At 45.0% G+C, this 111191-nt stretch carries 85 protein-coding genes (1 of these 85 cut by a window edge); 74 read left to right on the top strand and 11 right to left on the bottom strand.

The window, feature by feature from the left end:
- The 23 genes from H9630_RS00555 to fabZ all read left to right on the top strand — a co-directional run.
- A protein-coding gene (locus tag H9630_RS00555) for an L-threonylcarbamoyladenylate synthase (RefSeq protein WP_191713550.1) crosses the window boundary here: on the top strand, positions 1–979 show its 3' portion. 14 nt of this gene lie to the left of the window's left edge; only the last 979 of its 993 coding nucleotides appear in the window; the start codon falls outside the window, past its left edge; its stop codon occupies positions 977–979.
- 21 nt (positions 980–1000) lie between these two features.
- Positions 1001–1429 (top strand): low molecular weight protein arginine phosphatase, encoded by a 429-nt coding sequence (locus tag H9630_RS00560; protein WP_191713551.1) that lies wholly within the window; start codon positions 1001–1003, stop codon positions 1427–1429.
- Positions 1430–1579: 150 nt separating this feature from the next.
- The gene (rpiB, locus tag H9630_RS00565) at positions 1580–2017 is read left to right on the top strand and encodes a ribose 5-phosphate isomerase B (RefSeq protein ID WP_191713552.1); all 438 of its coding nucleotides are present in this window, start codon (positions 1580–1582) and stop codon (positions 2015–2017) included.
- Between the two features lie 12 nt (positions 2018–2029).
- Positions 2030–2614 (top strand): TIGR01440 family protein, encoded by a 585-nt coding sequence (locus tag H9630_RS00570; protein WP_191713553.1) that lies wholly within the window; start codon positions 2030–2032, stop codon positions 2612–2614.
- Positions 2601–3836 carry a serine hydroxymethyltransferase gene (gene glyA / locus H9630_RS00575; RefSeq protein ID WP_191713554.1) on the top strand — a complete coding sequence of 412 codons (1236 nt, stop codon included), beginning with the start codon at positions 2601–2603 and terminating at the stop codon, positions 3834–3836. Before H9630_RS00570 ends, glyA begins: the two co-directional genes overlap by 14 nt.
- 111 nt (positions 3837–3947) lie before the next feature.
- Entirely contained in the window at positions 3948–6122 is a 2175-nt protein-coding gene (locus tag H9630_RS00580; RefSeq protein WP_191713555.1) for an EAL domain-containing protein, read from the top strand.
- 240 nt (positions 6123–6362) lie between these two features.
- Positions 6363–6992, top strand: coding sequence for a uracil phosphoribosyltransferase (upp, locus tag H9630_RS00585; protein WP_191713556.1), 630 nt, complete (start codon positions 6363–6365; stop codon positions 6990–6992).
- Between the two features lie 19 nt (positions 6993–7011).
- On the top strand, positions 7012–8130 hold the full coding sequence (gene wecB, locus H9630_RS00590) for a non-hydrolyzing UDP-N-acetylglucosamine 2-epimerase (protein WP_284700297.1): 1119 nt from the start codon (positions 7012–7014) through the stop codon (positions 8128–8130).
- A 237-nt stretch (positions 8131–8367) separates the two neighbouring features.
- Entirely contained in the window at positions 8368–8589 is a 222-nt protein-coding gene (locus tag H9630_RS00595) for an AtpZ/AtpI family protein (RefSeq protein ID WP_142827136.1), read from the top strand.
- Between the two features lie 3 nt (positions 8590–8592).
- The gene (locus H9630_RS00600) at positions 8593–8964 is read left to right on the top strand and encodes an ATP synthase subunit I (protein WP_191713557.1); all 372 of its coding nucleotides are present in this window, start codon (positions 8593–8595) and stop codon (positions 8962–8964) included.
- Positions 8965–8991: 27 nt separating this feature from the next.
- Complete coding sequence (gene atpB / locus H9630_RS00605) at positions 8992–9702, top strand: F0F1 ATP synthase subunit A (protein ID WP_191713558.1); 711 nt, start codon at positions 8992–8994, stop codon at positions 9700–9702.
- Positions 9703–9759: 57 nt separating this feature from the next.
- Positions 9760–9984 (top strand): F0F1 ATP synthase subunit C, encoded by a 225-nt coding sequence (atpE, locus tag H9630_RS00610; RefSeq protein WP_006829234.1) that lies wholly within the window; start codon positions 9760–9762, stop codon positions 9982–9984.
- A gap of 161 nt (positions 9985–10145) precedes the next feature.
- Positions 10146–10667, top strand: coding sequence for a F0F1 ATP synthase subunit B (gene atpF, locus H9630_RS00615; protein ID WP_191713559.1), 522 nt, complete (start codon positions 10146–10148; stop codon positions 10665–10667).
- Positions 10664–11194 (top strand): F0F1 ATP synthase subunit delta, encoded by a 531-nt coding sequence (locus tag H9630_RS00620; RefSeq protein ID WP_191713560.1) that lies wholly within the window; start codon positions 10664–10666, stop codon positions 11192–11194. Before atpF ends, H9630_RS00620 begins: the two co-directional genes overlap by 4 nt.
- A 27-nt stretch (positions 11195–11221) precedes the next feature.
- On the top strand, positions 11222–12730 hold the full coding sequence (atpA, locus tag H9630_RS00625) for a F0F1 ATP synthase subunit alpha (RefSeq protein WP_191713561.1): 1509 nt from the start codon (positions 11222–11224) through the stop codon (positions 12728–12730).
- Positions 12731–12902: 172 nt separating this feature from the next.
- On the top strand, positions 12903–13760 hold the full coding sequence (gene atpG / locus H9630_RS00630; RefSeq protein ID WP_191713562.1) for an ATP synthase F1 subunit gamma: 858 nt from the start codon (positions 12903–12905) through the stop codon (positions 13758–13760).
- Positions 13761–13972: 212 nt separating this feature from the next.
- Positions 13973–15388 (top strand): F0F1 ATP synthase subunit beta, encoded by a 1416-nt coding sequence (atpD, locus tag H9630_RS00635; RefSeq protein WP_191713563.1) that lies wholly within the window; start codon positions 13973–13975, stop codon positions 15386–15388.
- A 24-nt stretch (positions 15389–15412) separates the two neighbouring features.
- Positions 15413–15817 (top strand): F0F1 ATP synthase subunit epsilon, encoded by a 405-nt coding sequence (locus H9630_RS00640; RefSeq protein WP_191713564.1) that lies wholly within the window; start codon positions 15413–15415, stop codon positions 15815–15817.
- Positions 15818–16234: 417 nt separating this feature from the next.
- The gene (locus H9630_RS00645) at positions 16235–16468 is read left to right on the top strand and encodes a DUF1146 family protein (RefSeq protein ID WP_191713565.1); all 234 of its coding nucleotides are present in this window, start codon (positions 16235–16237) and stop codon (positions 16466–16468) included.
- A 350-nt stretch (positions 16469–16818) separates the two neighbouring features.
- The gene (murA, locus tag H9630_RS00650) at positions 16819–18117 is read left to right on the top strand and encodes a UDP-N-acetylglucosamine 1-carboxyvinyltransferase (RefSeq protein WP_191713566.1); all 1299 of its coding nucleotides are present in this window, start codon (positions 16819–16821) and stop codon (positions 18115–18117) included.
- Positions 18118–18312: 195 nt separating this feature from the next.
- The gene (mreB, locus tag H9630_RS00655) at positions 18313–19347 is read left to right on the top strand and encodes a rod shape-determining protein (RefSeq protein ID WP_191713567.1); all 1035 of its coding nucleotides are present in this window, start codon (positions 18313–18315) and stop codon (positions 19345–19347) included.
- 68 nt (positions 19348–19415) lie between these two features.
- Positions 19416–19676: a DNA-directed RNA polymerase subunit beta gene (locus H9630_RS00660; RefSeq protein ID WP_191713568.1), complete on the top strand. Its 261-nt coding sequence runs from the start codon at positions 19416–19418 to the stop codon at positions 19674–19676.
- A 16-nt stretch (positions 19677–19692) separates the two neighbouring features.
- On the top strand, positions 19693–20130 hold the full coding sequence (gene fabZ / locus H9630_RS00665; RefSeq protein ID WP_191713569.1) for a 3-hydroxyacyl-ACP dehydratase FabZ: 438 nt from the start codon (positions 19693–19695) through the stop codon (positions 20128–20130).
- A 115-nt stretch (positions 20131–20245) separates the two neighbouring features.
- Here the strand turns inward: fabZ and H9630_RS00670 are convergent, their stop codons facing one another.
- Positions 20246–20683: a YwpF family protein gene (locus H9630_RS00670; protein ID WP_191713570.1), complete on the bottom strand. Its 438-nt coding sequence runs from the start codon at positions 20681–20683 to the stop codon at positions 20246–20248.
- A gap of 292 nt (positions 20684–20975) precedes the next feature.
- Here H9630_RS00670 and H9630_RS00675 point away from each other — a divergent pair, with 292 nt between their 5' ends.
- Both H9630_RS00675 and H9630_RS00680 read left to right on the top strand, forming a co-directional pair.
- Positions 20976–21386: a single-stranded DNA-binding protein gene (locus tag H9630_RS00675; RefSeq protein ID WP_191713571.1), complete on the top strand. Its 411-nt coding sequence runs from the start codon at positions 20976–20978 to the stop codon at positions 21384–21386.
- Between the two features lie 25 nt (positions 21387–21411).
- Entirely contained in the window at positions 21412–21555 is a 144-nt protein-coding gene (locus tag H9630_RS00680; RefSeq protein WP_191713572.1) for a hypothetical protein, read from the top strand.
- Between the two features lie 72 nt (positions 21556–21627).
- Here H9630_RS00680 and H9630_RS00685 read toward each other — a convergent pair whose 3' ends face one another.
- Positions 21628–24351 (bottom strand): DEAD/DEAH box helicase, encoded by a 2724-nt coding sequence (locus tag H9630_RS00685; protein WP_191713573.1) that lies wholly within the window; start codon positions 24349–24351, stop codon positions 21628–21630.
- Positions 24348–25880 carry a hypothetical protein gene (locus tag H9630_RS00690; protein ID WP_191713574.1) on the bottom strand — a complete coding sequence of 511 codons (1533 nt, stop codon included), beginning with the start codon at positions 25878–25880 and terminating at the stop codon, positions 24348–24350. The genes H9630_RS00685 and H9630_RS00690 overlap by 4 nt, the downstream gene beginning before the upstream one ends.
- A gap of 197 nt (positions 25881–26077) precedes the next feature.
- Here H9630_RS00690 and H9630_RS00695 point away from each other — a divergent pair, with 197 nt between their 5' ends.
- The 16 genes from H9630_RS00695 to H9630_RS00770 all read left to right on the top strand — a co-directional run bounded on the left by H9630_RS00695 (position 26078) and on the right by H9630_RS00770 (position 44575).
- Entirely contained in the window at positions 26078–26449 is a 372-nt protein-coding gene (locus H9630_RS00695; protein WP_191713575.1) for a hypothetical protein, read from the top strand.
- Between the two features lie 353 nt (positions 26450–26802).
- The gene (locus H9630_RS00700; protein ID WP_191713576.1) at positions 26803–27273 is read left to right on the top strand and encodes a transcriptional regulator; all 471 of its coding nucleotides are present in this window, start codon (positions 26803–26805) and stop codon (positions 27271–27273) included.
- A gap of 698 nt (positions 27274–27971) precedes the next feature.
- On the top strand, positions 27972–28796 hold the full coding sequence (locus H9630_RS00705) for a M55 family metallopeptidase (protein WP_191713577.1): 825 nt from the start codon (positions 27972–27974) through the stop codon (positions 28794–28796).
- Between the two features lie 80 nt (positions 28797–28876).
- Positions 28877–29800, top strand: coding sequence for a S66 peptidase family protein (locus H9630_RS00710; RefSeq protein WP_191713578.1), 924 nt, complete (start codon positions 28877–28879; stop codon positions 29798–29800).
- A gap of 27 nt (positions 29801–29827) precedes the next feature.
- The gene (locus tag H9630_RS00715; RefSeq protein ID WP_191713579.1) at positions 29828–30766 is read left to right on the top strand and encodes a C40 family peptidase; all 939 of its coding nucleotides are present in this window, start codon (positions 29828–29830) and stop codon (positions 30764–30766) included.
- A gap of 150 nt (positions 30767–30916) precedes the next feature.
- Entirely contained in the window at positions 30917–31147 is a 231-nt protein-coding gene (locus tag H9630_RS00720) for a DUF2187 family protein (protein ID WP_225218304.1), read from the top strand.
- A 778-nt stretch (positions 31148–31925) separates the two neighbouring features.
- Positions 31926–32618: a hypothetical protein gene (locus tag H9630_RS00725; RefSeq protein WP_225218305.1), complete on the top strand. Its 693-nt coding sequence runs from the start codon at positions 31926–31928 to the stop codon at positions 32616–32618.
- Positions 32611–33909: an efflux RND transporter periplasmic adaptor subunit gene (locus tag H9630_RS00730; RefSeq protein ID WP_191713580.1), complete on the top strand. Its 1299-nt coding sequence runs from the start codon at positions 32611–32613 to the stop codon at positions 33907–33909. The genes H9630_RS00725 and H9630_RS00730 overlap by 8 nt, the downstream gene beginning before the upstream one ends.
- Positions 33910–34046: 137 nt before the next feature.
- Positions 34047–34316 carry a YhdT family protein gene (locus H9630_RS00735; protein WP_191714464.1) on the top strand — a complete coding sequence of 90 codons (270 nt, stop codon included), beginning with the start codon at positions 34047–34049 and terminating at the stop codon, positions 34314–34316.
- Complete coding sequence (gene panF, locus H9630_RS00740) at positions 34313–35773, top strand: sodium/pantothenate symporter (protein ID WP_191713581.1); 1461 nt, start codon at positions 34313–34315, stop codon at positions 35771–35773. The genes H9630_RS00735 and panF overlap by 4 nt, the downstream gene beginning before the upstream one ends.
- 80 nt (positions 35774–35853) lie before the next feature.
- Positions 35854–36768, top strand: a complete 915-nt coding sequence (locus H9630_RS00745; RefSeq protein ID WP_191713582.1) for a DMT family transporter — start codon at positions 35854–35856, stop codon at positions 36766–36768.
- A gap of 120 nt (positions 36769–36888) precedes the next feature.
- Entirely contained in the window at positions 36889–38502 is a 1614-nt protein-coding gene (locus tag H9630_RS00750; protein WP_191713583.1) for a M20/M25/M40 family metallo-hydrolase, read from the top strand.
- A 709-nt stretch (positions 38503–39211) separates the two neighbouring features.
- Positions 39212–40168, top strand: coding sequence for a nuclease-related domain-containing protein (locus tag H9630_RS00755; protein WP_191713584.1), 957 nt, complete (start codon positions 39212–39214; stop codon positions 40166–40168).
- A 407-nt stretch (positions 40169–40575) separates the two neighbouring features.
- Positions 40576–41667, top strand: a complete 1092-nt coding sequence (locus H9630_RS00760) for an amidohydrolase (RefSeq protein ID WP_191713585.1) — start codon at positions 40576–40578, stop codon at positions 41665–41667.
- A 197-nt stretch (positions 41668–41864) separates the two neighbouring features.
- Positions 41865–43283 carry an alanine/glycine:cation symporter family protein gene (locus tag H9630_RS00765; protein ID WP_191713586.1) on the top strand — a complete coding sequence of 473 codons (1419 nt, stop codon included), beginning with the start codon at positions 41865–41867 and terminating at the stop codon, positions 43281–43283.
- Between the two features lie 266 nt (positions 43284–43549).
- Positions 43550–44575, top strand: coding sequence for a C40 family peptidase (locus tag H9630_RS00770; RefSeq protein WP_318247970.1), 1026 nt, complete (start codon positions 43550–43552; stop codon positions 44573–44575).
- 1223 nt (positions 44576–45798) lie between these two features.
- Here H9630_RS00770 and H9630_RS00775 read toward each other — a convergent pair.
- On the bottom strand, positions 45799–47451 hold the full coding sequence (locus H9630_RS00775; RefSeq protein WP_191713587.1) for a S8 family peptidase: 1653 nt from the start codon (positions 47449–47451) through the stop codon (positions 45799–45801).
- A gap of 78 nt (positions 47452–47529) precedes the next feature.
- Positions 47530–48924: an N-acetylmuramoyl-L-alanine amidase gene (locus H9630_RS00780; protein ID WP_191713588.1), complete on the bottom strand. Its 1395-nt coding sequence runs from the start codon at positions 48922–48924 to the stop codon at positions 47530–47532.
- Between the two features lie 426 nt (positions 48925–49350).
- On the opposite strand from H9630_RS00780, the gene H9630_RS00785 reads away from it, so the two are divergent.
- The 6 genes from H9630_RS00785 to H9630_RS00810 all read left to right on the top strand — a co-directional run bounded on the left by H9630_RS00785 (position 49351) and on the right by H9630_RS00810 (position 57031).
- A complete protein-coding gene (locus H9630_RS00785) occupies positions 49351–51324 on the top strand; it encodes an S-layer homology domain-containing protein (protein ID WP_191713589.1) in 1974 nt (657 codons plus the stop codon).
- A gap of 115 nt (positions 51325–51439) precedes the next feature.
- Positions 51440–52174 (top strand): WecB/TagA/CpsF family glycosyltransferase, encoded by a 735-nt coding sequence (locus tag H9630_RS00790; protein WP_191713590.1) that lies wholly within the window; start codon positions 51440–51442, stop codon positions 52172–52174.
- Positions 52174–53733, top strand: coding sequence for a putative polysaccharide biosynthesis protein (locus tag H9630_RS00795; RefSeq protein ID WP_191713591.1), 1560 nt, complete (start codon positions 52174–52176; stop codon positions 53731–53733). Before H9630_RS00790 ends, H9630_RS00795 begins: the two co-directional genes overlap by 1 nt.
- A gap of 47 nt (positions 53734–53780) precedes the next feature.
- Positions 53781–55649 carry a DUF5693 family protein gene (locus H9630_RS00800; protein ID WP_191713592.1) on the top strand — a complete coding sequence of 623 codons (1869 nt, stop codon included), beginning with the start codon at positions 53781–53783 and terminating at the stop codon, positions 55647–55649.
- Positions 55646–56779 (top strand): polysaccharide pyruvyl transferase CsaB, encoded by a 1134-nt coding sequence (csaB, locus tag H9630_RS00805; protein WP_191713593.1) that lies wholly within the window; start codon positions 55646–55648, stop codon positions 56777–56779. Before H9630_RS00800 ends, csaB begins: the two co-directional genes overlap by 4 nt.
- A gap of 108 nt (positions 56780–56887) precedes the next feature.
- Positions 56888–57031, top strand: coding sequence for a hypothetical protein (locus H9630_RS00810; RefSeq protein ID WP_191713594.1), 144 nt, complete (start codon positions 56888–56890; stop codon positions 57029–57031).
- Positions 57032–58243: 1212 nt separating this feature from the next.
- Here the strand turns inward: H9630_RS00810 and H9630_RS00815 are convergent.
- On the bottom strand, positions 58244–59374 hold the full coding sequence (locus tag H9630_RS00815) for an acyltransferase (protein ID WP_191713595.1): 1131 nt from the start codon (positions 59372–59374) through the stop codon (positions 58244–58246).
- Positions 59375–59688: 314 nt separating this feature from the next.
- On the opposite strand from H9630_RS00815, the gene H9630_RS00820 reads away from it, so the two are divergent.
- Positions 59689–61860: a 5'-nucleotidase C-terminal domain-containing protein gene (locus tag H9630_RS00820; RefSeq protein WP_191713596.1), complete on the top strand. Its 2172-nt coding sequence runs from the start codon at positions 59689–59691 to the stop codon at positions 61858–61860.
- A gap of 107 nt (positions 61861–61967) precedes the next feature.
- On the opposite strand, the gene H9630_RS00825 is transcribed toward H9630_RS00820, so the two are convergent.
- Positions 61968–63848, bottom strand: coding sequence for an LTA synthase family protein (locus tag H9630_RS00825; RefSeq protein ID WP_191713597.1), 1881 nt, complete (start codon positions 63846–63848; stop codon positions 61968–61970).
- A 552-nt stretch (positions 63849–64400) separates the two neighbouring features.
- Between H9630_RS00825 and H9630_RS00830 the strand changes: the two genes are divergently transcribed.
- The 7 genes from H9630_RS00830 to H9630_RS00860 all read left to right on the top strand — a co-directional run bounded on the left by H9630_RS00830 (position 64401) and on the right by H9630_RS00860 (position 83317).
- Positions 64401–66221 carry an FAD-dependent oxidoreductase gene (locus H9630_RS00830; protein ID WP_191713598.1) on the top strand — a complete coding sequence of 607 codons (1821 nt, stop codon included), beginning with the start codon at positions 64401–64403 and terminating at the stop codon, positions 66219–66221.
- A 185-nt stretch (positions 66222–66406) separates the two neighbouring features.
- Complete coding sequence (locus H9630_RS00835; RefSeq protein ID WP_318247971.1) at positions 66407–69976, top strand: DUF6359 domain-containing protein; 3570 nt, start codon at positions 66407–66409, stop codon at positions 69974–69976.
- Between the two features lie 1332 nt (positions 69977–71308).
- Positions 71309–75586, top strand: a complete 4278-nt coding sequence (locus tag H9630_RS00840) for a S8 family serine peptidase (RefSeq protein ID WP_191713600.1) — start codon at positions 71309–71311, stop codon at positions 75584–75586.
- Between the two features lie 714 nt (positions 75587–76300).
- On the top strand, positions 76301–79960 hold the full coding sequence (locus H9630_RS00845; RefSeq protein ID WP_191713601.1) for a S8 family serine peptidase: 3660 nt from the start codon (positions 76301–76303) through the stop codon (positions 79958–79960).
- A 252-nt stretch (positions 79961–80212) separates the two neighbouring features.
- A complete protein-coding gene (locus H9630_RS00850; protein WP_191713602.1) occupies positions 80213–80818 on the top strand; it encodes a transposase in 606 nt (201 codons plus the stop codon).
- 25 nt (positions 80819–80843) lie between these two features.
- On the top strand, positions 80844–81911 hold the full coding sequence (locus H9630_RS00855; RefSeq protein WP_191713603.1) for a hypothetical protein: 1068 nt from the start codon (positions 80844–80846) through the stop codon (positions 81909–81911).
- 236 nt (positions 81912–82147) lie between these two features.
- On the top strand, positions 82148–83317 hold the full coding sequence (locus tag H9630_RS00860; protein WP_191713604.1) for a S1C family serine protease: 1170 nt from the start codon (positions 82148–82150) through the stop codon (positions 83315–83317).
- A 564-nt stretch (positions 83318–83881) separates the two neighbouring features.
- On the opposite strand, the gene H9630_RS00865 is transcribed toward H9630_RS00860, so the two are convergent.
- Positions 83882–84628 (bottom strand): C40 family peptidase, encoded by a 747-nt coding sequence (locus H9630_RS00865; protein WP_191713605.1) that lies wholly within the window; start codon positions 84626–84628, stop codon positions 83882–83884.
- A gap of 521 nt (positions 84629–85149) precedes the next feature.
- Between H9630_RS00865 and H9630_RS00870 the strand changes: the two genes are divergently transcribed.
- Positions 85150–86109 (top strand): patatin-like phospholipase family protein, encoded by a 960-nt coding sequence (locus H9630_RS00870; protein WP_191713606.1) that lies wholly within the window; start codon positions 85150–85152, stop codon positions 86107–86109.
- A 148-nt stretch (positions 86110–86257) separates the two neighbouring features.
- Positions 86258–87283: an acyltransferase gene (locus H9630_RS00875; RefSeq protein ID WP_191713607.1), complete on the top strand. Its 1026-nt coding sequence runs from the start codon at positions 86258–86260 to the stop codon at positions 87281–87283.
- A 79-nt stretch (positions 87284–87362) separates the two neighbouring features.
- On the opposite strand, the gene H9630_RS00880 is transcribed toward H9630_RS00875, so the two are convergent.
- Positions 87363–87524 (bottom strand): hypothetical protein, encoded by a 162-nt coding sequence (locus H9630_RS00880; RefSeq protein WP_191713608.1) that lies wholly within the window; start codon positions 87522–87524, stop codon positions 87363–87365.
- A gap of 990 nt (positions 87525–88514) precedes the next feature.
- On the opposite strand from H9630_RS00880, the gene H9630_RS00885 reads away from it, so the two are divergent.
- The 4 genes from H9630_RS00885 to H9630_RS00900 all read left to right on the top strand — a co-directional run bounded on the left by H9630_RS00885 (position 88515) and on the right by H9630_RS00900 (position 94200).
- Positions 88515–90500 (top strand): bifunctional 2',3'-cyclic-nucleotide 2'-phosphodiesterase/3'-nucleotidase, encoded by a 1986-nt coding sequence (locus H9630_RS00885; protein ID WP_191713609.1) that lies wholly within the window; start codon positions 88515–88517, stop codon positions 90498–90500.
- A gap of 1096 nt (positions 90501–91596) precedes the next feature.
- Complete coding sequence (locus tag H9630_RS00890; protein WP_191713610.1) at positions 91597–92559, top strand: GDP-mannose 4,6-dehydratase; 963 nt, start codon at positions 91597–91599, stop codon at positions 92557–92559.
- Between the two features lie 28 nt (positions 92560–92587).
- Entirely contained in the window at positions 92588–93748 is a 1161-nt protein-coding gene (locus tag H9630_RS00895; protein ID WP_191713611.1) for a glycosyltransferase, read from the top strand.
- 278 nt (positions 93749–94026) lie between these two features.
- On the top strand, positions 94027–94200 hold the full coding sequence (locus tag H9630_RS00900) for a hypothetical protein (RefSeq protein ID WP_225218306.1): 174 nt from the start codon (positions 94027–94029) through the stop codon (positions 94198–94200).
- Positions 94201–94712: 512 nt separating this feature from the next.
- On the opposite strand, the gene H9630_RS00905 is transcribed toward H9630_RS00900, so the two are convergent.
- Both H9630_RS00905 and H9630_RS00910 read right to left on the bottom strand, forming a co-directional pair.
- The gene (locus H9630_RS00905; RefSeq protein ID WP_191713613.1) at positions 94713–95636 is read right to left on the bottom strand and encodes an LCP family glycopolymer transferase; all 924 of its coding nucleotides are present in this window, start codon (positions 95634–95636) and stop codon (positions 94713–94715) included.
- A 15-nt stretch (positions 95637–95651) separates the two neighbouring features.
- On the bottom strand, positions 95652–96455 hold the full coding sequence (locus H9630_RS00910; RefSeq protein ID WP_191713614.1) for an SGNH/GDSL hydrolase family protein: 804 nt from the start codon (positions 96453–96455) through the stop codon (positions 95652–95654).
- A 175-nt stretch (positions 96456–96630) separates the two neighbouring features.
- Between H9630_RS00910 and H9630_RS00915 the strand changes: the two genes are divergently transcribed.
- The 13 genes from H9630_RS00915 to H9630_RS00975 all read left to right on the top strand — a co-directional run bounded on the left by H9630_RS00915 (position 96631) and on the right by H9630_RS00975 (position 110850).
- Positions 96631–97395, top strand: coding sequence for a YveK family protein (locus tag H9630_RS00915; protein WP_191713615.1), 765 nt, complete (start codon positions 96631–96633; stop codon positions 97393–97395).
- Positions 97355–98056 carry a CpsD/CapB family tyrosine-protein kinase gene (locus H9630_RS00920; protein ID WP_191713616.1) on the top strand — a complete coding sequence of 234 codons (702 nt, stop codon included), beginning with the start codon at positions 97355–97357 and terminating at the stop codon, positions 98054–98056. The genes H9630_RS00915 and H9630_RS00920 overlap by 41 nt, the downstream gene beginning before the upstream one ends.
- Before the next feature lie 50 nt (positions 98057–98106).
- The gene (locus H9630_RS00925; RefSeq protein ID WP_191713617.1) at positions 98107–98874 is read left to right on the top strand and encodes a tyrosine-protein phosphatase; all 768 of its coding nucleotides are present in this window, start codon (positions 98107–98109) and stop codon (positions 98872–98874) included.
- A gap of 126 nt (positions 98875–99000) precedes the next feature.
- Positions 99001–100836 (top strand): polysaccharide biosynthesis protein, encoded by a 1836-nt coding sequence (locus tag H9630_RS00930; RefSeq protein WP_191713618.1) that lies wholly within the window; start codon positions 99001–99003, stop codon positions 100834–100836.
- 162 nt (positions 100837–100998) lie between these two features.
- Complete coding sequence (locus tag H9630_RS00935) at positions 100999–101919, top strand: glycosyltransferase family 2 protein (protein ID WP_191713619.1); 921 nt, start codon at positions 100999–101001, stop codon at positions 101917–101919.
- A gap of 48 nt (positions 101920–101967) precedes the next feature.
- Positions 101968–103404, top strand: a complete 1437-nt coding sequence (locus tag H9630_RS00940) for an oligosaccharide repeat unit polymerase (protein ID WP_191713620.1) — start codon at positions 101968–101970, stop codon at positions 103402–103404.
- 4 nt (positions 103405–103408) lie between these two features.
- The gene (locus H9630_RS18895) at positions 103409–104635 is read left to right on the top strand and encodes a glycosyltransferase (RefSeq protein ID WP_191713621.1); all 1227 of its coding nucleotides are present in this window, start codon (positions 103409–103411) and stop codon (positions 104633–104635) included.
- Positions 104622–105890, top strand: a complete 1269-nt coding sequence (locus H9630_RS00950) for a lipopolysaccharide biosynthesis protein (RefSeq protein ID WP_191713622.1) — start codon at positions 104622–104624, stop codon at positions 105888–105890. Before H9630_RS18895 ends, H9630_RS00950 begins: the two co-directional genes overlap by 14 nt.
- A gap of 32 nt (positions 105891–105922) precedes the next feature.
- Positions 105923–106933, top strand: a complete 1011-nt coding sequence (locus tag H9630_RS00955) for an NAD-dependent epimerase (protein ID WP_191713623.1) — start codon at positions 105923–105925, stop codon at positions 106931–106933.
- Positions 106933–108213 carry a nucleotide sugar dehydrogenase gene (locus H9630_RS00960; RefSeq protein ID WP_191713624.1) on the top strand — a complete coding sequence of 427 codons (1281 nt, stop codon included), beginning with the start codon at positions 106933–106935 and terminating at the stop codon, positions 108211–108213. Before H9630_RS00955 ends, H9630_RS00960 begins: the two co-directional genes overlap by 1 nt.
- Positions 108214–108249: 36 nt before the next feature.
- The gene (locus H9630_RS00965; protein ID WP_191713625.1) at positions 108250–109131 is read left to right on the top strand and encodes an NAD-dependent epimerase/dehydratase family protein; all 882 of its coding nucleotides are present in this window, start codon (positions 108250–108252) and stop codon (positions 109129–109131) included.
- Positions 109128–110282, top strand: coding sequence for a glycosyltransferase family 4 protein (locus tag H9630_RS00970; RefSeq protein ID WP_191713626.1), 1155 nt, complete (start codon positions 109128–109130; stop codon positions 110280–110282). The genes H9630_RS00965 and H9630_RS00970 overlap by 4 nt, the downstream gene beginning before the upstream one ends.
- Positions 110275–110850: a sugar transferase gene (locus tag H9630_RS00975; protein WP_191713627.1), complete on the top strand. Its 576-nt coding sequence runs from the start codon at positions 110275–110277 to the stop codon at positions 110848–110850. The genes H9630_RS00970 and H9630_RS00975 overlap by 8 nt, the downstream gene beginning before the upstream one ends.
- The last annotated feature ends 341 nt before the right edge of the window (positions 110851–111191 follow it).

The following is a 111191-nucleotide window of genomic DNA, read 5'->3' on the forward strand; positions in this document are numbered from 1 at the left end:
TATTTCTGTGGATAAGAATGTGGATGAAAAAGAAAGTTATAAACAGGCTGTGGAAATCATTCGGAATGGTGAGGTTGTTGCGTTTCCGACTGAAACAGTTTACGGATTGGGAGCGGATGCGACCAATTGGGAAGCCGTCAATAAAATTTTTGAAGCAAAAGGACGACCTGCTGATAATCCATTGATTGTCCATGTTGATTCGAAGGAAACAGCATTGACATATGTGCAGGAAGTATCAGCAAAAGCGTTGCAATGCATGGATGCTTTTTGGCCAGGAGCCTTGACGCTGATCATGCAAGCAAAACCTGAAACCTTTGCCGGAAATGTTACCGCAAATCTTGAAACAGTCGGAGTCCGTGTGCCGAATCATCCGGTAGCGCTGAAGCTTTTGCAGGAACTGAAGCTGCCTTTGGCGGCACCGAGCGCCAATACAAGCGGAAAGCCAAGTCCAACCTTGGCTGAACATGTATACCATGACATGGATGGCAAAATTCCGCTGATTTTGGACGGCGGTCCCACGGAAATCGGCATCGAGTCCACAGTGCTGGATACAACTTGTGAGCCGCCGGTTATTCTGCGTCCAGGGAAAGTGTCGAAACAGCAGTTGGAGAATGTCATCGGAACGGTCCGTTTGTCTTCTGACAACAAAAACAACACGCCTAAATCCCCGGGGATGAAGTACATGCATTACGCACCTGCAGCTCCATTGTATTTGATTGAAAATGAAGAAGGTTTAATTGAAAAAGCAATTGAATATGTCCGGGGAAAAGGGAAACGCGTAGCTGTCATCAGCAAAGAAGAATACCCTGAAGCTGATTTTAATTTTCCATTGTCCATGGCAACTCTTTATGCCAGCTTGCGCAAATGTGATTCAACAGATGCAGACCTGATTTTGGCATCGGTTGAAACCGGTGGGAAAATGGACGAAGCGTTAATGAACAGACTTGAAAAAGCAGCGGACCATAAATGGTTCAGCTGATTGTTTGAAAGGAGGTGCAGGATGAAGATTCTATTTGTCTGTACGGGCAATACATGCCGGAGCCCGATGGCTGAAGCCATCCTGTCAGCGAAAAAATTGCCTGGCATCGAAGTCCGTTCGGCGGGGATATTTGCTGGCGCCGCACCGCTGTCCAGGAATGCCCAATCTGTTTTATCCCAACAGCAAATTTCGTTTACGCATACGTCCAAGCCTCTGGAGGCGGGGGATATGCAATGGGCGGAATTGATTTTGACGATGACCAATTCGCATAAAATGACGCTTCTGCAGGCGCAGCCTGAAGCAGCGACAAAGCTTTATACATTGAAGGAATTCACCGAAGGTTCGGCAGAAGATATCAGTGACCCATACGGAGGGCCGCTGGAACTTTATGAAGAGACCTTTCATGAACTCAGAGAGCTGATTGATAAATTAATTGAAAAAATCACTTAACTGAAAAAGACAGGCGAGCCAGTGAGGGTTTGCCTGTCTTTTTTGCGTAAAAATGTTAGAATTAATTAAAAGCGTAATGCAATTCGGCACAATTCGACAAGAGCGCTTTTGCTGAACCATAAATTTGATTTTAAGAAAAGAGGGTTTACCATGAGAGTGGCAATTTCATCAGATCACGGCGGGAATAACCTGCGCAAAGAAATCGTTAACCTAATGAACGAAATTGGCATAGAATATCAGGATTTCGGTCCGCATACAGACGATTCAGTCGATTACCCGGATTATGCAAAACCGGTTGCTGACCGCGTGGCAAGCGGAGAATTTGACCGTGGTATTTTGATTTGCGGCACAGGCATCGGCATGTCCATCTCGGCAAATAAAGTCAAAGGCATTCGTTGCGCGCTTGTCCATGATGTATTCAGTGCAAAAGCGACAAGAGGGCATAACGATTCAAATATCCTGGCAATGGGGGAACGCGTAATTGGTCCGGGCCTTGCACGTGAAATCGCTCAAACTTGGCTGACAGAAGAATTTGAAGGCGGCAGACACGGAAAACGCATCCAAAAAATCACAGACCTCGAAAAATAAGGAGGAGTCGGCATGCAAACTTTATGGCAATTGCAACTGGAAGAGATTTTAAGCGAATTGGAGCAGCAGATCGAGTTCAGGAAAGGCCAAGTGTTTGTAGTCGGCTGTTCGACATCAGAGGTAGCAGGAAAACGCATCGGAACAGGCGGCGGGTTGGATATTGCAGAAAGTCTGTTTGAACCTTTGGAGAAATTCGCGGCACGCCATCAGCTCTTTTTGGCGTTTCAAGGCTGTGAGCACATCAACCGCGCATTGACGGTCGAGCGGCAGGCTGCTGAAAAATATGGATGGGAACCGGTCTCGGTTATTCCAGTCGCCAAAGCTGGCGGTTCGATGAGTGCATATGCATTCAGCAATATGGCCGATCCGGTCGTAGTGGAAGAGGTCCAGGCCCATGCGGGAATCGATATCGGACAAACAATGATTGGCATGCATTTGAAAAGAGTTGCCGTTCCTCTGCGAACTTCTGTTAAACTAGTAGGTGAAGCGATTGTGGCAGCCGCTACTACCCGGCCGAAATTGATCGGTGGGGCACGTGCGAGCTATGATCGTGAGCTTGTTCAATTACAGGAGGGATACACAGATGGAATTGATTAAGGCGCTAGACCCAGCAGTATATGAAGCGATGAATGCAGAAAAAGGAAGACAGGAAGCGAATATCGAATTGATCGCTTCTGAAAACTTTGTCTCACAAGCAGTTATGGATGCACAGGGATCAGTATTGACCAACAAATACGCGGAAGGCTATCCGGGCAAACGTTATTACGGTGGCTGCGAATTTGTGGATGTCGTTGAGAACATTGCACGCGACCGCCTGAAAGAAATTTTTGGTGCGGAACATGCGAACGTTCAACCCCATTCTGGATCACAAGCCAATATGGCTGTCTATACAGCAGTTTTGGAAAAAGGTGATACGATTCTTGGAATGAACTTGAACCACGGCGGGCATTTGACGCACGGCAGTAAAGTGAATTTCAGCGGTATGCAGTATAATTTTGTCGAGTACGGCGTTACAGAAGAAGAGCAATTGATTGATTATGAAGCAGTCCGCCAGGCAGCATTGGAACACAAACCGAAAATGGTCGTTGCTGGAGCAAGTGCGTATTCGCGTAAATTGGATTTTGCTAAATTCCGTGAAATCGCTGATGAAGTAGGAGCTTACTTGATGGTCGACATGGCGCATATCGCCGGCCTTGTTGCTACTGGAGCTCATCCTAATCCTGTCCCTCATGCCCATTTTGTTACATCGACTACGCATAAAACACTTCGCGGTCCACGCGGCGGGTTGATTCTTTGCAATGAAGAATTTGCGAAAAAAATCGATAAAACCATTTTCCCTGGAATTCAAGGCGGTCCGCTTATGCACGTCATCGCAGCGAAAGCCGTTGCATTCGGCGAAGCACAGCAGCCTGAATTCAAAACGTATATTGAACAAGTCGTGAAAAACGCCAATGCACTTGCTGAAGGCTTGATCGCTGAAGGCGTTGACATCGTTTCCGGCGGCACAGACAATCACTTGCTGCTGCTCGACCTCCGCTCGTTGAACCTGACGGGTAAAGTCGCAGAGCATGTACTTGATGAAGTCGGTATTACAACAAACAAAAATACCATTCCTTTCGATCCGGAAAGCCCATTTGTCACTTCCGGTATCCGTCTTGGAACTGCAGCCGTAACATCCCGTGGATTTAAAGAAGCGGAAATGAAAGAAATTGCTGCAATCATGGCAATGCTCCTGAAAAATCCGGAAGATGAATCCGTGAAAAAAGATGCTGCAGAACGTACAGCCAAATTGACTGCTGCGCATCCATTATATAAATAACTGAATACTGCTGCCGGGTAAACTGCTTGGCAGCTTTATTTTTTCTGCATAATTTGGAGCAGATTTCTTTGCTTTATTAAAATACATAGCAACACAGGAGGGACGCGTCGTATGCACACGCATGAACTGAAGAGAGATAAAAAGGTAATCATGGAGTGGCTGCGCCGTCTCGGTGTTGAATTCCATACATCATTTCTGATCGTTAATTCGGAGATGGAAGACCAGCCCGTCGTTTATGCGAACGATGCCTTTTACAAAATGATCGGCTATAGCGAAGAGGAAACCCTGGGGCGGAATGGTCGTTTTCTGCATGGTGAAAAAACTGCAATGGAAGCGAAAGAGCAAATTCGGAAATGTGTGGATGCCAGTAAGAGCGGCATTGTGGAGATTGTGAATTACCGAAAAAACAGCACTCCTTTTTGGAATGAAATCACTGTGCAGCCTTTATCTTTTCCAGAAAAGGATTTCAAATTCACATTGATGCTCCAGCACGATATCACCGACCGCAAACGTGCAGAAGCCTTGATCAAGCTTCAAAAAGAGACATACACGGGAATCGAAAAAGGCTATATGCTCAGCGCGTTGCTGCAGAATATCTGCACTACCGCCGAATCGTTCTTTATTGATGGAGCGAAATGTACGGTATTGTTGATCGACGATACCGAACTTTATAAAATCGGTGCGGCCAGTTCCATGCCGAAAGGGTTCCAGGATGCCATCGACGGAACGGTGGTTGAGGAAGACATCGGTACTTGTGGTGCAGCATTCCACCGGCAAGAAGCAGTAATCGTGGATGATATGAGCACGGACTACTTGTGGCGAAATCATCAGCAATTAGTGAAAACCTATAACTTGGTGTCCAGCTGGTCAATTCCAATATTTAATGTTGAAGGAAGCGCCATCGGTACTTTCGGAATTTATTTCCCTTCGCCGTTGACGCCGCATGAAAAAGATTTGGCATTCATGGAAGAAGTTGCATCGATCGCTTCGCTGGCCATCAAATATTCCCGTCAGCACGAAGAGGTTTTGCGCTTGGCTTATACCGATGAAAATACGGATTTGCCCAACCGAAATTATTTCAGAACTGAAATCACGGATTTGCTGAAAGAAGGCAAAGAAGGTTTTGTCGCATTTTTGTCGACAGATGAATACGTCAAAGTGGTCGATCAATATGGCCACCGGGCGGGGGACACGATCCTGCGCGAAATCGGCAAACGGTTGATGCTTTCACAGAATTTGTCGGATAACCTGATTGCACGTTTTTCGGATTCAACCCTAGCCATGTACAGTGCGACGCCTTTCACAAAAATTCCGGATTACTTGGATCATCTGCTGAGCGGACTGGTGGAACCTGTCAAAGTAGGGGATATGGAATTGTTCCTGACCTTGAAAATGGGGGTAGCGATCGTAACGCCAAACCAGCAGGATTCCGAGGAGTTAATTCGTTGTACAGATAGTGCGTTGTCACAGGCGAAACTTCAGACTGGTGAGGCGATCTGTTATTTTGAAAGTGAACATGATGAATTCATGATGAAGGACCTGCGTGTGGCGAATGAATTGACAGCAGCACTGAGACGCAATGAAGTCGGCGTCCATTTGCAGCCCAAAGTCGATTTGGCAACCGGTGAAATCTTGAGTTTTGAAGCTCTGGCCCGTTGGACATCTCCTGAGCTTGGGACCATACCGCCGGACGTCTTTATTCCGGCAGCTGAAAAAAATGGCAAAATCCGCATGCTGGAGCAAAACGTCTTGAAGCAAGTGCTGCAATGGATGAAGAAAAGAACAGAGCAGGAGTTGAAGATTCGGCAAGTTGCCATCAACATCTCTGCAGATCATTTCTTCCATCATTCTTTCGTTCCGTATTTGATGGACATGACGGCCGAATACGGCATTGACCCGAAATGGATTCAATTGGAGATAACCGAGCGAATCGGTTTTGTGGATATCGAAACGGCCAATAAAGTCTTTAGGCATCTGAGGCATTGCGGGTTTACGACATCGATTGATGATTTTGGCACCGGCTATTCGTCGCTCAGCTATCTGCAGAAGCTGCCTGTCGAAGAATTGAAGATCGACCGTTCGTTCATTTCAACTATGCACGAACCGGGAACTTTGGCGATTATCCGGACCATCATTCAGCTTGCGGAGAACCTGAATATGCGCGCAGTGGCTGAAGGTGTGGAAACTGAGCAGGATCGCCAAACATTATTGGCGCTTGGCTGCAAGGTCGGTCAGGGTTATTTCTTCTACAAGGCGATGCCGCTCAATGAAGCGTATTTATTATAACAGAAGAAAAAACGTTTCAGCATAGCGGGAATGGGACACTTTTGAACCCGATGTTGAAATGCATTTAAATGAACAAATGAAACATCTGCTAAGCCGGGGAAATATTTCCCGGTTTTTTTCTTTGGAAAAATAAAGCATAGGCGAAATTAACTGAATAATACCAAAGCAGGATCTGGCCACTAGGGCAAAGAATTTTCTGTTATACTATTTAAGATAATGTTTGAAAAGGAGAGATAGGCCATGGGAAAAGTATACGTTTTTGATCATCCGCTGATTCAGCACAAAGTAACGTACATTCGTGACAAGTCTACAGGCACGAAAGAATTCCGCGAATTGGTTGACGAAATTGCCACATTGATGGCGTTTGAAATCACACGCGACTTGCCGCTAGAGGAAATCGACGTGGAAACGCCGGTCCAAATGGCGAAATCGAAAGTCCTTGCAGGGAAAAAATTGGGCGTTGTTCCTATTTTGCGCGCAGGAATCGGCATGGTCGATGGAATCCTGAAATTGATTCCGGCAGCTAAAGTCGGACATATCGGTTTGTACCGTGACCCGGTCACATTGCAGCCTGTCGAGTACTATTTGAAATTGCCATCCGATGTGCAGGAACGGGACTTCATCGTTGTAGATCCAATGCTTGCTACCGGAGGTTCTGCAATTGAAGCAGTCAACTCCATGAAAAAGCGTGGCGCTACGAAAATCCGTTTCATGTGCATCATCGCAGCTCCTGAAGGTGTGGAAGCACTGCAAGAAGCTCACCCGGATGTGGATATCTACATCGCAGCACTTGATGAGAAATTGAACGAAAAAGGATACATCGTTCCAGGTCTTGGAGACGCTGGAGACCGGTTATTCGGTACTAAATAAGAGGGCGGGGTAAACCAGCTTGACGAAAAAATGGAAAGTAATGACGATATTTGGTACGCGGCCTGAAGCCATTAAAATGGCGCCGCTTGTCTTGGAACTTCAAAAACATCCCGACACCATTGAACCGCTTGTGACAGTGACAGCGCAGCATCGGGAAATGTTGGATCAGGTGCTGGAGACTTTCCAGATCACGCCTGACTTCGATTTGAATATCATGAAAGACCGCCAGACATTGACCGATGTTACGATGCGTGCCATGCAGGGGCTTGATTCGGTTATGAAAGAAGCGAAGCCGGATATCGTGCTGGTGCATGGCGATACGACAACGACTTTTGCTGCCAGCCTTGCTGCTTTTTATAACCAGGTCGCCATAGGGCATGTGGAAGCCGGTTTGCGTACACACAATAAATATTCGCCATATCCTGAAGAAATGAACCGTCAGTTGACGGGTGTCATGGCGGATATTCATTTTTCGCCAACTGAAAAATCCGCTCAGAACCTGCTGGATGAAAACAAGAAGGCAGAAACCATCTACATTACAGGCAATACGGCAATCGATGCGCTTCAAACGACTGTTCGCGAAACTTACACACATCCGATCCTGGAGAAAATCGGCACAGACCGTATGATCTTGCTGACGGCGCACCGCCGTGAAAACTTAGGGCAGCCGATGCGAAATATGTTCCGCGCAATTAAACGGTTGATTGAAGAGCACGATGATATCCAAGTGGTTTACCCGGTTCACATGAATCCGGCTGTACGTGAAGTGGCGGATGAAGTACTGGGCCGTGACCCGCGCATCCATTTGATCGAACCGCTGGAAGTATTGGATTTTCATAACTTTGCGGCCCGTTCATTCTTTATTCTGACCGATTCAGGCGGAATTCAGGAAGAGGCGCCTTCACTTGGCAAGCCGGTCTTGGTTTTGCGTGATACCACTGAACGCCCTGAAGGCATCACCGCGGGAACATTGAAGCTCGCAGGCACTGACGAAGAGACGATTTACGGATTGGCTAAAGAATTGCTGACGGACGAATCTGCCTACAAGGCGATGTCCCAAGCATCCAATCCATACGGAGACGGCCAAGCATCTGCCCGAATCGTCGAAGCGCTGCATACGTATTTTTCAAAGCTGTAAATGGGATAGACCGTCAATTTCAATTTTTTCGGTAAAATTTGTCGACAATATGTCGGAAGGAAATCGCTTGTGAAGTTTTTCACTTCTACTAATTGACATGATTTTACCCCTATTGTATGCTTACAAAGGGTATGCATGAGAAGGTTTTCTTACATAGATTATGTGGTCTTGAAAGCCTGATGCGACGGCTCTTTTTAAGGGTTTAATGTCAAATCAACGAAGTTCGAGGGGGTTATCATGCGCCCAACAAAAAGTCCCTTACAAGCGATGGCAATTTATAGTGCCATCCTCTCACAACTTGTCGGGTCCGTGCTTATCGGCGTGTTCACAGGTATGTGGCTCGATGACAGGCTCGGAACCGCCCCGTTTTTCATGATCATCTGCCTATTCATAGGCATCACTGCCGGTGTTTGGGCAATGCTTCAGACTGTCCGCAAATTCGAATCAGGAGACAAGTAAAAAATGGAAGGACTTAGGGAGATATATACACGACTAAAAAAGATGATTTTTTTCATCTTGGCGTTCTGCGTTATTGGTTGGGGGTTTACCCCTTATCAAGAAGTGTTCGCGGGTCTCATAATCGGAACTTTGTTCGGCATTTACAACATGTGGATCCTGGTTCGGCGGATGGAGAAATTCGACCGTGCGGTGGCTGAAGGCTCGAAAGTTCGTTCGCTTGGAACGGCATTACGGTTTGCATCAGGTGTTGCAGCTGTGGCGATCGCCATTTTGTTCGCAGAGCACATTCACTTGGTCAGTACGGTAATTGGGTTGATGGTCCCTTACGCTCTGTTATTGGCAGAGCGGATTGTTTATCATGTGAAACACCATTAACAATGTGGAAAGAGAGGTGAAACAATCGTGGAACATGGCGCTCCTATGCTCGAGGTGTTCGGGATCTGGTTTAACCTATCGAACGTTATGATGCTAACTATAGCCGCTCTTATCGTTTTCCTTATTGCTTATATTTCTACACGGAAACTGCAGCTCAAACCAACGGGCATGCAGAACTTCATGGAATGGATCATGGATTTCGTTAAAGGAATAATCAACAGCAATATGGATTGGAAAGATGGTGGCCGATTCCATGTTCTTGGAATCACCCTGATTATGTTCATTTTTGTTTCGAACATGTTAGGCCTTCCATTTGCAATAGTTGTCAACGGAGATCTTTGGTGGAAATCGCCAACAGCTGACCCGACGGTAACGATGACATTGGCCGCAATGGTGCTAATCTTGAGCCATTATTATGGCATCAAGCTGAAAGGGCTCAAAGGATACGCCGGAGGCTATATCAAGCCAATGAAATTCTTATTCCCATTGAACATCATTGAGGAATTCGCAAATACGCTGACACTCGGTCTGCGTCTTTACGGTAACATCTATGCGGGGGAAATCCTGTTGACTTTGTTGGCAGGCCTCGCATCAGCAGGTGCATTTGGATTCGCATCAGCAATCGTGCCTATGATGGCATGGCAAGGATTCTCGATCTTTATCGGGGCAATCCAGGCGTTTATTTTCGTTATGTTAACGATGGTCTACATGTCGCACAAAGTTGCCGACGACCATTGAGTATAAACTGCTCGTAGAGCAAAAAAAAAACAACTATCCTGAGGAGGACACATCAAAATGACAGGTTCATTAGGTTTATTAGCAGCAGCAATCGCAGTAGGTTTAGCAGCACTAGGCGCAGGTATTGGTAACGGTCTTATCGTTTCAAAAACAGTTGAAGGTATCGCTCGCCAGCCAGAAGCTCGCGGAGTTCTACAAACAACTATGTTCATCGGGGTTGCATTGGTTGAGGCATTGCCGATCATCGCTGTAGTTATCGCGTTCATCGTTATGAACCAATAGTATTTAATAGTCACAAAGTTTAATGGTGGGGATGCTACTACATGATTTTCGCCATTTAAACTTGTATGCACCACCTTGCTTTTGAAAATTCATCTTACAGAGTAAAAGATCTTACTATAGAAGAAATTGTATTTTAGGCTCTTGAAGGGAGTGAAACAATCGTGTTTTTTGACCATCTTGTACTCGGTGCAACCGGGGAGTTTTTGAATATCGGAGACATTCTCGCTACACTTGTTATCTTCACCTTGCTGATGGTGCTTTTGAAGAAATTCGCATGGGGTCCTTTGATGGGCGTAATGCAGCAGCGTGAAGATTTGATCAAGAGTGAAATCGAAACTGCTGAAAACAGCCGTCTAGAATCACAAAAGTTGCTTGAAGAGCAGCGCAGCCTTCTTAAAGATGCGCGTACACAAGCACAGGAAATCGTTGAGAACGCTAAAAAGCAAGGCGAAGTTTCGCGTGAGGAAATCATTACGACTGCACGTGCTGAGTCTGGCCGCATGAAAGAAGCAGCGGTTCAGGAAATTGCCAACGAAAGAGATAAAGCTATTTCAGCGGTTCGTGAAGAAGTTGTGGCATTGTCATTGCTTGCTGCTACGAAAGTGCTTGGAAAAGAAATCTCTGAGGAAGACAACCGTCAGTTGATTAACGAAACGATTGCGAAGGCAGGCGAAGTTCAGTGAGTCTAGTTGCAGAACGCTACGCTTTAGCATTGTTTGAAGTCGCTCAGAAGCACGGATCGTCTTTGGATATTGAACATGATTTGCGTGAAGTGAAAAAAGTCTTCGAAATGACTCCGGAACTTTACAATTTGATCGTTTCACCAAAACTTTCTGCTGAGAAAAGAAGAAACTTGATCAATGAAGTATTTAACGAAGCAAATCCGTTTGTGGTGAATACGCTTCAATTGATGGCAGAACGCAAACGTCTGGACGAAGTCGGCTCTTTGGCTGATGAGTTCGTTGCTTTATCTAATGACGCACAAGGAATTGAAGATGCGAAAGTTTATTCTACACGTCCTTTGACGGAAGAAGAACGCGCATCCATCTCTTCCATTTTCGCTAAAAAAATCGGTAAACAATCTTTACGAATTGAAAACATCATCGATCCATCGTTGCTCGGCGGATTGCGTCTTCAAATCGGAAACCGTATTTATGACAGCAGCGTGAGCACGAAATTGGCACGTCTGCAGCGTCAACTAATCGGTTAATTATGAAATTATGAGAGGGTGACATACATGAGCATCAAAGCTGAAGAGATCAGCGGTCTGATCAAACAACAGATTGAAAATTATCAATCAGAGATGAAAGTTGACGACGTTGGTACAGTAATCACCATTGGTGATGGTATCGCGCGCGCTCATGGCCTCGACAACGTCATGGCTGGAGAACTTGTAGAGTTCTCAACTGGTGTCCTTGGTATGGCGCAAAACTTGGAAGCCAACAACGTTGGTATCATTATCCTTGGCCCGTACACAGACATTAAAGAAGGCGATGAAGTACGTCGGACTGGCCGTATTATGGAAGTACCGGTAGGACATGAACTTATCGGACGCGTAGTAAATCCACTTGGACAACCTGTTGACGGTCTTGGGCCGATCAACACGACAAAATCACGTCCAATTGAAAGCCCTGCACAAGGGGTTATGGCCCGTAAATCGGTTCATGAACCACTTCAAACAGGGATCAAAGCGATCGATGCACTTGTGCCGATCGGTCGTGGACAGCGTGAATTGATCATCGGTGACCGCCAGACAGGTAAAACTTCTGTAGCGATCGATACAATCTTGAACCAAGCTGACCAAGATATGATCTGTATCTATGTAGCTATCGGACAAAAAGAATCTACTGTACGTAACGTAGTAGAAACTTTCCGTAAAAACGGAGCACTTGATTACACAATCGTTGTAACAGCTTCTGCTTCACAGCCTGCTCCATTGCTGTTCCTTGCTCCTTATGCAGGTATCACAATGGCAGAGGAATTCATGTTTGAAGGCAAGCACGTGTTGATCGTCTATGATGATTTAACAAAACAAGCATCTGCTTACCGCGAACTTTCACTATTGCTTCGTCGTCCGCCAGGCCGTGAAGCTTATCCAGGGGATGTCTTCTACTTGCATTCACGCCTTCTTGAGCGTGCTGCGAAGTTGAACGAAACTCTAGGAGCAGGATCTATCACAGCATTGCCGTTCGTTGAAACGCAGGCTGGCGATATCTCTGCATACATTCCAACAAACGTTATCTCGATTACGGATGGCCAGATTTTCCTTCAATCGGATCTATTCTTCTCAGGTGTACGCCCAGCGATCAACGCCGGTCTTTCTGTATCACGTGTTGGTGGTTCAGCTCAGATCAAAGCAATGAAAAAAGTTGCGGGTACATTGCGTCTTGACTTGGCTTCTTTCCGTGAACTTGAGTCATTCTCTCAGTTCGGTTCTGACCTTGATGCGGCAACAGCTGCTAAGATCGAACGCGGAAAACGTACAGTTGAAGTCTTGAAGCAAGATTTGAACAATCCGATCAAAGTTGAAAAACAAGTTGTTATTTTCTATGCGTTGACTCGTGGATTCCTAGACGACATCGCTATCAACGACATTTCTCGCTTTGAAGCTGAATTGACAAGCTGGTTGGATTCGAACCACACAGAAATTTTGGATACTATTCGTACAACTCAAGGTTTACCTGCTGATGACGCATTCGGTGCAGCGATCAATGAATTCAAACGCACTTTCGCAAAATCAGAGTAAAGAGAAACTGTATTCAGTTAAGGTTTTTGCCTTACTGAATGCTGGTTGATCCAATCGGATTTTACCGGTCAGTCCATCTCCTGCATATCAATGCGGGAGACATACTGCCCGTTAAACCGGGGGAATCGCTGAGTCGAATATGAAGAAAAAATAATAGGGTGGTGAAATACCAGTGGCATCTTTACGCGATATAAAAACACGAATAACGTCAACCAAGAAAACGAGCCAGATTACACGAGCCATGCAAATGGTTTCGGCATCTAAACTAAGCCGTGCGGAAGTGAATGCGAAAGCATTCGTTCCCTACATGAATAAAATACAGGACGTGGTGGCATCCATCGCAGCCGGGTCTACGGACACCAGCAACCCGATGATGATTGCCCGCCCAGTAAAGAAAACAGCTTATTTAGTAATCACATCGGATCGTGGCCTTGTAGGCGGATATAACAGTAATATTCTTCGTACTGTCATGAGCAGAATCCGTGAACGGCATACATCCAATGACGACTTTGTTATCCTGAGCGTTGGCCGGAAAGGGAAGGAATTCTTTGCGAAGCAAGGAATGACGATTCTTGAAAGTGCAATTGCACTTCCGGACCATCCGACGTTTTCGGATATTAAAGAATTAACGCGCAAAGCTGTTGGTATGTTCGCAGATGGGACATATGACGAAGTTTATATGTACTATAATCACTTTGTTTCAGCTATTCAACAAGAAGTTACAGAGAAAAAAGTCTTGCCGCTGACGGATATTCAACCGACCGGATCAACTGCATCTTACGAGTTCGATCCTTCAGCAGAAGCGATTTTGGAAGTTCTTCTTCCTCAATATGCGGAAAGCTTGATCTTTGGAGCCGTTCTTGATGGCAAAGCAAGTGAACATGCTGCATCCATGACAGCAATGAAGAGCGCGACTGATAATGCGTCTGATTTGATTAATGGACTGACACTTCAATACAACCGTGCACGCCAAGCAGCAATCACTCAGGAAATTACAGAGATTGTCGGCGGAGCAGCTGCACTGGAATAATAACGAAAAGCGACAGCGCCCGTTAAGCTCTGACAGGCATAAGACAGACCAGCAGGGTGGCGTTCTTTGCCGCACAGCTGGGTTGGCTTATGACCCGAAGAGCTGGGCCGCTGGAATCTGGACAATAACGAAAAAATTGAAGCGAAGGCGGCCGATTAAGCCGTCGAAGCTTGCAATAAAGTTTCAATAAAAGTAAGACAGGAGGGAACAGCATGAACACAGGACACGTTCTTCAGGTTATGGGACCGGTTGTAGATGTAAAGTTTGCTGATGGCCAACTTCCAGCTATCTATAACGCCCTAACTGTAAATATTGATCGTCCCGGACAAGCTCAAGTCGTTTTGACGCTTGAAGTGGCTCTTCACCTTGGTGACGATTCAGTCCGTACAATCGCGATGGAATCTACTGATGGACTGCAACGTGGTTCAGTAGTAACTGACTTGGGCAGAGCAATTTCTGTTCCAGTTGGAGATGTAACATTAGGCCGAGTATTTAACGTACTTGGTGAAATTATCGACTTAGGGGAAGAAATTCCTGCAACAGAGCGCCGTGATCCGATTCACCGCTTAGCACCTACGTTCGAGCATCTTTCCACAGAAGTTGAAATTCTTGAAACAGGTATCAAAGTTGTTGACTTGCTTGCCCCTTACATCAAAGGCGGTAAAATCGGTCTCTTCGGTGGTGCCGGTGTAGGTAAAACAGTTCTTATCCAGGAATTGATTAACAACATCGCTCAAGAACACGGTGGTTTATCCGTATTCGCTGGTGTTGGTGAACGTACGCGCGAAGGAAATGACTTGTACTTTGAGATGAGCGATTCTGGCGTTATCAAGAAAACGGCAATGGTTTTCGGCCAAATGAACGAGCCGCCTGGTGCACGTATGCGTGTTGCCTTGACTGGTTTGACTATGGCAGAATACTTCCGTGACGAACAAGGCGCGGACGTTCTTCTTTTCATCGACAACATCTTCCGCTTTACTCAAGCAGGGTCTGAAGTATCAGCACTTCTTGGCCGCATGCCATCAGCTGTTGGTTACCAACCGACACTTGCTACTGAAATGGGCCAATTGCAGGAACGTATCACAACTACAAGCACAGGTTCAGTAACGTCTATCCAAGCGATTTACGTACCAGCCGATGACTATACGGATCCGGCTCCGGCTACAACTTTCGCTCACTTGGATGCGACAACTAACCTTGAGCGTAAACTTTCTGAGATGGGTATTTACCCAGCGGTGGATCCTTTGGCTTCAACTTCTCGTGCATTGTCACCTGAAATTGTTGGCGAAGAACATTACAATATCTCACGTGAAGTTCAAGAAACGCTTCAACGCTACAGAGAATTACAAGATATCATTGCAATCCTTGGTATGGATGAGTTAAGTGATGAAGACAAGCTGACGGTTAACCGTGCACGCCGCGTCCAAAACTTCCTTTCTCAGAACTTCCACGTTGCTGAACAGTTCACAGGCCAAAAAGGTTCTTATGTTCCAGTTCAAGAAACGATCAAAGGATTCCGTGGAATTCTTGATGGAAACTATGACCACTTGCCAGAAGATGCTTTCCGTTTGGTCGGACGCATTGAAGATGTTATTGCAAAAGCAAAAAGCATGGGCGTAGAAGTCTAAAACCAGGGACCAGGAGGGAAAAAAATGAAGACCATTACAGTCAATATTGTCACTCCCGACGGCCCGGTATACGATTCAGAAGTATCTATGGTTATTGCAGTTACAGCAACAGGCGAAATGGGCGTTTTGCCCGGCCACATTCCGACAGTCGCTCCTCTTGGAATCGGTGCAGTCCGATTGAAAAAAGAGAACTCGACAGAATTGGTTGCTGTAAACGGTGGATTTCTTGAAATCCGCCCTGAAAAAGTGACCATTCTTGCACAATCGGCTGAACGCGCAACAGACATCGATCTGGCACGCGCTCAGGAATCCGCTAAACGTGCAGAAGCACTCTTACAGGCTAATAAAGATGAAATCGACTTTAAACGTGCAGAATTGGCGTTAAAACGTGCGATGAATCGTATCAACGTTTATGAGGGTAATGTTTAAATAAAAGCATAAGCGTCCGTGTAGATTCGACGGGCATAAGACGCACTGGCGAAGCGGCGTTCTTTGCCGTGTAGCCAGGGTGGCTTATGACCCTAGAATCTGGGCGCTGAAGCTGGACAATAAAGTAAAGCATAAGCGGCCGTTCGGCTCCTGCAGGATTTAAGCCTAAGGAGTTGGCCAATGAAGCTGGATATTTAAAAAAGTGTAGGCAAAATCGGGCAGAAGGGCAATTGACTTTTGTCCGCTTTTTCTATTTCTTACAGAGTGGATTTAGTTCTGTAGTTCTACAGAACGAGGATACTGAGATTTTCAAAAGCTGACAACTGATCAGCAAGGAAATTTCCTCGCATGGGTCAACAAGCGATTAACGGGATTCACATCACTGAATAACTGACATTTTATGAAAGGGTGCATCAGATGGAAACCATGATTGGGCAAACGGCTTTGATTTCAATCTTCAGCCACATATTCTTTACCGGTGTTGCTTTTTATGCGATGCGTGCTATCATGTTCGAAAAATGGATTCATAAGCATCATGTACTTCAAGCACAAATTCTTTATATTTTTATTAGCATTGCAATCGGGACCATGGTATCTACTTTTTTCCTAAATATTTCATCTTGGTCGCGGCAATTGCCTTATCTTTTTTAAAATTGCCGTTTTGCCATGGCTTTGAACCTCACGGCTATGGCAAAACGGCAAATCTTTATTTCCAGGGAAATAAAATTTCGTATAAGGTTTAATGGTTCTAATGAGGGGAAAAGGTCTACTAGTTGATTTTTAAAACGTGACTTTTTTCCTTTAGCGGACATAAAAACGGAAAACTTTTCGAACAATGTATTGTCCCATGAGATGAATAGCACAAAATGAGAGTAAAGTTGCTTGTTTTTTACTAAAAAACAGGGTAGGATGAGTAAGGTTTTGTTTCTAAATAATGACATTGGACTTTAACGTATATGGGATACATATAGATGACTATTAAACACATGGAGGGCATATCAGTGGATCAAATTATTGTAAAAGGCGGCCAAAAATTAAAAGGGAAAGTACGGGTCGAGGGTGCTAAAAATGCAGTTCTTCCGGTATTAGCTGGAGCGCTATTGGCTTCAAAAGGAAAGAGCATCATTAAAGAGGTACCGAATTTAGCCGACGTCTACACGATTCAGGAGGTTTTGAGAAGCCTGAATGTGCAGGTTGAGTATTTTCCTGAAAAAAATGAAATGCTGATCGATTCTTCAGCAACATTATCAAGCGAAGCTCAATTCGAATATGTACGCAAAATGCGCGCTTCGATTTTGGTGATGGGACCAGTTCTTGCGCGTAATGGATTTGCTCGTGTAGCTTTGCCAGGCGGATGTGCAATAGGATCACGCCCGATTGACCAACACCTAAAAGGGTTTGAAGCAATGGGCGCAAGCATTACTTTCGGAAACGGCTTTGTGGAAGCTAAAACAACTGGCCGTTTGCGCGGAGCAAAAATCTATTTGGATTTCCCAAGTGTCGGCGCAACTGAAAACATCATGATGGCTGCCGCTTTGGCAGAAGGTACTACATTAATCGAAAACGCTGCAAAAGAACCGGAAATTGTTGATGTTGCAAACTACATCAACGAAATGGGCGGCCGCGTAATCGGTGCTGGAACAGATACAATGCGCATTGAAGGTGTAGAAGAATTACATGGTGCAGAGCATTATATCATTCCAGACCGTGTGGAGGCCGGCACATTCATGGTTGCTGCTGCAATCACTGAAGGCGATGTAATCATTGAGAATGCCGTTCCTGAACATATGACGGCGTTGATCTCCAAAATGGGTGAAATGGGTGTAGACATTCAGGAGACAGAAGAAGGATTGCGCATCCGTGCAAACCGTCCACTTCGCTCGATCGACATCAAAACCATGCCGCATCCAGGCTTCCCGACGGACATGCAATCACAGATGATGTCATTGATGCTGACTGCCAAAGGCAACGGCATTTTGACAGAAACCGTTTTTGAAAATCGCTTTATGCACGTGGAAGAATTCCGCCGCATGAACGCAACGGTTAAAATCGAAGGGCGTTCTGTTATTATGGAAGGGCCATCTGATCTGCAAGGTGCAGAAGTTGCAGCAACCGATTTGAGAGCTGCTGCTGCCTTGATTTTAGCTGGACTGGCTGCAGAGGGCATCACTCGTGTTAATGAACTTTATCATTTAGATCGCGGATACGTTAACTTCCACGGAAAACTGGCAGCATTGGGCGCTGATATTGAGCGCGTGTCAGTTGAACAGGCAGAAACGAAAGTCGAGCAATTGGTCTAATCTATTCTTCATAGGCTTGCGGCGCTGGTTTACAGCTCCGTAAGCCTTTTTAATTGCAGGAGCTGAATCCAGGGATTTTTGTCAATGAGATCCTGACTGTGATAAACTATTCAGTTAAGAGAATCATTTAATCAATACATATGCTGTAGAAAAATTAATTCAACAGGATAGATGGTAGAAAAGGAGTGCGGCTTGATGTTTTCTAAAGATATAGGAATTGATTTAGGGACAGCAAATGTCCTGATCTATGTAAAAGGCAAAGGAATCATCTTGAATGAACCTTCTGTAGTGGCGATGGACCGGAAGACGGAGGAAGTGCTGGCTGTCGGCACAGAAGCGCGCAAAATGATGGGCAGAACGCCAAAGCATATTGTGGCGGTCCGGCCATTGAAGGATGGCGTCATCCACAACTTTGACGTTACCGAAGCGATGCTGAAACATTTTATGCATATCCTAAAGCTGAAAGGGTTTATGACCAAACCGCGCATCTTAATTTGTTGTCCGACGAATATCACGAGCATTGAACAAAATGCTATTCGCGAAGTGGCCGAAAAGGCAGGCGGCAAAAAAGTCTATGTCGAAGTCGAGCCGAAAGTGGCAGCCATCGGAGCAGGCCTGGATATCTATCAGCCGAATGCCAGCATGGTCATCGATATTGGCGGCGGCACGACGGATGTCGCAGTATTATCTATGGGAGACATTGTCACAAGCGAAACGATAAAAACGGCTGGAGATTCATTTGATCGACAGATTATGAAATACGTCAAAGACCACCATAAGCTGTTGATCGGTGAAAAAACCGCGGAAAAAATTAAAGTTGAAATTGGGACAGCGTTAAAACATACGGAAGCCAAAGAAATAGAAATCCGGGGGCGCGATATCCTGACTGGTTTTCCCCGGACGCTGAAGATCAACTCCATGGAGATTGGGGAAGCATTGAAAGAATCCGTCAATTCAATTGTTGAAGCGGCGCGGATGGTTTTGGAAAAGACCCCGCCGGAACTGGCTTCAGATATAATTGAAAGCGGAGCCGTTCTTACGGGCGGAGGTGCACTGCTTGATGGGTTAGATCAGCTGCTGGCTGCCCAATTGCAGATTCCTGTGTCCATTGCAGAAAATCCATTGGAATGTGTCGCATTGGGAACTGGACTGATGCTGGAAGCAAAAGAAAACATTTTCCGGAAAAGCAAACAAAGACAAATAGCTGATGCCAAAAACCGGACATTTTAGTATAATGACTAGACATGAGCTTTGCCCGATAGCCGGGAATCCAGCAGAAAGAAAGGTTGACGGAGTGAATGGCTGAACTGAAAAAGAATTTTTCTCTTCGGAAAAAAGCCGATAAAGAAAAAGACACACAGGGCGCTGAAAAGACGTGGTGGGTGCAAATTCGTCTGTTTCCGATATGGCTCCGTATTCTCATTGTAATTGCTTTGGTTGCGTTAGCAGCCGTTCTAGGGGCAATGGTGGGATTTGGCGTCATTGGCGACGGAAAGCCTGCTGATGCGCTGAAATGGGAAACCTGGCAGCACATATTTGATATCATGAGCGGAAAGTGAAGAGGAGATGAATCGATTGTTGACAACAGAACAAATTCAAGCAATTTTACCACATCGTTACCCATTTTTGATGGTGGATCGAATTCTGGAAATTGAAGCCGGCAAGAAAGCGGTCGGCCTGAAAAACGTATCAGCGAATGAAGACTTTTTCAATGGCCATTTCCCGGGTTATCCGGTAATGCCCGGTGTCTTAATTGTGGAAGCATTGGCACAGGTTGGAGCTGCAGCTGTACTTCAGCTGGACGCCAATAAAGGCCGTTTGGCATTTTTCACCGGAATCGACAATTGCCGCTTTAAACGGCAGGTAGTTCCAGGCGATCAATTGCGTCTGGAAGTTGAATTGACAAAACTGCGCGGGTCAATGGGCAAAGGCCATGCAATTGCCACTGTCGACGGAGAACTTGCTTGCGAATGCGACATTTTGTTCGCATTGGGTCCAGTTGCTGAGAAATAATAGATCAATGAAAATAAAGAGCTGTTCTGAAAGTCAAACCTGACTTTCAGAACAGCTCTTTTACTATAGGCTTTGAAATTTATCCTGTTTTTCCGGACAGTGGGTATGAAGAAACTTATGACTTGGCTTCATCTTTTCGCAGGCCGGGGCGCGTACGCATGTCGGTTTCAAAGCGTTCCAACAATTCCTGTCCTTCAAGACCGTCTTCAAGCAGTTCTGAAAGAAGTGTTTCTGCGTATTTTCGGCGGGCCCGTTTCAATGTGCCTTTCATCAATACGGAGGCATGGTCCCCGATGATCTTCACTTTGCGGACAACCACTTCAAAAGGTGCAGGTTCGTTTCCTGGGTAGGAGATGACAACCTGTACATCGATTGTTTCCTCGGAATTCTTCAGTTTTTCAAATATATCCAGGTGCTGAATGTCGACCAGCATTTCAAGGATCCATGAGCGGTCTTTGTTTTCCTGGTTGATGATGAGGCCGTCATGCACCGGATAATCGGTGACTTGATCGTCTTTTTCAATTCCCAATGACAGCATATTAAATGTTTTCATGCGGCAATGCCTCCAATACTAGCTTTGTTTCAGTATAGCATAAGCACGAATTGGCAAGCGAACGGAAAAAGAGGATGTAAAAAAACTGGAATACTATCAAAATCCAGTTTTGATTGGAGCTGTATTGAGATGAAAAGACGCTGAACCTTGCCATTCACAGGAAGAAAAAAAGTTTACTCATGCTTCAAAAATGAAATATGACAGCTCAAAAGCTGCTAAAAATAATTTTTCCGGTTTTGCAAAGAATTCAATCTTCTTAGTATGCTTCAAGTAAGCGAAAGGAGGTGAGAAAATGAACCAAGTCGGAATTGTAGGACGCTTAACCAAAGATCCAACCATGCGCGTATTGAATGAAGGGCGGGTACATACTTCCTTCATTGTCGCAGTTTCCCGGAACTATAAAAACCAGAAAGGAGAAACCGAAACAGATTACGTTCTTTGCTCAACATGGGGCAAGCCAGCCCATAATGTCTCGAAATACTGCATTAAAGGATCACTTGTCGCCGTTACGGGCCGTCTGCAGTCACGTTCGTATGATAAAGAAGACGGGACGCGCATCTATGTGACAGAAGTCCTTGGCGACCAGATCCGCTTCCTCGACAGAAGAAAACCACAAGAAGAAACCGCCCCTCAGCAGGAATCACCGCAGTCTGATGCAGACTTCGATTTCCAATCGCCAGGGACGGAACAAGTAAACGTATAGCCATCAAAAAAGGAGGCACTTAGCGATGCCAAAGGATGTACAGCTGCAACTGGAAGTGCATATGGAGCAATTGATCCGATTGACCGCCTTGCTCCATCAGCGCTTGGCAGAGGCGGAGCGGGAACTAAGTGAACTGAAATCGATCTTCCGTTCCGTCCAAAAAGGGTAAAGTTTCACGTCTAAAAGGGGAATCCGGCCAGGTGGGGACCTGGCCGGATTATTTGAAATCATATTAAGTTAGTTAAAGCGAATACGTGAACAATTCCTTCAAGTCGTTGTCTGACAGATCGGTCATCCACTGGCTGGACTGAATAAACTCTTCAGACATCGATTGCTTTTGCACCAGCAGGGAATCGATTTTCTCTTCGATTGTCCCGATGGTCACAAATTTATGGACATGGACAAATTGAGTCTGGCCGATGCGGTAAGCACGATCAGTCGCCTGGTTTTCGACAGCCGGGTTCCACCATCTGTCCGCGTGGAGAACGTGTGTCGCAGCCGTTAAGTTCAGGCCCGTGCCACCCGCCTTCAGCGATAGGATGAAAATCGGGAATTTGCCGGCTTGGAAAGAAGCCACTAGGGAATCACGCTGCTGTTTCGGCATGCTGCCCGTCAAGAACGGCACTTCATGGCCATACAGCTCATTGATGGCCTGCTGCAAGAGATGCCCCATACCGATGTATTGTGTAAAGATCAAACATTGTTCCCCGCGTTCCGCAATTTCCCCGGCCAAGGTCACAATGCGCTCCAGTTTTTGAGAACGGGGCAGAATTTCAGCAGCGCTCGTATACGGCTCTTTTAAATACAGAGACGGATGGTTACATAGCTGCTTCAATTTGCTGAGCATTTTCAATACCAGCCCTTTTTTCTCGAAACCTGTGAGCGTCTCCATTTTCTGCACCGTATCCTGGACGAGCCCTTCGTAAAGAGCGGCCTGTTCCGGTGTCAGTGGACAATATTCCAGCTGTTCCTGTTTTTCTGGCAAGTTCAGTTGAAGGTCCGGATCTTTCTTGGTCCGGCGCAGCAGGAACGGCTGAATCCGCTGACGCAACTTTTCTTTTGTTTCTTCAGAATTATCGCGTTCGATCGGAATCATGAAGTTTTCCTGGAACTGCTTGATGCGGTACAAATAACCTTTATTGATGAAATCGAAAATCGACCATAATTCAGACAGCCGGTTTTCAATCGGTGTTCCGGTTAAGGCGATATGATGGTCGCCTTTGAATTTCCGGATGGTCCGCGATTGTTTCGTGTACATGTTCTTGATGTTCTGCGCTTCATCGAGTGTAATGCTCGACCAATGCAGGCTCTGCATTTCCTCGTCGTCAGAAGATGCAATCCCGTAAGTCGACAACACGACATCCGGTTTTTCCGCCGCTAAAAAGGCATTGAATTCCTCGCCTTTCGGACGGATGCTGCCATAATGGGTCACCACTTTCAAATCAGGGGCAAAGCGCTCCAATTCCTTTTGCCAGTTGCCAAGCACCGAAGTCGGGCAGACAATCAGCGATGGCTGATCCGGATTTTTTCCGTGGACATGCAGCAAATAAGTGATCAGCTGAACCGTCTTGCCGAGCCCCATGTCATCCGCTAAGCAAAGGCCAAAGCCTTCTTCACGCATGAACACCAAATAATCGAAACCGATTTTCTGGTAAGGCCGCAGCTCCGTCAATAAATTGTTTGGCAGCGGTGTTTCCGGCAAATCACGTTTATCCAATAATTTATCAAGCAAGGTCTTTAAAGATCTATTCAAATGGAATTCTACAAGTGGATCCTCTTCATCCGCTGTTTCATCGAGCATGATTTCCGGTACGTTCTGGAACAACATGTCTTTGATCGTCCAGTCTGCATCTTCGGCTTCTTCGATCATTTTCCGCAATTGCATCAACAAATTCGAGTCGACTCGCACCCATTCGTTCCCGATGCGGATAAACTCCTTGTTCTCGGAAACCAGGCGCTGGAAATCCTGCATGCTCAGTTCATGGCCATTCAATGAAAACTGCCAGTCAAAATTGATGATTTGGTCAAGCCCGACAACCGACGCTTTCTTGATCGGCGAATTGACATTGGCTTTGACGCGGATCTTTGATTCCTGAACGGCTTTCAACCAAGACGGAATCGAGACTTCGACACCGAAAGCCTGAAGAATTTCCGCGTCGTTGCGCAGGAATTCAAGAATTTCGGCATCTGTCCATTCCGCATGATAGAAGCGGTCTTCGTCGAACCTGTCGACAGAAGGGCAGAGGCTTAAGAACAGCGATTGGCGTTTTTTGATATCCTCCGCAAAAGGCCGCCATTTCTCCGGCAACGCCTTATCGATCGGTTCATCTGCACGGCGCTTGGAAGGGGACCAGTAAACACTGCCCCGTTTCGAACGCATGACCACTTTAAAGGACCAGAATTCATCGGCATCCGGCTCGCTCAGCTGCACAGCGACGACATAGTCATCGGCATCCGCCAAGCCTTCCCAGCCTGCTTCCTGGACAAAGCCCTGAATATAAGGCAGTTGGGCAACCGATAAGCCTTTTTGGCGCAATTGATGGTGGATAGTGTCTCCAAGAAAAGTGCGAATTTCTTCATCTCCGTATGTTTTGTTGATGGAAATTTCGCCTCCATCAACTGATACATGATCCCATAGATGTGGATCATTGAGAGAATCCGCTACTTTGCCAGCAAGTTTCAGCCAACCTTCGTCTTCTGCACGCTGTCCTGCAAACGTTACATAATGATGCGGTTCGCGCTGGAAGAGACGTACAAAATCAGCAGGTGTCAATATCAAATCGAGGCCATCTGTCTGGGCGGTCAATCCGAAAAAACTGTCTTTGTCCAGAAAATACAAATATGGCTTCCAGATTTCCGGTGGAATCCGGTTGCCAGCTTCATTAGTCGCCTGTATACGGAAAAGTTCTCCGCGGATGATCGTTAAATAATAGAGGCGGCTTCCTTCAGTTTGGAATTGATTCATATCAGATTTCCTTTCTCGATCTCTTCCTGGAGTGCACGCAGGCGTTTATTCTGTGTGCGGATTTCATTGATGTACGCAGTCCAGAACTCCATTTGACCACTTTTCTTGCAGGCAGCTTTCATCTTCTTCCAGATTCGGACCGCTTGCTTGTAGCTCGGACGATTGCGTTCTTCCAAATAAGCCAGCGCATAGCGGTGAAACAAAGGCAGTACGTAATCAGGTGCTGATGCCTGCACTTCCTTGAGTCCGCATTCCTCTGCAAAGTACAGAGGGGAGTTATGGAGATGGTGCAGTTCTGCCCATTGTTTGTATAAACGTTTTTCGATCAAATAAGCCGAGTAGGCGGGAAGGCCGTAATGGCCAAATTGTTTGAACAGGTCTTCCCAGTCCACTTCGCTCAATTCAATCTGCGAAAACAGACGGCTTAGCGTCCGCACATATTGGTGTCGGTATTGCGTATATAGTCCTTCAAACAGAAACGTTTTTACGTGCGGCTTGATTGCCAGCAATATATTGGTCAATGCCTGTGGATGATTTTCAGTTTCCGCAAGAACAGCCAGCTCCACCCAGTCATGGGCTTCATTCGGTGAGATTTTCTTGATATCGAGATCTTTCTTTAAACTGATCGCAAAAAAGGCTTTTAGCCGTTCATCGGGATTTTTCAAGGCAGCCAGCTCTTCTTCCCGCAGTCGGCTCGTGGTGAACAAATTGGTCCAGAATAGCTGATAAAGAGCGAAACGCTGCGAGAACGAACCGTCTTTCACTTCCATGAATTCACGGATCAGTGTCTTCAGGTATTCAAAAAAAGCATCCGCTTCAAATGTCCGGTGCTGCCCACGCAGTTGGCCAAGCAAGTCGCGCAATTCATGCAGTTCATCATCGAACCAGGTCTTGAAGAACGAATGGTGAACTTCCTGGGTCCCTGAGATGAAAGTAGCCCAGACTTCCGTCAATGAAATGAAGTGGGCATAGGTGCGGTAAAGCACTTTCCACTCACGTTCCAAAGGCACGTAGGACAACGCGTTTTTTAAACGGCCATCGTACATCTGTTCGAAATAAAAATAATTGCGGGTCGTGTAATCCGGAATCGCTTCGCGCCAGACGCTGCGAATCAATTTTGTCCATTGCTCAGGAGAACGCTTCTCGGACAATAAAGTCAGTTGCTTGTTTTCAGGCTCGCGCCATGATGCCACCCACTCGGATAACGAACCGATTTTTTGATAAAGGGCAAAAATAACTGCCAAACGGTGGCGGCACATTGTATCCTGCGGACAGGCGCAGATGGCCGTCAGTTTATCGAAATTAAGAATGACTTTAACCGCATGCGCATCTTTAACGACGGCTTCGAGCAACAGGCGTTCTTCGTTGAACGACTGAATCTGCACGCCGTCATGGCGCACTAAAAAGACTGCTTTTCGAACCATTTCTTCATCCAACGCACGCGTTGGGAGAAGGGATTTGTCGATAGCAGCCATATAATTGTGAATCGTATCTTCGAATCTTTTCGCCAGGGATTGAACCGTAGCCATATGCATCGCCCCAAAATAGACTTTCCCTCTATTATACGACTTTCTAAGAGCTCCGTAAACGATGAAGAAAAGTTAATCGGTTTTCGACTGACAGAATCATTACTTTATTTTCTGAAAATCCTTGTTTTATGTAAAGTAAATGGTATTATAAAAGTATAAAAGACCTAATTATAGCGTTTCGGATAGGAGAATGATAGTTGTTCAATTCGTTTGTTTTGGAAATCCCCGACTTGCGTTCCGTTTTGCAGCCGAAAGACGTGGCGGCATGGGAAGTAGTAGACGCGAGAGCGGACTTGGTGTTTGGCAAAATTAGTTGGCAAATTTCATCAGAAGGTGAATGCTACAGCGTTCACAACCCGCGATTGTTTCCGGATCATCTGGAGCAGGTGCAGGTCGATTTCAAAATGAACAGGATCATTTTTCATAGAAAGCAAATGAGGGATGAAGAATTTCATATGCTGGTTGCCTATATCATGGACAAAGTATCCATCTATATCAATCCGAACGAAATGCATTTCGTGGTCTCATCGCCTCGCCATCGGCATCAGCGAACACGTACTAAAAAATAACGAATTCCATTTCAAAAGCTCTTTAACAGCCTCTTTAGGCGGTTGGAGGGCTTTTGTGTTTTATGCGGCGGATAGTATCGCAGAATGTAGGAAGAGGAATCGCTTTGGCTGTTTTGAATTGGACGGCACCAATCGACTTGCTCAAGACAGGCATTTAAAATCTTGGCTGAGAAGCAATTCTGCTGTCTCGGGATAATAAAAAAATAATTATTTTATGTCAAAATTGTAACAAAATAATATGCTTAAACGTCTATTATATAAGGTTGTTCTTATGCAAATCTATGTTCGAAAAATGGATTTTATGGTATGATAGTTGTAATCAGAATATTACGAAAAATATGGGGGTGAGTCAGATGTTGCATGTGAAACTCATGAAGCCGTTCTATACGAAGAAAGAAGGGCATTTGGTGAAGTTCGTTTTTGCTTATCAGTACTTCTCTATCATGAAAGACGACGAGCTGTTCCATTTTATTCCGGTGGAAGGCAAGGAGATCATCGTTAACCTCAACACGTTCCAGGTTGAAAATCTCTCCGAAGTCTTCGTCTTCCAGAAAGGCAATCGCTTTATCCGCTTACCTCTCTATCAATTGTTGCTCGTGTCGGATATTCACAGACATCTTCAAGCGATCCTGCAGGAAGAAAGAGCGGAGTTGATCGAAGTGAACGAACAAACCCGAAAAGAAGCGGCCGACGCCATTTATTTCTTGGAGCAGGAAAACTACAGCCGAATGATTGATGAGGCATTAAGTGCAGGGGATCGTGAAATGTTCGATGCATTGATTGCCCAACAGCGGGAATCACAACAATTATATGGAGGTTTGTAAAGTGAAATCAGCAGCCTATGGATAGTAACGCCTTGCCAGATACATGGGGAGGCGTTTTTGTATGCAAAAAAGCACATTAAAAGCTCTTTTCCGTTTGAATGGGAAAAGAGCTTTTAGGTTTCTGCGATATTCATAGGTCACCCCTTACATAAGTGTATAAAAATTGATGAATAACATAACTGCTGTCGATCCAGCGACTCCAATTGCAAGATCTCCCCATCCGAGTTCCAGTACTTTGTCAAAATTCATAACGATCCGCTCCTTTTCGATTGGGTTGTGTAAGTGGAAGATCTTACAGGTAAGTAGCAGTGTTTGCTTACTTGTTTTTAGTATAAATACATCATTCCTAATAAACATCATACGAAATAACTAAAAATTCTAAAAAATAAAATAAAAAGGTTTTATTTGTCCCGTTTCGCTCCAGGAACGCATTTGAACTTCCGGATTGATATTGGTACATTGATTGATAAAGAGAAACTTCAATCAGTGGGGGTTTTCTTCATCCCCCACTGATAAAAAGCAGAACATAGGCTAAACGCGCTGCGTCCTGCGGCAACGCCTATGTAACCGACATACTGTCGGTCCGATCCAATCGGACTTTTACGATCAGTGGATCTCCCGCTTATAGAAGCGGGAGTCTTACTGCCCGTTAAAGTGGGATAAAGGCTTGTGGAAGTCAGTCGAAAGGGGAATGCCAGATGAAATTTTATTTATCGATGGATATGGAAGGCGTCACAGCTTTGCCGGATTACACTTACGTCGATTCGGCAGAAGCCAATTACGAACGGGGGCGCCGCTTGATGACAGAAGACGCCAACGCCATTATCCGCGGCGCAGTTGATGCCGGTTCAACGTCATTTTTGGTCAATGACAGCCATTCGAAAATGAATAACCTCATTGCTGAGGAACTGCATGAAGAAGCGGACTTGATTAGTGGGGGCATTAAAACGTATTCCATGGTCGAAGGACTGGACAGCAGCTACACCGGTGCTTTTTTTGCCGGCTATCATGCACGGGCTGGGCAAAAAGGTGTGATGGCCCATTCCATGATTTTTGCGGTCCGGACGATGTGGATCAATGAGGTGGAGATTGGGGAACTGGGATTTAATGCGTATGTGGCGGGTTATCACGGAGTCCCGGTTTTATTGGTGGCGGGAGACGATTGTGCTTGCCGGGAAGCGGAAGCATTGATCCCGAACGTCACGACAGCAGCAGTCAAAAAAACGTTGTCGCGTTCAGCTGTTCAGACGTTGCACCCGAAAAAAGCCCAAATGCTTTTGCATGAACAAACCATCCGTGCCATCGAGAACCGAGCAAATGTTAAGCCGCTGGTGCCGCCGGAATCTCCGCTGTTGAAAATCGAGTTCACCAATTATGGCGAAGCGGAACTGGCTGCGATGATGCCGGGCTGCCATTTGGAAGAAGGCACCACGATTGTCCATTTTCAGGCGAAAGATATTTTAGAAGCCTACCGGGCTATGTTGGTGATGGCCGAACTCGCAATGCAGGCGAAGTTTTGCTGAATCGTGAGTTGATAAGGCTCGAGGCATTTCAGGTTATAATGGAAAAAGCATGGAATACAGAAAAAGAGGAGTAGATCATTTTGCGGAAATTGCCAAAACGACTGAAAAAAGGGGATACGGTCGGCATCATCGCGCCTTCCAGTCCACCCAATCAAGAAAATCTGCAAAAAGCACTGCCGTTTTTGGAAGAACTGGGCTTAAAGATCAAGCTCGGCAAATCGGTGGATGCGGCTCATGGCTATTTAGCCGGAACAGATGATGAACGTTTGGCCGACCTTCATGCCATGTTCGAGGATCCGGAAGTGTCCGGCATCATTTGCGCAGGCGGCGGTTACGGCGCTGCCCGCTACGCAGACCGGATCGACTACGCCATGATTATGGAAAACCCGAAAGTGTTCTGGGGATATTCCGACATTACCTTTTTACATACGGCGATCGGGGAATACGCCGAGATGGTTACGTTCCACGGTCCGATGTTGGCATCAGATGTCGGCAAACCGGAATTCCATGAACGGAGCGGCCGCATGTTTGGCCAATTGTTTGAACCGTTTGAGCTGCATTACACAGAGGAAGTAGCGCCGCTTGAAACTATCGTCGGTGGAATTGCGCAAGGCGAACTGGTCGGAGGAAACTTGTCGCTCATCCGCAGCGCAGTCGGCACCAAGTTCGATTTGGATGTCAAAGGCAAGATTTTATTGATTGAAGACATCGACGAAGAGCCTTATGAAGTGGATGAAATCCTGAACCAATTGCGCTTGGCACGCAAATTTGAGGAAGCGGCAGGCATCGTCATCGGCGATTTCAAAAATGCCAGCCCTAAAAAGCGTAAGCCATCACTGACCTTGGATCAGGTATTCAACGATTACTTTGGCGACTTGAAGATTCCGGTAGTGAAAGGCTTTAAAATCGGCCATTGCGAACCGCATTTCTCTGTGCCGCTCGGCGCACTTGCACGGCTGGATGGCGATGCCAAAACTTTGACCATCCTTCCGGGAGTTGAATGAACGAACAATAGAAACGGAGTGAAGAATTTGCTGAAGACAGAATCTACGACGTGGGTATGCAGTGTGCCGGTTGCGACCGTGTGGACGGCGCCGGAAAAAGCGCGTCCGGTCGACGCGGAAGGCATTACGGAAAATCCCAATATCAATAAATGGCTGCAGGAAATGAGCCGTGAGGACAATAAAGACTTGACTGACAGTGGCCGTATCCAAACACAGCTTCTTTACGGCGAGCCCGTGGTGATTGAGGAAGTGGTGGACGGTTGGGCGAAAATTATCGCATTGTGGCAACCGTGTCGCAAAGACGAGCGAGGCTATCCGGGATGGGTCCCGATGACTCAGCTGAAGGAAGTCGAAGCGCTGACCGAACTCGGCTACGCCCGTGTAACGGCAAATAAAGCTCAGCTATGGACAGAAAGCTTCGCGCCTTTGAAAGCTGTATCTTTTAATACGCTGCTCCCGGTTAAGGAACTCGGCGAATTCGTCCGCCTGCAAACTCCGGATGGCGACGCTTTGATCATGGCAGATGCTGTGGAAATTGTCGCTGCCTATAACCAGAGTCCAAGAGGGAGCGGTCTGGACATCGCCAAACTAGGCGCCGGGTTTTTGGACCTGCCTTATTTATGGGGCGGCATGTCGAGCTATGGTTATGACTGTTCCGGATTCACCTATAATTTAATGAAGGCGAACGGCGTCATCATTTCGCGCGATGCTGTTGATCAGTCGCTGGAAGGACTGGAAATCGATAAGTACGACCAGGATGCCTGGCACATCGGTGATTTGCTGTTCTTTGCTTATGAAGAAGGAAAAGGGAATCTCCATCACGTTGGGATTTACTATGGCAATGGATTAATGCTGCATTCCCCGACGCCGGGAAGATCGGTGGAAATCATTGAACTGGCCGGCACAAAACACGAAACGGAGTTATGCGCAGTCCGCCGATTCATGAAAATGGAAGACCATGACTAAAGAAGAGATATCCTCTCTATATTTTCCAAAAGCCTTCTGACACCGGCTTTGTGAATAAAATCATTTGGATCGGGTGTTGGCTGAGAGGTGAAATGGGTGGCGAAATGTGTTATAATGTATAGATAGTGTTTTAAAAAGAGAGGCGTGGTAATGATGGCATTCCAACCCCATGAAAAAGAAGTATCAGAATTCGTAGCAGCCCGCTACATTGGCGAATGGATTTCTTTCACTCGCAACGGCGTCGATGTTAACGGCACCATCTTTAAAATTATGGACAACTCGGTGATTGTTGAAATTTCACCAGAAGACGCAAAAGAAATTGGTGCGGCATCCAACATGACCGTAATTTCACATAAGAAATACCGTATCATCGAAGAATAATCTCAGATGGGAAGAAGGCTGTTCGCCAAGAGCAGCCTTCTTTTTTTTATGGTTTTTGAGTGATTCTGTAAGTCGCTTCGACCGCTCTGGAAGGGGTTTCCGCGATAATCCAGGAAGAAAAGAGGGAGATAATAGCTTTATAGTGTCTCTATAAATCGCTTCGACTGCTCTGGAGTGGGTTTCCGCGATAAGCCAGGCAGAAAAAAGGAAGATAATAGCTTTGTAGTGTCTCTATAAGTCGCTTCGGCCGCTTTGGAGTGGGTTCCCACAATAAGCCAGGCAGCTGAAGATCGCTGCCAGTCTTATTGCTCCACCCACTCCGGGGGCGCGGCTCAGCTGGGGGATGGGGTGATACAAGCATCTGTTTTTGTATGGAATAAATAGGCAGTGAGTGGTTCTGGAAACGCTCGGCAGCGGTGGTGCACGCGCCTTTGCTTAGGATGTGTGAGGCTACATGAGGTTTTGTAGTTGTACAGAATAAGTTTGGGGTTCTACATGAGCTATTCGGGTTTCTACAAGAGTAAGTCATGCTTCTACCTTAACTAGTTTCTGCTCTACATGAAGTTTCTTAGTCTCTACATGAATATCATGGAATTGTGTGCGTGCCAGGCACGCACACAATTTCTCCCGCTTATTCACTTCAACCAATTCCCTATGCCTTTCGGCTCAAACGTTTTAAATATTGTAAAATGTACCAGGTGATGCGTTCCAAAGAGGTTGGTTTTTTGGTAAAGTATAATGAAGCAGAACGTTAAATGCCTTGAAAGGACCAACGCGCATGATATCAGACTTTAAATTCTGGCACTTTTTCCCAAGACAAGGGCAACTCATACATAATTTACAAAACACCGAAATGCGCAATGTCAGTAAACGCATTGCCTGGATTATTGCGATCGGCTTGCTGGTTTTCGCTCTCGGGGAGATTTGGGGCATGAACACAGAATCGCTGACGCCGTTACTGGCAGCGGGCATGTGGGATGCGTATACATTGGCACGCTGGACTTCACTTGCCGGAACACTGCTGTGGGCGGGCTTCTATTTGGCTTTCCATCTTTACATCGCTGCTTTTTTATTCAGCAAAATGCTGAGGATGCCATGGCGTGCAGCGATTGTCATGCAAACTTATGTGACAGCTTTGCTGATTATTGAAAAAGGATTGATTTTCCTGCTGTTTGCCTTGACGGGCTTCACGATGTCCGTATCGATTTTTTCATTCGGACCGATTGCCTCGACGTTTCTGGACAACGAATTTTTAATTTATTTCTTCAACCAATTGACGTTATTCACGTCTTTGATCATTGCGATTCAGTACCGGTTTATTCGTAATTTCACGAAAATCAATCCAAAGCTGATTTTGCTTGGTTTGATTCTGCTTCATATTGTTGCAGCGTTGATCGTAGCTTCATTTAGCCTGATTCCGGTGGACGATATGCTGAGAGGTTTTATGGAAGGGGGCAATCCGTTTGAATAGATTCTTTTTCGTAGGTTTGTCTATCGCGGTCATTGCCTTTTTGACGGCAAATACTTTACTGATGTTCGGTGAGAAAAGCATTTTGCCAAAAAGCGTCTATGTCGGCGAATATCAACAAACGTATGCGCGTACATACGACACCCATTTGTTCAAAGAAGCATTGACAGCACCTCAAGGGACTGTGGAAATCTATGTGCAGGACCACGAAGCGCTTCAGCAGTGGATGGTTAATGAAGGCGACAGCGTAACGGCCGGGTCGGAACTTGCCAGTTTGAACGAAGCGGAATCCGAGGAACAGCGCAAGGTTTGGGAAACACAAAAGACTGCTTTGGAAAGCCAGCGGACTGAAGTGCAAAGTTCACTCACTGCGCTTCAACAGGCGCGGGCTGCTCAAGGCGGACCTGTATCACAAGACAAAGCCGACAATTCCGAAATTACCAATGAAGACGATGAAACCATCAAGTTCGACGTGAATGTCTCTGTCGGTGTCGCGGTTCCACAAGATGGATCTTATGCGGCGGGCATTGCGCAGGCGGAACAGCAATTGGCTTCGATCGAATCCCAATTGGCGGTACTCGATGCTCAATTATCGCAAAGCCTGTCGAACCCGTCAGTCATCAGCCCGGTAGATGGAACGGTTTCAAAAATCAACCGGGATACAGAACCATTAAGCATTGAGATCTATTCGAATGAAAAAATATTCCTCAGCTATGTGCTGGCAGATGAATGGCCATTGGTTGAAGTTTCGGACCAAGTGGATATTGAAGGGCAAGGGATCGAAGGCATTGCGACTGGAACGGTTATCAGCGTTTCCGAGATGCCTGCTGAAGAGTCCAAATGGCTCGAGGCCTATCACCAATTAGATCCAAAAGAACAGACCAACCCGCTGGCCTATTACGAAATCCGGATTGCAGCGGATGCGCCGGTTGAAAGCAAGATGCCGTTTGGCAGCAACGTCAACACCGCTATCGCCTTGGAAACAGCGGAAGATGCTGTTGCCCTTCCGATAAACTGGCTCTTCGACTACGATGGCAGCGCCGGGAAAACCCATACCTTGAACATCAATGGCCGTCCGGATGTCCTGCCGGTCGCCACCAATTTTGAAGTAAGCGGCAAAGCCGTGCTGACTGAAGGACCGGAAGCGGGAATTCTGGTTCTCAATGAAGAAAAGCTTGAGAACTTCACTGCACCGCCTAAAGTCTTCATGCCGTTTCCAAATCGTCAGCCGAATTTCGACTATGCCAAGAATACGAATTGGCGTGCGTATGTCGAATATGTACTGGCCCGATAAAATCTAGCTACTCGACCCGAAAGCAGCTGCTTTCGGGTTTTAAATTGGAAGAAAAGCGGACAAATGGGGTTAATCTGCAGCGGGCAATGGTGTACGATAGATGCAGATGAAAAAAGCGAATGAACGGAGTGTATGAAATGGAAGAAACGGATTGGCGATTTAAAGTTGCCCACCGGGAAGCAAAAATCGGCGTCGGCTTGGCGTTGTTCAATTTTGTCTGGTGGTTCGGCTTTGCGTACGGCATGGGCTCACGGCCGGTAGAGGAATACAGCTACGTCTTCGGCTTGCCGGATTGGTTTTTCTACAGCTGCGTTGTCGGATTTTTGGTGATTGCGGTTCTGGTGATCGTCATCGTGAAGTTCTTCTTTACAGATGTGCCATTTGAAGAAGAGGAGGACCTTCAATGAATTACGCAGTTTTAGTGCCGATGATCGTCTTTTTATTGATCATCTTCTTTATCGGCTACTGGGCAAGCCGGAAATTATCAACTACCTCCAACTTTGTCAGTGATTATTTCCTTGGCGGCCGTGAACTTGGCGGCTTTGTGCTGGCCATGACCATGGTCGCGACTTACGGCAGTGCTTCCAGTTTCCTGGGGGGGCCGGGCACTGCTTACACGATGGGATTCGGTTGGGTATTGCTTGCCATGTCCCAAGTGGTCACCGGTTATTTTGTGCTGATGATTCTCGGCAAGAAATACGCCATTATGGCACGCCGCTACAAAGCAATTACAATGATCGATTTCCTGAAATCCCGTTATGACAGTTCAGCCGTTGTGCTGCTGTCGGCGCTCAGCATCATTATTTTCCTGTTTTCCGCTATGGCCGCTCAATGGATAGGCGGCGCTCGCCTGGTGGAATCACTGACTGGCTTATCGTATAACTCGGCTTTGTTTTTATTTGCGATCAGTGTGCTTGTCTACGTGACGATCGGCGGTTTCCGTGCCGTCGCCTTGACGGATGCTGTGCAGGGAGCGGTTATGCTGATCGGGACGCTGATCTTGCTGATTGCCGTCATCATTGCGGGCGGAGGCATTCCGAATATCGTCAATGACCTCATCAATGAAAACCCGAGTTTGGTGACGCCGTACGGAGCAGAAGGCGATTTAAGTGCTGCCTATGTGTCATCGTTCTGGATTCTGGTCGGTGTCGGCGTTGTCGGATTGCCGCAGATTGCAGTACGGGCGATGTCTTATAAAAACTCGCGTTCGATGCACAGAGCGCTGATTATTGGAACGATTGTCACCGGTTTTATTATGCTGAACATGCATTTGATCGGCGTTTTTGCCCGTCCGGTTATGCCGGGCATCGAAATCGGCGACAAAGTCATTCCGCTCATTGCGTTGGAAACTTTGCCGCCTTGGGTCGCGGGCATTGTTCTGGCTGCCCCGATGGCTGCCATCATGTCGACAGTCGATTCATTGTTGCTGTTGGTCAGTTCATCCATTGTCAAAGACGTCTACTTGAATTACATAAAACCTGATGCCACTATCAAAACCATCAAGCGGGTGTCCTTCGGCGTCACCGGCATCTTGGGCGTAATCGTCTTTCTGCTTGCTTTGGATCCGCCTGATTTATTGATCTTCCTGAATTTATTCGCATTCGGTGGATTGGAAGCGGCCTTTATTTGGCCGATTGTGCTCGGGCTGTATTGGAAATGGGGCAATAAATACGGTGCAATTGCTTCGATGGCGACGGGCATCATCACTTACATCGGACTGCATTTCTACAACCTGGAAAACGGCAATTTGTTCGGCGTACATACGGTGACTTTGCCGGTATTGCTGTCGCTTGTGGCGTTTATCGCTTTCAGTTTGCTGATCGGCAGGAAAGCTTATAATTACAACGCATCATCGATCAAATAAAGTTTTAGGCGTTTACAGATAGCTGAAACAGGCGTAAAATACAGGCTTATATTCGGATAGTGGAAAGAAGGTCTTCGCGAGTGAATCAGTGGAAAATTTACGGCATCCTGACAGCAGTTATGATTGTCTGGGGCTTTAACTTAGCCTCTGTTAAATACATGGTAGCGTTTGTGGATCCGGTCACATTGACAGCGTTTCGGATTTTGCTGGCAGGCATGTCGGTCATCGGTATCCTGGCGGGTTTCAAAATGCTGCGCTGGCCGGCTAAAAGCGACTGGAAATACATCTTTCTCGGTTCGCTTCTGAATGTCGTGGCCCACCATTATTTCCTGTCGAACGGGCTTAGTCTGACCACTGGCTCGAATGCCGGGTTGATTCTTGGGACAGGCCCGATGCTGACAGCGGTTTTGGTTTCGTTGATCATGAGAAATGTGCCGTCTCGCCTGCAATGGCTGGGGGTAGTGGTAGGTTTTGCGGGAGTAGCCGCGACCGTACTGGTGGGAAATGGCGCAGCCACTGGCTTGAACATCGGGGATATTTTCGTCTTCCTGTCGATTCTGGCACAGGTGTTGAGCTATATCGTCATCGCCAATGCCGCGCGTTCGCTGGATCCGCGCTTGTTGACAGGCTATATGTTTATTGTGGGGGCCACGGTTCTGTTCATCATCTCGCTCATTCAGGAACCAGGTGAAATCCGAGCATTCGCTGCGGTGCCAACGTCGTTTTGGGTGGCATTCCTGTTCTCGGCCATGCTTGGAACAGCGGTCGGCCATATGCTCTATAATTATTCAATCGGTCAGGCGGGTCCGACTAAAGCCGCCATCTTCATGAACTTGAATACAGTATTTTCTCTCGTGGGAGCCAGTGTGATTTTGAATGAACAAATTACTGCCGGCCACTTATACGGACTTGTGCTGATTGTCATCGGAGTGTTGTTCGGCTCCGGTGCAGCAGAAGATTTATTGAAGAAACGCAAAAAACGGCTCTCACAATGAGCCGTTTTTTTTATGGAGGAGCATCTATGCTTTTTTCGCGCCCTCTTTTTATTTGCAGCCAAGTTCACTATAATAGAAGAAAGTTAGACAGCTATGAACAATCAGGGGAGTGAACAAGCCGTGGCCACATTATGGGGAACGCCAGAGAAATTACAGGATTTATTGTGTGAACTTGTCAGTTGGAAAAGCCTGACTTTGACAGATGGAGAAGTGGAGTTTGCCTATAAGTTGAAGGATAAGCTCATGGAGCTTCCGTATTTCCAAGAACATCCAGAATATATCGGATTGGGTGAAGTGAATTGGGAGCGTCAAAACGTAACAGCTCTCTACAAGCATCCGGAAGCCGTTGATACCATCGTCCTGCTCAGCCATTTCGACACCGTCCATACAGGAGAATACGGAGATCTGGAACCTTTGGCGTGCAGTCCTTATAAACTGGCAGAGGCCTTTAAGTTAATCCGCGACGAACTGGATGCGGATACGTTAAACGACCTTGATTCCGGCGAGTATCTTTTCGGCCGGGGCACCATGGATATGAAAGCGGGCTTAGCGCTGCACATGGCATTGATCGAAAAAGCCTCCATCGAAGAATGGCCGATCAATTTGCTGCTGATGACCGTACCGGATGAGGAAGTCAACTCGGCCGGCATGCGCTACGGTGTTTCCAAGCTGCTGGATCTTGAACGTGAACACGGACTTGAATTTATTCTGTTCCTGAACGGCGAACCTGTTTTTGCAATGAAACCCGGCGACAAGGCCCATTACCTCTACACGGGATCAATCGGAAAAATCATGCCATCGGCGCTGTTCTACGGCAAAGAAACGCATGTCGGTGAACCATTGTCAGGCATTACATCAAGCTACATCTCGACTTATCTGACACATCGCATGGAATGGAATCCGAATTTCAAGGAAGTCGTCTATGGCGAAACCACGCCTTTGCCGGTAACTCTGACGCAACGTGATTTAAAACTGTCTTATTCTGCGCAGACGCCTTATCGCACGGCTGCCATGTACAATGTCTTTATGATGGAACGTACGGCGGAAGAAGTTTTCGAGATTTTTGAGACCGTTGCCAATGAGGCGGCAGCACACTGCGAGCGCGACTACCACGCGATGTGCGAACGCGAAAACATCGAACCGGTCGGCAGTATCCGTGTCATGCGCTACGAAAAGCTGATGGAATATGCACTCCAAAAATTCGGCAATGACTACGTCACCGATTTGCTGCGTGATACGCTGATGCATCCTGAATGGGATGTGCGGGAAAAATCGATGCATGTCACCGACATCCTGCTCATCAACTGCCAGGAACTGACGCCAGCCATCGTGCTGATGTACGCGCCGCCTTACTACCCACCCGTCAATTCATCCGAAAACGAGCTGGTGAAGCTATGCGTCACGCAAGTGACAGCCAACGCCAAAGAAAAATTCAACCTGGACATCGAACAAGTCCATTACTTCAACGGCATTTCAGACCTCAGCTACGTCAACTACAACGACCAAAGCGACGGCTGGATCACCTATGAAAACAACACACCTGTCTACGGCGATCCCTACAGCATTCCGTTCCAGGCAATGAAACAATTAACGGCGCCCGTTTTGAACGTCGGCCCTTACGGCAAAGACGCCCATAAACGCACCGAACGCCTCCATATCAAAAACACATTCGAGGAAATGCCTATTCTCTTAGAAGAAATGATTCTCTCGATCCCTGTAAAAAGCCACCGTTGAGGTGGTTTTTTTCTTTGGCTAGAAAAGATTACAGGGCAGCAGTGAAAACTAAAAATGGGAGAATAATGAGAGCAAGCAAACTGCTTTCATCGTTTTAGTTCAAGGGCTGTTTTGTGGCTTTTCGCGCGCGAAAAGCGTGTTTTGGGGTTGGCATATGGGGTGTTGGGCGAGGGAGGGGGTGTGAGCGGGGGGATTCGTGTAGGGTGGCGAGATGTTCAGGTAAGCGAGTGGATCGTTCATGTAAAGGGGAGAGATGTTCAGGTAGAAAGGGGGGAAGATGAGGTAAGGGTGTGTGGTTCGTGTAGGGGAGTGAGATGTTTAGGTAAGCGAGTGGATAGTTCATGTAAAAGGGGGGAGTTGTTTAGGTAGAGAGGGTGAGATGTGAGGTAGGGATGTGTGATTCGTGTAGGGGAGTGAGATGTTTAGGTAGGCGAGTCGATCGTTCATGTAGGGGATGAGATGTTCAGGTAGAGAGGGTGAAATGTGAGATAGGGATGTCTGATTCGTGTAGAAACGTGAAATGTTTAGGTAGGAGGATGAATAGCTCATTTAAAGGGACAAGAAGTTCATATAGAAAACGAAAATCCTTACTTTAATATCCCTTCAAATCTCATATTTGGGCACTATAGAAGGTTCAAATCTTTAATTTGGATATAAATGGTAATTATATGTATTATCTGCTAGACTAATGAAAAAAAGGAGAGATGTTATGATCATTAAACACCGTGAAAAGCCAATGAAAATTGAAGGGTATGAAGCTTTATTGAAAAGGATTTCCCCGACGCACCCCAAACGGGCAACTGTTAAAAATAGCCTCAATAATGCCAAAGCGGGCTATGGTGGGGAAGAGCGGCTGGATGAGGCGCTGGAATTTTTTGATCCGCCTTATCCACACCGGATAATCCAAGATTTTTCATTAGGAGAGGGATTTAAAATCCAAGTGGACACAGTTGTGCTCACACAGAGTTGTGTATTTCTGTTGGAGATCAAAAACATCGCTGGCAAACTCGAGTTCAAGCAGAATCCGAGTGCGCTGCATTCGATTTCAGCAACCGGAGAAATTAAAAGCTACAAGAGCCCCATCACGCAAATGAACGAAACCGCATTGCGCATGAGCAAATTTTTAAAAACTCTTGGATGTCCGTTGCCGGTGGCCAACGTGATCATCATCGCGCACCCCTCTCAAATTGTTGAAGGCGCACCGCCGAATGTCCGAGTTTTGGCTGCTGGGGAAGTCAACGTTCACTTATCGGAAATGAAATTGCCAGCACCGGTTCTTTCTATAGAAGAACTTCATCAGCTCGGAAGCTGCTTAGTGGTTACGCATAAAGAGTACCAGCCTTTCCCGCTCGCCCCGAAATTTCAAATCGATCCTTCGGAAATCGAGACCGGCGTCTTTTGCCCCCGCTGCATACTTGGCAAGATGGAAAGAACGCAGCGTGCCTGGGAATGTGAAACATGCCGGCTCGTCAGCCAAGATGCTCATGCAGCTGCATTGCAGGATTGGTTCATGCTAATTAAATCCACTATCAATACAGCCGAATGCCGCGATTTCATCGGCTTGAAAAGTTTGGATGCAGCGAAGCGGTTCCTTATCCGAAGTGGTTGCCAACCCGTGGGCGGCCGGCGCTATCGCCAATATATCCGTCAACCTCAGGAAAAATGAAGTATGATCATTGAAGTTGTAAAACTTCATGTAGAAAGTAGATTAGTTCATGTAAGGAATCGAATAGTTCATATAACCAAGCTGAAACGTCATGTAGAGGCTCACACTTCATGTAGAACTCAAGAAACTTCATGTAGAAAATGGATTAGTTCATGTAAGGAATCGAATAGTTCATGTAGCCAAGCGCATACGTCTTGTAGAGGCTCGCACTTCATGTAAAACTCAAGAAACTTCATGTAGAAAATGGGTTACTTCATGTAAGGAATCGAATAGTTCATGTAGAAAAGCTAAAACTTCACATAAACCCCTAAAACATCATCGCCACAAACAAAATCTTCACCCAACGTATCTCCTCGTGTACAATCAAATTATCAACATGAACTTCTCAACCCAAAGGAGATAATTACATGGACATCGAACAGCAAATACTGGAATATTTTCAGCATTTTCATACACATCCGGAAGTGAGTTGGAAAGAAGTCGAGACGACGAAGAAACTGGCAGCGATTATGACAGAGCTTGGCATTCAGCACCATACGTTTCCGGATGTCACCGGTTTGATTGCTGAAATCGGCGAAGGACCTGAAGTGGTGGCAGTGCGTGCGGATATCGATGCGCTTTGGCAGGAAGTGGAAGGCAAGCTGCAGGCCAATCATTCTTGCGGACATGATGCCAATATGGCCATGGTGCTTGGTGCGCTGTTGCATTTGAAAAATGAAACACTGACGAAACGTATACGTTTTATTTTTCAGCCGGCAGAAGAGCTGGGCAACGGTTCGTTATCAATGATCGAGAGGGGAGCAGTCGATGGGGTATCTCATTTATATGGTGTGCACTTGCGCCCGATTGAGGAATTGCCGTTTGGCCAAGTGACACCTGCGCTTCATCACGGATCGGGGATTTTTCTGAGAGGAAAAGTTACTGGAGTGGATGCACACGGAGCTCGTCCACATCAAGGAAAAAATGCAATTGACGTCATTGCGGCGATTCACCAGTTCGTGAAATCAATTTATTTTTCGCCATTCGAGTCGTATTCAGCGAAGCTGACGCATATTGAAACGGGTGGAGACAGCTTAAATATTATTCCGGGAAGCGCTAAGTTTTCGATGGATGTCCGCTCCCAATCAAACGAATTAATGGCGGAACTTCAGCGCAAAATAGGTGAAGGTTTAACAGCAATCGCCAATCTGCATGATGTTGATATCTCTTTTGAGTGGACTGACTATACGCCAGCCGCTGAAGTGTCGGAAGTGGCGATGCAAATCGCTGATGCCGCTATCCGGGAAACCTTGGGTGATGAGGCAACAGCGCCGCCGGTCCATACAACAGGAGCAGACGATTTTCATTTTTATACAATCAAAAAACCGCAACTGCATGCGGCGATGATTGGAATCGGAGCAGATCTCGCGCCGGGTCTCCACCATCCGGATATGAATTTTAACCACGGGGCCCTTGCCATCGGTGCACGTGTATTGGCTCATACATTGAAAACAACTTAAGCCACTATTTCCCGGGAAATAACTTAAAATACAAACAACTCCTATGTAAGAAAGTCGCATGGTATGATGAAGCGAGCCGATATCCGAGACCCTCTCAACAGAGGGTCTCATTTTTCTATCCGCCAGGAAAAGGAAGTTTCTTTCCAGTGGAAACAGGGTATTGTTAATAAGTTTACTAATAAAGGAGGAGAACAGAGATGGATGCTTTTTTAGAAGGAATCACGTGGTTCGTCGATAACGTCAATACTTTGCTCTGGACATACATATTAATTGCACTTCTATTGGGTCTTGGCCTTTATTTTACAATTCGTACCAAATTCGTCCAGGTTCGTCTATTCGGCGAAATGTTCCGCGTCATTACTGAGAAAAAAGATGGAGACAGCGGGGTATCTGCGTTCCAGGCTTTTACAATCTCTACAGCCTCACGAGTAGGAACAGGAAACATCACCGGTGTTGCATTAGCGATCGCTATTGGAGGACCAGGTGCTGTTTTCTGGATGTGGATGGTCGCCATCATCGGAATGGCCACTGCATTTATTGAAAGTACACTAGCGCAAGTTTATAAAGTGCGCGATGGTGAACAATTCCGTGGTGGGCCAGCCTACTATATGGAAAAGGCGTTGGGAACCCGCAAACTGGGAATCGTCTTTGCCATACTATTGACTTTGGCATTCGGTTTTATTTTTAACTCGGTCCAATCAAATACGATTGCCCAATCATTTGGAGATGTTTTCAATATCCCAGATTGGTCAGTAGGAGCCGCTCTTGTCCTATTGACGGCCGTCATCATTTTCGGTGGCGTTAAACGGATTGCGCGTGTTACTCAAGTCGTTGTTCCAATCATGGCTGTTGCCTATATTTTGGTAGCACTTTATATTGTGATCATGAACTTTACTGAAATTCCAGCGGTCTTCAGTTTAATTGTGAAGAGTGCATTTGGCTTAGAAGAAGCAGTAGGCGGCGGAATTGGTGCAGCCATCATGCAAGGCGTTCGCCGGGGCTTGTTCTCCAACGAAGCCGGTATGGGTTCTGTGCCGAACGCTGCGGCATCTGCTAACGTCTCGCATCCAGCCAAACAAGGTCTTGTACAAAGTTTAGGTGTTTTCTTTGATACCATCATCATTTGTTCTGCGACAGCGTTCATTATTATCTTGGCAGACCTTTACTCGAACGGCGAACAAGAAGGCATCCTTTTGACACAAGCTTCATTGAACGTCCACTTGGGCGATTGGGCTCCTTATTTCTTAGCGGTAGCAATCCTTTTCTTCGCTTACAGCTCAATTATCGGGAACTATTATTATGGGGAAACGAATATCGAGTTCATCAATGCCCACAGTGCTTGGTTGCTGGCTTATCGTATCGGGGTATTGGGTATGGTAATGTTCGGTGCGTTGGCACAAGTTCAACTGGTTTGGAACATGGCTGATCTGTTCATGGGCTTCATGGCCATACTCAACTTGGTCGTTATCGCTCTCCTCGGAAAAATTGCTTTCAAAGTTTTGGAGGATTACACAAGCCAGCGCAAAGCCGGCAAGAATCCAGAGTTCTTCTCCAAGAATATCCCTGGCTTGAAAAACACTGAATGCTGGGGCGATAAAGAAAACCGCCACGAATAAATAACTTACTAGAAAAAGACCTTCTTGCCCAACGGCAAGAAGGTCTTTTTTCGTCTTTAGCAGTTCTTTTTAGCTAGTCAAAAAATAGACATTAATATACCCGTAATATCCTAAAATTAAACATACAAATAGGCAATGTTACGCAACTGTAATATAACTGTAACATGATATGGGAGTTTTTACTGATACAATCAAAAATATACTAAATAAGTAACTAACGGTAGATGCTTGATCACCATCCCGAAATTCAACTCAAGAGGTGCAATGTGAAGAAACGTCTAATGCTTATGATAATTGCTGTTCTTTTATTATCAGCCAACCCATTCAACGCCACCGAAGCCAGTGCAGCAACACCCAACGAAATTACAACTTACGCTAAGAAATTTAAAGGCGTACCTTATAAATTCGGAGGAACAACGCCATCAGGTTTTGATTGTTCCGGATATTTACGTTACGTTTTCAATCATTTCGATATTTCAATCCCAAGAACTGCCGCTGAACAATACAAAATTGGAACAGGCGTCAGCAAAAGCAATCTTAAAGAAGGCGATATGGTATTCTTTTCGGGTACATACAAAGCCGGAATCTCTCACGCCGGCATCTACGTCGGCAATGGCAACTTCATTTCTGCAACGAGCAGCGGTGTAACGATTGCCAACTTGAACACTAATTCATACTGGGCTCCAAAATACACAGGTGCCCGCCGTTTAAGTGAAGTCAAAAATGTAGCGACACCGGTATCGAAACCTGCAGCCAAAAAACCTCTTCCAGTCGGCCAGTATTATGATGTAGCTAATGGCCACTGGGCAGTAAAAGAAATCAAAAGCTTGAGCACGCAAAGCATCATCACAGGATACGATGTCAGCTTGTTCAAACCGAACAACGATGTATCAAGAGCGGAAGCGGCAACCATCATCGCGCGTGCGTTGAAACTGAAGCCAGTCAAAAGCTCAGCTTTCAAAGATGTTCCTTCATCGCATTGGGCTGCCGGCAACATTAACGCAGTCATGAAAGCAGGGATTGTCCAAGGACGCTCGCCTGGCCATTATGCACCAAACGCCAAAATTACCCGTGCCGAAATCAGCAAATTGTTGACCAATGCGTTTGCACTAAAAGCATCGAACTCTTCAACCTCTTTCAAAGATGTCAAAGGACATTGGGCTGAAGGATCAATCAACAGCGTAACCGCAAGCAATTTGGCGACTGGCTACAAAGACGGCACATTCAAGCCGAATGCCAACGCAACAAGAGCTGAATACGCAACATTTGTTCACAGAGCTATTAATAAATAATAGATGGTTTTAGTCGCAGACCCCCTCGGTTTTATCGAGGGGGTCTGCTTTTTTTGGTATATAAGGTTTTTGTTTAGGGGGAAGGTTTGTGTGGAAGTGGGTGATTTGGAGGTGGGTGGATGAGGGGCTGGTAGGGAAGTGAGATGTTCATGTAAGGGTAGCGCTAGTTCATGTAGCGCTCACGATAGATCATGTAGGATCCATGAACATGCAGGTAAACTGTTGGCATCCCGGTAGAGAAGCGAATAGTTCATGTAAAAGCGTCACTAGTTCATGTAGCGCCCGCAATACATCATGTAGAATCCACAAACATGCAGGTAAGCCGCCGTCATCCCTGTAGAGAATCGAATAGTTCATGTAAGAGCGTCGCTAACTCATGTAGCCCCCGCAAAACATCATGTAGAATCCACAAAATTTGTTCACAGAGCTATCAATAAATAAAATATGGTTTGAATCGCAGATCCCCCTCGGTTTTATCGAGGGGGTCTGCTTTTTTTTGGTATATAAGGTTTTTGGTTAGGGGGAAGGTTTGTGTGGAAGTGGGTGATTTAGAGGTGGGTGGATGAGGGACTGGTAGGGAAGTGAGATGTTCATGTAAGGGTAGCGCTAGTTCATGTAGCGCTCACGATAGATCATGTAGGATCCATGAACATGCAGGTAAACTGTTGGCATCCCGGTAGAGAAGCGAGTAGTTCATGTAAGGGCGTCTCTAGTTCATGTAGCGCCAACAAGGCGTCATGTAGAATCCACAAACATGCAGGTAGGCCCCCGTCATCCCTGTAGAGAAGCGAGTAGTTCATGTAAGAGCACCACTAGTTCATGTACCCCCCGCAATACATCCTGTAGAACGCCCGATTACGCAGGTAGGCCCCCGTCATCCCTGTAAAACAGCTAGTAGTTCATGTAAGAGCCACGCTAACTCATGTAGCCCCCGCAATAGATTATGTAGAACCCCCGGATACGCAGGTAGGCCCCCGTCATCCCTGTAAAACAGCGAGTAGTTCATGTAAGAGCACCACTAGTTCATGTAGCCCTCGCAATAGATCATGTAGAACCCGTGAATATGCAGGTAAGCCCCCGTCATCCCTGTAGAGAATCGAATAGTTCATGTAAGAGCCACGCTAACTCATGTAGCCCCCGCAAAACATCATGTAGAACCCCCGAAACCCCGAACCCCCAAATCAAAAAGCCGAACCGGCAAACCGGTTCGGCTTTACAATCAATCACTTCAAAGCGTTGCTCATAATCTCCGCGTTTTCGGCGCGGGTGATGGGATTTTTCGGGCGGAATGTGTTGTCTTTGTAGCCTTTGACGACATTGTTTGAATAGGCTGCTTGGATGGCGTCGTAGTAGTACATGGATTTGGGTACGTCTTTAAAGCCGGTTTGCTGAGTGCCGGATAGTTTGAAAGCGGCCTGGATGATGAGTGCCATATCGCCACGTTTGATCGGATCGTTCGGGCGGAATGATTTGGCGCTGACCCCTGTGATGTAGCCGCGTTCATAAGCGCTGTTGATATAGCCGGCTGCATAAGAATCTTTTGGGACATCAGTGAAGCGGTGGTTTTTATTCGACTTATCGAGCTTTAACGCACGGCCAAGCATGGTTACGGCTTCAGCGCGGGTAATTGTGTCGTTCGGGCGGTATGTGCCGTCCGGGAACCCGTTGGTGAGGCCACGGTCGAAAATGCTCTTGATGGGTGCTGTGTACCAGGCGTTGAGCTTCATGTCCGGATAGAGAGCAGCTTTGGTCTGGAGCGATTGGACCAGTCCGTTGCCGAACGTATTGTCGCGGCCTTTTACTCCCAGGTCCGTCGCTGAACGTTTCACGGTTTCGCGCAATTGTTTATTTGTCAGATGCGGATAGGCTTCCATGTATTGCGCAAAGGTGCCGGCTGCGAAAGGCGCAGCGACCGACGTTCCTTCAGAAACTGCATAATCTTCCTGAGTGGTGGTTTTGGCATCGACGAAGCTGCTCAAAATGTCTTCACCTGGCGCCACTAATTCCTGTGAAGCGCCGTAATTCGAGAAGTAAGACAGCTGGTTGAATTTGGATACCGAACCGACAGCGATGACGGATGGAAAGCGTGCAGGGAACAGGACGTCATTGAAAACGCCGGTGCGCCGCTCGTTGCCCGAAGCCGCGACTACGACAATTCCAGCATCGTATGCTTTTTTTGTAATGTCGCGCAAGACTTTGTCGTCATTGATGGTGGTCAAACTCATATTGATGATGTCGACTTTCTGGTCGATGGCCCATTGGATGCCGGCTACGACGCCTTCAAGTGTGCCGACTCCGTTGGCTGACAGGACTTTGACGGAATAAAGCTTAGCGTCGGGCGCAACGCCGACTGTGCCGATAGAATTATTCAGCGCTCCGATGACTCCGGCCACATGGGTGCCGTGTCCGTTGCTGTCTGTGTCATGGCGGGAGTTTTCAACTTTGGAGATGCCTCCAGCCACTTTCAAGTCAGGATGTTTGGCGTTGATTCCTGAGTCGATGATGGCGATTTTCACGCCTTTACCGGTGTATCCGAGCTTTGAAGCGGTATTGGCTTTGATGGCGCGGTAACCCCAGGTAGTGGTCTGTGCAGCGGCTCTGACTTCTGAATTCTCCTCTATGTATTCAATGGAAGATTCGTTGCTGGCTGACTGGATCATGCCTTCTTCGGGCAACGTGACTGACACTGCAGAAATGGAATCAAACTCCTCGTGGATTTCGGCTCCCATTTCTTCAAGCAATTTATAATCGATTTCTTCATTAAAAGAGATGATAACACGCTCTGATTCGTTTGATGTTTCGGCTGCAGCGGCGTGGGTGGCAGATAATCCGCTGAGAAGTATAGCGGATATTGCGATAGCGCTTAATTTGTTCAATAGATTTCCTCCTCTGGGCAATGTGCTTTCCATGTAGTATACAACAAAAAAACGGACTAAAAAGTCCGTTTGGGAAAATTAATTTTTTGCTTTCCAATTGTAATAATCTTCGATTCCTAAAGCAATTGCCGTAGCGGCACGATCTTTGTAAGTAGCGGTAGCTAATTTAGAAGCGTCGGATTTGTTGGTGATAAATCCTAATTCCACTAAAGCAGCTGGCAGCGGGTTCGTGCGGATGACCTGGAAGCCGTAGTTTTTAACGCCGCGGTTCTGGTGGTCCATCGCTTTATACAAGCGGTTTTGAACAAATGTCGCTAATTGCTTGCTGTCATTGCCGACTGAAGCGGAATAGAAAGTCTCAGATCCGCTTGCCGCAGCGGCGTCGGCTGCGTTCGTATGGATGCTGAGGAATGCATTCGATCCGCTGGCAACACCTTTATTAACACGTGCGCTTAACGAATGGAACACATCAGTAGAGCGGGTCATATAGACCTTGATGCCTTTTGCTTTCAACTTCGCTTCTACACGTTTAGAAACATCCAAGTTGATATCGGATTCACGTAAGCCGTTGCCTACTGCGCCAGGATCACTGCCGCCATGGCCAGGGTCGAGAGTGATGAAGCGGTTGTTCGCCGCAACAGGTGTCGCTTTTCCAAGGTAAGCAGTGCTGACGTAACCTGTCATGTTGCCGCTGATGCCGTACGCCCATGAACCGTTATATCCGTAAACGCGGAACGGTGCGCCGGCATTCAGTTTGCCGATGGATTTATAGCCAGTGCCTGCTCCAGAACGGACATTCAAATTGTTGACGGTCACGTTCAAGTCGGTGAACGCTACGTTTTTATACGTAACTCTATAGCTGGAATTCAATGCACGAGCCAGGAAAATAGCGAACTCTTCACGGATCAATTTGTTGTTTGGCGAGTATGTACCTTTTCCAGTACCGTTCGAAACGCCCGCAGTAGCGATCTTATTGACTGCCGTGTAGACACTGTTTGCAGCTGAATCTGTTTTGATATCAGTAAAGTAAACATGGCCGATCTTTTTATAGTTGAAAGCACGGCTCAACAGGAACGCCATCTCTCCACGTGTCATTGTATCTTGAGGACGGAAATTACCTTTTGAATCCCCAGTGATGATGCCTTTTTCATAAGCTGATTGAATATAGCCTGAGCTGTAACGATCTACTTGCACATCAGCGAATTTGGTTTTTCTTTCCTTGCCATTCAATCCTAACGCGCGGCCGATCAATGTGGCAGCTTGTTCACGAGTGACAGCTTGCTTTGGACCGAACATATTAGCAGCGACACCTTTAATCATGCCTCTATTGTATAAATACAGTATTTCCTCGTCCGAAGACGATACATCTTTAAAGGGATTGCCTGCAGCAGACGCAGTATTTATACCTAGACTGGAAATCACAAGAACGGCAGCAATAAGAAACAGGGTAACTTTCGATAAAACGGTTTTCATTTAATTTTCATTTCCTCCTATAATTCTTTCTCTATGTTAGATATATTAGCAGAAATTTATTCAAATTAATGGGTATTTTTGATAAATGAGAAAATAGTATGGTTTAAAAGTATTATTTCTGTTCGGTGATTTTCAACCTAATACTAAATACCTATAAAGTTGATAAAGATATGAGAAATTTTAGAATATTATTGCGCAATTAAAAAAATAATAAAAATATGTCTTTCGTGAAGAATAGAGTTGATGATACAATTGAACCTGTTCATTGAATATTTATCCATAAATAAATGGTTAAATATAGATAATTAGCATTATAGTTTACCCGGTCAAAATGCTTTAAGGTAAGAACTGATTTATAAGGAGTACATGAGTTGCCTTATAAATAGTAAAATATTGCCGTAATTTACAAGAGGGGGATTTATTAAGATGAGAAAATTGCTGATGGGCTTCTTGGCTATGCTTATCGTACTTTCGGCTCTATCATCAGAGACTGCAAAAGCAGCAGGTGATTTGTCGGGACATGCATACGAAGCCGAAATGAAGGAATTAATGAAATTAGGGATTATCCAAGGCTATGACGACGGCTCGATTCGCCCTAATAAAGAAGTAACACGAGCAGAGTTCGCTAAAATGGTTGTGCAATCGTTCGAACTTGGCACACCCGTAAACAGCGCTTCTGCTGAAAATGGAGGGTTTTCGGCAGCGGCTGTTGCAGCCACTGTCAACTTCAAAGATGTATTGCCTGGAGAATGGTATTACAACTCGATCGCTGAAGCGGTGGAGGCTGGAATCATTAAAGGCCATTCAAATAATACGTTCAAACCGAATGATTTGATCACTCGGGAACAGATGGCTTCCATGGTGGCACGTGCCTTGAAAGCGAAAGGCATCAATATCAATGTTTCAGAGACCAAGGCGATGGATTTTACGGATGTTTCATCAATCAGAGATGATCATAAAGATGATGTCCGCATTCTTACCCATTTGGGAATCATCACAGGGAATGAAAACAAGACCTTCAAACCGAAAGACAGTTCAAAAAGATGGATGGTGGCTTTGGTTATGCTGAGAGGCAGAGATGAAGTATTCCCACCGAAAAACCTGGAGTTCCAGGCATCAACGGTCACAGCAGACAAAACGACAGTTGTGAAGCACTTTGAGACATTTGCCCAAGCGAAAGAATATGCGCAAAAGAATTCAAAAGTTCAGGCAGTCGAACGCAGCAACCAGATTGTATGGATGAAGCAGGGAATTGCTGCTACGAATGCCTTTACCGAAATTTACCCGTCGGAAAGCCTAAGTGCGGATACCAGCAGCAAATTCCGTCCGTATGTACCGGCCAACAGCGAATTGAAATTCCTGGACGCTACTGCGACAACCGTCAAAGTGGAATTGGCCGGAAAAACCGGTTACGTCAGTTCGAAAGTGGTCCGTTTGATTCCACAGCCGATGTTGAAAGGCCAGTCTTATTATGAGGTGGACAAAGGCAACTTGGTCCATAAACTTTTCAACCATTCGACCGGAAGCTACGTATCGACAGGCATCATCGGCAAAGCGCCGAAAGAATTTGTCAGCGGCATGAAGTACTATAGCTGGGACGGTGCAATATTTACAAATGCGGCCGGAGCAAAAATTGCGGAAAGCCACCAGTATTTCAACAAGCTGCCGCTTCACTCGGCAACCGATTATACAGCTGAGGAGCTGGATAAATTCCTGAAAGACAAATTCCCTTACTATAATAAATCTCAACAAGGTAAAACATGGACCACAAGTCCGCTTGTCGGTTCAGGCAAGTTCTTTAAGGAAATGGAACAGAAACACAAAATCAACGCGCTTTACCTGTTGTCCCATGCCATCCATGAAAGCGGCTGGGGAACCAGCAAAATTGCACAGGATAAGCGGAATCTATTCGGCTATGGAGCGGTAGATGGCGACGCTTATAACAAGGCGTATAGCTATGTGACATTCAGAGAGTCGATCGAAGATGCAGCGAAACGGATCAACGCAGGCTACCTGTCACCGACTGGCGGCTTTTACAATGGACCTGTGCTTGGCCATAAAGGAATCGGCATGAACGTGCGTTATGCATCTGATGCCTTCTGGGGAGAAAAAATTGCCGGACATATGTACCGGATCGATTCGTATCTTGGAGGCAAAGATTTAAACCATCACAAGCTTGGCTCTACGACAACGAGCCCGTTGAACTTCCGTAAAGATGCAAGCACAAACTTTGCTTCTATCTATACGTTGAAAACAACAGGAGTTCCTGTCATTCTCAATCGGGAAGTAAAGGCTGCCAACGGAGCAATGTGGCATGAAGTGGCATCGGAAAACAATTCTTATGCGAAGGCTTATGTACACGGCGATTACATCAAATTGCTGCAGCTCGCGCAGAAATAAACTTTACACAATCTTAACGGAAGAACCCTGTATTCAAGCGGACATAGCTTGAACACAGGGTTCTTCTTTATGTTATACTAGCCTAAGATATTTTGCCCTGTAGAGGAGATTAACCATGACTTCAAAATTTGTTCATATACTGGGAGTGCCTTTCGTCAACACAACCCAGACCGCTTTTATCCATACCTTGCAAAGCCGCATTGAAAGACAGGAAAAAACGTTTGTTGTGACAGCCAATCCGGAAATCGTCATGCATTCCCTGGAAGACGAGCAATACAAACAAACTTTAGCGAAAGCCCAATACATAACAGCAGACGGCATAGGCATCGTCAAAGCTGCCGCAATCGTCGGCGAACCGCTGCCGGAACGTGTCAGCGGCTATGATTTGATGCTTGATCTGCTCGAGGTGGCAGACAAAAACCACTCCAGCATCTTTTTCTTGGGAGCAGCTGAAGAAGTGCTGCAGGCAACCGTCAAAAAAGCCAAAGAGAATTATCCGGGCATCCAAATCGCCGGCAGCCATAACGGCTTTTTTGATTGGAACGATCATCTCTTGCCGCAGCAGATCAAGAACGCGGCACCTGACATTGTCTTTGTAGCGCTCGGTTTCCCGAGGCAGGAACAATGGATCGGCGCCCATATCGATAAGTTCGACAAAGGCGTTTTCATTGGCATCGGCGGAAGCTTTGATGTCTTTTCCGGAAACGTCAAACGCGCACCGGAACTTTGGCAGAAAATGAACCTGGAATGGTTCTACCGGTTGGTCAAGCAGCCTTCCCGTTGGAAACGTATGCTGGTGCTGCCGAAATTTGCAGCGACAGTGATCGGGCGAAAGGCTTTACGTAAATAATGAAGAATACCTTGCTCAAAAGTACCTTAATCTTATCTATCGCAGCCTTGCTGTCTAAAATACTGGGAAGTTTATTTCGGATTCCGCTCCAGAATATAGCAGGAGATGAAGTGCTCGGAATTTTCACATTGGTGTATCCGGTCTATATGGTCGCCTTGACCTTGTCGGTCGCCGGAATTCCTATCGCCATCTCCAAATTGATTGCGGAAGCCCGCGCAAAAGATGACCAGCAGCAAATCAAGAACATCTTTTTCACTTCCGGCATTCTGGCCTTGCTGTTCGGAGTGGCCAGCTTCCTGATCCTTTACGGATTTTCCCATCAAATCGCGGGCGTCCTTGGAGGCGAAACGACGCGTCTTGCGTTGATTACCGTTTCATGTACCTTGCTTGTGGCACCTTATATGGCGGTTTACCGCGGTTATTTCCAAGGGCATCAGGACATGACGCCGACTGCGGTTTCACAGGTCATCGAACAATTCATCCGCGTCGGCCTGATCCTGCTGGTCGCCATCTATATGGTGGACCGTCTTTACAGCGACGAGCAGATTGCGGGCGGCATCATGATCGGCTCCATCGTCGGAGCGATCGGTTCGTTCATTTATCTCCGTATCCTGTACAATCGTTCACCTGTCAGAGTGGCCAAAGGGCTGCCTTACAAACTGGCAAACTTTAAATCGACTGCCAAAACGATCCTGAAGATTTCCATTCCCATCTGCATCGGTGCCATCACGATGGCTTTATTGAACCTGGTGGATTCAATCACCATTCCGACCGCATTGAAAATGCACGGGGAAGCTACGGAAGACATCAATTCGCTGTATGGGATATACGGCAGGGGCTTGGCACTGGTCCAGATCGTTACGGTTTTTGCCAGTTCCGTCATCCTGCCGTTGATTCCATCCATTTCCGCCAAATTGGCGCAGAACGACAAAATCGGTTCGGCTAAGCTGATTGACAACACATTTTTTCTGACTTATCTATTATCCGTTCCAGCCGCTGTCGGCTTGGTTGTCCTGACATTGCCGATCAACTTGGGCTTGTTCACGGATCTGCAAGGCAGCACCGTACTTGCAATCGTGTCGTTCAGTTCGTTGTTCACTTCGCTGACCGTACTTGGGACAGGTGTGTTGCAAGGAATCAATAAAGCGCGGCTCGGCGCTTGGATCATCATCAGCGGCGTTCTCATCAAATTGGTGCTGAATCTGGTGCTGGTCAATCGTTACGGCTTGGAAGGGGCTGCCATTTCTACAGCAGCGATCTATCTGATCCTGTTTGTCTTGAATGCCGCAGCCATCCGGAAATATACGGGTTTCAGCTTCTTCCCGAAAAAAACAGGCCTCATCGTCTTTGCCTCACTTGTCATGGGGGCAGCCATTTGGCTGCCAAGTTACCTATTGGATTTTGAACAGCTGTCAAGACCGGCAGCTTTATTGTATGTAGGAACGGCAGTAGCAGCCGGCGGCGTCATCTACTTTGTCTTGCTGCTGGTGACTAAAGCAGTAGACCAAAGCGTATTGCAGCGCATTCCTGTCATAAATAAATTCATCGCCAAGAAATAACGCCTGCAATCCGGGCTAACCAAGAAAAGTTAAGGGTGTGTACTTACGTGAAGAAAGTTTTAATCGGAATCCTCCTTGCGGCATTGCTATTGACCATTCCTTCAGCATTTCAACGCATTCAAATAGAAGAATCAAATAAAAAGTTCGAGACCATTGTACCTTTCAAGCTGACAACCAACTGGTTGATCGAAGATCCATCATTGACGTTGGACGGCATCTTGTCCGATTTCAAGAACGCGGACATCCAAAGCGTCAGCCTTGAACCGGATACGGTCAGCTCCTTGGAACGAAAAGGGCTGATTACCGCAGTGAGCACATCCCGCATGCGGGAACACTTGCTGTTGACTCAGCAGGATCCGTTGGAAGCGCCTTTTGATAAACCAGGATTATTTATTCATTCGAACGGCTCGTTTGATTTCGAAGAGACCACAGCCGGATTTTTTGAAGAGAAATTTACGTTCACTGTAAATGGTGAAGCGTATACCTATATTCCAGGTGCTGCTGAGAAGATCCTTTCCGTGCCGGTCGGCTATGATCCGGAAGTGATTGCTTCTATTAAAGAAGCAGGGCTTATGGTTGTGCCGCGTTTGGGTGACTATTCAGATGAAGCCCAAACCGAGCGAATGATCGATGAACTTCTGTCGATCAAAGAACCTGGAATTGAAAAAATCCTGTTCAGCGGTACGGATGTACCTGCCGCTTCTGATCCTGAACGTCTGAAAGAATTTGGCGAGCAGTTGAAAGATGCTGGATACGGACTGATGAGCATTGAATTCGCGGGCCAAAAAGGCCTGAACCAGTTGGCTTATATCAATGACTTGAACCTCGTGCGCCTCCACAGCCTGGCTGTTGAAGATGGCAATATTGCAGAAAGCGCAGATAAAATTGTCCGTGCAGCAAAAGAACGCAATATGCGCGCTTTTTTCCTGAACTTGACCCAACCCGAATACAATCTGGCACTGACAGCGCTGCAAGAGCTGCAGTCAGATGTTAATGGAAACATGCCGGACAGCTTTGTGCGCGGGGAATCGCGTTCATTCGACACGTATAGCGTGCCGCTTTGGCAAACTGCCATGGCTCTCCTTGGTGCCATTGCCTTCCTGACATTGGCAGCGCAGTATGTCTTTAAAAATAACCGCCTGACTTTATTGGCGTTGATCGGCTCTGCACTGGCTGCTGCTATTTATTTAGTGACCGGCCAAAGCATAGTTTTAAAAGCTTTCGCTTTAGCGGTTGCTGTCACGGCGCCGATTTGGGCAGTCTTGTTGAAAAAAGAACCAGAGAAAAAATGGTACTTGATCCGCTCTTACGCACAGGCGCTGGGCATTGCGGCTATCGGCATCTGGCTGATCATCGTGTTGCTGAACGGCAATCAATACTTGCTGGGCATTGATTTGTTCAGAGGGGTATCGTTGATTTATATCATTCCGATTGCCTTTATTGCCATCTATGCGGTGTGGGGGAATATCAGAAAGCTCCTGAAAATGAATGTGATTTACTGGCACATGGCGGTTATTGCCATTGTAGCGGGGATCATTTTGTATTACATGAGCCGTACAGGCAATGCCGGACAAGTTTCTGCAATAGAGCTCCAGGTTCGCCTGATGTTGGAACAAATTCTGTACGTCAGACCGCGGACAAAGGAATTCCTCATCGGTTTCCCATTGTTCATTCTGGCACTCCATATGGTGAAGAGCTATCCGAAAGCTTATTATTTCCTGCTTATTCCAGGGGTCATCGGTTTCCTGTCATTAGTGAATACATTTACTCATCTTCATATCCCGTTATTGATTTCTTTGCTAAGAAGCGGTTATAGTATAGTTTTCGGGTTTATAATAGGACTTGTCCTGATCTGGCTATATGAAACTGTGTGGAAGAAAATGATTACTATGATAAGAATGAGGTGGCAGGCGTGAGAATAGTGTTATCTGGATATTATGGTTTTGACAATGTGGGAGACGAAGCTATTCTCTATGCCATTATCCATTCATTGAAAGAGTACTATCCAAGAATTGAAATTATTGTACTATCCAATAAGCCGGAAAAAACGGCTGAAACTTATCGCGTCAAGGCCGTCAACAGATGGAGCCTGAAAGACATACGTGCAGCGATCAAATCTTCCGACGGTTTGATCAGCGGAGGCGGGAGCTTGTTGCAGGACGAAACCGGCCGCAAAAGCATTCCGTATTACGCGGGCGTCATGAAAATTGCGCAGCAACTGAAAAAACCGGTGTTCGTCTATGCGCAAGGCATGGGCCCAATCAGCAGCAGGCTCAACCAAATGATCGTCAAGCATGTCCTGAATTCTGTGAAGCTGCTGACGGTCCGCGATGAGCAGTCACAACAGCTGCTGGAAAAAATCGGCGTTACTGCCGATATCCGCCTGGTGCCCGATCCGGTCATGGGGCTGGAAGCGGACAACTTCGAAAGCATTTGGCTGCGCCAGCAGAACTTCGGAAATAAAGTCATCAGCGTCTCGGTCCGCGACTGGAACAATGAAGCTTATGCTTTCGGTGAAATCGCAAAAGGGCTCGACGAACTGGTGAATAAAGGATACAACGTTGTTTTTGTCCCGATGCACGGCAAGCACGATTTCAAGACTTCCCAACAAGTCCAGGGCCTCATGAAAACCAAAGCGCATATCGCACCTTACGACAGCACGATCCAAGAGAAAATGGCGATCATCAAAGAGTCCGATGTGCTGTTCGGCATGCGCCTGCACGCTCTGATTTTCGCAGCTGTCAGCTACACGCCTTTCGTCGCTTTATCGTACGATCCGAAAATCGACTCATTCGCCAACATCGTCAGCCAGCCGGTCCTCGGCCATGTAGAAGCCAAAGATTGGAACCACACGGACCTTGTCCAGGCAATCGAGCGCATTTTCACGAACTACCCGGACGAGCTGCAGAAAATCACGCAAGCAGCCGCACCGCTCCAAAAAAGTGCCAACCAAACAGCCCGCACAGTCCTCGACGCCATCGAGGCACCAATCGCGAGCGCCGCACCACTGGCATACACTGAAAAAACAAAAGTAAAGAACCGTTAATAGACAGGCTGTCCTAAGGTTTCATAACCTTGAGGGGAGCCTGTTTTGTTTGAAAAGGAGTGTGCTAGAGAAGTGATAAAGAATTGGTGCAGGAGCAGGGGGATAAGGGTGAAGAAATTGATGCAAGAGCAGTATTATTCAGGTGAAGAAATCGCTCCAGGCAGACGCTTTCGGGCCCGCAGGATGCGGGGCATGCAGCTGGCGCGACAGGACGTCGCGGTGCCAGCTGCCAGGGGGCTTGCGCCGAACTAACTCGGGCTATGGCCCGAGTGGATTTCGGCACTTCGCTGGTCCCCCAGGAGTCGCTGCCTTCCGCTCTTTCTTCTAGGTTTATTCTTATTAATATGGAGAAAGAGGCAGCTGCACTTTTCTTTTTAAATGATGAGAGTGAAGAAATTGAGTGGGTGCCAGGCACCCACTCAATTCGCTCTCCATCCTTACCCACATTTCACTTGTTTCACAAAAGTTCAAGCCCATGAATGGAAGCTGTTCGCACGGCGAACAGCTGGCATAAGAAGTATCACTTTCTAACCAAGCGAAGCTCACACCCAGAGATAAATTTCTCACCCACTGAGCGCACTATTTCACGATATTCATGTAGAAAAGCAGAAACATCATGTAGAGAAGTAACTAGTTGAGGTAGAAGCATCACAAAACTCAGGCACAAACCCGAATAGCTCATGTAGAATCACCAACTCTTCCTGTACAACCACAAAATCCACATGTAGCCTCCTCAACTCCTAGCGAGGGCGCGTGCACCACCGCTGCCGAGCGTTTCCAGAACCACTCTCTATCTATCTACTCCACGAAGAACTAGATGCTTGTATCAAACCAACACCAAGCTGAGCCGCGTCACCGGAGTGGGTGGAGCAATAAGACTGGCAGCGTTCTTCAGCTGACTGGCTTATTGTGGGAACCCACTCCAAAGCGGCCGAAGCGACTGATAAAACTCATCAAAAACTACCGCCACTCTTTATTTTTAAAGTATGACAGGATGATAATTTGGGAACACGTCCCTGTGTCAGCCACAAATTGAGAAAACATTTGAGTCTGACACAGGGACGACAACGGACAAGCCACAAATTGAAGGGCATTTGTGTCTCGCCCAAGCAACGATAAAACGGTCTCCATCTCAAGCGAGGGCGCGTGCACCATCGCTGCCGAGCGTTTCCAGAACCACTCTCTATCTATCTACTCCACGAAGAACTAGATGCTTGTATCAAACCAACACCAAGCTGAGCCGCGTTACCGGAGTGGGTGGAGCAATAAGACTGGCAGCGATCCTCAGCTGCCTGGCTTATTGTGGGAACCTACTCCAGAGCGGTCGAAGCTGCTTATAAAACCTCATCAAAACTATTACCACTCCTTGTGCCAGGCACACACACAATTAACTCTACCAAGTCTATCCAAATAAACACCAAAAAAAAAGACACCCCCTAAAAAGAGAATGCCTCCTTACTATACTCAAGCTTTCCGCGGTTTATTCAACACACGGTTGCCTTGTCCGAAAAAGATCCAACAATATGGGACGAAATCGTAGAACAGGCGAACAATTAGCCAACTGCTGAAGAATGTGATCAGCAGTGAAATCAGCTGCCAAGAATGGAAGACCAGCGGTTCGCCGCCGGAAATGTACATACGCAGCACCATCAGGATAAATGGATGGATCAAGTACATGCCGAACGACACTGCGCCGATTTCCATCATGAATTTTTTGATGCGGGGCACATTCCAAGTTTCCAGGAAATGCACAAAAATGAAAATCACAGCTGCCGCGAAGAACGCGTGCGTACTCCAGCCGAATTCGAGCCACTTGTTGTTGCCGACCCACTGATCGGTGCGCAGGTCGTAATAGGCGCCGACATAGAAATAAATCATGTAGCAGTAACCACCCACAATCAAAGCGATACCTGGCCACACCTTGCGCCAATTGGCAATCCAAGCGGCAACTTTTTCATAATAAATGCCGAGGAACGCACCGAAAAAGTAGAACATGAAATACGATAACGCGATCGATCCTTTAGCAGGAACCTGGAAGTAAGCTGAATTCAGCAGGACCCAAGCCCATTGGACGATGATGCCGATGGGAATGGCGTATCTTCGGATAAACGCGAACTTCTTGAACAAGTAGAGAAGAACCGGAAACATCAAGTAGAACTGGACACTGACAAAGACGAAATACAGATGGTAATGGGCCTTGCCGGTTGCCAAATCCACCAGGAACTCCTCCAGAAGCAAAGGAATGTCCGCGAAATTCTGATTCAAGTAAACCTTGAACCAAAAATAGAAAGCGGAAAAGACCACATAGGGAACCAGAATATACAATAAGCGCTTCTTGTAGAATTTCTGGAACAGCTGCACCGTCAATTCGCGATGATAATAGGTATAGAAAAGAATAAAGCTGCTTAGGAAAATAAAGACAGGCGTACCGATTTTCCCAGCCATATTAAAGAAATTATAGATCATAAAGGAAGAAGACTCCGGATTGCTTCCGGCGATCCCGCTGGAAGACGCATGCACTGCAAAGACCCCGAACAAGGCTAGAACCCGTGCATATTGGACTTCATTCAGATGCTTTCTCGCAACTGGTTTCATAATTCACCGTTCTTTCTGCATAACAATAGCTATATTTAATAACGCACCATGACCATGTTAACATGGTTAACTATGCCATGTACCAAAGAGCAACGGACATTATTTTTCTGTAAAGATTGTAACGGCAATGTGATGAAATTGATTTAGTTATAATCTTGCTATTGTTGAAAAAATTCCATCATGCTACACTGAAAATGAATAAACTCGCTCGGTAAATGGATGTATTCCTAAATTTTTCATTCCATTTGGCTTAGGTCAGAATATCCATACAATTTGGGAGCGAACGGTTCAAAAAAATTAAAGGATGGTGTCAAATGAAGGGGAAAATGTTTAAATCAGCAATTGCAGTAGCGTTGACGGCAAGTGTAGTTGGGGTTCAGTCACCTGGAACAACACAAGCGGCAGAAGGGGATTTTGAACTGACGATCATGCACACGAACGATACGCACGCGAACTTGGATAAAGTGGCGAACCGTGTCACGCTGGTGAACCAGATTCGTGCAGAAAAACCGAATAATCTATTGCTGGATGCAGGGGACGTTTTTTCTGGAACATTGTACTTTAATACCTTTGAAGGGCAGGCAGATTTGCCGTTCATGAATTTGATGAAATACGATGCCATGACATTTGGTAACCATGAATTTGATTTAGGCTCAGGCGAAGAAGGCCATAAATCTCTCGGTGAGTTTGTAGGCGGTGCCGATTTCCCATTCGTTGCAGCGAACGTCGACTTTTCAGGCGATGACATCATGTCTGGATACCAAAATAAAGTATATACAGCTGAAGCCGAAAACGGTCAAATCTACAACGGCATCATCAAGGAAATTGACGGCGAAGAAGTAGGGATTTTCGGTTTGACGACTGCTGAAACCGCGTCCATTTCCAGCCCGGGAGAAATTACGTTCTCCGATTACATTGAAGCGGCTCAAGGAGCGGTTGATGCATTTGAAGCGGAAGGCGTCAATAAAATCGTCGCTTTGACGCACATCGGATTTGACGATTCTGCTGAATTTGACAACGATCAATTGCTGGCAGCTGCGGTTGAAGGCATTGATGTCATCGTCGGCGGACACACGCATAAGAAGCTTGAAGATCCTATCGTCTTTGAAGGAAACACAGACCCGACAGTCATCGTACAAGCAAATGAATACAATAAATTCCTAGGCCAATTGGATGTAACCTTCAATGAAGAAGGCGTGATTACAGATCATGCCGGCCAATTACATGACGTCAACGCTGAAGGCATCACTCCAGATGCAGAAGCAGTTAAACTTCTTGCACCATATGCAGAAGAAGTGGAAGCAGTGAAAAATGAGTCGACAGGTGCTACTGCTGAAGTCTTCCTTAACGGTGGACGCAATGAAGGCGGTGTCCGCGCTTCTGAAACAAATCTGGGCAACTTGATTACAGACGGCATGCTCGCTACAGCGAAGAAAATTGATCCGGATACGGTTATCGCACTTCAAAATGGCGGTGGTATCCGTGCATCCATCAACGTGGGCGATATCACAGTTGGAGAAGTATTAACGACAATGCCATTCGGCAATGCTTTGGCGATCATGAACTTAAAAGGTTCAGAATTGAAAACAGCGCTTGAGCACAGTGTCCGTTCATTCCCGGCTGAAAATGGCGGATTCTTGCACGTAGCAGGAATGGAATTCTCATTCGATCCGTCAAAAGCTGCAGGATCACGTGTAACGAACGTCAATATTGTAAACGGCAATGTCCGCACACCACTTGATGTCAACAAATCATACAAAGTGGCAACCAACACGTTCACAGCTAAAGGCGGCGACGGCTTTGAATCATTCGATGCAGCTTATAAAGATGGCCGCGTCAGCGAGCCAGGAAACGTCGACTATGAAATGTTTATTGAGTATATCGCTGGTTTGAAAACGGTTGAACCAAAACTTGAAAACCGCATCAACCCGACTGTTCCCTTCAAAGATATGTCCATGAACCAATGGTCGTATCCATATGTGAAAGATGTTTTCTACAGAAAATTGATCAATGGTACAGAATTGGATACATTCTCACCAAAACGTGAATTGACACGCTGGGAAGCGGCGACCATCATCTCTCGTATGATGAAGCTGGATCCTGCAAAAGCGCCAAAATCACCATTTACAGACATCACGGATCTGCCGAAAGATCGTCAAGCTGAAATCAATGCAGTATTTGCTGAAGGTTATGTAACCGGAAAAACAGCAACGAAGTTCAACCCGAGAGAAAAAATCTCCCGTGCGCATTTTGCTTTGATGCTGAACCGCGTCTATGAGAAAGTGAACGGCGACCAGAAGATCGACAAATATGCTCCGTATTCCGATTACGGACAGCATACAGCTGAAACCAAAGAAGCCATCACGCTATTGGACAATTTAGGGATTGTTGAAGGCTACAACGGCAAATTCAATCCATCTAAATTCACATCACGTGAAGAAACAGCGAAAATGATTTCATTGGTTGCACCGCATTCAGTTAAATAAGTAGATGGACATCTCCTTCTCTAGCAGATTATTGCTGAGAGAAGGGGGTGTTTTTTATTGTGAAAACCAAAAAGAAGCGGGGCGCATAGGCGCTCCGCTTCTTCCTTTTACTGCTCAGGCAGGTTTTCAATGTAATCATCCGACAGTTTTTCAAGCTGCAGGACACGGTTGTAATCTTCACGGTATGCTTCGTAATCATCGACGATTTGGTCGGTTTCCAGATCATACGCCGTGCCGTCGTCAAAGTCTTTTTCAGGCATGAACAGGATGTCATTGTTCCAGAACGAGCCGATTGGCAAGTAATAGCGCGCACCCAGCAAGTTGTCATCATTGTTCAACAGGTCCTGGCCGAAAACGATGTGTTCGTCCAACGAGACGCCGAGCAGGTTAGCAAGTGTCGGCATCATATCCAGCTGGCCGCTGGTTTTCTCGAATGTCTGTCCGTCATCTGAAATGCCCGGTGCATGGACGATGAACGGAACGTTCAAGCGATCGAGCGTCCCATATTCGCGCCCCAGCAACTCACTGATCAAATCGACATCGTTTTCACTGATGGCGCTTTGCTGGAGGCCGAAGTGGTCGCCATAAATGGCGATGACCGAGTTTTCGTAGATGCCCTCTTCTTTCAGTTCTTCAATAAATTCTTGGATGGCCGTGTCCATATAATTCATGGACACCAGGTAATTTCCGGTCAATGAACCGTTAAAGCGCTCAGGAAGAGTCAACTTCCGATCCGCTTCCGGCAACGTGAACGGATGGTGGCTGGTCAATCCAATCAGCTGCGCGTAAAACGGTTTGTCTTTCATATGCTGTTCACGCAAGATCGGCAATGCTTTTTCGAACATGACACGGTCGGAAGGGCCGATGCCGATGACATCTTCTTCACCGAAAAACTCGCCATAATAATACTGGTCGATTCCAAGCGCCGGATACAATTCATCACGGTTCCAAAAACTGATATCGTCCGCATGGAACGTCATGGTCCGGTAATTTTGGCCGGACAATAAACGCGGCAAACTCGGGAATTTTTTATTGCCATAAGTTTGTGAAGTTGGATTGAACGCCGTCGGGTAAAGGGATGTGTTCAAGATGAATTCGGCATCGGAAGTATTTCCTGGGCCGGTTTGCTGAGCTGTATTCGGGAAGTAAAAGCTTTCCTCCAACAACTCGTTCAAATTCGGCGTAACTTCCGTACCATCGACTTCCAAACGAAGCGGGAAATTCTGCATCGATTCAACTTGAATGACGATTAAATTACGGCCTTCCGCTGCGCCGAAATACGCACGTTGTTCTTCCGGAATCGTTTCCAACCCTTTGACGCGATTGATTTCTTCTTTTAACTCAGTCAAATTCTCAACAGACACGCTGGCTTCGACGGCCATCAAGCTGCTGTCAGGGCCATAATACATTTCCAATGCTTCGTAGTTCAGGATGCCTTTTTCCTGCGCGGCAATGACGTTGTTGGAAATCGCTTCGTTTTTATGCAAATTGAAATTCAGAACAGATACGCCCAAACCGAACAACAGCAACACAGCCACAAGGAATTTCTTGTTGAGTTGAACTGTGGAAATCGGGTATTTTTTAATGACTAAAAGGACAAGCAAGATCACCAGGTCTACGAAAAACAGTCCGTAGACCGGCTGCAGCAAAGCAGTGACGCTCTCATTGATCGTGCCGACCTGCCCCAACTGGAAAAGGGCGAAATACGTAACGATCCGGCCGAAGAATGAGTAATAGAGAATAACGGCCAAAAACAGGACCGAAAAAACCAGGTTCAAGATGAAATAAAGAACCGGTTTCCATTTCGTTTTAACCAATCCAAGCAAGGAAGTGAAAATCAAAATATAGCTCAATTCCAGAATGAGGGTTCTTGAAAAATCGATTTCCTCAAACAGTAAATAACGTAAAAACAGCACCTTAATAAAGATGATGCCGGTAACAATAAAGAAATGACTTCTCAAAAAGTCCAATAAAAATGTATTTTTCATAAGAACCACCTAATAATTGTGTATTTGCTCGGGATTTCTTCATATAGAAGAGGAAATGTATGAGTTGAACTAGTAATCATTCATAGTCGATGTTCCGCAAAACAGCTGCGCTTGCCATGGGTAGCAAGTTCTCTTCACTCCTTTTTAGTCCCGCTATTTCGAGTCTTTGCTGAAAATCGGATAGTACTAAAAGAGCAGTGAAATTTTCTATGCTGTTTAGATTCGCATCACTAAAGAATATAGACTTGCTTTGAATCCAATAAATTCTTAGCGCCGGCGCGTCCAAGGGCTAGGCGTAGTAAGAAGACAGGCGTTTGTGTGCCTGGCTTCTTGCGTGAGCCATGCCCAAAGCGACCGAAGCGATGTGGGAAAGCTAGATTCTTTAATTCAACCCGCATACAATGAAGCCGTATTTTTCATGAGCTATTACATATTCTTAGGGAAAATTTACAAGAAGTCAACAATCGTTGAAAAATTCATTGTATAGCAGTCAAGGGTTTGATAAAATAATGGGAATCTATGTAAAAAAAGAAAAGCGTGAGAGGGGAAAACATGAAGAAGTTATTTATTCCAATTGCCATCCTATTGATTGTCGGATTAGTGGCAGTTGTAGCCGTTATGGCATTTACAGGTGATCAAGATGAAACACAGAATGACTACGATGTCGCTGTCTTCAGCGGAGAGCCTGAAGGAATCGCAGCCGCGGTTTCTTCTGCACGAAACGGCATGCGCACGGTATTGATTGTCGGCGAAGAAGACATCGGCGGGCTGATGACAACCGGAATGCTGAATTTCCTGGATGTCAGCAATGACCAGAAAGGCAATCCGGCCAACACGGGGATTTTCCTGGAATGGCATAAGCAAGTCGGCGGCCAAATCGGTTTTGATATCAATGAAGCCCGTGAAGTATTCTTGAAGATGATCAACGATGAAGAGAATTTAACCCTGCTTGAAGGGGCCGATCTGGTGGATGTGGTCAAAGACGGAAAAGCATTGACGGCGATTAACATCACCGATGCAGAAGGCGATAAGCGGACGATCAAAGCGGAGCGCTTTATCGACAGTTCGAAAGACGCCGACCTGGCTGTTGCAGCAGGCGCGCCTTACGATATCGGCGGGCGTGACATTGGCTTGGAAGATAAAAAAATGGCCGTCACGTTAATGTTCCATTTCAATAATGTAGATTGGGACAAAATCGTCCAGGCTGCGAAAGACGGTGTGTTCGGAGGCGGGAGCGTCAACGGCAATACTGCCTGGGGCTTCAGTGAATTGCACGATGCCTATAAACCCCATTATCCTGAATTGACGCGCTTACGAGGGTTGAATATCGTGCGTGAAAACGACGGCAGCGTCATCATCAACGCGCTCCAGATTTTCGGGATCGACGGATTGGATGACAAACAAAAACAAAAAGCCATTGAAATCGGCAAAACCGAAACGGAATATGTGCTGGCATACTTGAAAGAAAACTTCCCGGGCTTTGAAGAAGCGGAAATTGAACGCTTCCCAGACCAGTTATATGTCCGGGAAACCATTCATGTCCGGGCGGAATACCAATTGCCGTTAAGCGATGTGTGGGAAAACAAAGACCATTGGGATCGCATCGGATTCGGTGCTTATCCGGTGGATGTCCAGGCGACTTCAACCAATGACTACGGCTATGTCTACGGCAAACCGGTTCAGTACGCAATTCCGTTCCGTTCATTGGTGCCGTTGGAAGTCGATAATCTGCTGGTTGCCAGCAAAGCCTCTGGCTACACTTCACTTGCTGCAGCGAGCGCACGTGTCTTGCCGGTCGGAATGACAGCAGGGCAGGCAGCGGGTGTGGCTGCATCAATTTCCATCAATGAAGAAACAAGCTACCGCGACATGACCACAAACGAAGAACTGATTCATCAAGTACAGGCAAAACTGAAGGCTCAAGGAGCGAATCTTTATGCTTTTGAAGCGGATTTCCCTTATCAAGGAGAATGGTTTTATCCGGGAATCCCGACTTTGCTGAACTATGGCTTGATTGTCGGCGGTTATGAAAACTTGTTGCCGGTTGAAAAGCCGATGAAGGAAATTTCATTCGCCAATATCCTCAGCAATGGTGTACAGCGCATCACCAGTCCAAAAGCTGATGAACTGGAAGCCAATATTGAAGTATTCCGTTCAATCATCAAGGAAGAACAGGAACTGACAAGAGACAAAGCGGCACAAATGGTTCTTGCCTTGCATGGCGTGGAAGAAGCCGAAGCGAGTTCGTGGGAACGTTTGGTGGCTGATGGATTGGCTGACGACGTCATAAGCGAAAGACTGGATGACAACCGCGTCTTAAACGGAGCGGAAGCTTATTACCTTTCAGGGAAACTCTTGGAAGGCTTGCAATAATAACCGACACCTATTTCTCGGATACTCGAGAAATAGGTGTTTTTCTATGAATTTTTCGGCCTTTATTAAAATCACATCTTTGAATCCAATAAAATACAGAAATTAATAGAAAATTTACAAAAAATATATAAAGCGCTTCCAATTGTGGCGTATAATAAAACCGTATCAAAAATTAGGAATTGGGAGTGAAGAACTTGTCCAAGCATGCAGTCAGTAAGATTTTTCTAAGCCTTATTTTGGCTTTATCGGCAATGCTGCCCTATATGGCGGTTACAGCAGATGCGGCAGAGCCGATTACGGTTGCTGAAGCCATCGCAACAAATACAGGAACAGCCACAGTAAAAGGCTTTATCGTGGGAACGGCTACCAGTGGTACAAACTATGACCAGGAAGCACCGTTTACATCCGCTACTAATGTAGGTCTTGCAGATTCTCCGGATGAAACCGACCCGGCAAAAATCCTTCCGGTTCAATTGCCGACAGGAGCAGTCCGTGCAGGATTGAACTTGGTTGATAATCCGTCTAATTTTAAAGCGGAAATCACCATCACCGGAAAACTAGAGATGTATTTCCAAGTACCCGGCCTTAAATCTCCAACCGCTTTCACCATTCTCTCTGAAGGTGAAGCACCACCTGAAGCGGCTGTCGTCGGTTCATTGGCAGAAGCACGCACGATGCCAGGCGAATTGATCCAAGTTGAAGCAACTGTGACAACAGGAACAGGATTCTGGGGCGGCAATGCCTTTTACGTTCAGGACGGTACAGCTGGACTGTATGTCTACACATCAAGTGCAACCGTTGCACCGGGCGACACGGTCCGTTTGACGGGCACGGTTTCTGAATACAGCGGCGAGCTTCAATTGCAGCCGAACACAGTGGAAGTTCTTTTTTCCAACAACGAACTGCCTGCAGTTCAAACCGTTACGCCAGCCGGTGTCAATGAAGAGACACAAGGCGAGCGCATCGAACTGCAGAACGTTGCGATTACGGGCCTTAAATCTGTGAACGATTTCGGTACGTTCGAGTTTTCGGCTATTGCTGAAAACGGCGAAGCGGTCACGATCCGCAACGACAACCGCAACGGATTCACTTTCGAACAATTTACGAAACAATACAAAGAAGGCGATTTGATTCATGTAAACGGAATCGCTTCGAAATTCAACGACTCTTACCAAGTGAAAACGCTTGGCTTTGACAGTTTTGAACTTGTCAATAAACCGGCTGTTTATGCCGATACATTCCCGGGTGTCGTTTCAGAAGGCACGAAAATCACTTTGGCATCCGGATGGGAAGATGCAACAATCCATTACACGCTTGACGGCTCGACACCGACTGCTGCAAGCACTGAATACACAGCACCGATCGAACTGACTAAAGATACAGCAATCAAAGCCATCGCAATCGGTGACGAAACGTCAGAGATTTTCACGTTCGAATACACGGTCCTGAAAACAGGGGACTTGAAAATCCGTGATATCCAAAGCGAAAACCATTACTCGGATTACCAAGGAGTCGCTGTCAATGAAATCGTTGGCGTTGTGACACATCTCTACAACTCTGCAAACTTCGTCATCCAAGACACCAACCCGGACGAAGATTTGACGACTTCAGAAGCCATCATGGTCAACAAAGCTTCAAACGGCCTGAACGTCGGTGACGTGGTCACAATCAGCGGAACCGTGGAAGAGCATTTCCAGGAAGGCTATTCCGACATGAAAGACAACGACCTGCCGATCACGCGCATCCGTGCAACTGACGCAGTGAAAACTGGAACTGCACCACTTCCTGAACCGGTTGTCATCGGAAAAGACGTATTCCCGCCAACCAAGATTATCGACAATGACGGATTGACTGAGTTCAATCCGGAAGAAGATGGCATTGATTTCTGGGAATCACTTGAACTTATGCGTGTTGGCGTAGCTGACGCACAAATCGTCGGACCGCAAAGCTACGGCGAAGTGATTGTCGTTTCCAAAAATGCGACCAATAACGACTTCCATAAACAAGGCGGCGTGTTGATTGCAGAAGACGATTACAACCCGGAACGCATTGCTTTCGACATTGATAATGAAAGCTATATCGCGAAATCCGGTGATTCATTTGCCGGAACTCCAGTAGGTGTCCTTGGCTTCGGCTTCGGCAACTACAAAATCTGGGCTGAAGAAAGCGACCTTACGGAACTTGTAGACGGCGGAACAGAGCCGGAACAAACATGGATCGTTAAAGAAGAAGACGAACTGACAGTAGCAGCTTATAATGTAGAGAACTTCTCTGCAGATCCAAGCCATACGTCAGACGCTAAAGCACAGCGCATCGCAGAGTCGTTCGTCAAAGACTTGAATTCACCGGACATCATCGTCATGGTGGAAGTACAGGACAACGACGGCCCGATTACTTCAGGGAACAGTGACGCAACGGCAAGCTACGAACGTCTGATCAATGGCATCAAAGTTGCCGGCGGCCCGACGTATGCCTGGACGGACATTGCGCCTGAATACAATAAAGACGGCGGAGAGCCAGGCGGAAATATCCGCGTCGGCTATTTGTACAACCCTGAACGCGTAACTCTTTCAGAAGGAACAAAAGGCACAGCAACGGAAGACAATTCATGGATCGACGGCGAATTGGCCTTGAATCCGGGGCGCGTTCAGCCGATCGCTATGCCGAACACACGCAAACCGATCGCTGCACAATTCGAATTCCAAGGTGAACAAGTGGTCGTTATCGGCGCCCACTTGAACTCAAAAGGTGGAGACCAGCCGTTATTCGGCAAGAACCAACCGCCATTCCTGAGCTCGGAAGCAGAGCGCATTGAATTGGCAAAAGCCATCAATGGTTTTATTGCAAAAGGACTTGAACAAGATCCGGACCTTAACGTTGTCGTTGCAGGCGACATGAACGACTTCGAATTCACACCGGCAATGCAAGCTTTGAAAGGCGATATTCTAACGAATAAAGTCGAAGATGTGCCACTGGAAGACCGTTATTCGTATTACTACCAAGGGAATTCACAAGTGCTTGACCACCTCTTGGTAACAAACAATATGGCAGACCGCACGGAACTGGACATGGTCCACATCAACTCCATGTTCATGGAACAGCACGGCCGCGCATCGGATCACGATCCATTGCTTGCGCAAATTGCATTTGAAAAAGAACAAGTTCCTGAAGAACCGGAAGTTCCAGAAATTCCGGAAAAAGATTTCCCATTCAAAGATGTCAGTGACAAAGCCTGGTCATATCCTTACATTAAAGACCTGTTTAACAGAGACTTGATCAAAGGGAAATCCGACACCATCTATGCACCGAAAGACAACTTGACGCGCCTTCAGGCAGTAACCATCCTGACGCGCATCATGGAGCTGGAGATCAAAGGAAACGAGAAGTCACCATTCAAAGACATCTCGGATATCCCGGAAATCCACCGCAAAGAAATCAATGCAGCTTATCAGGCAGGCATCATCAACGGTGTGACAACAACTCAATTCAAACCGAGAGATTACATCACCCGTGCCCAGTTCGCTTTGATGCTGAACCGCGTATACGAGTTGAAGAACGAGGAGTACAAAGTCGGCAAGTACGCACCATTCACCGATTACGGCCGCTACAATAACGAAACAAAAGAAGCCATCACGGTTCTGTACGAACTCAAAATCGTAGAAGGCTATAACGGCAAATACATGCCAGCCAAGTTCACGACACGCGAAGAAACAGCGAAGATGTTCTCCCTCTTCCGCCCATTCGTGGCCAAGTAATGATCCATCAAACCCGACCAGGTTATTCTGGTCGGTTTTTTTTGGGAGTTTTTGAATTGTGTTTGTGCCTTGAATTGTGAGTGCCTTGAATTGTGTGTGCCTGGCACACACACAATTCAATAAGTCAGGTAGTTCGGAGGAGTAGTAAGAGTTTGGTGAGGTTCTACAGGTCGCTTCGGCCGCTCTGGAGGAGACTCCCGCAATAAGCCGGGCAGCGCTCCGCTTGCCAGTCTTATCGCTCCGTCCCCTCCATGGGCGCGGCTCAGCTTGGTGTGGGGGAGATACATGTTTCTATTTTTGTTTGAAATAGATAGGGAATGTGGGGTTCTCGAAATGCTCGGCAGCGATGGTGCACGCGCCTTCGCTTGGGATTGAAGAGGTTACATGTGGGTTTTGTGGTTGTACTGGACGAATTGGGGGTCCTATATGAGCTATTTGGGGTTCTACCGTACTAAGATGATGTCTTTACCTTAACTAGTTGCTTCTCTACATGATGTTTCTGGATTCCTACATGAATGCCGGAAAAATGGGTGAGAAATCCATCGCTGTGTGTGAGCTATGCTTTTCAAAAAAAGTGATGTTTTTTATAAGGGCTGTTCGTCGCGCGAACAGCTTCCATTCATGAGCTTGAACTTTCGTGAAACAAATAAAACGTGTGTAAGAATGGAGAGCGAATTGAGTGTGCATGTAAAGTGGCAAATAGTTTAGGTAGAGAGTGGAAATGTGTATGTAGCCACTCAATAAATTCATGTAGAACCACGATATGTCCATGTAGAAACATTTAACCCTTCGTTCACAACCACCCACAAACCCAAAACCAAGAGCAATCCGCTGCGCTCCTCCAAGATGCCGGCTTTTCGCATGCGAAAAGCATAAAACCAAATCACTTCCTTCTCATCTCCTCACTTGAAAACAACAATGATGCCTACCTCTCACCCCATATTAATAAGAAGAAACCTAGAAGAAAGAGCGGAAGGCAGCGACTCCTGGGGGACCAGCGAAGTGCCGAAATCCACTCGGGCCATAGCCCGAGTTAGTTCGGCGCGAGCCCCCCGGAAAGCGTCTGCCTGGAGCGATTTCTTTTTCCTTATAAAAATATCTTTACCAAACTATCTAGCCCACACCACTTAATCGCATCAAAAAAAATTTTTTTACTTCGTAAATCTTAGTAATATCAAGCTATACCTAGGAAATCCCTCTCAATGCACGTTCATTAGCATGAAATAAACCCCAATTAATATTTGCAACATTGAAAAATTATGGTAAATTTAAGTTGTTGTGCAATTGTAAAGATTCTCTACAATTGCGAATCAGAACAAAGGGGGAAACACATTGACGAAGCTCAAACCGTTTTTATTGCTGTCGATGGTCTTTATGATGACATTCAGCTCAGCTGTCTTTGGCCTGACCGGGGTCTCAGCTGCTGCGAATTCATCGAACGTACCTAGTACAGAGTCGAAAAAAGGGGAATTGAACATCCCTGAAAAATTCGTGAATCCGGAAGACCCGGATAAAAAAGTACGTGTGATCATCGAGCTTGATAAAGCACCGGCGATTGAAAGCGCTACTGAAAAGGGCGTTTTATACAAAAATCTTCCTGACAAACAAAAAGAAACATTGGAAGCAGCAGTTGTGACGGGCCAGGAATCCGTGCAAGTATCGATTGCTTCCGTATCTCCGCGCATTACATATCTTGAAAACTTCACTACGGTATTCAACGGATTCTCCGCAGAAGTTGAAGCGGGCGAAGTTGGAGACATCGCGAACTTGAGCGGCGTCAAATCAGTCTACGAAGCGACTGAATACCAGCGCCCTGAAGTTCAACCGGAAATGAAATACTCGAAAGAATTGGTCCAGGCTCAACAAGCATGGACAGATTATGGCTATAAAGGCGAAGGCCTGGTTGTGGGTGTCATTGACACAGGAATCGACCCAAGCCACAAAGACATGGTGTTGACGGACAACAAAACAGGCGACATCACAAAATCCGATGTAGCAGCGTTATTGGCTGACAAATCCATCGACAAAGGTAAATTTTTCACAGCTAAAGTGCCTTTTGGCTACAACTATATGGATGGCAACAACGAAATCCTTGACCTAGGACCGGAAGCTTCTATGCACGGCATGCACGTTGCCGGAACAGTAGGGGCAAACGGCAATGAAGAAAATGGCGGCATCAAAGGCGTTGCTCCGGAAGCGCAATTATTGGCGCTGAAAGTATTCGGCAACGACCCGCTTTACCCGTCGACTTATGGCGATATCTACATCAAAGCGATCGATGATTCGATCAAACTGGGTGCAGACGTCATCAATATGTCCCTTGGATCCACTGCAGGATTTGTGGATTCCTCAAACCCGGAACAAAAAGCAGTTGAAAGAGCGACAAACAACGGTATCCTGGTTTCCATTTCAGCAGGTAACTCCGATATGTTCGGTTCGGGCTATGCTGCCCCGCGCGCCGATAACCAGGATTACGGTTTGACAGGATCACCAAGCACATCAATCGATTCATTTGGTGTGGCATCTTTCGAAAATGACAAAATCACTGCGAAAAGCTTTAATTACCAAGTAGACGGGACGCAAACCGGCCAAGCCATCTATACGCTAGCCAATGACGCTGACCCGGAAAACTTGCCGAATCCAAATTACGAAGTGGTGGATGTCGGACTTGGAAAACCAGCTGAATATGCAGGCAAGAACGTTGCCGGCAAATTTGCGTTGGTTTCACGCGGTGAAATCGGTTTTGTTGAAAAAGGATTGGCTGCACAAGCAGCTGGCGCGATCGGCGTCATCGTCTATAACAACGCAACCGGCACCATCAGCATGGCATCAGATCCAGCTATCAAAATTCCGTACATGTCCGCTTTACAGGCAGACGGACTGGCAATGAAAGCACAATTGGATGCAGGCAAAAAAGTGACTGTATCTTTTGATGGCGACTATCTTGATATTCAAAACCCGAGTGCGGGTGAAATGAGTGACTTCACTTCTTGGGGCCCGACACCGAACCTTGATTTCAAACCTGAAATCACAGCTCCGGGCGGCAACATCTTCTCGACTTTGAACAACGATGAATACGGCTTGATGAGCGGAACGTCTATGGCGGCTCCTCACGTTTCAGGCGGTACAGCATTGATGTTCCAGCGCATTGAAGAGCTTGGTCTCAAAGGCCGCGAACGCGTTCAATTCGCGAAAAACCTGATGATGAACACAGCAGATCCGGTTGAATTCGCAAAAGGCGAATTTGTCTCTCCACGCCGCCAAGGTGCTGGCTTGATGCAGTTGCATGACGCGCTTTCAACAGACGTGATGCTGACGAATAAAGCGACAGGCGACGCAAAAGTGGCGCTGAAAGAAATCGTCGGCGATAAATTCACCTTCACATTGCAAGCTGAAAACTTCTCTAAAGAAGCAGCGAACTACAACGTGGATGTAAACGTCCAAACGGATAAATCAGAAAAAGAAGTAGTAGCAGGAAAAGCAACAGACACGGATATCACCAATCCGAACGTCCGTGGTTCAGCGGTCGTAACAGACAAAGTGGCCATCACGGCTCCTGAAACAATCACGGTTCCGGCAAACGGAACACAAGAAATCAAAGTAACAGTCGATGTTTCTGCACTTAAAGGAACACCTGAATACGCAGCGTTCAAAAACGGTTTCTTCGTGGACGGGTTTGTCACGTTGACCGACACCAATGAAGCTGTAACTGGCAACACGGAATTGGTCGTTCCTTACTATGGCTTTAACGGCGGATGGGACGATGCCAGCATCTTCGACGAATTTGCATGGGATGCCGATTCTTACTACGGCATTACACTATTGGCGGATGACGAAGGAAATGATATCACAGGCGGCACACATGCCGGCAAATACGTTCCTGAACGTTTCGCATTTTCACCGAATGACGACGGTTTGCAGGACATGGCAGTACCCGTCTACTCATTGATCCGCAACGCCAAAGAATTTGAAGTTAACGTTCTGGATGCAGCGGGCAAGAAATTGCGCACGATCCGTACCGCTTCAAGTTTGACTAAGCATTACTCAGCAACGGAGCCTTACACATTCAACCCGCTTAACGGCTGGGACGGAATGATCGACGGCAAACCGGCGAAAGACGGAAAGTACCAGATCCAGCTTCGCGCCGTCATTGATTACCCGAATGCCCAATGGCAGTCCATCACTTTCCCGATCATCGTGGATACGGTGGCTCCAGAAGCGGCAGCCAAGTATGACGCACAAACGAAAACAGTGTCCGTGACGAAATTTGCGGATAACGCATCAGGCGCTGGCGCAGACCGTTGGGAAGTATTCGTCAACGGCAAAGAAGTCACGGAAAACGCGGCTACGCCAGCCAACGAATCATTAGCGCCAACAACCACTTCATACAAAGTGGAAGCACCTGTTAAAACAGGCGACAAAGTAACAGCGGTTTTCTATGACATCGCTGGCAATAAAAAAGAAGTGAACCTGACAGCAGGTTCAAAAAATGAAACAACAGCACCGGTCATCTTCTTTACTTCACCGGAAACACTGGAAACATACGATACGAATAAAGTGGTTGTCGCTGGCCGTGTAGAGGACGATTCGAAAATCGTTTCCTTGACAGTCAATGGCGTCAAAGCGAAAGAATTTGACGGCACCAACTTCAAACACACGGTTTCATTGAAAGACGGCTCTCAGTACGTAACGGTCAAAGCAGTGGATGAGTTCGGCAATGAAATGGAGCTTCGCCGCCAGATCCTGGTGGATACAACTCCGGCTGCCATTTCAATCGTCAACGCACCGAAAATGGTAGGTGCCAATGTAACTGAAGCGGAAGTAACCTTGAGAATCAAAGACAATATGGATGAAATCTACGCTTACGTAAACGGCAGCGAAGTCTTCAAAAAAGACATGTCCGAGCCATACGGCAAAGCAAGTTTCAACAAAGACATCAAAGTCAAAGTGCCGGTCAAGAAAATCGGTGCCAACCAATACGAAGTGACAGTTACAGATGCAGGTGGACACGTTACTGAAAAGACATTCACGATCACGAAAGCATCGAAAGTGACATTCACAGACATCAAATCGCATTGGGCGAAAACCCAAATCGAAGCACTCGCTTCACAAGGCATCATCAAAGGCAAGACCGATACCTTGTTTGCACCAAAAGCGGAACTGACACGTGCAGAATTCGCAGCGCTATTGGCACGTACACTTGAATTGCCGCTGAAAGACTACGAAGGCAAATTCAAAGACGCGGGCCCAGGCAAAACATGGGCATCCAAAGAAATCGAAGCCGCAGCTCGCGCGGGCATCGTTCAAGGATTGCCAGGCAACAAGTTCGACCCGAAAGCACCGATTTCCCGCCAGGACACAGCCGTCATGATCATGCGCGCTGTGAAATACCAGGAAGCATCCCTGCTTGAAGGCTTGAACACGAAACACAAATTCGCAGACAGCGCGAAAATCTCTAAATACGCAGCTGAAGCTGTATCACAAGCATATGCACTAGAACTTATCACAGGTCGCCAAGGCAACGTCTTCGATCCACAAGCAAAAATCACACGAGCAGAAACAGCAGTAGTCCTTTACCGCTCACTCGAAAAGATGGAGCTTCTGGATTAACAGAATTGCAACAAAAACAGGCAAGCAATCAGCGTTTTGATTGCTTGTTTTTTTGTATGCCGAATTGTTTGTGTTTTGTGTGCGTGCCTGGCACGCACACAAAACACAAACAATTCCTACATGAACAAGTTGTTCTCTTACCTGCATAACTCACTTCTTTACCTGCACTCCATCTGTACCTTACCCATGAATGGAAGCTGTTCGCATGGCGAACAGCCGGGCATAAAGAACAATGCATCCTATTGAAGCGTAGCTCACACCCAGCGATCGATCTTTCAACCACTATGAATGCTATTTTGTCTCTTATTTTTCCGGTATTCGTGTAGAAACGCAGAAACTGCATGTAGAGATGTGGTTAGTTAAGGTAGCAGCATCACTTTAATCCGGTAGACGACCAAATAGTTCATGTAGAACCCCAAACTCATCCTCTATAACCTCAAAACTCACATGTGGCCTTCTCAATTCCAAGCGAGCGAAGCGCCTTATAGAATTGTGTGCGTGCCAGGCACGCACACAATCCCCACACAATTCACTTTACTAAAAAAAGGAAAAAACCAGAGCCTCCTAAAACCCAAACTACCTAAAAAAATCGAAGGGAATTAACAAATAAGATAGCTTTGGAACCATGGACTTTTGTTTGATTAACTGGAAAAATAAAGTTGACTTAATTATTTGATAATTTAGATAAGAAATCCAGTTAAAGGAGGAATAAATATGAAGAAAGTATTAATCAGACTGGCAATTTTGTTATTAATGGTCAGCAGCCTGGGCGGATTCAATAACGCGCAAGTTGCGGCTGCGCCGGAACCGGATCCGGAGGTCAAGCTTGCACAGACGCTGCTAAAGCCGGAATCGCCGAAAGAAAATATCAGGGTCATCATCGAACTGCAGGAAGAGCCGACCATTGAAACGGCAACTGCAAAAGGCGTGCTCTATAAAGAGCTGCCCGAAAACCAGAAACAGCAGATCGAAGCGGCAGCGATAGCCAAGCAGGAGACGGCGCAGGCGGCGATCACGGATGTGGCACCGAAAATTGATTTTCTCCAAACCTTCACAGCTGTCTTCAACGGTTTTTCTGCGGAAGTCGAGGCAGGGCAGGTAGCGAAAATCGCGGAACTGCCGAACGTCAAAGCTGTATACGAAGCGACCGAGTACAAGCGGCCGGAAATCAAACCGACCATGAAATATTCCAAAGAGCTCGTTCAGGCGCAGCAGGCTTGGCGCGATTATGGCTTTAAAGGAGAAGGCATGGTCGTGGGCGTCATCGATACGGGCATCGACCCAACGCATCAGGACATGGTGCTGACCAATAACACCACGGCTGCGTTGACGCAAGCGGAAGTGGAATCATTTGTCTCGAGCAGTGAAATCGAAGAAGGCAAATTCTTTACGCCGAAAGTGCCGTTCGGCTACAACTACATGGACGCCAACACGGAAATTCGCGACATCGCACCGAACGCATCGATGCATGGCATGCACGTAGCAGGTACGATCGGCGCCAATGGCAATGAAACGAACGGCGGGCTGAAAGGCGTTGCGCCGGAAACGCAATTGCTGGCTTTGAAAGTCTTCGGTAATGACGCCAATTCAGCTTCGACGTTCGGCGACATCTACATCAAAGCGATCGACGACTCTATCAAACTGGGAGCGGACGTCATCAATATGTCACTTGGGGCAACGGCTGGATTCGTCGACACGTCGAGCCCTGAGCAGCAGGCGGTGGAACGCGCCACCAATAACGGCATCCTGGTCGCCATTTCTGCAGGAAATGAAGACCTGCGGGGATCGGGATTCCTGGCGCCATTCGCGGAAAACCAGGATTACGGCCTGGTCGGAAATCCGGGCATCTCCATTGATTCATTGGGCGTCGCTTCATTTGAAAACAGCGTCATCACCACTGACAGCTTTGTTTATCAAGTAGACGGTGCCGAAGCAGGGCGGGCACTTTACTTGCTGGCAAATGGAGCCGAACCGGAAAACCTGCCGGCCAAATCACATGAAGTGGTCTATGCCGGCCTTGGCCAGCCCGCGGATTTTGAAGGAAAAGACGTCAAAGGCAAATTCGCCTTGATTGCCCGCGGCACCATTTCGTTCGCGGAGAAAGGGCTTGCGGCACAAGAAGCGGGTGCGGCAGGCGTCATCATCTACAACAACACCACCGGACCGGTCAATATGGAAGCCGATCCGTTTATCACCATTCCGTTCATGTCGACGCTTCAGGCGGATGGACTGGCCATGAAAGCGGCATTGGATGCTAAGAAAAAGGTAACCGTCGTCTTTGACGACAAAAACTTGGAAATGGCGAATCCGAATGCCGGCAAGATGAGTGACTTCACCTCTTGGGGGCCGACGCCGAACTTGGATTTCAAACCAGAAATCACCGCTCCAGGCGGCAACATCTTCTCGACGTTCAATGACAATGAATACGGCATGATGAGCGGTACATCGATGGCAGCACCGCATGTGGCAGGGGGATCGGCGCTGATGTTCCAGCGCATCGAAGAACTTGATTTAGAGGGCAGGGACCGCGTGGAATTTGCAAAAAACCTGCTGATGAACACAGCCAATCCGGTGGAACAGGTGGCCGGCCAATTTGTGTCGCCGCGCCGCCAAGGAGCAGGGCTGATGCAATTGCATGACGCGCTGTCCACAGACGTCATGCTGACAGACCAGCGGACGGGCGAAGCCAAAGTCGCGTTGAAGGAAATCCAAAATAACCGGATGACCTTTACACTGGAGGCCATGAATTTCTCGGATACAGCAGCGACTTACGCAGTAAACGTCAATGCCCAAACCGATTACGTCACGAAGCATCCAGAGCGGAAAATCGACATCACCGACCCGAACCGCTCCGGCTCGAACGTCATTACGGACCTGGTCAATATCACTGCACCTGAAACTGTGACAGTGCCAGCGAACGGCACAGCGGAAATCGAAGTGACGATCGATGCCGCGGCGTTGCAGGGACGCCCTGAATTCGCAGCGTTCACCAACGGATTTTTCATTGACGGCTTTATTACCTTAACGGATGGCAATGAAGAAGTGAGCAGCAATACGCCACTTGTTGTGCCGTACTTCGGCTTTAACGGAGGATGGGACGATGCGCCGATTTTCGACGATGTGGCATGGGATGCCGGAACGTTTTACGGAACGACATTCCTGACCGATGAATTCGGCCTGATCATCAACGGCGGCAGCCACCAGCAAGGCTTCGTGCCCGAACGCTTCGCCTTTTCACCGAATGGCGACGGCAGTCGAGAGTCGGTCATTCCGGTATTTTCCCTACTGCGGAACGCCAAACAATTGGAAGTGAACGTGCTGGATGAAAGCGGCAAGAAATTGCGGACCTTGCAGACCGGCAAAAACCTGATCAAGAATTTCTCGGAGGTCTTCCCATATTATTACGATCCGCTCAATGAATGGAACGGGGAAGTGCTCGGCGAACCGGTGGCGGACGGCAAGTCCCAGATTGAGATGCGCGCCGTCATTGATTATCCGGATGCGGAATGGCAAACCTTGACGATGCCGATCCTGGTCGACACCGTGTCTCCGGCAGCAGTCGCAGCACTCAATAAAGAAACCAAAACAGTGACGGTATCGAGCTTTGCAGATAATGCAGCAGGCAGTGGACCTGACCGTTGGGAAGTATTCCATAACGGCGTCGAGCTGACCGAAAACCAGGAAACCTTTGAAGACGAATCACTGTCGCCAAGCACCACCAGCTACATCGTGCCGGTCGACATCAAGGAAGGCGACGTCCTGAAAGCCGTTTTCCATGACACGGCTGGCAATAGAACGGAAGTTCCATTGACCGGTGCCGTGGACGATACCGACAAACCGGCCATCAGCCTCATCTATCCGGGATTGTTTGAAGTATCGAACACCCGGCAAGTCGGCGTCTTTGGCATCATTGAAGACAGTTCACGCATTGTTTCCGTAACAGTCAACGGCGAAAAAGCCGATCGCTTTGACGGCTTCTTCTTCGATCATACCTTGACGCTCGACGATGGCCGCCACGACATTTTCGTCCAAGCCATCGACGAATCCGGCAACAACCTTGAAATACGCAGCCAAGTACTGGTCGACACGCAGCCGGCTGCCATCGAACTGCTCGATGTGCCGGAGACCACAGCGGGCGAAGACAGCGCTGAAGTGGCGTTCAACGTGACAGACAATATGGACGCCATCAAGGTTTACCTGACCGACAGCGAAGTCTACAGCCACGACATGACAGAGCCTTACGGCGAAGCAGCATTCAACGAAGACATCACCATCACCGTCCCTGTCAGCAAACCAGGCGAAAACGACTTCACCTTGAAAGTGGTGGACGCAGCGGGACATATCACGGAAGAGAGCTTCATGATCACAAAATAATGCATGGACAAAAGCCGGGGGAAATCCTCCCGGCTTTTTGTTTGCGTGCCTGGCACGCAAACAATTCAAACACAATTCAAAAAAATATTTTGAAGCCAGGATCCGGCAATTTTCACGGTTTTTAATGGTGAAAACTCATTTTTGACCTCTTTATCCATCCTCAAATATAAGTTATTCCCTTTTTGCAATAATTGACGGGGATTGATGTTCTTTCTATTATAGAAAAAAGGTTCAAAGGAGGAGTGTGATAAAGTGGGAAGAAACCGGCGCATTTGGAATCCGGATGCATATGAACACGTCGTCATGAGAGGCAATAACAGGCAGGCAATTTTTCAAGAAGAAGCAGACAAAGCCGCTTTCTTCAGAATATTGACCTATGTCCATACTAAACATCCTTTTACGATTCTGGCGTATTGCCTGATGACCAACCATTATCATATGTTGCTGCGGTCGCCCGAAGTGCCGTTGGGAAAAGTGATGGCCCTTATCAACAAACGGTACAGTGATTATTACAAGAAGAAATACAATTATAGCGGTTACTTTTACGAAAGCCGCTACTACTCCGGCAAAGCCATCACGCATAAAAGCATTCTTGCCATCAGCCGCTACATCCACAGGAACCCCATTAATACTACTGAGCCGATGGTGAAAGATATGAGGGAATATCGGTACAGCTCCTATCGGTACTATGCAGATTCTCTCTTTTCCCCATATGAATTCTTCGATTTAACGTATCTGCCCACCATTTTGCCGCTCCCTCATTCCAGTTGCCTTGCAGGTTATTTGCTGTATTGCGAACAGGCGGATCTTGAATTGAGCGAGAATTGTTTGGGTGCCTGGCACTCAAACAATATATAATAGAAGAAAAAAGGGGGGAAACCCTATGCAAAAGAAACTCCCTGGAATTTTGAGCGGTTGCCTGATAATCATAGGCGTTTGCGTATTGCTGGTAATCGGGATGATCGCTTGGATCTATCTCAATTATGCTAAAGATTCTCAAGCTGAATCAAAGGCCGAAGACCAGGAAATGAAGGCATTTATCGAAGAGAAATATGGCATGGAAGCCAAAATCATCGATGAAACCGAAGCGAATTTTGTAGACGGACATAGCTACCGATTGGCGTTTGAAGGCCAGGAAGATTTGGTGTTCACCGTCACCGAACACGTGGACAATTATGCCACCATTTACCGCGACGACTATCAAGTTGTCCTCGCCACCCATGAAACGCAGCAGCAAATTGAAGACCTGATGCCGCAGCTGGAAGAACTCGGATTCACCACCCCTTCAAAAGGGAAAATGGTCGAACATCTCTTGAAGGAAATCACAACAGGGGACAAGGTCCGCTTTCTCACACTGGACAGCGAACATAGTTACGAAACACACGAAACGGCTGAAATTGAAGCATTGACAGAACTTCTCGGACTCGTGAGAGAAAACAATTTGGACATTCAAGTGATCCGGATATCGAGCCGGCAAGACGATTCCGCTACAGGAATGGACTTGCGTGAAATGGATGGCATTGAAAACGCCGAACAAGTGGAAGCATATCTCGTCAAGAGACTCCTCAGTGATTTGGGTCCCGCGAGTAAACGGATGCAAACCAAGTGGCAGGACGCAGCTGCTCAAGCAGAAACCGGGCGTTTCCGCTTCTATGACCAGTGGCAAGAACAATGGATCAGCTGCCAGGAAGTGAATGATACCGGAGACTGCACCAATCTATTGGCAAATGTCACCTTCGAACCGGGCAAGCTTAGCCAAAAGAACCTTCAACTCGAAGAGGACCTGGACGCCATCTTCGGTTTCTTCGACAGCATCACGCCTAAACTGACTACCGTCGACCTGCTGCTGGTCGATCCGGAGCGGGAAGGCGACCCGGTGCGCTTCTTTTTGGCGGAACGCGCAAACTACGACTCCACTGAACAATTGATCCAGGATCTGGTGAAAGACTGAAAAACCGGGAGAAACTCTCCCGGCTTTTTCTCGTGGAATTGTTTGTGAATTGTTTGGGTGCCTGGCACCCAAACAATTCGCCAGATGGTTATAATAGAAGGAAAAGAGGGTAAAGCCGTTGAAAAGGTCTGTAACAAATTCCATTTTAAATCAACAAAACGCTATTTGAGTGAAACTATCAGTCGATCTGTCCGTCTATACTAAAACCACAACGAAAAAAAAGTGAGTTGATTGCAATGACCCGACAACCATCACAGAAGATGAAAAACACCAATCGAATCATCGCCGTTTTGTCGATCGTCTTGCTGCTGGTGATCGGCCTCGGTGCTTATTTGCTGTTGGGCTCAGAAGATCCGGTTCCCGAAACTGCAACACAACAGCCGGCTGAACCCTTAGAAACGAGCCAGCAGATCCCTGAAGCCGAAATTGAGCTTGCTTCCATGATCGCCAACGCTAAAACGCATGTTTACACGCTCTACACGGATCTTGAGCAAGGTTCCGGCTTCCTGATCAACAACCAAGGCGACATCCTGACCAATGCACACGTAGTGCTGGATGCGTCCTACGTGACTGTGAAAAACAGCGACGGCCAGGAATTCAATGGCAACATCATCGGCATCTCCGAGACACAGGATCTCGCTCTTGTGCGCGTCACCGAACTGGCCGGCAAAGAGCCTCTGGAAATTGAAATGGAACCTGTCGATATCGGCACACCCGTTGTCGCCATCGGCAGCCCGGGCGACCAAAGCAATACAGCCACGACCGGTGAAATCACCGCAACCGATCTCGACTTCATGGACCAATTCGAATACACAGGCCTCTATGAAATGAGTGCAGAAATATCCCAGGGCTCCAGCGGCGGGCCACTCATTGCCGCTGACACCGGAAAAATCCTCGGCATCAACTCGATCATTCTCGAGGAAAAACCGGGCTCCGGCTACACCATCCCAATTTACACCGTCTGGGACCAGCTGACCGAGTGGGTTGAAAATCCGACGCTTCCAGAAGGAGAGGAAGTCGTCCTGCAGGATGTCAAAGATGCCTATTTTGCGGAAGACCTGCTGGAGAACTTCATCGCAGCCTATTACGAAATCATTCCCTACACGCTGAACGACGCGGAATCCACTTACTACCTGTCGTTTGTGCTGCCAGGCAGTGAAGCAGAAGAAGAATCCGCCGAGCTGATCGAAGAAAACGCAAACCTCGACCGCATCTACGACACCGTCGAGCCAACCATCACCGCCGTCGAAATCAATGAAGACAGCGCAACCGTCGAGGCCGAAGCCGACTTCACTTACCACGACAAAACGAGCGGCGAATCCTCCACAGTGTCGCACGAAGGCATTTACACGGTGGTGATTGATGAATACGGAGATTATCAAATTGAGGATATTGTAAATGAATAAAAAACAGGTCCACTTTGTGGGCCTGTTTTTTATGCTGCATGACGAATTTGCAATTCTACATCATCTATTTTTATTTCTACATGAGTAAGGTGATGCTGCTACCTGAACTAATCGCTTCTCTAGATGAAGTTTCTTGGTTTCTACACGAATTACGCAAGTATGAGAGGGGAGAGTGAATTGTGTGCGTGCCTGGCACGCACACAATTCCTTATACCAGCTGTTCGCGTGCGAACAGCTTCCATTCAGTCGGTTGAACTTTTATGTAAGAGCTCTAATTCAGGTAAGAAAGGGGGAAATGCAGGTAAAGGAGCAACCAGTTCAAGTAGGAGGATGACTTATCCTTATAACGGCTCCAATAGTTCATGTAGAAACCATTCCTATGAAGATAGAAGTTGTGTGCGTGCCAGGCACGCGCGCAACTATAGCCCAAGTTAGTTCGACGCAAGCCCCCTGGAAAGCGTCTACCTGTAGCGATTTCTTCACCCCAACACCAAAATAAAAAGGGGACCTGCGAACACCTGCTATCAGCAGACACTCGGGTCACCCTTTGAGATACCTATTTGATTAGAAGCGCTTGTAGCTGTGGAATTTCTTGCCCCAGTATGGATCGTTCATGCTTTTGACTTCTGCTTTCGCTCCGCCTGCGTGTACGAACTGGTTGTTGCCGATGTAAATCCCTACGTGAGAGATCCCAGCGCGGTACGTGTTAGCAAAGAATACCAAGTCGCCTGGCTGTGGGTTGCTGACTTTGTAAGTTTCAGCGTACTGTGAAGTCGTTGTGCGTGATACGTTTTTGCCTGCTTTTTTGAATGCGTATTGAACAAATCCGCTGCAATCAAATCCTGAAGTCGTCGTGCCGCCGAATTTGTATGGAATACCTTTAAGTGCAAGTGCTGCTGAAACGACTGAAGAGGAAGAAGCTGTTTTCACAGAAGCTTTCTTAACAGTTGTTTTGGTAAGCAATGTGCTTAGGACCCATCCTGATTTACCGTTGACTTTCACTTTGTACCAAGTCGCTTTGCCGACTTTCTTTTGGTGAGTCGCTGTTGCGATTGACCCTTTTTTAGCCATTGTCACGACTTTGTATTTTGTTCCTGCATCAGCACGAACGTTTGAGTTGTATTTCATTTTGAATGTACCTGATTTGGCAGTTGCTTTGCTTGCGGCAACTTGCTCCACAGTAGTAGTTTCAGAAGTTTCATATGATGAAGTTACGTTGTTTTGTGTAGTTTGTGCTGCTTGTACGTCCGTGGTTGAGTTAGCAAATAGCAATGATCCGGCTGCAAGTAAAGTAAAGACTAGTTTTTTCATTGTTGTTGGTTCCTCCAGTTTTTATTATCCAAGTATATGAATTAATAATATTTTGCTCTGCCATTTACTATATAGACAGAACGTGTTAAAAACAACGTCAATTCAATTGCAGTTATATTACAGTTGTATAACAAAAAGAATTCAGCCTCCAAAACCCTTTAACAGCAGGGTTTTGAGCGATCGAAAAAAATGAGATAAAAGGTTTATTTCTATGAAAATTGGGTTTTTATTTGAAAAAGCAGGCTCTTTGTTACGTTAAATCTCCTAATAAATCCAAATTTTAAAATCCTGCCAGCTTTATTTTACCTATGCAAAGCGAAAAAACTACAAAGCTATTTTAGACAAAGCTGGCAATAAAAGTACAAGGTAATACTTTCGCAATTTTTTATTAAAAAAATAATTTACTATCTTAATTATAAGAAAACTTTGGTTACTATAACTTTTATCCAGTCAATTTTGACAGAAACCAGTAAACTTCTTACAATTAAAATAATTAGAAAATTTAGAAAGTGGGTATGGAAATGAGGAAAGTTCTTGCCATTGATGGTGGGGGAGTCCGGGGCATCATCCCGGCGATGGTGCTGGCAGAAATCGAAGAACAGACCGGCAAGCCGATTGCCGAACTGTTTGATCTGGTTGTCGGGACATCCACTGGCGGAATCCTGGCGCTTGGATTGGTCGCACCGGACAGAAAAATAGAAACACAACCACGTTATTCCGCAACACAGCTTCTGCAATTTTATTTAGAGGAATCTCACGAAATCTTCGATAAATCACTGTTCTTCAAAATCACCCGTGGCATTTTCACGCGGCGCTACCACGCACGGGCACTTGAAAAAGCGTTGAAAAAATACTTTGGGCATACCATGCTTTCCGAGGCGCTGGTGAACGTGGTGGTTCCGAGCTACGAAATCCATGGTCGCTATACCGCTTTCTTTAAAAGTGGGGATATCCGGACGAAGAAAATTGAAAGAGACGTGCTCATGCGGGACGTTGCCCGCGCCGGAAGTGCCGCCCCGACTTATTTTGTGCCGAAGAAAATCAAAGAATACCCGGATGCCACGTTTATCGACGGTGCCGTGTTCGCCAACAACCCGGCAATGTGCGCCTATGCCGAAGCCAAAGAACTTTTTCCGGACGAGGATCTGCTGGTGGTATCGCTCGGAACCGGAAATCCGCAGCTAAGCATCGATTTCGAACGCTTCAGAACCTGGGGGCTGCTCGGCTGGGCGCGTCCGCTCTGGTACATCCTCATGGACGGCAGCTCAGACGTCGTCGATTACCAGCTGGATTTCGTCCTGCCCGAACGGGACGAGGCAAAGCGTTATTACCGCTTCCAGATCGAGCTTCTGCAGCCGGGCACCGAACAACTCGATGACGGTTCCGAACAAAACCTCAACGCCCTCGTCGAACTCGGCCAACAGCTGCTGGACGAACGCCGTCAAGAAATCGATATCCTGTGCCGGCAGCTGATGGAATAAAACTTGTCATACACTTGTAATCAATTCGTATTGGATTGCAGCCTCAAAACACGCTAAACTGATGGAGGAAATCAAAGAGAATTGAATTGTGTGGGTGCCTGGCACCCACACAATAACATACCCATATACATAAAAAGGAGTTGCCCACATGGCCAGAAGATACGACTATATGGATTGGCTGCGGGCCTTGTCGATTTTTGTGGTCGTCGGCATCCATGTAGTATCAAAAATCATCAACAATACCACCACCGACGACTGGATCTGGCATTTCGCCAATATGTTCGATGCCGGCCTGCGTTGGTGCGTGCCGGTATTCTTCATGCTCAGCGGTGCGTTGCTGCTGACGCGTGACAAAGAAGAAAGCGTCAGCGAATTCCTCAAAAAGCGTTTGTCGAAAGTCGTCATTCCGCTCATCTTCTGGAGTTTCATCTATACGCTTTACAACATCTACGAGCTGGGAGAATCCTATACCGCCTACGAAATCCTCGTCCAGTTCCTGACCGATGACATCTATTACCACTTGTGGTTCCTGTACACCATCACCGGCTTGTACATCATGGCGCCGTTCCTGAAACTGCTCGTCGTCCACATGGACAAGAAAACCTTCCAAGCCTTCCTGTTGTTCTGGGTCATCTTTTCATGCTTCCTGCCGTTTCTGCCAAAGTTCTTCGAATTTGAACTCGCTTTAACGCCCGGTTTATTCGAACCCTACATCGGCTACTTCCTGCTCGGCGCGTACTTGGTGCTCTACCCGGTGCCCAAAAAGTACTTGCTGCCGCTCGGCATACTTGCCATCGCCAGCTACTTTATAACGCTGTGGGGGACCTATTACCTGAACGCCGGATTGCCCGCAGACGAATTCGACGACTTCTTCTACGAGCATTACCGCCCGAACGCCTTGTTCATCACGCTGTTCATCTTCATCGGTTTCCAGCACATGAGCAAAAAAATCAAACCGAACGCCCTGATCACCCGAAACAGCACTGCTACATTCGGCATTTACGTCATTCACCCGCTCATCCAGATTTACCTGAATAAATTCTTCGGGCTCAATGAAACCACCTTCAATCCCATCATCAGCGTACCGCTCGTCTGGCTGTTGATTTTCATCATCTCGTTCGGCATCATCCTGGCCATGCAAAAACTACCGGTAGTCAACCGGCTCGTCCCATAGAAAAAGCAAACCCGCCTTCTCTCGAGAGAAGGCGGGTTTAGTGCTGGAATTGTGTGCGTGCCTGGCACGCACACAATAATTAGAAAGGAGTTTGCATAAAATAGAAGTAGATAAAGACATAGAACAGCAAGATCGCCACCAATAAAACCGTCGATCCCACAATCCATTTCTCATCCTTTTGCCGGGTCCCATGGACGATGCCGGCGATTGCTGCGAATAAAAGAAGAATACTCAGGAACATGCCATCCCTCCTCGCCAGCCAACTAGCTTTGGCTCCAGTATAGCACGCAGGGAGTCTTGCATTCCTACCTGAAGAATTGGCCGTTCTACCTCACCAAAACGAGTTTCTTCTATAGAAAGGAGATGCTCTTACCTGACATACTCACTTCTCTACATGAAGTCTTCACGTTTCTACACGAATCTAACAAAAACCCATCAAAAACTGGCTTTCTCCACGAGTGAGGGCTGGCTCACTGTGTGTGAACAACGAGTTGCCAGAAAGCGCAGCCCCTTATCCCAGGCTGTTCGCCGCGCGAACAGCTTCCATTCCCGCTCTTGAACTTTTATAGAACAGCTCGAATGCAGGTAAGAAAGGAGAATGTAGAGGTAAAGGAGCAACTAGTTCATGTATAGAATCGAATAGTCAGCGTAGAAAGATGACATGTTCAGGTAGCCGCCCCAAAAGTTGTGGTAGAAACACGATTTGTTCATATAGAAGCGTTCCGCCCATGGCTCACGATCACTCACCAAAACAAAACCAGGAGTGATCCGCTGTGCTCCTCCGAAATGCCCGCTTTTCGCAGACGAAAAGCAATAAGTTCAAAATCATCACTATATAAGATGTCCTTCTATACACTTCTGTCATTTCACCATTTCATCATAAAATTGCCACAATGATAACATTTTACCTCTCACTTTCTACTATATGAAGTACCCTAAAGAAAGAGCAGAAGGCGGCGACTCCAGCGGGATAGCGAAGTGCCGAAATCCACTCGGGTCCCGAGCCCGAGTTAGTTCGGCGCAAGCCCGCAGGAAAGCGTCCGCCTGAAGCGATTTCTCCATCCCCATACTACTTAAAGACACCCATTTCATAACCCAATCACCCCACACATAAATTTACATCCCCCACACCAAACTTTAACAATAATTAGGTCTCCTCACACATTCCATTTCGGCAACCGAAAGGTATACTGGAATTGACCCGCAATTCTAACTACGAGGAGATGGACAGATGACAATCCAGAAAAAGCTTACAGCCGTAACCGCAGCATCCGTTTTAGCCATGAGCAGCTTATTGGCTGCAGTACCTGCGCTCGCAGCATCAGATGCACCCGCTAAAGGGCAAGGAAACGGCAACGGCTGGGGCAAAGGCGGAAATCCCAAGAACGCGCAGGAAGTTTCGCTGCAGATTCTCGGCACATCCGACCTTCATACCAATTTCGTCAACTATGACTACTACCAGGACAAAATCTCCAACGCACTTGGCCTCGCCAAAACCGGCGTCTTGATCGAGCAGGCCCGTGAAGAAAACAGCAACACACTGCTATTCGACAACGGCGACTTGATCCAAGGAACCCCATTCGGCGGCTACAAAGTCACACAAGATCCGCTCGGTGAAGACGAACTGCACCCGGCGTACGCCGCACTCGAATCACTCGATTTCGATGCCTCCACGCTCGGCAATCATGAATTCAACTTTGGTCTCGATTACCTGGACAATGCACTCGAAGAAGCGCGGTTCCCGGTACTCAACGCCAACGTCTATGATGCCGAAACCGGCGAAAATCGCTACAACCCTTACACCATCATCGACAAAAAAGTCGTTGACAGCAAAGGCCGCAAACACACCATCCAAGTCGGCGTCATCGGCGTCGTGGCTCCGCAAATCATGAAATGGGACCGCGCCAACCTCGACGGCAAAGTCGTCGCTGAAGACGCCGTCGAATCCGTCGAGAAATTCCTGCCGGAAGTCGAAAAAGCAGGCGCTGACGTGGTCGTCGTCCTGTCGCATTCCGGGATGGGTGACGAAACACACGAAGTTGGGGAAGAAGACATTACCTATCAGCTGACGGAAGTGGAGGGCGTTGATGCCATCATCACTGGCCACAACCATGACCTGTTCCCAGGTTCATATTCAGAATTAGCCAACGTCGACCAGGAAAACGGCCTGATCAACGGCACACCTGTGGTGATGCCTGGTAAATTCGGAAGCCATTTGGGCGTTATTGACCTGACACTCGTGAAAAAAGGCAACGAATGGGACATCTCTAACGAAAAAGCAGAGCTGCGTGCCATTGATTCCACCACAGATGAAGTAGCGGAACAAGTCGTTGAAGCCGTCAAGGAAACACATGAAGGAACCATCGAATACGTCCGCAGCCCGGTCGGCGAAACCACCGCGCCGATCAACAGCTATTTTTCATTAGTAAAAGACGATCCATCAATCCAGATCGTCAACAACGCCCAAAGCTGGTATGTCGACCAAAAGAGAAAAAACACAGCCAATGAGGACTTGCCACTATTGTCAGCAGCAGCACCATTTAAAGCTGGCGGACGCAACGGCGGCGATTATTACACCAACATCGCAACCGGCCAAATCGCCATCAAAAACGTCGCAGACCTCTATGTCTTCGACAACACCGTCTTCGCCTTGAAACTGACTGGAGCGGACCTGAAAGAATGGCTGGAGATGTCAGCCGGCCAATTCCTGCAAGTAAACACTGCAGCAACTGGCGAGCAGCAGCTCATCAACCCAGAATTCCGCACATACAACTTTGATGTCATCGATGGCGTAACCTACGAAATCGACATCACACAGCCAGCCAAATACGATGCGGACGGCAACACCGTCAACGAAACAGCAAGCCGCATCAAGAACCTTTCTTACCAAGGCACAGCCGTAGCAGCTGACCAGGAATTCCTGGTCGTAACGAACAACTACCGCGCAAGCGGCAACTTCCCAGGTGTCCGGAACGCAACGGAAACCATCGATTACGCCTACGAAAACCGCCAAGTAATCCAGGATTACATGGAAGAAGTCGGCACAATCGATCCATCAGCGGACAACAACTGGTCATTCACACAAATCACAGGCGACCCGAACCTGGTCTTTGAAACCTCAGCAGCAGCCCAGAACCTGATCCCCGCAGACAGCGGCATCAGCTACCTCGAAGCAGCGGCCAACGGTTTTGCCAAATACGGATTGGCTATCAAATAGTTTGAGAATTGTGTGGGTGCCTGGCACCCACACAATTTTTTATTTCTGCCGAATTTTTTAAACGCTCCGTCCTCTCCGTTGCCGCGGCTCAGCTTGGAGTGTAGAAGATAGTAGACCACACATTGTTTGTGGAGTAGGTAAAGTGTGTGAAGTTCTGGCCACGCTCGCCAGCGGTGGTGCACGCGTCGTCGCTTGGTGTGATGTGGTGACATATAGTTTTTAGGGTTCTACATGGTTTTATGCCGCTTTTACCAGAGTAAGGGGATGCTTCTACCTCAACAAGTTGCTTCTCTACATGAAGTTTCTGCATATCTACAAGAATTTCGTGAAAATAGGAGAATAAGTAGCGAACTTAAAGTGGAAAGGCCAATCCCTGTGTGTGAGAGACATTCTGTAAGAACATGTTGATTCTTATACCAGGCTGTTCGCCAGGCGAACAGCTTCCATTCAAGACCTTGAACTTTTAGAGAACAGCTCGAATTTAGGTAAGGAAGGAGATTGTGCAGGTAAGGGGATAGATAGTTCATGTATAAACTAGAAATAGTCAGGTAACCACATCAAATTTTCACGTAAGACCCCCAAAAAGGAACTTAGAACTACGAATTCTACATATAAAAGCATCCAACTCCTCACTCGCTTAACCGCCACAACCCAAAAACTAAGAGCGATCCGCTGCGCTCCTCTAACATGCCAGCTTTTCGCCAGCGAAAAGCATAAGAGCCAATCATTTCCTCTTCACCCCCAGATCGTTGCCACCCATCACTCCTAAACCATAAGAACTAAAATCCTCTACAACACCATAAATTTATCCTTCGAACAAGTTAATTAACATTTAATATTTTCCATTTATATAAATAGTCATGACTATTTTTCAGAAATCTATATCGAAAGACTGGTAATTTTTATAAATAGTACTGCAATTTATCCATTTACGGGGTATAATAATTAAATATTTAGAAAACAGAATCTTTTAACCTAGTTTTAACATTACCCTCCTAGGATTAAGAGTATTCCTGGTACAAAAGGAGTGGAGGACTAGTCTATAGTACTCAATAACTCCATTTAACAAACATTCCAGCAAGGGAGGTGAAAGGCTATGAGCGCCAAGACCATACTTGTCACTGGGGGCCATGGATTTATCGGGTCGAACATGATCCGTTATTATTTGAACAAATACCCCGACTACCAATTGATCAACATCGACTACAACACCGTCGCTGCCCATCCGGAGAACATCGATTGCCCGGAGCAATCAGCCCGCTACGCCTTTCATCGCGTAGATATCCGGAATGCCTATGCCATCAACCACATATTCGAGCAATACGACATAACCGACGTCCTCCATTTCGCAGCAGAAACGCGCGATGCCAACCGTGTCGGCGAAATCCGTCTCTATGAACAAACCAATGTACTCGGACTGGAGAACCTGTTGCAGGCAGCGCAAAACGCTTGGATGGAAAACAGCCATCAGCCGAAAGCGAAATACGCGGCATCCCGTTTCCACCATATTTCACTGGCGCACAACGAAAACAACAACCTCTACAGCATCAGCAAAGCCAATGCGGATGAACTGATAGAAAGATTCCACGAGAAGACCGGTCTCAACATCGTCACCACCGCCAGCCCGGAAGCATTCGGGCCGATGCAGCAGGAAGATGAAATGATTCCAAGAATGATCCTTAACGCGCTTAACAATGAATCGCTGCTCTCCACTAAAGCCAGCGACAAGACACGCGACTGGCTGTTCATCGCAGACTTATGCGAAGCGATTGATACCGTCTTCCACCTGGGAGACGCTGGGCAATTTTATGAAACCGGTTTTAATATCCGTGTCACAGACAATGCGCTTGCCGACCAGATCCAAGCCATGTTTGAAGACAATTTCCCGGGAAATAAAACATCTCTCAGAGATAAATTGCTCCACTCTAAAGCGGCTTTCATCTCACAGCCACAAGTTCTGGGTTACGCACCATTCACCTTATTCGAAAACGGTCTGCGCACAACGCTCGACTGGTATTTTAAAAAATACAAACAAGCAAGTTTCCTAAAGAACAGCTAGATCCAATTCCATCAGATGAGGTGACCGCATGATTAACTTTAGCAATAATCATTTCTTTCAATTAACCAAGCAGACGCATTCAATCAAATCGATTGCGTTGATACATAAAAACATGAAGCCGGGCGGCGTGGAAATGCTGGTGGTCCGGATGGTCAAATGGCTTAGCGACAACGACTACAACGTTACTTTGTTCTTGTACAGCAGCGGCGGCCCTTTGATTCGCCAGTTGGAAACGCTCAAAAACGTCACCATATTAGTCGATGAAGACCCAAGCGATCCTTCCATTAATATGTGGCTTGCTACGAAGATGCTGACCAAACGCTTCGCTGAACCATTTGACCTTGTCTATTCGTTCAGCCCGATGTCGTTCTTACTTTCTTATCTCGTACCTGCGAAAAAGCGCATGTCCGGCGTCTATCATCCGGAAAGCTACAAACACGAAAGCGTGAGCAGCGTCGTCAAATTTCTCAAGCTGATTGATCCGAAGTTCTACAAAAAGCTGATGTTCATGAATCCCTCCATTAAGCAGCTCACAGAAGAAGCGATTGGAGAGCGTGTAAACGATACCATTTTCCCAATGCCGTTGGACTTCTGTTCGGATACGAAAACCTTGGGCAACTTTAATTCACGTCGCATCGTCTCTATTGGACAACTGTCCCATTTTCGTACCTATAACTACTATATGGTCGACGTCATGGAAAGGCTGATCCAAATCGATCCGGAATTCACTTACCATATTTACGGTACAGGACAAGGAGAAGACGATCTGCACAATAAAATCGCCAGCTCTCCGGCGCGTGACCACATCTTTATGCACGGCGCCTTTACGTATGAGGACAAAAAACGTGCCTTGCAGAATACATTCTGTTTTGTCGGCATGGGGGTTTCCCTAATTGAAGCGGCAGGCTGCGGCATTCCGGCCATCACCACCAAAATTAACGACCCGAACGGATTGAGCAAAGGCTTTCTCCATCAATTGCCGCCATATGAAAGCGGAGATACATTGAATGAAGACAAAGAACTTATATTTGTAGAAGCGCAAATTGAAAAACTGCTGTCGAGCCAAAAGGAATATAAAAAAATCTCCAGATGTGACCGCGTGAAAGCGGGGGAATTTGAAAGTAATCAAGTGATGGAGAAGTTCATCAGGGAAGCAGAAATGAAACCATACATGATCCGGTTGCATTGAGGGTGAAACATAAACTTTATTGGTTATAATTCATCAAAGTTGGTTGAAAATTCAGTAGTATAACCAAAAAAGATAAAAATTCACGGAAATATATAAAAATATGTGTCAATGTGACTAGTATTTTAGGAGTATTAACCTTATAATAGATTTAACGTAAAGGGAATGTTACGCAAAACCTATACCAATCTAGAGGAAAGTGAGATGAAAGGCTTATGAAAGCTTATGAATCCTATAGAGAAAAAGTAGAGAGTCGGCATAACAAAGACCTAAAAGAGGTTATGAAAGAGTTGTACATTGAGGAGGATTTGGGACCTTCCGTCAGCGCGAAAAAGCTGGGGATGACGCGACAAGCCTTTATGTATTTCGTTCATGAATACGATTTGAAAAAACTCAAGTTCGGCAAATACAAAAAAAAAATGATGATTTTCCGGGGGCGTCAGACAGCTCAGTAAAATCACCAATTGAAAGCCCGCTTCCTGAGCAATAGGAGCGGGTTTTCGTATGGAGAAATTTAAAGAGGGAAGGTGAAAAAGAAGTAGAAGAAATGAGTACACAAAGACATTTTCTTGTAGACATGCTTATAGTTCATGTAAGAGCATAACTAGTTCATGTAGAGTTTCATATAGAGTCTGTACAAAATTAAGAAATTAAGGAAGAAACGGCAACTCTTCCTGTAGAAGCGTGATACTCCTCTGATTCTAAGCGCCGGCGCGTGCACCACCGCTGCCAAGCGATTCCAGAACCACACATTCATTTTTTTCTACCACACAATATGTTCGCTGTGTATTTTCCACAACCACTGAGCTGAGGCGCGTAACCGGGCTGGGCGGAGCTGTGAGACGAGTGCTCTTCTCGGCTCATAGCGTGAGCCATGCCCTAAGCGACCGAGGCGACTTAGAGAACCCTCGAAAACTACTGCCATTAAAAAGAGCGCAGCCCCAAAATGGGACTGCGCTCTCCAATTTTACATCTCCAAATGCTCTTTCAATGTACTTTGAATTTCTGCCAACTCAGCATCATCCATCATGTAATACCAGATGCCATTAATCGTTTCTCCTCTGCCGTCTTCCACAATCATTTGATCGACTGTGCCGATAGCATCACGGTAATTCGACTGGACATCCATCATCTCATCGAACGTCATATTCGTGCGGACGTTGTCTCCTAAAGCAGTAAAGATATCCTTATAGTTCAATAAGCTATTAACCGAAGCGCCTTCTTTCATGATCGCTTGGATCACTTGTTTCTGGCGGTTCTGGCGGCCGAAGTCGCCTTCGGGATCCTGCTTGCGCATTCTCACATAGCCCAATGCTTCATCGCCGTTCAACTGAATCGTGCCTTCAGGGTAATCATCAAAGGCCATTGTGTTGGTAACTTCCACACCACCGACTGCATCGACAATGTCTTTAAAGCCTTCCATGTTCACTTGCATCACATAGTCAATCGGAATATCCAATAAATTTTCCACTGTGTCCAATGACATTTCAATGCCACCGAAAGCATAAGCATGGTTGATCTTATCCGTTGTACCGCGTCCGACAATTTCCGTATACGTATCACGCGGAATGGATACCATCTTCGTTGATTTTTCTGCCGGATTGATCGTCATAACAACAACTGTATCCGAACGGCCCCGGTCGTCTTCACGTTCATCCACACCCAACAACAAGACAGAAAATGGATCCTGGTCGTTTAAGGAAAGTTCCTGATCCGTAGCGCGTTTTTCTGAAGCTTCGCGGTCGATCGGCTCGTGCATTTCATCCAGCGTACTGGTGAAACTGATGTACACCGTGAACAAGTAGATGCCAAGACCGATAACAATCAATCCTAAAATTCCCACAACCCACGGCCATTTTTTCTTCTTGTTCTTTTTCTCTCTTCTGCCCACCAAAAATTGCCCCTTTTATTCAGCGATGAAATACGCTTCTAATTCTTCTGTCCATAATTCTGCGCCTTTGTCGTTTGGAAGTCCATCTTCAGTCAAAAAATCTTTCAACGCTTCGTCATCTGTATCCGGCCATACGGACCAATGATCAATATAAGCATACCCGTAAATCGCTGCAAATTCTTCCAATGCAGAAACCTGTGCTAAATAATAACCTGCACCAAAAATCGGCTGTGGGGGATGAAGCACCACGACGGCATCTTCCACTTCAGCAGTAACAGCTGTGTTAAACTCGCTGATATGTTCACGTTCTTGCTCAATCGCGATGCGGTCATTATTCATCAAAGTCATCGGTTCGAGCAAAACGATGTCATAGCCAGCGGACAAATCAACGTTGCCGCCGATCAATGCTTCAGAAGTTCCTGTTAATGAAAGAACGTCCACTTCAATAAAATCTTCATAACTCGTTTCCAGTGATTCCTTTAAGCGTTCCGCATATCCGGGATTCCCCGAATCCAGTGCAGCTGAACCAGCAATCAGCAGTTGTACTTTCTCACCGTTGTCGCTTCGCTCTATCAGCAAGTCCTGGACCGCTTGATCGGCATTTGCTGATAATTCTTTAATGTTCACAGAAAGTTCACCGTTATTCTGCTCTTTTGTCTCTTTAGTGGAAGCTTCTTTTTTGCCGCTTGTCTGTGTCTTTTGTTCCTCTGGCTGTTCCAGCACATTTTCCAATTTGTCCTGCCATGTTAAATAGCTGAAAACCAGTGCAAATACACAAAGTAAAACGGCTAAGAAAGCGCCTATTTTATACAGTTTCATACAAATCTCCTTTCAACAAAACCAATATCTACAAATAAAGATAGCATAAATCATTCTAATAGCCTATAAAACTTTTTAAAAATGGAAGTTCTTATGATACATTCCTGTGATATACTGATTACTGTTGTTAAAACTGCCGTAAAAGAAATAGACCATAAAAGGAGAAATTCACCAGATGGAAGAAACTATCAGCTTACAAGATTTATTCAAAACTGTGAAGAAACGCATTGGTCTAATCGCATTAATGACCTTGCTGGCAATCACGATCGCAGGAGTCGTATCATTTCTTGTCCTTACGCCAATGTACCAAACTTCAACACAAATACTGGTTAACCAGGAAGCATCTGAGGCTGCACAGCTTACCAACCAAAACATTCAAACTGACCTTCAATTGATCAATACATATTCAGTCATCATCAAAAGCCCGGCTATTTTAGATGAAGTATCAAGTCAACTAGATCTTGATATGTCAGTTGAACAATTAAATGAAAAAATTACAGTTAGCACAGCCGAAAATTCTCAAGTCGTTAACGTAACTGTACAGGACGAAGATCCTGCACAAGCAGTAGATATCGCCAATACGACCGCTAAAGTGTTTGAAAGTGAGATTTCAGACTTAATGAGTGTAGATAACGTATCAATTTTGTCGCCGGCTGTATTAAAGGAAAACCCTTCACCAGTTGCGCCAAACCCGATGTTGAATATGGCAATTGCTGCAGTCATTGGATTGATGCTTGGAGTAGGGATTGCATTCTTGCTTGAATACTTGGATACAACCATTAAAGACCAGCAAGACATCGAAGATATTTTAGGTGTGCCGATGCTAGGGATTATTTCACCGATTAAAGAAGAAGCGAAATTGGAAGCAACTACATCTAGAAGAAAGGCAGGGAATACCAATGGCCAGAAAGAAGAAAGTGCTGCAGGATACCGCTCGTAAATTAATCTCATTCACTACACCGCGCTCATTTGTATCGGAGCAATTCCGTACATTGCGTACCAATATCAACTTCTCATCACCAGATGCAGAAATCCGCACAATGGTTATTACGTCAGCTGCGCCTTCAGAAGGAAAGTCAACAACTTCTGCCAATCTGGCAGTCGTCTTTGCACAAGAAGGCAAAAAAGTATTGTTAATAGATGGCGATATGCGTAAACCAACTACTCATTACACATTCCGTATGGGGAACACAGTTGGCTTGTCGAGTGTATTGACACGCCAGAACTCGATTCAGGAAGTAATTCGGCCGACAGCTGTCGAACGTCTGGATCTCATGACATGTGGGCCGATTCCGCCGAACCCAGCAGAGCTATTGGCTTCCAAGTCAATGGATGCTTTAATCGATCAATTAAAAGAAAAGTACGATTTGATCATTTTTGATGCACCGCCAGTACTATCCGTAACGGATGGACAGATTCTATCGAATAAATGCCAGGGCACGATTTTGGTAGTCAGCTCAGGCAAGACAGAAAAAGAAATGGCGCTGAAAGCCAAAGAAGCGATTGAATCTTCAAACAGCCGCCTCATTGGTGCGGTATTGAACAACTTCGAGCTGCCAAAAGACAGCAACTACTACCAATATTACGGAACTACAGAGTAAAAAGGATTTCCTTTTTACTTTTTTTTGAAGCGTCAAAGGAGGACGAAACAATGATCGACACGCACGCCCACATTCTCCCGGGTCTTGACGACGGAGCAGAAACGATGGAACAAACAAAACGGTTGCTGGAAAAAGCAGTCGACGAACAACTGACAGGTATTATTGCCACCCCGCATGCCTTTCACCCCAATTTCCAAACAAACCTTGCAGCTTTAAAAAAACAATTAGAGCTGGTCAACTCATACATCGCTCAGGAACAGCTGCCACTCACCATTTACAGCGGACAGGAATGTCGCTTGTCTGATAAACTGCCAGAACGTTTAGCTGCTGGTGAAGCTTTAACCCTAGCTAACTCCAGATACGTCTTGTTGGAGTTGCCGTCATCAGGGATTCCGGCGTATACAGTTCCAGTTATCCAGCAATTAATCACGAAAAATTACGTTCCGATTATTGCCCACGCAGAGCGCAATCAAGGCATTATTGAAAAACCCGAACGTTTGAAGAAGCTCTTGCTTCACGGTGCGATGGCACAAGTCACAGCGGGATCAGTTGCCGGAAGCTTCGGCAAAGCGATTCAACGTACAGCCATGAGCCTGATTGACGCTAATTTAATTCATGTCTACGGATCGGATGTACATAGTTTGGATAAGCGTCCATTCCTGTTCAATGAAGGGCTGGATTACTTGGAGAAAAAGAACCAGCATGACATGGTCGATATCTTCCTGGAAAACAATGAACGAATACTATTAAATGAATATTTACATGTGTTAGAGCCGGGAGACATCCGTAAAGGAAAATGGTGGAATATATTTGCTTAACAAATAATAAAAAAGTATTATTTTGTTTATAAAATCCTATCATTTCCAATTAGTAGTATGTTAGAATAAATAAGGTTTTAACGTATGTGTGTAGAAAGTAATGGATATCGAAAGGATTGACCCCTATTGTCTTTGAAAAATCGCGTTTCTTTATTACTGATTGTTGACTCGTTAATAGTCTTCTTTTCTATTTTTATTGGATATTACGTACTTTATCCCTATAACGATGTCCTGCAAAATAAATTCCTCCTAGCAAGTGCTTTAACGATTTTCATTGCACATCATACCTTAGCGATGTATTACGGCCTGTACCGAAAAGTTTGGGAGTATGCCTCAATCGGTGAATTGACTTCCATCTTTAAAGCGGTCACTTGGTCAATCATTGCCATCGGTGTTGTGCAATACCTTTATAGAGGAGATGTGCTGTTCCGCGCATTAGCGATCACTTGGATGCTGCATCTCATCTTAATAGGTGGATCACGTTTGTCATGGCGCTTATTCCGTGACAAAGCAATCAAGCATAAAGGCTCGGAATTAAAGCGCACGTTGATTGTTGGGGCTGGCAAAGCAGGGAGCCTTGTAGCGCGCCAATTGCTGGCAAACCCTGAGAATGGTTTGTTGCCTGTGCTGTATATCGATGATGACAAAAACAAGCAAGGCCTTGATATATACGGGGTGCGGGTTGTTCATGGTAACACACAAGATGTTGCCGATATTGCAAAAGACAATCTGATCGATACAATCATCATCGCTATTCCTTCACTTGGCAAGCAGGAAACTGCGGAATTGATCAAAACTTGTATGGACTCAGGTATCCGGACACAGACGATTCCCTTGATTGAAGACATCATGACTGGAAAAGTATCTGTAACGGATATCCAGGATGTGAAAATTGAAGACTTGTTGGGCCGTGACGAAGTTAAGTTGGATATGGATAAGATCGCTGATCAATTAACCAGCAAAACGATTCTTGTCACAGGCGCAGGCGGTTCAATCGGTTCGGAAATTTCCCGCCAAATCGCGCGCTTTGGTCCGAAGAAGCTATTGCTTCTGGGTCACGGTGAAAACTCGATTTACTTAATCGATATGGAGCTTCGACAAACAGTTGCACCAGATACGGAGATTATTCCAATCATCGCCGATGTCCAGGACCGTGAACGCATCATGGACATCATGAAAACTTATAAACCAGATGTCGTCTATCATGCAGCAGCGCATAAGCATGTGCCGTTGATGGAAGGAAATCCAATGGAGGCTGTTAAGAACAACGTCTATGGAACGAAGAATGTTGCAGAAGCTGCTCATCTGAGTGGAGTAGGCAATTTCGTGATGGTCTCAACGGATAAAGCAGTAAACCCGCCGAACGTCATGGGCGCAACAAAACGCTTTGCGGAAATGATCGTCCAAAACTTAGCGAAGCGTAGCGAAACAAAATTCGCAGCGGTGCGCTTCGGTAATGTGCTTGGCTCTCGTGGATCGGTTATTCCATTGTTCAAGAAACAAATCGCGGCAGGCGGACCTATCACAGTCACAGACCCACGTATGACTCGTTACTTCATGACGATTCCAGAAGCTTCTCGACTTGTTATTCAAGCGGGAACATTGGCTGAAGGTGGAGAAGTATTTGTCTTGGATATGGGTGAGCCTGTGAAGATTGTGGATCTGGCGCAGAACTTAATCCGCTTGTCTGGCTATTCAGAAGGCGAAATCGGCATCAATTTTTCTGGGATTCGTCCTGGAGAGAAGTTATTTGAGGAACTGCTTAACGAAAATGAGATTCAAACTGAACAGGTATTTCCAAAGATTTATATTGGGAAAGCTAATCCCGTCAGTGAAGGTGAGTTGACTTATCTTTTGGAGAAGCTACCTGATATGAGGAATGAAGAGGTTAAAGATGTTCTAGTAGGATTAGCTAACCGAAAAAACGTTGTTACTTTGGAAGTGGGAATTGGTTCAACTTAATTTAATAAAATTATGTAATATAACAAAAAGTTATTGTTATTTTTTTCGGGGTTACTATTTAACTAGTCTATTTTAAATAAATAACTATAAAAGGTTCAAAACATTATTGAAAATTATATTTAATGACTTAGCAGTTTGATTAACAATAAAGGAGGTCCTAATTTGGAGAAAGATTATCCATTAGTTAGTGTAATTATTCCAACTTACAATCGACCAATTACTTTGAAAAGAACAATAGAATCAGTGTTAAAACAAACTTATAAAAATATTGAGATAATAGTAGTTGATGATAATGATCCAAACTGGAAAAGTAGGTTAGAAACTCAAGATATTATGTTTAAGTTTCAAGAGCATCAGAATATTTCATATGTTCAACATACTAGTAATAAAAACGGATCCGCAGCAAGAAATACTGGTTTTAAGTGTTCAAAAGGTGAATATATTATGTTTTTAGATGATGACGATGAATTTTTGCCTGAAAAAGTTTATGCTCAATTAACTCATATGGAAAAACTAGATTCATCTTGGGGAGTAAGCTACACCAATTATATAAGGAAAAGAAATAATAATATTGTTGTTTATGGAGCTGAGTATAGAGAAGGAAATATGCTAAAGGACGAGCTTATGAGAAATTTCTTTATACATGCTGGGTCAAATTTGATGATTAGAAGGTCAGTAGTACAGGACGTTAATGGGTTTGATGAAAGTTTTTCTAGGAATCAAGATATTGAATTTCTTTCTCGAATTTTGATGAAATATAAAATTGCTCATGTAAATGTTATAGGATTAGTTGTTCATGTTCATGATAATTCAGCAGTAAAGGAGCAATTTGAAGATATAACGAAAAAGTATATTGATAAATTTCTTCCGTTCATTAATAAACTTACGCCAGCGGATAAAAAAGATTTCTATACAATGATAAATTTACAACTGTTTCGAAACTATATAACTACAGCTGGAAAAAGATCGAAGGCTTGGAAACAAATACTCAATAATGATGTTTCAATATTTTTGGTTTTAAAATATGCTGGACATTTAATTAATCGTAGATTAAGAAAAAAAGCATATGGTTTTAATTTATAAGAATCATTTATTTTCAATTTAATAATTCGATTTAATAAGGAGAATAAAATGGTTATTGGAAACATTCTTTCTTTATTTACTTTTGGTTTTTATATTCTTATTTTTACCTTAATTTCCTACTATATTAAAGAAATTGTGAAATTAAAAGGATTTAGTGTATACAGTGTATTTTTAATTATTTTTACTGTTTTTTATATTATGGTCCCTTTTATACAAACTTTCTTTCCAAAATTTAGGGATGATTCTACGCATTTCACTATACTTTTAAATCAGCAATCTTCTACAGAAATTTTTTGGAACATGATTGTAAGTTTTTTTATTTTATGTATCATTGTTGCTGTCTACCATATAGATTTTCGCAAAAATAGAAAAAAGAGAGAAAGAAATGACTTTCTAGATTTTATTAAGAATAAAAGAAAAAATCACTTTAAAACTACCAAGTTATTTACAGATATAGTATTTATTCTAGGTGCTACAAGTATTTTATTGTTAATAATTGAAACTGGTTCTTTACAAACCTACTTATCGTTAGGATCGCAAACAAGAGGCTTAGACAAAGAACCTACAGATTATATTAGATCTAGCTATTTACAGCTTATTACATTATCTCTTGTTATACTTGTGGTCCCTTATATGTACTTTTATCTTTATAAGTTAAAAAAAAGTCAAATAACTTTAATGAAGTTAATAATATCTATAGTATTCGCGATTCTTTTTTTGCTTTATAACCAGGGAAGAGCACCGTTATTATTATTCTTTGTACCTTTCTTTTTTGTTTTTGGAAATAAAAAGTCAAAAGCAAATTTGTTCTTATTAGCATTTTTAGCAGTAATAGGAACCTTTTTATTAAGTATATTAGACCGTTTCTTTAATTACTTAGCATATGGGGTTACTATAGCTAAAGTTGAAACAAATTTTTTAACTCAATTTTTAAAAGAGTTTAGTTATCCTTTCAGTAATTTTGTATTAAAAGGTGAATTTGTTGATATAACTGGATTTAGGTATCTGTATGATTATATAATTTGGCCGTTTACTATGATACCAGGCTCGATTCTGAGTTTAATTGGATTTGATAAGAATAAGATTGACTCAATTTATTTAGTTAATACTAGTAATTATGAAGCGCTTCTTGGGGCAAAAGCTTCTGGTGGAATTCCAGTAGACTTTTTAACATATAATTATTATCAATTTGGATATATATCTTTAATTATTTTGGCAATATTTTTCGGAATAATTTTGAAACAACTTGATATTATTTTTCAAAGTTATAAATACAACATACCAATACAAATAATCTTATATAGAATTTCTTTTTCAATGATAAATGTAATTAATAATTTTGATATGTCAGCAATATTTAGAAATAGACTAGATATTATAATTCTTCTAGGGTTTGTTTTAACTTTGTATTACCATGACTTAAGAATGTTTAAAAAGACTAAATTGAGACATAAAAGTAGATATGAAAAAATAATGAGGGTCTGATAAAGTGGAAAAAAATAATTACGAAATTATTATATTTACTCCTTATTATCCTATTATGCATCGAACAGATTTAGAGGAGGATACCAAGGCAGTCTACTATTTATTAAAAGAATCACCGGATAATATGAATATCTTAGTTGCTCATACATATTTCCATGGATTTAAAAAAACAATGGCTATGATTTTTAAATTGAAGAAATTCAAAAAAAATAACTACTATAAGGGGAAGGACTTATACGGAAATGATTTAGTTTTTATGGAATTTTTACTTATGATACCCAAAAAACTTAATACAATCTCTTTCTTTTATCGTAAATATTCTAGAATTCTTAAAGAACACTATCAAAGAAAATATAGATTTCCGCATATTTTAGTTTTTCATATGCCTACTTGTTATAGAAAATTAATCAAATTTCTCCAGATGGACGTTCCGAAGATTGCAATTATACATTCTTTTGATATTAAAAATATTAGAGATAGAAAAACAATTAAGTATTGGAAAAATTACATGGAAACCTTTCAATCAATTGGATTTAGATCATATGTAATCAAAAAAGAATATGAGGAACTTTTAGGGATTGCTCAAAATTCTTTTTTAGTTCATTCAGGATTACCTAATAATTTTTTACAGGGCAGCAATGTGAAACGTTCCTATCATCAAGAAGATAAAGTTAAGTTTATTTTTGTAGGAAAATTAAACGAAAATAAGAATTTAGAAAGTGTATTAAAAGCTTTAGAGGTTATAAAGGAGGTTGTGAAATTTGAATTAAAAATAATAGGTGTCGGTCCCCAAGAAGCGTTATTAAAAAAAATGGCAAAAGATTTAGGGATTATAAATAATGTTAAGTTTATAGGTAAGGTATCTCGAGAAAAGAGTTTCGAGGAAATGAAAAAATCCGATATTTTTATAATGACAAGCAAGAAAGAAACTCTAGGTCTTGTATATCTTGAAGCTATGGCTGCAGGGTGTATTGTAATAGGATCTAAAGGACAAGGGATTGATGGGATTATAAAAGATGGTGAGAATGGTTATTTAACAGATTCTAGAAATATAAAAGAAATCTCTGATAAAATTTTGGAAACTGTATATCTAAGTCAAGAAAAGCAAGATGAAATTAGAAGTAGGGCAGAACACACTATTTCTAATTTATCAGACTCGAAAGTTTCTCAAGATTATTTTGCCCATATTTCCCTTTATGGTTTGAAAGGCTTATCTCATGAAAAAAACTAGATGGAAAAGGAAAGGTAACTATGGTAGAGCAATAATTACCTTGGCGTCGGGTTCATTAATTGCACAGCTGATCACTATATTAGTAGCTCCTTTATTAACTAGAATATACACCCCAGAAGAATTAGGAATGTATGCTTTGATATTAACTGCAGAGAGTCTATTAGGAGGCATTATTTGTGCCAGGTATGATGTTTCTATAGTTAGCGAACCCAATGAAAAGAATGTATTTCCGCTTATTAAGCTTTCAATTCTAATAACAATTGTCTTTAGTACATTGGCTACAATAGCCTACGGTATATATTTCTCTTATTTTGCTAAAGAAGGATATGGCCTTTATCTCCTGATTTTTCTCTTTTTAATGCTAATAATAAATGGGTTATTAAGAGTTTTAGAAGCGTACAATAATAGAATGAAAGACTACAAAACTATTTCTTCAGTTTATGTAGCAAAAACCTTCACTCAAAATATTGGAACTGTAATATTGGGATTGCTTCATTTCAGTGTATATGGCATGTTATTCGCCCATGTTACAGGAATGTTAGCTGGATTAAAGAAACAAGCAAAAAGCATACTTCCTTCAGTTAAAGATCTATATCTTATCAATTCTACACGTCTAAAAGAAGTGATGAAGATGCATTATCGTCTTCCACTTTATTCTGCTCCGGCCCAGTTTGCAAATCGTTTTTCTTATACATCAATATTTTTTTTCATAGAGTTTTTATTTGGTTTAGGTACGTTAGGATTTTATTCTATTTCCAATAAAGCCCTTGGCCTTCCTTTATCTGTGATGAGTAACAACATTTCAAAAGTTTTCTTTGAAGAGGCATCAAGAGAATATGATGAAACTGGAAAATTTAAGAAAAGCTTTAATAAAACTTCTCTATTACTAATTACGTTAGCTATTCCAATGGTAATAATTATTTACCTTTTTTCTCCTTCGATATTTAAATTTGCTTTTGGCAATAGTTGGATTGAAGCTGGAGTTTATGTACAGATTCTAGCGCCTATGTTTGGCATTAGATTTGTAGTCAATACAGTGATTTATGGTTTGCAGATTGCCAAAAAACAAAATTTGGAATTGATAATACAGTGTTTATTTATAATTGCTTCAATAGGAAGTTTTGGTCTTTCAAGAATATACTCCTATGATATATATCAGTATCTATCAGCAGTATCTATATCTTTTTCAATAGTTTATATAATATATTATTTGTTTGTTGCAAAATATGCTTATGGATTTAGAAGTAATAAGTAATACCGCTATTTGCATTATAAGGAGGAGAAAGTTTGAAAATATTAATAACAGGCGTGGCAGGATTTATTGGATCAAATTTAGCCAAAAGGTTATTAAACGATAACCATAAAATTATAGGAATAGATAATTTAAATGATTATTATGACGTGAATTTAAAAAAAGATAGACTAAAGAATATTAAGAGTGATAGTTTTAATTTTTTTGAAATAGATTTGGAGAATAATGAAGATATTGATAAAGTTTTTTCAAAACACAAACCAGATATTGTAATTAATTTAGCTGCTCAAGCAGGAGTAAGATACAGTATTGAAAACCCTCGTGCTTATATAAATTCAAATATAGTAGGTTTTATAAATATACTTGAAGCAACTCGTCACAATAAGGTAAAACATTTAATTTATGCTTCATCGAGTTCTGTATATGGAGCAAATACTTCCTTACCATTTTCAGTACATGACAATATTGATCACCCATTAAGTTTGTATGCAGCAACTAAAAAAGCAAACGAATTAATGGCCCACACATATAGTAGTCTGTATAGTATTCCAACTACTGGATTAAGATTCTTTACAGTATATGGACCATGGGGACGTCCAGATATGGCATTGTTCATGTTCACCAAAAATATTCTCGAAGGCAAGCCTATTAATGTTTTTAATAATGGCGAAATGATGAGAGATTTTACATACGTTGATGATATTGTAGAAGCTATTACACGCTTAGTTGAAAAACCTGCTCAGCCAAACCCTAAATGGACAGGAGAAAATCCGGATCCAGGTACAAGTTATGCACCTTATAAAATCTATAATATTGGAAATAACAGTCCAGTTCGCTTAATGGACTTTATCGAGGCAATTGAAGAGAAAACAGGCAAAAAAGCAATTAAAAACTTTATGCCTCTTCAAGATGGTGATGTTCCAGCTACTTATGCAAACGTAGAAGATTTATTTAGAGATATTGATTTTCAACCAGAAACAAACATTAAAGATGGTGTAGAAAAATTCGTTGACTGGTATGTCAACTATTATGGAGTGAAATTATAATGAATAGAAAAATTGGTGTTGTAGGATTAGGATATGTAGGATTACCGGTAGCAGTAGCATTTGGACATGAACATCATATTGTAGGATTTGATATCAATGCAAATAGAATTTCTACTTTAATCGGTGGAACGGATTATACAAACGAAGTAACTGACGAAGAACTAAAAGAAGTAAATATTGACTTTACAGCAGATGCTTCCAAATTGAAAGAGACCGATTTTATTATCGTAGCGGTACCAACACCGATTAATGAGCACAACCAGCCAGATTTAACACCTCTTCTTAAAGCATCAGAAACGGTTGGTAAAAACTTGTCTATAGGAACAATTGTAGTTTTTGAATCTACAGTTTATCCTGGAGCAACTGAAGAAGAATGTGTACCTGTCCTTGAAAAATTCTCTGGATTAAAATGTGGAATCGACTTTTTTGTAGGCTATTCACCAGAACGTATTAATCCAGGTGATAAAGAGCATACGTTTACAACAATTACTAAGGTAGTTTCAGGACAGACTCCTGAAGTGCTTGAAATTGTAGCGGAGACCTATTGCAGTGTAGTGAAAGCTGGGGTACACAAAGCAAGCTCAATTAAGGTTGCAGAAGCTGCTAAAGTTATTGAAAATACGCAACGTGATGTAAATATTGCTTTAATGAATGAATTGGCCTTGATTTTCGATCTTCTTGACATTGATACGGCTGAAGTACTAGCAGCTGCGGGTACTAAGTGGAACTTCCTTAACTTTTCTCCGGGATTAGTGGGAGGCCACTGCATTGGAGTAGATCCTTATTATCTTACTCATAAAGCTCAAGCTGTTGGATACCAACCGGATGTTATTTTAGCTGGACGCCGTATCAATGATGATCTTGGTAAATACATCGCGAGAACTTTAGTGAAAAAGCTAATTAAACAAGGCGTTGGTGTTCAAGGGGCGAAAGTTACCGTGTTGGGACTTACTTTTAAAGAAAACGTACCGGATTTGCGCAATTCAAAAGTTATTGATGTTATTCGTGAACTACAGGAATTTGATATTGATGTGCAAGTGACGGATGCTGAAGCTGGCTCAAAAGACGCAGAGCGAGAGTATGGTGTTACATTAATTCCTTATGATGAACTGGAGAAAGCCGATGCTGTAGTGCTTGCAGTTCCTCATAGAGAGTATGTTCAAAAAAGCTGGGGCACAATCCAATCTCTATTGAAAAATGAAAAAGGAATACTTGTCGATGTGAAAAGTATCTTACCGCAGGATGAAAAACCAGAAGAGATTGAATTATGGAGACTATAATAGATATTATAAAATAAAAGGAGACTTAAATTTTTAATGATATTAATAACAGGGTTTACAGGAAACACAGGATCATTAGTTTTGCAAAAATTATTAAAAACAACAAGTCCACAAGAAATAGTCGGCATTTCTAGAAATCCTGTATCAAATGAATATTCAAATATTCACAACTTTGTTGGAGATTTAAGTAATCCAGAATCGATTGATCAATTATTCTCTGAATATAATATTGACTCAATTATCCATATTGCTAACATTAAATTTTCCCCACTCTTATTACAAAAATCTGATGAGTATAATGTGAAAAAAGTAGTTCTTATTCATACGACGGGAATATATTCGAAATATAGAAGTTATAGTTCTTTATATAAAAAAATTGAGCAAGAAATTTTAAGTAATTCATATCCACATACCAATTACGTTATTTTACGTCCTACAATGATATACGGTAATCATCTTGATCACAATATGCATAAATTAATAAAGTTTATTAACAAAAGTCCTGTCTTCCCTGTTTTTGGTGATGGTTCTTCATTAATGCAACCAGTGCATGTAGAAGATTTAGCAAATGCTACAATAGCAGCTCACGGTTCAAAAGAATTGTTGAATGAGGATTTTGATTTATCAGGGGGCAGTGTAGTAACTTATAAAGAAGTTCTTGAACATATCAAATATGGATTGAAAAGAAGAACTAAGTTAGTGTATATACCTATTAAGTCTGCTATTCTAGGAGCTAAAGTTTTAAGGAAAATAATGCCAAAACCAATTATATCGGTTGAGCAGGTAGAAAGATTACAAGAAGATAAAGCCTATTCTCATGAAAAAGCAAAAATTCAACTAGGATATAAACCAAGAACTTTTGAATTGGGTATATTACAGGAAATAGAACTTTTGAAAGAAAAAGGAATTATAAAATGAAAATATTACAAGTTACAGCTGTAGATTTTACAGTGAAGAAATTTTTGCTGCCATTGGTAAATGATTTAGAAAGCAAGAACTATGAAGTGCATATAGCTTGTGATGTAAAGAAAATTGGCCAGGAGCTTAGAGATGAAGGATACAATATCAAAAATATTCCTTTTACTCGTAATTTCAATTTATTTAGTCATTTAAATTCTTTATTAAAACTTATATCGTTAATTAAGACAGAAAAGTACGATATCATTCATTCTCACACACCTATTGCTAGTCTCATCGCTAGACTAGCCGCCAAAATAACGAATGTACCACTAAATGTTTATACTGCGCATGGTTTTTATTTTCATGAGAATATGAGACCGATAGTTTACAAGATTGCATACAGTTTAGAAAAGTTGTGGAGCAAGTTCTTCACTGATTATTTATTTTTCCAAAGTAAAGAGGATTATGAATTAGCTGTTAGAAAGAAGTTTAATACACCTAACAGACTTATACACATAAACAATGGGGTATCAGGAAAGAAGTTTAATCCAGCTAATTATGACAGAGATTCAATACGCAAGAGTTTAAATTTACATGAGAAAAAAGTAATTTTATTTGTCGGAAGACTAGTGGAAGAAAAAGGTATTAGAGAGTTGCTGAATGCTTTTGAAATACTTTCTTCTCGACATTCAAATATTTCACTTTTATTAGTAGGGGGTGGAGTCACTGGTGACAGAGACGGCCTTTCTCCTCAATTAATAGTTAATGGTATGTCAGAGTCTGTGAAAAAAAATATACATTTATTAGGTCTAAGAGATGACATTCCGGAAATTATAGCGGCATCGGATATTTTCACTTTACCTTCTTATAGAGAAGGATTACCTAGATCAATTATTGAAGCAATGGCTATGGGAAAACCTATAGTAGCTACTGATATTCGAGGGTGTAGGGAAGAAGTATTTGAAGGAGTTAACGGGTTTTTATGCGAAGCTAAAAATGCTGAATCCCTTGCAAACTCTTTAGATTTACTTTTAAGGGATGAGAAAAAAATGGAGGAATACGGTACTCAATCTAGAAAAATATTTCTAAAAGAATTTGAAGAACAAAAAGTATTAGATCGTCAATTGAATATTTTCAATAAGTTTCGAAAGGGACAGTTAGATGTATAGCTTCACTAAAAGATTAATGGACATTATACTGTCACTAATTGCAGTTATAATGTTTTCTCCTATACTAGTTATAATTGCTCTTTTAATTAAATTCGACTCTAAAGGACCTATAGTGTTTAAGCAGAAAAGACCTGGGATAAACAAAAAACTCTTTACAATTTATAAATTTCGGACGATGAAAATTGAGACTCCTAATGTCTCTACGGAAAAATTAGGAGATCCTTCGCGTTATATCACAAAACTAGGTTTATTCTTAAGAAAATCGAGTTTAGACGAATTGCCTCAATTGTTCAATATTATGTTTGGGCATATGTCGATTGTTGGTCCTCGACCAGCACTGTACAATCAAGACGATTTAATAGAATTAAGAGACAAGCATGGCATAAATGAATTGAAACCTGGTTTAACAGGATATGCTCAAGTTATGGGAAGAGATAATATTACAGATATTGAAAAAGTAAGATATGAAGAATTTTATAAAAAAAACATGAGTCTATGGTTAGATATTAAAATTATTTGGTGGACTTTTAAGAGTGTAGTAAAGTCCGAAGGAGTTAGAGTAAATTAATAAAATCTCGATACCATAATTAAATGTGCTCAGTGAATTTGGATAGTAAAAATGCTCTTTTAAAAGGAAGTCAACCAACTTCGAATACAGGTGTCAACGCCGGTTTAATTTTCCCATTATAGCCGGAATAAAATTCCCCACTTAAGTTAAAATCGCGACCCAGTGTCAGAGACAATTGAGTTTATGCACAATAATTGCATGCCAGAAATGCCGCATCGAGGAATCCCAACGGTTTCGAGATGCGGCTTTAACATGTTTATGGGATAAGCGTCCAATAATGAGCACGTTCTAATAGAAGATTCTTCATGAGATACTCTTTCCAGAATTGAATTTCTGGGAGG

It is taken from the genome of Planococcus wigleyi, from assembly GCF_014836985.1.
GTDB lineage: Bacteria > Bacillota > Bacilli > Bacillales_A > Planococcaceae > Planococcus > Planococcus notacanthi.

Excerpts from the sequence above, each read along its gene's own strand:
- atpA (WP_191713561.1), top strand. The coding sequence starts at position 11,222 with ATGAGCATCAAAGCTGAAGAGATCAGCGGTCTGATCAAACAACAGATT.
- H9630_RS00960 (WP_191713624.1), top strand. The coding sequence starts at position 106,933 with ATGAATAGAAAAATTGGTGTTGTAGGATTAGGATATGTAGGATTACCG.
- H9630_RS00790 (WP_191713590.1), top strand. The coding sequence starts at position 51,440 with ATGACTTCAAAATTTGTTCATATACTGGGAGTGCCTTTCGTCAACACA.
- H9630_RS00685 (WP_191713573.1), bottom strand. The coding sequence starts at position 24,351 with ATGAATCAATTCCAAACTGAAGGAAGCCGCCTCTATTATTTAACGATC.
- H9630_RS00860 (WP_191713604.1), top strand. The coding sequence starts at position 82,148 with ATGACCCGACAACCATCACAGAAGATGAAAAACACCAATCGAATCATC.
- rpiB (WP_191713552.1), top strand. The coding sequence starts at position 1,580 with ATGAGAGTGGCAATTTCATCAGATCACGGCGGGAATAACCTGCGCAAA.
- H9630_RS00925 (WP_191713617.1), top strand. The coding sequence starts at position 98,107 with ATGATCGACACGCACGCCCACATTCTCCCGGGTCTTGACGACGGAGCA.
- H9630_RS00830 (WP_191713598.1), top strand. The coding sequence starts at position 64,401 with ATGAAGAAGTTATTTATTCCAATTGCCATCCTATTGATTGTCGGATTA.
- H9630_RS00760 (WP_191713585.1), top strand. The coding sequence starts at position 40,576 with ATGGACATCGAACAGCAAATACTGGAATATTTTCAGCATTTTCATACA.
- H9630_RS00755 (WP_191713584.1), top strand. The coding sequence starts at position 39,212 with ATGATCATTAAACACCGTGAAAAGCCAATGAAAATTGAAGGGTATGAA.
- H9630_RS00885 (WP_191713609.1), top strand. The coding sequence starts at position 88,515 with ATGACAATCCAGAAAAAGCTTACAGCCGTAACCGCAGCATCCGTTTTA.
- H9630_RS00825 (WP_191713597.1), bottom strand. The coding sequence starts at position 63,848 with ATGAAAAATACATTTTTATTGGACTTTTTGAGAAGTCATTTCTTTATT.
- H9630_RS00570 (WP_191713553.1), top strand. The coding sequence starts at position 2,030 with ATGCAAACTTTATGGCAATTGCAACTGGAAGAGATTTTAAGCGAATTG.
- H9630_RS00580 (WP_191713555.1), top strand. The coding sequence starts at position 3,948 with ATGCACACGCATGAACTGAAGAGAGATAAAAAGGTAATCATGGAGTGG.
- mreB (WP_191713567.1), top strand. The coding sequence starts at position 18,313 with ATGTTTTCTAAAGATATAGGAATTGATTTAGGGACAGCAAATGTCCTG.
- H9630_RS00705 (WP_191713577.1), top strand. The coding sequence starts at position 27,972 with ATGAAATTTTATTTATCGATGGATATGGAAGGCGTCACAGCTTTGCCG.
- H9630_RS00660 (WP_191713568.1), top strand. The coding sequence starts at position 19,416 with ATGGCTGAACTGAAAAAGAATTTTTCTCTTCGGAAAAAAGCCGATAAA.
- H9630_RS00690 (WP_191713574.1), bottom strand. The coding sequence starts at position 25,880 with ATGGCTACGGTTCAATCCCTGGCGAAAAGATTCGAAGATACGATTCAC.
- H9630_RS00675 (WP_191713571.1), top strand. The coding sequence starts at position 20,976 with ATGAACCAAGTCGGAATTGTAGGACGCTTAACCAAAGATCCAACCATG.
- H9630_RS00645 (WP_191713565.1), top strand. The coding sequence starts at position 16,235 with ATGGAAACCATGATTGGGCAAACGGCTTTGATTTCAATCTTCAGCCAC.
- H9630_RS00600 (WP_191713557.1), top strand. The coding sequence starts at position 8,593 with ATGGAAGGACTTAGGGAGATATATACACGACTAAAAAAGATGATTTTT.
- H9630_RS00940 (WP_191713620.1), top strand. The coding sequence starts at position 101,968 with ATGGTTATTGGAAACATTCTTTCTTTATTTACTTTTGGTTTTTATATT.
- panF (WP_191713581.1), top strand. The coding sequence starts at position 34,313 with ATGAATTACGCAGTTTTAGTGCCGATGATCGTCTTTTTATTGATCATC.
- H9630_RS00855 (WP_191713603.1), top strand. The coding sequence starts at position 80,844 with ATGCAAAAGAAACTCCCTGGAATTTTGAGCGGTTGCCTGATAATCATA.
- H9630_RS00765 (WP_191713586.1), top strand. The coding sequence starts at position 41,865 with ATGGATGCTTTTTTAGAAGGAATCACGTGGTTCGTCGATAACGTCAAT.
- H9630_RS00920 (WP_191713616.1), top strand. The coding sequence starts at position 97,355 with ATGGCCAGAAAGAAGAAAGTGCTGCAGGATACCGCTCGTAAATTAATC.
- H9630_RS00880 (WP_191713608.1), bottom strand. The coding sequence starts at position 87,524 with ATGTTCCTGAGTATTCTTCTTTTATTCGCAGCAATCGCCGGCATCGTC.
- H9630_RS00780 (WP_191713588.1), bottom strand. The coding sequence starts at position 48,924 with ATGAAAACCGTTTTATCGAAAGTTACCCTGTTTCTTATTGCTGCCGTT.
- H9630_RS00970 (WP_191713626.1), top strand. The coding sequence starts at position 109,128 with ATGAAAATATTACAAGTTACAGCTGTAGATTTTACAGTGAAGAAATTT.
- H9630_RS00900 (WP_225218306.1), top strand. The coding sequence starts at position 94,027 with ATGAAAGAGTTGTACATTGAGGAGGATTTGGGACCTTCCGTCAGCGCG.
- H9630_RS00875 (WP_191713607.1), top strand. The coding sequence starts at position 86,258 with ATGGCCAGAAGATACGACTATATGGATTGGCTGCGGGCCTTGTCGATT.
- H9630_RS00560 (WP_191713551.1), top strand. The coding sequence starts at position 1,001 with ATGAAGATTCTATTTGTCTGTACGGGCAATACATGCCGGAGCCCGATG.
- H9630_RS00865 (WP_191713605.1), bottom strand. The coding sequence starts at position 84,628 with ATGAAAAAACTAGTCTTTACTTTACTTGCAGCCGGATCATTGCTATTT.
- atpD (WP_191713563.1), top strand. The coding sequence starts at position 13,973 with ATGAACACAGGACACGTTCTTCAGGTTATGGGACCGGTTGTAGATGTA.
- H9630_RS00785 (WP_191713589.1), top strand. The coding sequence starts at position 49,351 with ATGAGAAAATTGCTGATGGGCTTCTTGGCTATGCTTATCGTACTTTCG.
- H9630_RS00680 (WP_191713572.1), top strand. The coding sequence starts at position 21,412 with ATGCCAAAGGATGTACAGCTGCAACTGGAAGTGCATATGGAGCAATTG.
- H9630_RS00720 (WP_225218304.1), top strand. The coding sequence starts at position 30,917 with ATGATGGCATTCCAACCCCATGAAAAAGAAGTATCAGAATTCGTAGCA.
- H9630_RS00700 (WP_191713576.1), top strand. The coding sequence starts at position 26,803 with ATGTTGCATGTGAAACTCATGAAGCCGTTCTATACGAAGAAAGAAGGG.
- upp (WP_191713556.1), top strand. The coding sequence starts at position 6,363 with ATGGGAAAAGTATACGTTTTTGATCATCCGCTGATTCAGCACAAAGTA.
- H9630_RS00910 (WP_191713614.1), bottom strand. The coding sequence starts at position 96,455 with ATGAAACTGTATAAAATAGGCGCTTTCTTAGCCGTTTTACTTTGTGTA.
- H9630_RS00595 (WP_142827136.1), top strand. The coding sequence starts at position 8,368 with ATGCGCCCAACAAAAAGTCCCTTACAAGCGATGGCAATTTATAGTGCC.
- H9630_RS00845 (WP_191713601.1), top strand. The coding sequence starts at position 76,301 with ATGAAGAAAGTATTAATCAGACTGGCAATTTTGTTATTAATGGTCAGC.
- H9630_RS00965 (WP_191713625.1), top strand. The coding sequence starts at position 108,250 with ATGATATTAATAACAGGGTTTACAGGAAACACAGGATCATTAGTTTTG.
- H9630_RS00735 (WP_191714464.1), top strand. The coding sequence starts at position 34,047 with ATGGAAGAAACGGATTGGCGATTTAAAGTTGCCCACCGGGAAGCAAAA.
- H9630_RS00975 (WP_191713627.1), top strand. The coding sequence starts at position 110,275 with ATGTATAGCTTCACTAAAAGATTAATGGACATTATACTGTCACTAATT.
- H9630_RS00915 (WP_191713615.1), top strand. The coding sequence starts at position 96,631 with ATGGAAGAAACTATCAGCTTACAAGATTTATTCAAAACTGTGAAGAAA.
- atpE (WP_006829234.1), top strand. The coding sequence starts at position 9,760 with ATGACAGGTTCATTAGGTTTATTAGCAGCAGCAATCGCAGTAGGTTTA.
- H9630_RS00815 (WP_191713595.1), bottom strand. The coding sequence starts at position 59,374 with ATGAAACCAGTTGCGAGAAAGCATCTGAATGAAGTCCAATATGCACGG.
- H9630_RS00795 (WP_191713591.1), top strand. The coding sequence starts at position 52,174 with ATGAAGAATACCTTGCTCAAAAGTACCTTAATCTTATCTATCGCAGCC.
- H9630_RS00950 (WP_191713622.1), top strand. The coding sequence starts at position 104,622 with ATGAAAAAAACTAGATGGAAAAGGAAAGGTAACTATGGTAGAGCAATA.
- H9630_RS00870 (WP_191713606.1), top strand. The coding sequence starts at position 85,150 with ATGAGGAAAGTTCTTGCCATTGATGGTGGGGGAGTCCGGGGCATCATC.
- H9630_RS00725 (WP_225218305.1), top strand. The coding sequence starts at position 31,926 with ATGATATCAGACTTTAAATTCTGGCACTTTTTCCCAAGACAAGGGCAA.
- H9630_RS00890 (WP_191713610.1), top strand. The coding sequence starts at position 91,597 with ATGAGCGCCAAGACCATACTTGTCACTGGGGGCCATGGATTTATCGGG.
- H9630_RS00820 (WP_191713596.1), top strand. The coding sequence starts at position 59,689 with ATGAAGGGGAAAATGTTTAAATCAGCAATTGCAGTAGCGTTGACGGCA.
- H9630_RS00895 (WP_191713611.1), top strand. The coding sequence starts at position 92,588 with ATGATTAACTTTAGCAATAATCATTTCTTTCAATTAACCAAGCAGACG.
- H9630_RS00640 (WP_191713564.1), top strand. The coding sequence starts at position 15,413 with ATGAAGACCATTACAGTCAATATTGTCACTCCCGACGGCCCGGTATAC.
- glyA (WP_191713554.1), top strand. The coding sequence starts at position 2,601 with ATGGAATTGATTAAGGCGCTAGACCCAGCAGTATATGAAGCGATGAAT.
- H9630_RS00670 (WP_191713570.1), bottom strand. The coding sequence starts at position 20,683 with ATGAAAACATTTAATATGCTGTCATTGGGAATTGAAAAAGACGATCAA.